The following is a 111,103-nucleotide window of genomic DNA, read 5'->3' on the forward strand; positions in this document are numbered from 1 at the left end:
CGCTGATGGCCGACTCCACCTCGCGGTGGGCAGAGGCCATGCGGGAAATCTCGAGTCGGCTCGAGGAGATGCCCGGTGAGGAGGGCTATCCAGCGTACCTGGCGGCCGCGCTCTCCGAGTTCTACGAGCGCGCCGGCAAGTTCCAGCTGATCAACGGCGGCGAGGGATCGATCTCGGTCGTCGGCGCCGTGTCGCCGCCCGGCGGCGACTTCTCGGAACCTGTCACCCAGAACACACTGCGTATCGTCAAGACGTTCTGGGCGCTGGATGCCGACCTCGCGGAGCGTCGGCACTTCCCGGCAATCAACTGGAACGAGTCCTACTCGCTGTACAAGGATCAGCTCGACCCGTGGTGGGAGGCCAACGTCGAGAGCGACTGGCCCGAGGTTCGCCAGTGGGCCGTCGACGTCTTAGACGAGGAGGACGAACTGCAGGAGATCGTCCAGCTCGTCGGCAAGGACGCGCTGCCGGAAGACCAGCAGCTCACGCTCGAGGTCGCACGGTACCTGCGTGAGGCCTGGCTCCAGCAGAACGCGCTCCACGACGTCGACACCTACTGCGAACCCGAGAAGACCTACCGGATGCTCCGAGCTATCCAGACGTTCAACCACGAAGCGTTCGAAGCGCTCGAGGCCGGGGTCCCGGTCGAGGAGATTCAAGACGTCGACGCCGCGCCGCGGCTCAACCGGATGGGCACAGCCGAGGAGTGGGACGAGTTCATCGACGAGATCGAACGCGACCTCGAAACACAACTGCGCGACCTGTACTAACAATGAAAGAGTACCAGACTATCACGGAAATCAGCGGTCCGCTGGTGTTCGCCGAGGTCGACGAACCTGTTGGCTACGACGAAATCGTCGAGATCGAGACGCCACAGGGCGACACCTTGCGCGGACAGGTACTGGAATCGAGCGAGGGAATCGTCTCGATCCAGGTGTTCGAAGGCACGGGCGGGATCGACCGCAACGCCTCCGTTCGCTTCCTGGGCGAGACGATGAAGATGCCCGTCACCGAGGATCTGCTCGGACGGGTGCTGGACGGCTCCGGGAACCCGATCGACGGCGGCCCGGAGATCGTTCCCGACGAACGCCGCGACATCGTCGGCGAAGCGATCAACCCCTTCTCGCGTGAATACCCCGAGGAGTTTATCCAGACCGGCGTCTCCGCCATCGACGGCATGAACACGCTGGTTCGGGGCCAGAAGCTGCCGATCTTCTCTGGATCGGGCCTGCCCCACAACGAACTCGCACTGCAGATTGCCCGTCAGGCGACGGTGCCGGAAGAGGAAGAAGGCGAGGGCGAAGGCTCCGAGTTCGCAGTCATCTTCGGTGCGATGGGGATCACCGCCGAAGAGGCGAACGAATTCATGGACGACTTCGAGCGCACCGGCGCGCTCGAGCGCTCGGTCGTCTTCATGAACCTCGCGGACGACCCCGCGGTCGAGCGGCAGGTCACGCCGCGACTCGCGCTGACGACCGCCGAGTACCTGGCCTTCGAGGAAGGCTACCACGTGCTGGTCATCCTGACGGATATGACCAACTACTGTGAGGCGCTGCGCGAGATCGGCGCCGCACGCGAAGAGGTCCCGGGCCGCCGTGGCTACCCCGGGTACATGTACACCGACCTGGCGCAACTCTACGAGCGCGCGGGTCGAATCGAGGGCAAAGAGGGATCGGTCACGCAGATTCCGATCCTGACGATGCCCGGTGACGACGACACCCACCCGATTCCGGACCTGACCGGTTACATCACCGAAGGGCAGATCATGATGGATCGGGACCTGAATAGTCAGGGGATCGAACCACCGATCAACGTTCTGCCCAGCCTCTCGCGGCTGATGGACGACGGAATCGGCGAAGGCCTGACCCGCGAAGACCACGGCGACGTCTCCGACCAGATGTACGCTGCCTACGCCGAGGGTGAGGACCTGCGCGACCTCGTGAACATCGTCGGCCGCGAGGCGCTGTCCGAGCGCGACAACAAGTTCCTCGACTTCGCCGACCGCTTCGAAGCTGAGTTCGTCCAACAGGGCTACGACACCAACCGCTCGATCGAACAGACGCTCGAGATTGGCTGGGACCTGCTGTCGACGCTGCCGAAGACGGAACTCAACCGGGTCGACGAGGACCTCATCGAAGAGCACTACCGCGAAGACGAGGCCGAAGTCGTCGAAGTCGAAGCCGAGTAATCACACGACCGGAGAGGCTCGAGATTTTTCTTGCGTCCGTTCGAAGCGCTCCGACGAGCTGGTCGCTCGAGTCTCACCACTGGCGATCGCCCGACGAACTGTCACTTCGTTCGACAAGTGGAAACAATCGTATGCACCGTCCTCGAATCATACTATGCATGCACAAACCACTACTCGTGCCGGAGTTCTTAGACCGGGCGCGGACCCACTACGGCGACGACGAGGCAGTTGTGGCAACGACAGGAGAACGGTTCACGTACGACGAACTCGGCGAGCGCGCTGACCGGTTCTCGGCGGCCCTCGAGGAGCGCGGCATCGAAAAAGGCGACCGAGTCGCTGTCCTCGACCCGAACACGCACTACCACCTCGAGGCGGCCTACGGGATCATGCAACTGGGCGCGATTCACACGCCGTTGAACTATCGCTTGACGCCGACCGATTTCGAGTACATTCTCTCGGACGCGGGCGTCGACGCGATTTACGCGGATCACGAGTACGCCGACCGGATCGAGGAAATCCGCGACGAGGTGCCGACGGAGACGTTTATTACGAACGACGCGACCGCCGTCGACGGTGAGTGGGAGAGTTTCGACGCGGTTCTCGAGGACGCGGGAACGGAATACGACCGGCCGGCGATGAGCGAGGACGAAATTATCACGATCAACTACACGTCGGGGACGACGGGCGATCCGAAGGGAGTCTGTCGCACCCACCGTTGCGAGACGATCCACGCCTACCTGCTGGTCGCCCACCAGGAGCTGACAGACGACGACGTCTACCTGTGGACGTTGCCGATGTTCCACGCGAACGGCTGGGGCCACATCTTCGCGGTGACCGGAATCGGCGCGAAACACGTCTGCACGCGCGGCGTGGATGCCGGGGACATCTTCGAAGCGGTGCGGTCGGAGGACGTCTCGTACATGTGCGGTGCCCCGACGGTGCTGAACATGTTAGTCGAGTATTACGAAACGAACGAACCCGAGGCGACCGGCGACGCGGACGTTCGACTGGCGACCGCCGGCAGCGCGCCGCCGGAAGCCACGATCAGAACCATCGAAGACGAGTTCGGCTGGTACCTGAAACACGTCTACGGCGCGACCGAGACGGGGCCGCTGATCACGACCTCCGACGCGCGGCGACGGTTCGACGACGACAGCGACGACCGGTTTCGGATCAAGAAACGACAGGGGCTGTCCTTCCTCGGCACCGAGATCCGAGTCGTCGACGAGGACGGAACCGACGTCCAGCGTGACGACGAGACCCTCGGCGAAGTCGTCGTCCGGGGCAACCAGATCATGGAGAAATACTGGGAGAAGCCCGACGCGACCGAAGAGGCCTTCACCGACCGCGTCGAGGGCTACTACCACACGGGCGACCTCGCGACGATCGACGAGAACGGCTTGATCGCCATTCAGGACCGCAAGAAGGACATCATCATCTCCGGCGGCGAGAACATCTCGAGCATCGAACTCGAGGACGCGCTGTTCGACCACCCCGACGTGGCGGACGTCGCGGTGATTCCGGCCCCGAGCGACGAGTGGGGCGAGACGCCGAAAGCGTTCGTCGTCCCCGGGTCCGGCGATTCCGACGATCCGGGAGTGACCGAGGGCGACCTCGAGGCGTTCACGCGCGAAAAGTTAGCTGGGTACAAGGTCGTCCACAGGGTCGAGTTCGTCGAGGAACTGCCGACGACCGCGACGGGGAAGGTCCAGAAGTACGAACTCCGAAAGGAGGAATGGGAAGACGAAGATCGAATGGTGGGCCAGGGATAACGCGCGCAAACGCCCTGCTGCACCCGCGTTCGAGTAGAGACGAGAGGCGAACGGGTCCGAAGATCCGACCGTCCCATCCGGATTCTCTTCGGGGGTATTGTAGCCGCTGACGGCGTTTACCCGGTCGTCGCAGCGTCGTATACGACGATACTCGCCGCAGGTGCGCTCATCTTCGCCGCCAGTTCGTATTTTGAAGTGAAGGCCCTCGAGGCCCGACTCAACGCTCGAGAGGCGTGGTTTTGCCCTAAATAACCGCTGGGAACGGCATCCGGTCTCCGTATAGTATCGATCGGACGGTAAGCAGAATATTGACGCTAAGGGAAATGGCTGCGACGGCAACCGCCTTTATCCACGGAAGGTCGCGAACGTGTTGGATCGCAAACAACCAAATTAATCCCCCCGCCACAACAATGTGATCAATCCGACGACCGCCGCGACCGAATCCCAGGGACACGCGACGTAGCCGATTCGGTTGCGACTCACCATCCACGATCAATCCGCCACCGGACTCAAGCAGACGAGCACCCACTGAGCTCGCTCGGAGTGGTGCCACACCGCCTTCACTCCCGGTCTCAGACCGCAGGCGAGCCTGGTCGACGAAAACTGTAAACAGTTATCCGACTGCGGCCGCTATCCCCCCACAAGATGGCCAACGACGTCAAGCCCACCCGCAAGAACTTGATGGCGATCGAGGATCGCATCGAGCTCTCCGAGCGGGGACACGGCACGCTTGAGAAGAAACGCGACGGGCTGATCATGGAGTTCATGGACATCCTGGACAAGGCCCAGGACGTCCGCGGCAACCTCGCGGAGGACTACGAGGCGGCCCAGCAGAAGATCAACATGGCTCGGGCGATGGAGGGCGACGTCGCCGTTCGTGGTGCCGCGGCGGCGCTGGAAGAACACCCCGAGATCACGACCGAGTCGAAGAACATCATGGGCGTCGTCGTCCCGCAGATCGAATCCTCGCGGGTCACCAAGAGCCTCGATCAGCGCGGCTACGGGATCATGGGCACCTCCGCTCGCATCGACGAGGCCGCGGAAGCCTACGAGGACTTACTCGAGAGCATCATCCTCGCAGCCGAGGTGGAGACGGCGATGAAGAAGATGCTCCGCGAGATCGAGACGACCAAACGGCGGGTCAACGCCCTCGAGTTCAAACTCCTCCCGGAGCTGTACGAGAACCAGGAGTACATCGAGCAGAAGCTCGAAGAACAGGAGCGCGAGGAAACGTTCCGCCTGAAGAAAATCAAGGAGAAGAAGGAAGCCGAAGAGAAGGAGGATCGAGAGGCCGAGTCGGAAGCCGAAGCCGAAGAAGCCGAGCAGAAACAGGAGGAACTCGAGGAGATTCAGCCGGACACCGCCGCACAGTCCCCAACGAGCACCCAATAAGGCGCGCCAGCTGCCTCGCTCCGTCGATCGACTGGACGTTCACCTGCGGATTCGATCCCGATGGCCTGTTCACAGTGCGGTTCATCCCAGATTCAGTTTTCCGTCCCCGACGAGCACCGCGGATACGCACCGTCGGAAGCCGCGTTCGTTTCTGTCTGTCCGCACTGTCTGACCCTCGAGCCGATGACAGACGAGGAGGGGACAGCGAATAGCGACCCCGATTTCTCACGAATCAGCGACGCGTTTCCGATTCGACCCGAACGCGCGATCCCGCTCGTGCTCGCGCTCGGCCTGTGCTCATCGCTCGCGACGAACCGGACCGCGATCGAAACCCTTCTCAGGGAGGTCGAGCGGGCCGGCACGGACCCGTTGCTCGTTCTCGACCGCCTCGGTGACGATCCCTCTGTCGAGCCGGCTATCGACCTCGAACGTCGCCGACACCAACTCGAGCAATTGCTGTACTGACCGGTCGTCGTCGTTACCGACGAAGAGTGATCGCAAGCAAGCGACACTGGTGGACGGTGAAACACGTGGACGCGTGGACCGGCGAACTGTCGGGTGCTGTATGGTGAATGCGGCGACCATTCGTCTCGATGCTTTTGCAGTCAGAACGAGTGGAACGTCTACAGTATTACAGCGAGAGTGCCTCGGGGCTTGACCCCGAGGGTGAATCGCGTAAGCTTTATTATCTTTCCTAACGTATTTAAAGACACAGTTGTGCGAATTAAAGACCGTAATTCGTCGCAACTGTGTACAGTTGCGGAGGAATGTGGCTCTCTCAAAACCCACGTCTTCGGCGTGGTGCGACGGACGCCATCGGGCCGTGGTGGAGCGGCCGACCCTCACGGACACACCGCGTGTTCGGGTGTGAATTCCAGATGACCCATCTCGGGAAGTCCGAGGGGAATTACATTCGCCTGCGGCCATATGGCCCGTTTCTGGGCTTGCCGCCAAAACGGTGAAGCCACGGGGCTTGCCCCCGTGGTACTTCACGAAGATGATTCCTCGAGTGATCGAGAATCCTCTGATCGCATATAGACTTCGAGGATTCCGTTCTTGAACCAGACTCCCTCCACTTCGGGCGAGTCCCACGGGAGGTCGACCCGACCGACGACGGTGTCGTTCTTCCGAACGACGAGTTCGTTCGTTCGCGGGTTAATACCGACCGAGATGTCGTTTATACTCGCACCGAGGAGGTCGGCGATAACGACGAACTCACCGTCGGTGAGGCGAGTGTCGATTAAACACTCGTCGGACTCCAGTTTCGATCTCCGTTTCGCGTCGTCCGCGCGCTGTTTCCAATTTTCCCGATTCCGGCCGGCAGAAGGGCGCGAACGGGGAGCCCCTCTCGTGGATACCGTTCCACTTGTATCCCCGACCACATTCCGAAGCCCTTCGGACAACGATTGCAGCCCCGTTCGAAGAGAGGATTCGAGAGCGGTCGGGAGAGAGTCCCCATTTTGTCGGTCGTCGGGCGCAGGTTCCGCCGAGTCGGTGCTTTCCCGCTCGGTGTCATCTTCGTTGCTCATGAACGTTCACTTCAGCGTTACGCATATCTCCCGAGTTATATGATACCGTGAAACACAATAAAGCCCTGGATTCACCGTTCGCTGTGATTAATCAACGGACGGTGCCAGTGGCACTGACACCTCACGTTCTGTAGATAACGAGTCACCGTCTTTATTTCGGAGATTTCCGGAAAGAACTCACGTCCCGTATCAGAGAAGCAGTGACCAGAGCGGCTATCTCACCTAGACGTAGCGCCATCCGTCAGTCCGAGCCTGACCGCCAGGTCAGGTGCATCGAAGCGGGTGTTCGTAGCCTCGACCGACTCCCAGGGATAGAATCGTCCAGCGACGCAGCAGTTACTTTCCGGTCGGCCGCACACTGTCGCTGACGGCCTGTTTCACCTGTAGCGCGGCGCTCGCGGCCAGTCCTCGGGCAACTTCGTCGCGTTCGTCGGCGGTGATGACCTCCTCCGTGGCCGCCTCCTCCAGGTCGGGCGTGAAGCCGGCACTGACCGGGTGCCCGACCGGCGGTCGGACCGCGACGGTGACCTGTGGGCCGGTCAGGCTCGTCGAGACGTCGGCATCGACGATATATTCGTTCGGGAGAAACTCGCGCGTGCGGGCGGCGATCCGCGAGACGTCACGGTGAAGCAGTCGTTTCTGCGCACTCGAGAGGTCCGGAACGTCCGCCGCGGCACGCTGTCCAGCTCCAGTCTCGCCCGGTAGACCTGCATACGGCGTATTTCCGTTCATGAGAAGTGTGTGCCAATAGCAACGGGCCGCCGGGTGAAAAGGGTTCGCCTTCGGACAATCTAGAGGATCGGTTCGCTGTCGCCGTACACTGCCAGGACGACTGCCGTCGTATATCGACCCGAATCGGCTTGCCGACTCTCGACGGCGACTCGCGGATCCGCGAAGGTCCACTCGCGAAGCTTCTGACCAGCAGATAGACCCTCGCGAACTCGCCGTTCGACGTCAGCGCGGTCCATCTCGCCGGCGGTCTCGTAGAACAAGCCCGGCCCATCGTCGTCGGACTGGGACCAGGCGAGCGCGGCGCTCACTCGGCCCGGTCCAGCGGTGGTCGCTCGAGCTTCGACGACCGTCAGGCGCTCACCGACGGGACCGAGGTCTGGTGCGGTCCCGACGGACTCGACGGAGACACCTGCCGGGATCATGGAGGAGACAGACACGAGGTTGTAGTTCTCGACGCCGGCCTCGGCGAGCGCGGCATCGTAGGATGCCATCGCGGTGGGACCCGACGCGGACCCCCAGACGACTCGGATCGTGCTCATACTCGCATTCGGGGGCGGGCGGCGTAAGGCGTTGCGATCTGGACTCGTGACAGAATCCAAGGCTGACGGCGGCTGAGCGGCCAGGAATGCTGCCCGAAGAAGTGAGAAGAGGCCGCCGAATGGGCCGTGAAGCGAACGGTCGGTCGTTACTGATAGAAGTAGCCCGCAGACGAAATCACGTCGCTCGAGTCGTCGTTTTCGATCTTCTCTAAGGCCTCGGCGAAATCGGTATGCGTGACCGTCTCGCGGTCGTTACGGATGGCGAACATGCCGGCTTCGGTGGCGAGGCTCTCGATATCCGCGCCGGAGTAGCCGTCGGTATCGTCCGCGAGGTCGGCGAAGTCGACGTCTCCGGAGACGCTCATTCCGCGGGTGTGGATCTCCAGAATCTGTTCGCGGCCGTCGCGGTCGGGTTCGGGGACTTCGATGAGGCGGTCGAACCGGCCAGGGCGGAGGATCGCGCGGTCGAGCATGTCGAAGCGGTTCGTTGCAGCGATGATGCGAACCTCGCCGCGAGCCTCGAAGCCGTCCATCTCGGAGAGCAGTTGCATCATCGTCCGCTGGACCTCAGCATCGCCGGAAGTCTTCGACTCGGTTCGGCGGGTGGCGATGGCGTCGATCTCGTCGATGAAGATGATGGCGGGTTCGCGTTCGCGGGCCATTTCGAAGAGGTCACGAACCAGCCGTGATCCTTCGCCGATGAATTTGCGAACGAGTTCGGATCCGGCCATCTTGATGAACGTCGCGTCCGTCTCGTTGGCGACGGCCTTCGCGAGCATCGTCTTGCCCGTTCCCGGCGGGCCGTAGAGCAGGACGCCGCTTGGCGGATCGATCCCGACTTCGTCGAACAGCTCGGGCTCGGCGAGCGGTTGCTCGACGGCCTCGCGGACTTCCCTGACCTGCTCGTCGATGCCGCCGATGTCTGCATACGTCACTTCTGGCTTCTCGGTGATCTCCATTGACTGTGCGCGCGCGTCGGTCTCCGCATTCAGTATCGTCTGGATCGCGAAGGAATCGTTGACGGCGACGCGGTCGCCGGGCTCGACGCGGTCGACCATGCGGGAGGAAACCTCGGTAAGGACCTCCTGGTTGTTGCCGTGTTGCTTGACGATGACCTCGTCATCGTCGAGGATGTCCTCGACGGTGGCGATGTACAGCGACGAACTCTTCAGCGTCTCGTTTTCGCGTTCGACGCGATCGACGTTCTCCCGGAGGCGCTTCCGGCGGTCCTCTGCGTCGTCGAGCTGAGCGGTCAGCTGTTCGTTGACGTCGACGAGGTCCTCGTAGTGTCCGCGAAGCGCCTCGATCCGCTCGTCGTCGGGAAGGTCTGAGTCGATATCGCGGTGAGGTCGGTCGGGAATAGACGGGCTTCGAGACATCCTGATACACGCCGATAAGATATCGATAGTAAATGTGCCTTTGGGTCCCGGCGCAAATTCCGCCATTTGGTATCAATCCTCACCCGGATGCTGCAAGTCGAGGGGCGAAGGCTATGGGGACTCGGTCCAACGTACCGCATCGAAACGGCGGTCGCATTTGTCTCGTCGGATCTCGAAGCTGGCAGACGAAAAACGTGGACCTGCGGCCACCCGATCAGTCGAGTAGCGACTCGAACTCGTCGAGACGATCGCCGTAGGTTTCGAGCGCGCGATCGATCGGCTCCGAGGAACTCATATCGACGCCGGCGATCCGAAGGAGTTCGAGCGGGTACTCCCTGGACCCGCGTTGGAGGAAGTCGAGGTAGTCGTCCGCGGCCGGTCGGCCGCGCTCGAGAACGTCGTCGACGATCGCTAGCGCTGCAGAAATGCCGGTCGCGTACTGATAGACGTAAAACGCCCGGTAAAAGTGAGGGATTCGCATCCATTCGCGGGCGATACGGTCGTCGACTGCTGCGGGTTCGTAGTACTCTGCCTTGAGGCCGCGGTACACGTCGTCCAATCGGTCGGCGGTCAGCGGTTCGCCGTCTTCTTCGAGTCGGTGGGTTTCGTGTTCGAATTCGGCGAAGAGCGTCTGACGGTACAGCGTCGAGCGGACGCGCTCTAAGAATTCGTTGAGGACGTGTTTCCGGAACTCGGGATCGTCGACGGTTTCGAGCAAGTGGTTCGTGAGTAAGGCCTCGTTTACCGTGCTCGCGACCTCGGCGACGAATATTTCGTAGCTCGAGTAGATGAACGGCTGTTCTTCCTTCGTGAGTTCGGAGTGCATCGAGTGGCCGAGTTCGTGGGCCAGCGTGTACATCGAGGCGATGTCGTGTTGATAGTTGAGCAGGATGAACGGCTGGGTGTCGTACGTCCCCCCCGAGTAGGCGCCGGACTGCTTCCCGACGTTCTCGAAGACGTCGACCCACTGAGAATCGAGTCCGTCGGCGACGCGGGACTGGTACTCTTCGCCCAGCGGTGCGAGCGCGTCGACGACGTATTCGGTCGCCTGTTCGTACTCGAGGTCGGGCCCCTCGTCGCCGGTCAGTGGCATGTAGAGGTCCCACATCCGGAGTTCGTCGACGTCTAACGCTCGTCGCTTGAGGGCTGCGTGATGGTGAAGCTTCTCGAGATTGTCGTGGACCGTGTCGACGAGCGTGTCGTAGACCTCGACCGGGACGTTCGGACCGTCGAGAGCGGCTTGACGTGCGGTATCGTAGTTTCGCGCTCGAGCGGTTTTCACGTCGGCTTTGACGCTGTTCTTGTATGCGGAGGCGACGGTGTTTCGGACCGATTCCCACTCGTCGAAGTAGGCCTCGTAGACGCGCTCGCGGAAGTCGCGGTCGGGCCGTTTGAGCAGGTTCGTGAAGTTGCTCTGGGTAATCTCGACGGCTTCGCCCTCGGAATCCTCGGCGGTCGGAAACTTCATGTCGGCGTTCGAGAGCATGTTGTACACCTCGCCCGTCGCACCCGTCACTTCGCTCAGGTCGGCGAGCAACGCCTCGACTTCCGCCGAGCGGGTGTGTGGTTTCATCCGGAGGACATCGTCTACGTAGTGGTCGTAGGTCTCGAGAGCCGGTCTCGCGTCGACCATCGACTCGAACTCCTCGCGGTCCAGTTCCTGTATTTCGGGGTCGATGAAGGAAGCCGAAGACTGGGCCTCAGCCGCCAGCGACTGGGCACGGGCGGTCAGACCCTGGTAGTGTTGGTCTGTCGTGTCCTCGTCACGACGCATCCGGGCGTAGGCGACGACCGTCGACACTTCGCGCATGATCTCGTCGCGCAACTCGAGGACGGCGAGGAGGGTCTCGGCGTCGTCTTTGACCTGTCCCTCGTAGGCCTCGAGTTCGTCGACGCGCTCAGCGACGGACTCATAGGCGGACTTCCAGTCGTCGTCCGTCGCGTAGATGCTCTCGAGGTTCCAGGTATATTCGTCGTCTACCTCGGAGCGGTCAGGAACGGAACTCATAGAGGCTGTTTAGAAATGCATGAGGTAAAGCTTGCCGAACCTGACCAGCGACTGATAACGAATGGGAGGTCCACTCGGGCCGCACGAAGCGGCTCTACGGGGCGTACGCGGCCGCGGATATGGGATGGTTCCGTCCATCGGACGTGAGTGTCAATCAGGACAAAAATGTAAATTTTCAAATATTCATCGGCCTAGTTTTATATGTCAATATAGTCACAAGTATGCGCCCGGATACGAGGGTCAACCTGGATACTCACGTAGAACGGGTCGTTCGAACGTGGTCACCGTCTCCGCGGTGCCATCGCGTCTCGCTGACGTTGTAATCCGTCTTCGTGGGACCACCGTCGCGTCGCCGACGTTGTCTTTCGGGCTTCGCGTTTCCGTCCTCGAGACGTCCATCCGTGTCGACCCCGGGTTGCGCCGACAGGTCCGAGTACGGACCGATTGTTCCCCGACCACTGAAGGGAGCGATCGCTGGGCTTCCCGTGGCTGACAAGGGTCGCTCGCATTGCCTGGATTCGGGACCATGGCCCGGTCGTGAACGACGCCGAGCGGGGGTGGTCGAGTGGATTTCGACAGGGTCACTGGAGAGCCACGGCGAAGGCGACGATGTCACTGCGAGCGATCCGTCTCCCGTTAGCCACCACCCCGTATGCCGCCGTCCCGGGTCACCGTCCCACCGCCTGCCGCCCCTCTCACCGCATGCCATCTGCGACCTGCCCGGCCACACGCGCGCCGGTTCGCCGGTCGATACGAAGGCGCTCGAACACGATGCGAGCACTGGCGGTTGCCACGTCGTCGGCTTCGAACTCAAGGTCCGGATAGACAACGTCGGTCAGCACGAGCGGCTCCGGCGGGGCGGGTTCGATTCCTTCGTGACCGGGGACTGGCTCGGATGCGAAAATGCGGTCGATCTTCTCGCGTGGCTCCTCGCCGGTGGCGATATCGCGAGCCAACGAGACCAGTCGACGGACGAGTTCTCGAGCGAAACCGCCCGCGCTAACCGTGACGACGAGGTAGTCGCCGTCTCGGCTCGCCACCATCGACGGCGAGCGCTCGGTGTTGTGATCGTCCGGCGTCAGATTGTGGAAGTCGTGGGTCCCGGACAGCGCCTCGCACGCGGTCCGGAATCGATCGTCGTCCAGCGTGGACGCGGCCGTTTTGGACCCCGACAGCGCGTCGGACGGCGCATCAACCGGCGCGTAGAGGTGATAGGTGTACTCCCGGCGAGTCGCGTGGTGGGTCGCGTGGAACCCCTCAGGTGCGTCGGCGACCGCCCAGGCGCGAACGTCGGCGGGAAGTTCGGCGTTCAGCGCCCGCGGTGTGAGCCAGTCGGGGGTCTCGAGCGCGATGGTCTGTGCGAGCGCGGAGACGCCCGCGTCGGTGCGACCCGCCGCCGCGTACCCATCGGGTTTGTCTGCGTTCAGGTCCAGGACCTCGAGCGCACGGAAGGCGTCGAAAATCGCGTCCTCGACGGTGGAGACGTCGGGCTGGCGCTGATAGCCGTAGTAACCCGTGCCATCGTAGGCGATCCGGAACGCGCGAAGGGGCATGGAGTCTCGAGTTGATCCAGCGGGGCCAGCGAGTTATACTGCCCGTTGTGTTCCCTGGCTGGGTCGACGATCGAACCTCGCGAACTCGGGTGTCCGACAGAAAAGCGGACGAGGTCGTTCGGTTCGCCCCCGACGGCGCCGCTCGCCGGAGCGCGCCATTGCACCGTTCAGCGACGTGCTCAGTCGTCGGCCGATTCCTCCTCGGGGACGAGTGTGACTTCGCTTACGTTGACCTGTCGTTCCTGAAATTTCCGGAACATTCGATCGTCCAAGTCGTGAATTCGACCCTCGACGCGGACTCGAACCTCGTTTTCTTCCGGTACCGTCTGCGTTTCCCAGGCGATGCTATCCCAGTTAGTGTTCATAGGACTGGCAACCCACCATCGGATGTACTCGCTCGAGGAGAATAAATATCATCTTTGATCAAGAAGAATATGTGTGGCGGGTCACTGATACGATTACTCCGGGAAGAGGCGTAGACGGATCGGAACTGAACGTGCTGCCCGCTCGAGCCCCGACGAAGGGAAACGTCTGGATTCGAGTGTCCCGAATCGTGACTCGAGTGAGCGGCGAGCGTGCAGCGCGAAGCGATGCGTTCCCGGTGTGACGGTGTGGGCGAAACGCAGTCCTGGATGCTGTCGCACTCTCGTGCCCCGTCGACCGGTAACCGTTCGGTTTCGATCATCGCGGTCGAAAGGGGTTCGCCGGACCGATTCGACGATCCGCGACGACTCATCAGGGCCGGTCGCCGGGGTCGAAGTCGTCGTGATGGGGGTCACGAACGTCGAACTCGTCGATCCCCGATTCGTCGATGTCGAACTCGTCGGTCTCGAGGGCCGACCCGTCGACGCCGACACGGCCCTCCTGGATCTCGATAGTGACGCCGTCGTCTTCGGACGACATGCCGAGAAGTTCGCCAGTCGCCGACTCGACTTCCTCGTTGACCGACCAGATGAACCGCAGGACGGACTCGAGTTCAGTGCCGGCCTCGCGGACGCCGCGTCTTGGTGAGAGGCCGCCCAGACTCCGTGCGCCTTCCGGGTGAAGGTACTGGATCGGGTGGTCGGTCGGCACCTCGCGGAGGTCCACGTCGAACGACCAGAGGTACGGGAGGAACTGGATGGCGTAGCCGTGGGGTTTCGGCGCTCGTCGACCGGCGGCAGTCAGCGCGACGGTCTTGGCCGTTGACTCGCCGTCCGTATCGAAATACACGCCCGGCATTCGCGGAATTGAGACTCGCATACTCGTGGACGGGCCCCGGAACGGGTGAGTCCGCACCCGGCAATGTCACCCCGCTTTTGTACCATGCGAGCACGAGACCGACAGGTCTGTGCCGACTGCTGCCGGACGGTTTCGGGTCGCCTGCACGGTGGCGCGCCGATCGTCAGCCGTGCTCATACGGACTACTGTACGTCATTGTCGGTGCACCCGCAGGACGGTCGCGGTTGCACCGGTACATCGGTACAGCAGACCGTATCAGACGGAAGACGGTGGCCCGTGCCCGATCGAATCCCGCTTCGTCCGTTCCGTCCCGAGCGACTGTGGTACCGTCCGGCGGAGAGGTGTCCTCGACGCGAGAAAACGGGCCCGACGACGAGCGAGTGGAGAGCGCGAGGGTGGGTCAGTATCCCTCGAGATCGTACAGATCGCCGTACTTCTCGGTGACGTACTCGAGGAAGTAGTCCGCGGTGAGTTCCTCGCCGGTGGCTCGCTCGATCAGGTCTTGCGTGACGTAGCGTTTACCGTGCTGGTGGACGTTCTCGCGGAGCCAGCCGTTGAGTTCGTCGAACTCGCCCTCGCGGATGTCGTCGTCGAACGAGCCGCAGTCCTCCGCCGCGGTGGCGTACAGTTGTGCGGCGAGCACCGAGCCAAGCGAGTACGTCGAGAAGTAGCCGAAATCGCCGTGTGACCAGTGGATGTCCTGTAAACACCCCTCCGCGTCGGTCTCCGGACGGACGCCGAGGTAGTCCTCGTACTTATCGTTCCAGACGCCGGGGACCTCGGAGACATCGAGGTCGCCGCTGATGAGGTCACGTTCGATCTCGAAGCGGATCACGATGTGAAGGTGGTAGGTGAGTTCGTCCGCCTCGACGCGAATGAGATTGTCGTCGTAGACCTGGTTCGCGGCCTCGTAGGCCTCCTCGGGGGAGACGTCCTCGAGTTCCGGGAACCGCTCGCGTGCGATCGGTAGGAAGTGTTCCCAGAAGGGGCGGGAGCGGCCGACGTGGTTCTCCCAGAGCCGGGACTGGGACTCGTGAACGGAGAGGTCGCGCCCCTCGCCGAGCGGTGTGCCGTACCCGTCGTCGGGGAGTCCGAGCGTGTAGTTCGCGTGGCCGAATTCGTGGATCGTCGAGGTGATCGACCCCAGCAGGTCCGTCTCGTCGAACCGGGTCGTCACGCGCGCGTCGAACTGCGTTCCCGACGAGAACGGGTGCGGTGCAGTATCGAGACGGCCACGACCCCAGTCGTAGCCCAGCGAATCGAGGACGTCCCGCGCGAGGGCCTCCTGATCGTCGTCGTCGAACTGGCCCGCGAACGCGTCGGTCGCGAGTTCCGCATCGCTGTCCTGGACTGCCTCGATCAGCGGGACGAGTTCCTCGCGCAGGCGCTCTAAGACCCGTTCCGCGGTTTCGAGATCGATGTAAGGCTCGTAGTCCGCAAAGAGCACGGCGTAGGGGTCGGCGTCGGGGTCGATGTGATTCGCGTACTCCCGCTTGAGTTCGACCAGTTTCTCGAGCGTCGGCGCGAAGTGTTCGAAATCGTCCTCCTCTCGGGCCCGTTTCCACTCGGGATGGGCGTTCGACGCGGTCGCGGAAATTTCCTCGACGAGGCGCTGCGGGACGCTCGTCTCGCGGTCGTACGTCCGGCGAACTTCGCGAACGACCGCGGCCTCGTCGTCCGTGACGTCGGCCTCCTCGAGTTCACCGAGTAACGCCCCGGTTTCGTCGGCGGTCAGGAGTTCGTGACTGATCGACGAGAGCGTCGAGAGCTGCTGTGCGCGAGCCGGCGTCCCTTCGTCGGGCATCACGACTTCCTGATCCCAGCGGAGGATTCCGGCGGCGTTGCCGACGTTCGAGATACGCGTCACTCGGTCTTCGAACTGGTCGTAGGTGTTGGCCTCGCTCGAGTCGCTCTGAGCCTGATCGGTTGCCATAGAAGACCCATGCACGGGATGTGGTATCAACGTCCTGGTTATCGGATCACGAACTGCTCGGGAGCGCGTCGCCGACGGCGCGACCGGCGAGTGGTGCACCGCCTCGAGGCGGGACTTACTTAGTGCGACGACTCGAACGGACCGAATCCCGTACAGCTTGGCCGAGGCGCGTCGGTGATCCGGTTCCCGTACAAAACGTGTTGGATGTGCAAGGAATACCTTATTCTGGTATTCTGAGCTAATTTAGATCGCTATGGTCGTTGCTTCACCCCTTGCATCAGTCATCGTTTTCGTCGTGAGCCTACTGATCGGCGCGCTCGGTATCTGGGCCGGTGCGCGAGTCATCGTCGGGAGAGCGGACTACGATCACGCGATCGTCACCGCCCTGATCGGGGCGATCGTCTGGGCGATCGTCGGCTTTTTCGTCGGCTGGATACCCCTCGTCGGGCCGCTAATCGCCCTGCTCGCCTATATCGCGGTGATCAACTGGCGATATCCCGGCGACTGGACGGCCGCGGCGATGATCGGGCTCGTCGCCTGGGTGACCGTCCTGATTGTCCTCTACGTCCTCGCCGCACTCGGGGTCACCGGCTTCGACGCGGTCGGAGTCCCGGGGGTCTGACGTCCCTCCGATCCACCGCGGAACGCGCTCTCGTCACCGCGACCGCGGCCACGCTTCCGCGATCCGCCGGTAGGTCTCACGGCACCGCTCGAGAACGGCGATCGAGACGCTCTCGTCGTCCGTGTGGGCTTCGCCGGGTTCCGAGGGTCCGAGAATGACGCACTCCGTGCCCGCCGCAGAGAGCCACCCCGCGTCGGTCGCATGCGGTTTCGTCACCAGTTCGGGACCGGGATCGGACCGCTGTGATGCGGTCGCAGCCTCGAGAACTGCGTCGGCGAACGCGTGGTCCGCACACTGCATCGGGGGCCAGTCCTGGTCGACCGTCCACTCGATCCCCTCGAACGACTCGAGTCGCTCGAGGTTGGCGCGTTCGCCTGGAACCGTCCGTTCGTCGACGGTGAACGCACACCGAGCGGGAACGACGTTCATCGCCGTCCCGCCATCGATTTCGGTCACGGTGAGGCTTCCCTCGAGCGTCTCGCCCGCCACGTCGACCGACGGACGCTCGAGCTCGCGAACGCAATCGATGGCGTCGGTCGCGCGGTAGATGGCGTTTTCACCCGCGTCGGCTTCGCTCGCGTGGGCTGCGGTCCCGCGGGCGACGATCGTACTTCCGCGACGACCCTTGTGTGCAATCGCGACGTCTGTCACGTCCGGTCCCGAGTAGTTCGTCGATCCCTCGCCGACGACAGCGTAGTCCGGTTCGAATCCGTGTTCGGTCGCGTGGCGCGCGCCGACGCCGCCGACTTCCTCGCCGACGAAACTGGCAAAGACGAGTTCCCCGGCCGGATCGGCGCCGCGGAAGGCGAGCATCGCGGCCGCGAGCGCACCCTTCATGTCAGCCGTCCCGCGGCCGTAGAGCCGGCCGTTACGCTGCTCCACCACGTACCCGTCGCCGTCGGTCTCACGCTGTGAGTCCGCTGGTTCGACGACGTCGTGGTGGCCCACGAGTGCCAGCGTCTCCTCACCCGTCCCCGTCCTCGCGATCACGTTACCGGCGTCGTCTCGCGTCACGTCCGCCTCGGTCTCGCGGTGTAGCCACTCCTCGATGAAATCGCCGGCTTCGGTTTCGTCCTCGTGGCTCGGAATCGAAACGAGCGTACGCGTCAGATCGACGAGAGTCATAACTGGCGTCTCGGCGGCGGTGGTGTTCAGTCCTCCGAAACCGATCATCGCACCGTCGACTGATACGGTCTGCTGTACCGATGTACCGGTGCACCCGCAGGACGGTCGCGGTTGCACCGGCAATGACGTACAGTAGTCCGTATGACGGTCGGTGCGGCGGTCGATGGTCGCGTCCTCGTCTGCGACCCGCTTTTTTCGTCGGTCGCTTCCTCGTCCACACCCACATCCGCCCGTCTCTGCGGCCTTCTCCGCCTCAGTCGATCCATTCGGACACCGGCGGTACCGTCTCGGTCTCGTCGTCGGTGAGCCGCGCGACAGAGTCGCGGTCAGTTCGGCCGCGGCCCGCGTCACGCCGGCTGCCTGCGACTCGGTATAGTCGCTGATCACTTCGGCCCATCATCGCCTCCCTGACGGTCGCTTGGAACGATTCCTCGAGTCCGTCGATGGCGAGGAAGCCAGTTAGCACCCCACGGCCGAACGTCCGAGCCGGTTGCATGCGAAAACGTGTTCGGGAAGTCGTGTACGCTTCCACGGGAGTTCCTACCCGACAGGAACGCAATCCGTCCGTTCGGTGGCAACCGATTCCGCGAACGACCGGCCATCCGAGGATCCGCGGCGGCAGCCGAGCTGACACTACGCGACGGAGACGGGGAGCGTCGGTGACGTGTGCAGCGGTGAGGACACCCTTAAAGACATCGGGGAACCTACGTTCGGTATGAACGTCGTGCCGGACACGAGCGTAGTGATCGACGGCCGCGTCTCGGCGACAATCGAAGACGGGGAGTTCGAAGGAGCGACGATCTGTGTCCCCGAAGCGGTCGTCGCGGAACTCGAGGCGCAGGCGAACGACGGCATCGACAGCGGCTGGGACGGCCTCGAGGAACTCCAGCGGCTGGCGAGGCTCGCCGACGAGGGGGTCGTCGACCTTGAGTACGTCGGCGAGCGGCCGAGCGCCATCGAACGGGGTCACGCCTCCGAGGGGGAAATCGACGCCCTGATTCGAGACCTCGCGGAGGAGCTCGAGGCCACCTTCATCACCAGCGACATCGTCCAGTCGGAGGTCGCACTGGCGAAGGGCCTCGACGTCGAATACGTCTCGCCCGAGGCCCGCAAAGTCAGTACGCTGACCATCGAGGAATTTTTCGACGACGAAACGATGAGCGTCCACCTCAAAGCGGACGCCGTACCGAAGGCCAAACGCGGCGAACTCGGGGCGATGCACTACGAGACGATCGCCGACGAACCGCTCGACGAGTCGACCATGGACGAATACGCCCGCGAGATTGTCGACGGCGCGAAGGAAGCGGCCGGCGGCTTCATCGAACTTTCGGAGCCCGGGATGAAGATCGTCCAGTTCCGCGATTACCGGATCGCGATCGGCCGCCCGCCGTTTTCCGACGGCATCGAGATCACCGCCGTCCGCCCGATCGCCCAGACCAACATCGAGGACTACGAACACGCGGACGAATTGAAAGACCGTCTACTCGAGCGCCAACGCGGCGTCCTCATTTCGGGCGCTCCGGGGGCGGGGAAGTCGACGTTCGCACAGGCCGTCGCCCGCTACATCACGGATCACGACTACTCCGTCAAGACCATGGAGAAGCCGCGGGACCTGCAGGTTGGCCCCGACATCACCCAGTACACTGAACTGGCAGGCGACATGGCCAAAACTGCGGACGCCCTGCTGATGGTCCGACCGGACTACACGATCTACGACGAGGTCCGCAAGACTGACGACTTCGAGGTGTTCGCCGACATGCGCCTCGCCGGCGTCGGCATGATCGGGGTCGTTCACGCGACCAGACCGATCGACGCGCTCCAGCGGCTCGTCGGCCGCGTCGAACTCGGAATGATTCCCCAGGTCGTCGACACCGTCGTCTACATCGAGGCCGGGAAAGTCGAAACCGTCTACGACGTCAAGACTGAGGTCAAAGTGCCCGCCGGCCTCACCGAAGAGGACCTGGCTCGGCCCGTTATCCAGGTATCCGACTTCCAGACGGGCGAACCGGAATACGAAATCTACACCTTCAACCGACAGGTCGTCACCGTCCCGCTCAAAGAAGAGGAGGGCGGCCCCGGCAGCGAATCCGGCGTCGACCGTATCGCCATCCAGGAGATCGAACGTGAGATTCGCTCCGTCGCTCGCGGCTACGTCGACGTTCAGCTCAAAGGGCAGGACAGAGCGGTCGTGTACGTCGAAGAGGACGACATCTCGAGCGTCATCGGCAAAGGCGGCGGCCGGATTTCAGACATCGAAAGCCGACTGGGGATCAGCATCGACGTCCGCACCCACGACGAGAATCCCAACTACGGCGCGGGCGCGGGCGGTGCCGGCGGTGCCAGCGGGAACGGTGGCGGTGGCGCCAGCCAGGCCGGCCAGATGGTCCAACCCGAGATCACCTCGAGACACATCGTCATCCCGGTCGACGGCAACCACGGCGAGACCGTCGAGGTCCAGGCCGCCGGCGACTACCTCTTTACGGCGACGGTGAGCCGTGGCGGCGAGATCCAGGTGTCACGAGGCAGTGCGATTGCCGAGGAACTCGAGCACGCGATCGATCGCAAGGCACCGATTACGGTCGTGCCGTCGTGACGGTCCCGTGACCGAAGCGAGAAGAGACCGCCACGGTGGAGACCGGGGTGTAACGAGCGACGGTGTGGCCGGTTTCGGAACGATCCGACTCGTGACTCGGCGACGGATATCCCGGTGCTGGCCGTCGCGCGGGTCGCAGGTCAGTCCGATGGTGACCAGACCCGCTGTTCCCGGTCGAGTAGCGTGACGACGACGACGTGAGGGAGCGTTAGAACGGCGATCGTGACCAGATAGAGCGCGACGACGTCGGGGACGGTCGCGGGCGTCTGCGGGAGGGTGCGTCCCATCGCGACGAGTACCATCAGTCCGCCGGCGGTCAGGGGCGTCGCATCGCGGGAAAACCGGCGAGAGGCACCGACGATCGCGCCGCGATCGAGTGCTGCGCTGGCGATCGGGTCGACGAGCATCGTTCGGAGGACGTGCCGGAGAGAGTGCCAGAAACAGAAGTACAGGCCGATCGCCAGGACTGGTGGAACTACCGCGAAGTACGCGACGAGTCCGAGCGTCTCCGTCAGATCGACGAGCCACGGACCCCGACCGTCTCTCCCTGCCCGGACGAAACCGAAGAGCAACGTGAGCGCGATACCCGTACCGAAGGCGACCGCCAAAGCCGTCCGAACCGTCGGGGAGACTACGAGTTCCAGTCTCGCAGTCGAGCCGGGATCGAACGTGCCGACGAGCGTCTCGGCGACGGACGCGTACCGCTCGGGGAACGCGATCAGCGGAACGAGCATCGGAATCCCGCCGCGAACGACGAGAGCGAGTAGACGATCCGCTCGCGTCTCGAGATGGTCAGCCCCGACGAAGGCGAGCAGCGCGTACACATCACCCTGTCCCCAGTGGACGAGCGTGACGAGGACGAACAGCGTGAACGCGGCGGCAGGGGCGAGCCACCAGAAGACTGCGTATGCCGTGCCGACGAACAGATAGAGGACGCAGACGAACCCGATCGAGCGCGCAGTGACGGGGTCGCCGCGAACCCGCGGTAACGCGAGGTGGTCGACAGCTCCGTGAGGCAACCCGAGGACGACGACGCTGAGCACGAGTGGAATATACTGGTAGATGAGCCGAGGCGAACCGGCAACGGTCGTGATCGAGATCGAGACACCGATCGTGAGCAGCCCGCATCCGAGACTCAGGCGAGCGGCCCGCCGTCGGGCGCCATCACGTCCGCGAGCGGCCGTATCGCGAGGGATCGAATCACTGGTCATCGAAACGCGCGTCGAGTCGGCTCAACACCTCCGACGCTGTCGGGAGTTCGTGGACGTGCTCGAGCACCCACACGTACATGACGATTCCTTGAACGACGAACACGTTCGTCACGAGGAAGAACATTGCTTCCTCGACGGGAAGCCCCACCAGCGTGTACCCGACGGTGTGCGCATCCGAGATGATCCAGATGCCGAGTGTGATCGCGATTCGGTCGACGACCCAGAGGTAAAGCGTCGGAACGCCGATAGCGATCAGCACCGACCGGCGAACGTCCCAGAGGTACGTGATGCCGAACCCCCACTGGACGGCGAGAACCGGTCCGGCCCAGGCCAACAGCCACCCGAGGTAGTACGTCGAAGTGCCGCCGATCAGCACCCAACCGGCGGCGGCGAGCGCCAGGCCGCCCGCACCCCCCCAGAATCGATGAGCGAGCGGGATAGACAACGACCGATCGACGGGTGGAGGGTCCTGAAACAACCAGAATGCGGTCAGCATCGGCTGAAGAACGAAGAAGAGGTACTCCTCGACCGGGGTGTGCCAGACGGTTGCGACGACCGCACCCTCGCCGTACCACCAGACCCCCGCCGGGATCAAACTGTTGGTCAACGGCGTCGTGTAGACGGTCGCGAGTGCGATCAGAAGACCGAGTCCGGAGAGCGGTCGAGGACCCCACCAGGCCCGATCACGTCGCCGGGCGAAGCGGCACAGAATCAGGATCGGCGGCACGATGAAGGCCAGAAGAACACTGACGTACGTGAATGAAACAGTCATGAGCGGTGCGACGTGCGCGGCGAGGTATCCGTTCGAAGCAGCGGGCCGTATCGGAAGACGGTCCGGCGGGGAGGGAGTCCCACGTCGACAGTCGGTGCAGTTCGACCGTGAATTCGCCATCGGGACGCCTGCCGACGGGGCCGTGGGGCTCGAGTGTCGAAACGGTCCTGGAGCATCCGGTTCAATCGTCAGACGACGCCAACCCCGGGATGCTTGCGCCGTAGTCCGTGCCGCCGGTGATCGTATCCGGTTCGTCGACGACGTAAGACATGGCAACGAACGTGACTATATATTTTGTGACGATATCGAGAATGCTGTAGCCCCACGAGGTGACCGCGACACCCACGATAGCGAATCCTTCGACGCCGAGCGCCCAGAGAATCGGATAGCCGAACCAGCCGACGACGGTGAGGAGCTTGAGTGTGCGAAACAGATCACCCGTTCCGCTTCGCTCCGCCTCAGCGGTCCAGTCGACGAGAATAACGTACACGATCACGAGGAAGAAGATCGAACCAAGCACGAACCACCACCAGCGAAGCAACAGCGAGGATGTGGTCAGTGCGGCCGCCAGGCCGGTGATACACATTGCGATCGTAAACGCACAGGTCGTGAGAATCTTCGTCCAATTCGACCCGGCGATCATCCCGAGCGCGATCAAGATGAACGGCGTGGAGAACGTCCACGTGAGATATCGGCCCCACATCGCGAGAATGCCGTCCTCGCCGGCTGTCGTCGTACCTGCTGCCGGATGGCCCGCAGGCATTTCGATGACGCTCAGGGTCAATCCCGACGTGAGTCCCGTGTAACTCGAGATCGAAACGACCGAGATCAACATCAAGGCGGTCGCGATCGCCTTTGATCGGGGATCGGCCATGTTTCGTCCAAGATAGGCGATCCCGAGGATCGTAATACCGGCGAGAGCGATATTGAGAACGAACGACAACGCGAGCAGGGTATTGTCACCGCCGAAGACGTACTCGAACAACTCCGCGTCGGTCGCCCCGTTTTGCAGAGCGACGTGGACTGGCCGAAATCCGACTGTGACTAGTGACTGCATCGATACTGATTACGTCAATCTCGTAATACATAAACGGGTTTCCAGCCCGATACGGAGACTCATGGCCGTTGAGCCATAAGCGTCGTAGAGAGTCTACTGGCGATGACGATCGATCGGCGGATGTACACCTAGCGTGACCGGTAGACAGCCAGTCGAGTTGTCGGTTCGGTCGGCAGACGGTCGACGGATTCAGCGATGTGCCGAGTGATCCGGAAGACGACAGTCAGGAGAGGATACTGGTGCGCTTCAGGTCGGTGTTGCGATCGGTGTGGTCGCCCGTTCCAGGACGGCGCGACTCCGGAGCAGAAGGACGCCGAAACCGACTTTCGCCGAGAGGTCGAGGACCATGAACGCGGCGGTCTCCCAGTACAGCGGAAGAATGCCGAAGGTGCCCTCGGTTCCGAGAAGCCAGACGACCGGGTAGAGCAGCCAGAGAGCGATGAGCAGGTTTCGCAGGGTGCCAAACAGCGAGGCTACTTCCGAGGAGCGAGTTCGAGCAGTCTCGGAAAGCGTTCCAACGAGGACGTACAGGAGGACGAGTAGGGCACCGGTGCTAATACCCCACCAGGCGATTCGGGTAGCCGGTGTCGTCGCGAATGCCGCGATCGTGCCGGTTCCGATCATGAATACGTCGAGACCGAGTAACGTTGCAACAGTATTGCGATCAGCGCCCGCCAACAGCGAGAGGTCGAGCAGCAACAGCGGCGTCGTGAAGATCCAGTCGGCATATCGCGCCCAGTAAATCGTGAGTCCCTCGTCGCCGACGGTGATCTCGGTGACGCCGAAGCCCGTCGCCATCGCGAAGTACATCGCGGCGGCGATGGTCGTCACGAATATCGTGATGATGTAGAACTCCTGCATCTTCGGGTCACGCACACCGCGTCCCTGGCCGATGAAGTAGAGCGTTCCGAGCGTCATCCCGATCGTTCCGATCCACAGCCACAGGGATTCTGGACCGACTGGAGTGGCCATACCCATTACCAATACCACTGCGATAAATATGGTAATCCATACCAGATCTGAATGTGCCTCGAGAACGTATCTCACGACGAATGATAGCTGAAGAAATCGGAGTGTATATCCCGACGCTTCGTCTTCGAACACCTGATCCCGAACGCCGATCACGACATCGAATCGATGAGCTCAACTGATCCGACCGATCCGATTGCAGATGCACTCCTCGGCGAATCGACGTACGAAAGACTTCGAGTACAACGGTATGCGCTGATCAAACGCCGGATTCCCCGGAAACTCGCCTGGCAAAGCGGTCTGTTGTGTGTTCTCGCGCTTATCGTTCCGATCACCGCCACGTATCCGTCCTCGGTCCGGGCAGTATTCCCGGGTGGCGACCCGCTGTGGTCGTCGCCGCTCGTTTTGTGGGTGGGCGTATGGGCTGGAGGCATCCAGTTGGGAACGGCGACGTGTCTCGTCGCCGTCTCGATCGCTCGCCATCGTCGGGAACCGGGATTATCGAAGTCACAAGCACACACGCTCTTGAACATCGAGGACGTCGCATCGATGTTCGGACTCGCGACCGGTGGGTTCGCCATTTTGCTCACCGTCGGATTCTTCCTGCTCGGACACGCCGGAATCGAGACAGTCGAGGCGGTTATCGAATCCGCGCCACAAGACCCGTACGAACAGACTGTGATCTCAGTCCCCGTCGTCGCCGTCGGCACAGCGGCCGCGGTAAGTTCCTGTGTGCTCTATCTACTCAGTCGATATCTCGCGCTCGAGTCTCCCTGACGCACGACGGGAACCTGCTGGTCCGTCGTCGCAGTGGCGGCCGAAGTAATCGTACGTGTCGACATAGCAGATATCTCATCTAGTTGTTTAAGGAAAAGCCATAAATGTAGTGCGAATGTTCCAAAATGCTGTGAAATGGTTGTGATGACACAGTATGAATGCTGATGTCGATGCCGATAGTGAAACCCGTGCTGACACAGGAAATACTGCGGATCCCAGGGCCTTCGTGACGAGCAGAAGAGAACTTGAAGCGGTTCGCGACTGGATCGTCGCCGACGTGCGGACGGCGGTCGCCGACGCTGGCGCCGACGGCGTGGTCGTCGCGATGAGCGGCGGGGTCGACTCGACGCTGACGACGGCGCTCGCGGTCGAAGCGGTGGGGAACGACCGCGTCCTCGGGTTGGGACTTCTCGCCCGCAAGACAGAGCAGGCCCACGTCAGTGACGCCCAAACGATTGCGGACGGGCTGGGAATCGAATACGAAGAAATCCAGTTACGGCCGCTCATCGAGGCGTTCGAGACGACGGTCGCACGCGGACTCGAATCTCCGACCGACCGCGAGGATCGGCCGAACGAACGCAATCACGAGATCGGAAACGTGACCGCCCGATTACGAATGGCAACCGCGTACTACGCGGCGAACTACCGGTCACGGCTCGTCCTCGGCACCGCTAACCGTTCCGAGTGGCTGCTCGGGTACTTCACGAAGTATGGGGACGGCGCTGCCGACACCTATCCGATCGGGGACCTCTACAAGACGGAGGTCCGAGCGCTCGCAAAACACGTCGGACTCCCCCGACGGGTCATCACGAAAGAGCCGACCGCGGGGTTCTGGGCGACGCAGACCGATGCCAAGGAACTCGGCGCACGGTACGACGTCATCGATCCACTACTGACCCGACTCGTCGACGACGGTCGCCCGCTCGAGGAGGCAATCACCGACCTCAAGATCGACCCCGAGACGGCCAGCGAAATCGCCTCGAGGTATGCTGCGACGGCCCACAAACGGACGATACCGCCGACACCGGGAATCAGTGGCTGTGCCGAGAGCCGAGCGTTCGACGGGGCGAACGGACTCGAGTAAGTCCAGCGATCCGCTGTGCAACTCGCAACGTGTCGATGGGTGTCGTCCGACGCTCGACCGCGACTCTGTTCCACGGCGGGCCCCAGAGAACGACCTCACCGGTCAGATTCGCCGGCGTACAGCTCCGGATTGCGCCACCAGAAGAGCCCCCAGGAGAGCAGAAACCCGCCAGCCATCGCGATGATGTCCAGGAGAAACGTGGGGAGGCCTAGCCCGGTGGTCACGACGAGCGTCATCGCAGCTCCCAGTGCGGCCCCCGTGACGACGAACAGGACGTCACCGAAGACTCGCGCTCGCGAATGGTTCCAATAGTGCTGTCGGTCCTCGTCGTACCAGATCCCCACGTAAATCACCACCGGAGACATCATCGTGATCACCGTGACTGCACGGTACGAATCGGGGAACACGGTCGGAACCAGGACGAAGACGTTGAGTAAATTGGCCACCAGCGTCGCGACGAACAATCCGGCCATGAGCCATCCCCATCGCGGTATCCGCTCTTTATCCATATCGGGGACGGTCACCGCGAGAAAATAATTCTGCCGCTCCGCGACGTTATTCTGCGCAGCAGGCGTCCTTTTTCGGAGCCTCCTCGACGCCGTTTCCGTCGGCCGCGACTGGGTCCTCGAGCCGATACAGGCTCTGGCGAGCATCAGCAAAGTAGATATCCTCGTCGACGATGCCGATTTCCTCGAGTCGCTCGAGTGCGTACCGGACCGTCCGGGCCGAGAGCATAGATTCCTCGACGATCTGTTTTTGTGTCAGCGGCCCATCGTACTCGAGAACCTTGAAAACGAGTTTCGCACTGGGTGGCAAGTCTACTATCTCTTCCCCGTCGGTCTCTTCCATGTTACGAATCGAAAGGCCCCAGGAGTATAAAAGTTGAGCCTTACCCCTCAGCTACTAGTGACAAATTACGTCGTTATTCGTTTTGTAAATTGTACTCTGAGCAGTTGCACGGTCGGATATGAATCTCGAGGATGAGGGGACGAAACAGGTCAGATCGAGCGATACTCTGGATCGAAGTGAGGATAGCCTCGAGTATACTGAGTACGAAGGAGACGCCCTCGAGGAATGCGAACGCCTTTTTAGCACCCGTCCCGCACGTTCTTCCATGTCGACCGAATCGATCAGTGACCGACGCGAACACATCCGTTCGGTCAGCGTGACCGCCATGTCCGCGCTCCTGGGCGTCGGCGCGGCGCTCGCCTCTGCGACCTGGGTCGGGACGACCACTGCGGCAGCCCAGAGCACGCAGGCGCTCGCGTTTGTCCTCGGTGCGATTCTCGTTCAATATCTCCTCATCAACGCCTCGGGGATCTACGGGGAAGACGAGTTCGGGACGAAACACTATCTGTTCGTCGCGTTCATGACCTTCGCGCTGTGGTTCGTCACCTGGGGCATCCTGCTCACCTCGGAGGCTACGGGCTAACATGGCCGACGACAGCATCGCCGTCGTAGACCTAGACCGATGTCAACCCGACCGGTGTAACTACGAGTGCAAAAACTACTGTCCGCCGAACCGAACCGGCAAGGAATGTATCACCCTCCGCGGCGAGGACGCCGACGAGGGTCAACCCGAACAGATCCACATCTCCGAAGAGATCTGTCTGGGAGAGACCTGTGGAATCTGCGTCGAGAAGTGCCCGTTCGACGCCATCGAGATCATCAACCTCCCGAAGGAACTCCAGGACGATCCCGCCCACCGCTACGGCGAGAACGCATTCTCGCTGTACGGCCTTCCTGCGCCGCAGGAAGGCCGGGTGACCGGCATCCTGGGCCCCAACGGAATCGGGAAGACGACCGCCGTTCGGATCCTCGCGGGCGAACTCGAGCCGAACCTCGGCCGCTACGAGGAGTCGCCGGGATGGGACGAGGTACTCGAGGCCTATCGCGGAACGGAACTCCAGGACTACATCGCGGACGTCCGCGAGGGCGACGTCACGGTGGCGCGAAAGCCACAGTACGTCGACCAGATACCGAACACCTTCGACGGTAACACGCGTCAGCTGCTCGAGCGGACGAACGAGCGCGGTGCGTTAGACGACCTGGTCGAGCGCCTCTCGATCGAACCGGTCATGGAACAATCGATCGACGACCTCTCCGGCGGCGAACTCCAGCGAGTCGCCATCGCGGCCACGCTGGCCCGCGATACGGACTTTTACTTCCTCGACGAAATCACGCCGTATCTCGACATCGGCCAGCGCGTGACCGCCGCGCGATTGATCCGAGAACTCGCCGAAGAGGAAGGGAAGTCGATGCTCGTCGTCGAACACGACCTGGCGATCCTCGACCTGCTCGCCGATACGCTGCACGTAGCCTACGGTGAACCGGGTGCGTACGGCGTCATCACATCCCCGAAATCCGTCCGTAACGGCATCAACGAGTATCTCTCCGGCTATCTCGACAACGAGAACATGCGGATCCGTCCGAACCCAATCCAATTCGAGGAACACGCGCCCCGAACCGAGACGCACGGGGACGCGCTCGTCGAGTACCCTGTTCTCACCAAGAGCTACGGCGACGGCGAATTCAGCCTCGAGGTCGAAGCCGGCCAGATTCGCGAAAACGAGGTACTCGGGATCGTCGGCCCGAACGGGATCGGGAAGTCGACGTTCGCGAAACTATTGACCGGCAATCTGACGCCAGACGAAGGGGACGCCGATCTCGATCTCGAAATTTCCTACAAGCCACAGTACGTCACGATCGACCAGCCCATGCGGGTCGACGCGTTCCTCTCGTCGATCACCGATCAGTTCGGCTCGTCGTACTGGAACACCGAAATCGCCCAGCCGCTCCAGTTGGAGCGGATCATGGAGCAGAACCTCTCGGATCTCTCCGGCGGCGAGCGCCAGCGGGTCGCGATCGCGGCCTGTCTCTCCGATTCTGCCGACCTCTACGTGCTCGACGAACCCTCGGCACACCTGGACGTCGAACAGCGGGTGCAGGCCACGAAGGCGATCCGTCGCTACGCGGAACAGCAAGACGCCACCGTGATGGTCATCGATCACGACATCTACATGATCGACCTGCTCGCGGATCGACTGATGGTCTTCGACGGCGAACCTGCCGTTCGTGGTCGCGCAGGCAAGCCACAACCGATGCGCGACGGTATGAACGAGTTCCTCGCGAACCTCGAGGTCACGTTCCGCCGGGACGAGCGCACCTCTCGCCCGCGTATCAACAAACCTGAGTCCCAACTGGATCGCCAGCAGAAAAGCGAGGGCGAGTACTATTACGCACCCTGAACCGGAAGCCGTGTCGATTATCTGACCAGCCGCTGACAACTCCCACAGAGGTTCTCTTCTTTGATATCGACTTCGCGAACCGTCGGCGAGAAGTTCATCACGCAGCGGTTGTTATCACAGTGCTCGAGTCCGTAAGTGTGGCCAATCTCGTGGACGATTTCCTTGCGGACGCGGTCTTCGAAGATGTCGGCGGCGCTCCGGTTCGAGAAGCCGCCGTCACTCGAGGTCTGGAGGCGGTACGTGGAGACGACGCTCCCGCTGCCGTCGAGATACGCGAGGCCGAAGACGTAGTTTCGTCGTCGATAAAAGAGGTCGTGCGGGGTAATGGCGATGTTTTTTTCGCCGCGCCCGACCCGCTCGGCCAACTGAATGAATGTTTCGGCGGAGTACTGGTTCCGGTCGGAATCGAAGGCGCCGTTGGGGACCGACTGCGAGTCGTTGACCGACACGTCGCAGTCGTAGACCGATCGCAACGCTGTGGAGGCCGCCCGCTTGACCGTAGCGGAAACGTTGCCGACCGGGACGATATCGACGAGCATAGCAAGGGCTATGCCGGCGGACGGCATAAACGTCCCGCCGTGGTACACTTTCGCCGGGATTTCGATTCGATGGTCGAATATCTCGCCGGCTACGAGCGAGTGATCGAGATTGGAATCGGCTACCGAACGGACCTGGCTCAGGCGCTGGCGGAACAGGGGGTTTCGGTGACGGCGACTGACGTTTACGATCGCGACGTTCCGTCGGTGGTGCAGTTCGTTCACGACGACGTCGTCGACCCCGATTCGTCGATCTACGCCGATGCTGACGCGGTGTACGCCCGAAATTTGCCACCGGAACTTCACCGGCCGGCACTCGCAGTGGCGCGGGACGCCGACGCCGACTTCCTGTTTACGACGCTCGGCGGCGATCAACCATCGATCCCAGTCGAGCGGAAGACGATTCGAACGGGTACGCTATACGTCACACGAGCACGCCGAAAGTAACACCCTTCGACGCTCGAGCACGTCGGAGGCGACAGGTGAACTCGATCCGAGAGCGATCGATCGGCTCGAATGTATTATCCGGTCGTGGAACGTTTCGGTACTCGTGAACGCGGACGTCGTCACCTATGCTGTCGTAGCCGTGATCGCCGTCGTCGGTCTGACGGCGATGACCGTCGGTATCGCCAGCCTCCTCTGGTTCGCAGTCCGACTCTTTTCGGTGCCGGGCGTCGTCGTCCACGAGTTCGCTCACAAGTGGGCCTGTGATCTCGTCGGCGTCACCGTCCTCGAGATCGCGTACTTCCGGTTCGGAGATCCGCCGGGATACGTCCGCCACGTCCAGCCTGACCGGTATCGGAAGGTGTTCGTCGTCAGCGTTGCCCCGTTTCTGATCAACACGGGGAGCGCTTTCTGTCTCTTCCTCGGTCTCGCAACGCTCCTCGAGACGACAGGCGGTATTCGGACGGCGACGAGCGGGCAGCTTGCCATCGCCGGCGTCCTCTGCTGGTTCGCGCTTTCGATCGGGATGTATGCGTTTCCGAGCACGGGAGACGCGAACAGCCTCTGGAACCGCTCGCGAGCCGAGTGGCGGCGGTCGCCGACGGTGTTGCTCGGCGTCCCCGTCGTCGTCGTGATCTACGTCGCGAATCTGCTTTCGCGGCTGTGGGCAGACACACTCTACGCGCTGGGAATCGGGCTTGTGGCGTTCTCTATCGTCGGTCCGACCGGGATGTGATACCCCAATCTCGGCCGGCTCGACCACGTCGTCGAAAGCCCCACCGCAAGCGGGTGGACGAAACGGAGGGGAGCGAACGCGGAGCGCGCAGCGCAAACGGTTGGTCTTTATCCTCCGCGACACATCCGACCGAGTATGAACGCAGACGCCGTCGTCCTGGATATCGACGGAGTGCTCGTCGACGTCGCAGACTCCTACCGGCGAGCGATCGTCGAATCCGTCGAAGCCGTCTACGACCGGACGATCCGTAAGACCGACATTCAGGAGTTCAAGGACGCAGGCGGATTCAACAACGACTGGGAGCTGACGTACGCGGTCGCGCTCTACGTGTTGGCGACCGAAGAAGGGTACGGTGACTCGATCGCGGCGTTCACCGACAAAATCGGTGCCGCGGGCGGCGGTCTCGAGGCGGCCGAAACTGTCGTTCGCGAGTCGATCGGCGCGCGAGCGGCCCAGCGAGTGACCGAGCAGTGGGATCGCTCGCGCCTGCGAGACGTCTTCCAGCAACTGTATCTGGGGGACGAACTCTACCGCGGACTCGAGGACGGGAAACCGGACCTCGAGCGCGAAACGCCGGGGTTCATCCACGACGAGCCCGTGTTGCTCGAACCAGAGGCGCGAGACCGATTGCTCGATCGCTACGACGTCGGGGTCCTGACGGGCCGGCCGGAAGCCGAAGCCGAGATCGCCCTCGATCGCGTGGGACTCGGTGACGCGATTCCGGCCGATCATCGCTTCACGATGGACGACTGGAAGGAAGGCAAACCGAATCCGCGGGCGCTGCGGATCCTCGCAGAACGGTTCGACGCCGACTCGGTCGTCTTCGTCGGCGATACGTTAGACGACGTCCGAACAGCCGTCAACGCGAGCGAAACCGGTTCCCGACGTGACTACCACGGCATCGGCGTCCTGACTGGCGGGCTGACCGGCAAGGAGGGACGACAGAAGTACGAACGGGAAGGCGCAGCGGCGGTGCTCGAGTCCGTCAACGCCGTGCCGAACCTGCTCGAGTCGTAGTCGCGGACGGTGACCGACGTGGTCGAATCGGATACCAGAAGTCGAAGGACGTGATTGGATTACGGTCACGAAAAGTGAGAGATGGCAGTTCGAGCGGATGTGATTCGGATTTCTGGGGATCGATCGGCGCATCCGTCGTTCACGCGGATCGGTTACGATTGATCGTTGGGGAGTCGGACGAAGGTGAGCCAGAAGTCTTCGAACGAGCGGCCGAGTTGAATGAATTCGTCGGCTTCGACCGGTTTCTGGACGTAGGCGTTCGCGTAGAGGTCGTACGACCGGGCGATGTCTTCTTCGGACGACGAACTAGTCATAACGATCACAGGAATTGAGCGGAGCGCCGGTTCGGACTTGAGTTCCGATAAGACGTCGGCGCCGCTGACGCCGGGCAGTTGAAAGTCGAGCAGGATCATATCCGGGCGGGGGCTGTCCGCGTGATCGCCACGCTGGTAGACGAAATCGAGGGCGGATTCGCCGTCGGTGACAGTATACATATCGCTGGCGATATTCGCATCTTTGAACGATTCGGCGAAGAGACGCGCATCGCCAGGATTGGGTTCGACGAGGAGGATAGTAACGGCGTTCTCGATGGAGGGAGACATACCCTTGTTTCGGGACGAGACAAGAAGAATCGTACGGGTTTTCGACCCACAGATGCTCGACTGTGTACCGATGCCGACCCACGCGATATTCCGGTAGAGAGGACAGAGCAACGGAACGGCAGTTATATCGGGACAGGAACACCATAGGCCAGACGGGTATGGCAGATTCCGAGATGACCGTCAACGTCGACGTCGAGGTGGAAGTGGACTCCGACGAACTCGAGCTCGAAGTCGGAGACAAGCGCGAGTTCGAGGGCGAACTCAAGGCCGACGGCCTGACTATCGAAGTCGAGGCGGAGGTCGAGGTCGAAGGCGAAGACGAAGAAAACGAAGAGGAAGAAGCGGAGGACGAAGAGGAAGAGTGACCTGACGCGGTGCATTCGTCCAGCAAGTGTGAGTCGAGTGGAACCCTTGAGCAGTTTATGATTTCTCGAGCGTGTCGAAAAACGCTATGTGTTGGTCCCGAAAGGCGGAGGCATGAGCTGGACGGTAATGCCATCATTCGAGGATTACGAGACGGCCCGTGAAGGATTTTCGTGGGACCTCCCCGATGAGTACAACCCAGCCGTCGACTTCCTCCGGAAACACGACGATACGAGTCGGACGGCGCTCCGATACGAGAGCCCCGACGGCGCCCTCGAAACCTATTCGTTCGACGATCTCGACGAGCGGTCCGATCGCCTCGCAGCGGCGCTGGCTGACCTCGGCGTGGAAGCGGGTGACCGAGTGGGTGTCGTCGTCCCACAGAAACCCCAGAACCCGCTGACGCACCTCGCAAATTGGAAGCTCGGTGCAGTGTCGGTGCCGCTTACGGTTCTCTTCGGTCGCGATGCACTCCAGTACCGGCTCAGAGACAGCGAAGCCATAGCGGTCGTCGTCGATTCGAGCGTCCGGGAGACGATCGACGAAATCCGCGACGAATGTCCGGCGCTCAAGGCCGTGATCGAACTCGGTGACGGTGATTCGGTAGCGGGTGGGGCACACGCCTTCGACGACCTCGTCGCGGACTCCGAACCCGGAATCGACGTCGCCGACGCGACGCCGGAGACACCGTCAGCGATCATGTATACGAGTGGATCGACCGGCCCGCCGAAGGGAGTGCGCCACAGTCACGCGCTCTGGCTCGGTCGGGCCGCCGCAGCGTTCAACTACTTCGATCAGGATCTGGTAGAGGGTCGGGCCACACTGTGGACACCGGCCGATTGGGCGTGGGGGGCGGCCCTCGGCGGGACCCTCTTCGCGGCGTGGCATCACGGCTGTACGATCGTCGGCTGGCCTCGCGATGGGTTCGATCCCGTGGACGCCTACGAGCTCGTGGAACGCCACGACGTTACGCACGCGTTCATGCCCCCGACCGCGCTCCGGATGCTGATGGACGTCGGCGATCCCGAGGACCGATACGATCTTTCGCTCGAGACGTTCGCCTCGGCCGGCGAGCCGCTCACCTCGGAGGTCGTCGAGTGGGTCGAGTCGACGTTCGAGGACGTCGCGATCAACGAGTTTTACGGCCAGACCGAACTCAATCTCGTCGTCGGAAACGTCGAAAACTGGTTCGACACGCGACCGGGCAGCATGGGGAAACCGCTCCCCGGCTACGAGGTCGCGGTACTCGATCCGGAAACGCACGAACGCAACGCGTGCGGCGAGGTCGGCGAACTCGCCGTGAAGCCGGGCGACCGCCGCGTCTTCTTCGGCGAGTACCACGGATTGCCCGAAAAGACGGCGACGAAGCAACTCGAGGACGGATGGTTCCTGACCGACGACCTCGTCGAACGCGACGAGGACGGCTACTGCTGGTTCGTCTCCCGGGCCGACGACGTCATCCTCACTAGCGGCTATCGCGTCGGTCCGATGGAAGTCGAAGACGCGATCCTCACCCACGACGCCGTCGAACAGGCGGGTGTGGTCGGCGTTCCAGACGACACCCGCGGCGAAGCGATCAAGGCGTTCGTCGAGCCTGCCTCCGAGAAATACGACCCCGACCGGCTTCGCGAGGAGATCCGCGAACTGGTCCGTGACCGGTTGGCCGAATACGAGTATCCACAACACATCGAGTTCGTCGAGACGCTGCCGACCACGACGACCGGCAAGATACGGCGTCGCACCCTGCGCGACAACGAAGTAAACGACGGCGAGTGACGCGCGTCAGGCCGTGATCCGGCGGCGAATCGCTTGCGGGACGGCGGGGGTCAGAATCAGTTTTATTGTGCCTCATCGCGAACGTCAGGGCATGTATCGTGTGTTACTGCCCGTCGACACCAACGAGGACCGCGCACGGGCACAGGCCAACTACGTCACGTCGCTACCGAACGCCGCCGAATCGGTCGAAGTCTACCTTCTATTCGTCTTCACCGAGGAGAGCGAGGACCTGCCCAAGGAGTTCGAGACGTTCAAGTCCGCCTCTCGGATCGGCTCCGTTCGACGCGCACAAGAAGCCATCGAAACCGCCGGCATCGACGTCACGATCCTCGAGGATAGCGGCGACACCGAAGCGGACATTCTCGAGGAAGCCGAGACCTACGACGTCGACTCGATCGTCCTCGGCGGCCGGAAGCGCTCGCCCGTTGGGAAAGCGATCTTCGGCAGTACGACACAGAGCGTCATTCTCAAGTCTGATCGACCGGTGGTCGTCACCGGCGGCGAAGAGTAGCTGCGCACGGCGGTCTTCGTGCGACCATCCAGACGACGGCGACTCATGCTATCGGGCACTCCGATCGAACTGCACGTCGGAGGACAGCGTGGTGATTCCCCGAAATCGGCCGGCGACACGTTCACCAGTTCCAGACGGCAATCGCGACTCGTCCTACCGCTTGTTTCCGCCGGCAGCCACTTTATCCGAATCGATGCCCTGTGTCCGATATGGAAATTCGGGAGCCGGACCCGGATGAATCAGAGCGGATTCGGGAGGTCGTCGACAGTTCGATGACAACCTCGTTCAGGCTGAGTCCGGGACAGATCGACGCGGTGACCGACGAGCAGTTCGCCGACGACGCCGTCGCCGAACGGCTCGAGGACGAGAAGGCCGTGCTTCGCGTCGCCGAAACGGCCGCGGAAATCGAGGGTAAAACGATCGCCGGGTTCGTCGAGGGACGCCTCGAGAACGAGTGGGGAGAGGTGAACTGGCTGTTCGTCGATCCGGAACACCGCGGTAGGGGAATCGGGACGGAACTCTACGAGACGGTGACCGAAACGCTGCGCGACCGCGGTGCCGACCGGATCTGCGTCACCGTCCTCGAAGCCAACACCGAGGGTCACGGGTTCGTCGAACGGTTCGGTCTCGAACACGAGGACGACCGTCGGGTCGACATCGCCGACGAGTCCCTGGTAAAGTACGTGTATACGGATCCCGACGTCGACGCCGATCTCCCCGGCGAGTCGGGCAGGGAGGACGCGGCCGAGGAATCGTTTCCCGAAACGGAGACGATCGACGGAACGCTGACGACGACCGACGACGACGAAACGATCTACATCGATCGCGACGAGAATGAATCCGGGACCGCGGCGTCGTTCTTCGCCACGTACGAGGACGAGGCCCTCACGGACCAGTACGGGTTCTACTGCGCGAACTGCGGCTCGCTAGACATTTCGATGGACAACATGAATCGGCTCGAGTGTGCGAACTGCGGGAACTCCCACGCGGAGCGGTCCGGCGAATCGTACGATGACTCGTATCTCTGACCGACGCCGCCGCGACGACCCCGAGCCGAAGCGCGGTCGCAGTTCGAAGATGGTCGCGTCCTCACTTGGCGAAGATACTGTCAGCGGTCGCCGCGCCGACGACGCTGAAAACAGCCCCGACGCTGATGGCCTTGAAGGTCGTCATCGCGATTGCCTCGGTGGAATCGTCCTCGAGGAAGGTCTCGGGAGCACCGAACAGGAGCGCGAGGACGGTGACCGAGCCGAAAGTGACCAGCATCAGGGAGATGAACCGGATTGGGATCCCGGCAACCTCCTGTTCCTCCTCGGCCTCGCGGGTCGTATCGGCCTTGTACAGCGCCGCGTACCCGATGGCGAATACGACGGCAACGGTGCCGACCGCCTGTGCGTTGTGCATGTTACCCGCGAGCGTCCAGACCTCTTCCGTGACGACGAACGGACCCGCGAGCAGGAACCCCCCGACGATCTGCTGTGCCGAGTCCGCCAACCGGAATTCGGGCGGGCGGCGCGGTCGTCGAAGTTTCATGGCGGAAGATACCAGCGGAGGGCTAAAATACTCCCGTTCGAACGACTCTGACCGTCTTCACGCGGCTGTGACTGGCAGAGAACGACCACTTAGACGAGTGACAGAAGCGCGGCGTAGCCCACTGCTCCGACAGCGAAGGCCCAGAATCGGCTCTCGCGATCCGACGGCAGTTCCTCTTTAATTACGTTGAGGACGACGCCACCGGACAGGAACGGAACGAACACCGCGACGAGGAGTTCGGTCCCCTCGAGTGCGTAGCCGCCCGCGAATCCGGCGATCACGGCCCCCGACAGTATCCATCGTCCCTGACGGTTGTAGACTCGTCCGTGGTGGTCGCGGAGGCCGTCGTCCGTCACGACGAAGTGAAGCGCCATCGCGAAGACGAAGAGGCCGATATTGCCGAGTTCGCGGTCCCACAGGAGGGAGCCGATGATCGCGTTATACGCGGCAAACGATCCGAGGTGGATCCAGAAGAGACCCGTTGGCGATGTCTCACCGGGCCGGTCGGCGACGGTATTCGTCTGTCTGGCGAGATGGTCGAGGCCGTAGAAGACGACGAACCCCGAAAGTGCGATCAGATAGCCGTATCGTTCAGCGAACGCCGACGAGTTCCCGTGGCGCTGGATCGTCGTCGCGGCGTCGTGGATTTCGGGCAGGAGATGGACGAACACGTACGCGACCGAAATACCGCCCGCAGCGGACAGCCACCTGCTCCGCGGAATTCGACCGCCCACGCCCAGTCGACCGGCGAAGAAATGCACCAGTGCGAGGACGGTCGCGTACACGAGAAGGATCCCGACGGACGGACCCGCTGGTTCCATCTGACCCATCGGCGGGGCCTACGCGACGAACGGATATGTCTGTTGGCCGACCGACTCAATCGTTCGTGCTTCGCGGCCGATCGCCGCCGATCGGCATCGCCTCGCCGACCGTCCCCGCGGTTCGGTGAAGGAGACGGCGGAACGACCCCCATCGACGGACGAACAGCACGACGCCCAGTACAATGTAGATGGCCGTGTAGATGAGCAACAACTCGGTACTCGAGACCGGCAGCGCCACGTACTCGCGGATGATGGCGAATTCGAGGAGGACCTGCGAGAGGAACAGGCCGAGCAGCGCGAGCGCTTCCCTGACGGAGATCTGAAACCGGAGCAGGAGTGCGATGGCGAAAAACGACTGCGCGGCGGTCAGCCAGATCTCCGCGGATTGCTTGAAGTCGAACGCGAGGACGCCGTACCGGCCGAGCGCGAGGGAGTGGACGACGACGAGCGTCCCGATGAGCAGCGTCCATTGATTGAGTTTCGAGGAGATGAGCGCATTGAAGCCCGCCGTCGAGCGCGCCTTGTTCACCAGGTAGACGACGACGATGAGTTCCGGCGATTCGGACGCGAGCGGCGCGATCCACTGGATCATGAAGAACGAGGGGATACCGACGCCCTGACCGAGTTCTTCGAGGCCGTGTGCGAAGGGTTCGACGGCCGTAAAGATCATCACGCCGGCGTAGGCGAAGAGGAAGAGAACGGTCGCGACTCGTCGTCCCCGTGGGAACTGCTGTAAGTACGCCGGCACGCCGACGTGTTGCGTCTCGGATTCGGCCTCGCCGCGGAGGATGACCGCGATGTAGAGGACGTAGAGACCGACGAGAATCAGCATATCGAGGATATCGATGCCGCCGCTGAGCGGGACCAGAAACGCCCAGACCGTTGCGGCGAGCAGGAACACGACCTCGAGGCTGATATCGCGATCGAGGACGACGACGTCGGCGAGGAATCCGGGCCGCGATTCCACGGCGGGATCGGACGACGAGCCTCGCCGAAAGATCGTAAAGAGGGCGATCCCGGCCCAGCCGATGCCGATGAGGATCCGATTCGCGCCGGTCATGTTGGCGACCGCGAGGTTCCCCGCTTCTGTTCCGCGTGGGGTTCCCGCGAACACGCCCGCGTTCCACGCGTAGAGGGCGTCGACGGCGTATTCGGGGGCGACCGCCAGGACGGCGAGGACGGCGATCGCGAACGCGCGGGGAACGTCCTTCTCGGCCGTTTCAGCGGCCCACGCGAGGAGGAATGAGGCACCGAGAACGGCGAGGCCCGTCACGATCACCGTCCCGAGCGTCGATAGCGATTGGAACACCGCCGGGACTCGGTACCCGAGTCCGGGGACGACGGCGGTCGCATACTGCGGGAGAAGAGACGTCGAGGCCCAGACGACGACCCAAGGGAGTGTCAATGCCAGTGCGATCGAAATGGGGGCAAGCGCTCGTCGTCTCATGGGGATCTCTAAAGATGCGTACCAGCCGAACGGCCATACATGATACGATACGACGCAAGTATCCTGCTACTGTCCTGTTATTGCTGTGGCGCGAGTTCCTCGTAGGGCTGGACGACCACGAAGCCCTCGGAGCCGGAGAAATCGAGCTGATACGTCTCGTCGGAGGACGAGCCGATCATGTTCGAAAGGGTTTTGTCGGCGTAGCTGCCCGGGGAGAGAGATCCGCTCCAAGCGACGGTCGCGCTGGGGTCCGTTCGGACCGGCGGCTGCAATACCAGCGGATCACCATGGGTGGTGATTGCGATCGTGCCCGGTCCGGAGAGGAAGACGTTGGTCATACCGCCGGCCGTGAACCCCGCGATGCTCTTCATCGTTCGGACTTCGTAGTTCACGCTCGCCTCGAACGCGAGGACATCGTTTCCGTTGACCGATATCTCTTCGCCTGCGTCGAGTTCGATGATCTGGACCTCCTTTCCCTGATCGGCAACGTAGAGGTGACCGGTACCGGTTGCTTCCATCACATCCGTCCCTTCACCCGTCGCCTTCTCCTTTAAAAACCCCGTAATCCCACCCTCTGCTGAGGACTTCCCGGTGAACGATATGTCACCGCTGTAGGCGACCATCGATCCGGTCTTCGTCGTTACGGACCCCTCGAGATCGATGTCGAGTAGCTTTCCGTTTTCGAGTTGAAACGATTCGCCGCCTTCTTTCGGTTCGTTTGCGTTGACAAATTCGTCGACGTTCATGATATACCGAGCCGGAGAACGGCTCTATCGCCCCGGTTGGGATGGAGGTATCAAATAAGTACGCATAGATAACATTTCACCTCCTGAAATTGACGGATATCGATCATACCTCGTTCCGGATGAAATCCGCCGCTTTCTCGGCGATCATCGTCGTCGGTGCATCCGTGTTTCCGCTCGTGATCGTCGGCATCACCGACGCGTCGACGACGCGCAGCCCGTCGAGCCCGCGGACGCGGAGTCGGTCGTCGACGACGGCCATGTCGTCGTCGCCCATCTTGCAGGTACCGACGGGGTGGTACAGCGTTTCGGCGGTCTCGCGAATGTGTTCGATAAGGGCCTCGTCGCTTTGAACGTCCGAACCCGGGAGCAGTTCCTCCCCGCGGTACTCGTCGAACGGGTCGGCCTGCATGATATCGCGGACCAGTTTGATTCCCGCGAGCAACACCTCGAGGTCGTTGCCTTCGGACAGGTACCGTGGCTCGATGGACGGCTCGTCGAAAGGGTCGGCCGAGCGGAGCGTAATCCGTCCGCGGCTCTCGGGTCGAAGTTGGAGCACGCTCAGGGAGAACCCATGGCCCTCGGGGTTCTCGAATCCGTGTTCGATGAAATGTGCGGGAGCGAAGTGAAACTGAACGTCCGGAGTGTCGGCGTTCTCTGAGACGGTCGCGAACCCACCGGCCTCCCCAACGTTCGACGTCAACGGTCCCCGCTGTCGCACCAGGAATTTGAGGAGGTTCCACAGCGAGTCCGCGTCATCGAGGGTGATCGATTTCTCGCATTCGTAGCCGACGCCCGCCTGCAGGTGATCCTGCAGATTTCGCCCGACACCGGAGAGGTCCTCGACGACGGTGATATCGTGTTCGGCGAGGTGGTCGGCTGGACCGACGCCGGAACACAAGAGGAGTTGCGGTGAGTTGATGGCCCCGGCCGACAGGATGACTTCCTCGGCCGCGTCGACCGTCGAGGAGGTGCCGTCGTCATCGTCACGCGCGTACGCAACGCCGACGGCCTCCTGACCGTCGAATCGAACCCGCGTCACTCGCGCGCCGGTCACCGCAGTCAGATTGGGTCGATCCAGCACCGGTTTCAGGTACGCGTCAGCAGCACTGTGGCGACGGCCGTCCTCCTGTGTTACCTGATAGAATCCGACCCCCTCCTGATCGCCAGCGTTGAAATCCCCGTTGCGTGGCAGTCCCACCGCCTGCCCGGCCTCGACGAACGCTTCACTGAGTTCGTTCCGCGACTGGAGGTCGGCGACGTTCCGCGGGCCGCTAATAGCGTGGTAGTCAGAGGGACCACGTTCGTTGTCCTCCGCCCGCATGAAGTACGGCAACACATCCTCGTACCCCCAGCCCTCGTTCCCTAACTCGGCCCAGTGATCGTAGTCCACGGGCTGACCCCGGATGTAGATCATCGCGTTGATTGAACTCGAGCCCCCGAGGGTCTTCCCGCGCGGCCAGTAGAGTTCCCGGTCGTGCAGTTCCGACTGAGGGTCGGTGTGATAGTTCCAGTCGACCCCCGACTGGAACAGTTCCGAGAACGCCGCCGGAATACCAATTTCGCGCTTCTCGTCAGGCTCTCCCGCCTCGAGCAACAGCACCTCGGTATCGGCGTCGGCCGACAGTCTGTTCGCGAGGACGCACCCCGCCGGTCCCGCACCCACGATGACGTAATCGTACGATCGTCTTCCCCCCGACATGATACTGCATGCCATTGTAGCGAACCGTTATAATAGTTAGTTTCACAGAAAGGCGACACGAGGAGTATCGGCCAAACGCTGGAATCGACCCCGAGTAACACCCGTGTCCGTCCTCGCCGAACGCCGATGTTCGTTCCGTCCCTCGAGACGAAACAAGTCGACAGCGGTGCGATTCTCGAGGGCGACGAACGAAAAAGGACTGACCACAGGCTCGGTCGTCGATGCTCGTGGTTCCGACGGAAACCGCACGAACGGCGATCCGTACTTCAAGAACCTGAACGTGTAACGCGACGATGGAACGTCGGTCGGATGGAACCTGCAGTAAATGGTTCGTCGCAGAACGTGGCTGGTAATGCTCGTCGTAGTCGCGCTGATCGGCGCAACCGCGGCTTACGGCGTTCTCGCAGTCGGTCGACCGCAGGTCGAATCGGTCGACAGCAAGTGGGGGACCGTCACGACCGAACGGACCGAAGTCGAAACCCGGATCACTGTCGACGATCCCCTGTTGCTCCGTCTCGGCGATTCCGCGGCGGACGTATCGTATGTGGTTTCGATGAACGATATCGAGGTCGCGACGGAGCGGGAGAACCGCGTGAAACTCGACGGCAACGATAGCACCGTCACCGTCTCGACGTGGCTAGACAACGACGACATTCCGGCCTGGTGGGCCTCACACGTCAACAGAAACGAAACCACGACGGTGCGAGTCGACCCCGACGTCGGGATCACCTACGTCGGGATCCAACTCTCGACAACGGAGTTGACCCGAACACGAACCGTTCGGACGAATCTACTCGAGCCCTTACGGACGAACGAGACTCAACAGGTTCAGGCCGGCGGCCAAACGGTGTTCGTCGTCAATGAGACGAACGCGCAGTGGGGCACCGCCACGAGCAACCGATCGCCGATCGACGCGTCGGCGACGGTCACGAACCCGGCACCGGTTCCGGTGCCGATCACGGAAATCGGGTACACGGTCCGACTGAACGGTATCGTCGTCGGTCAGGGCGTCGCCGCCCGACAAACTGTGATTCCACCGGGCAGTACACGAACACTCGATGTGAACGCAACGATCGACAACTCGAGGCTCGACGAGTGGTGGACCACACACGTTCGGAACAACGAAACGTCGACGTTGACGGTCGAGTTCGACGCGACCCTCGAGTACGGTGGCGTGACGCGGACTCTCCCGCTCGACGTTCTCTCGTACGAGCGAACGTTCGAGACGGACCTGTTCGGCAATGGGACCAACGAGACGAGCAGTACGTCTCGGAGCCAGGAGTCGACTCGGAACCGGTTCCGGGCCGTCCGAAACGAGCCTCCGTTCGGCCGGAGACCGCATGGGTAGCTGCGGTTTCGCATCACCGAAACGATTGGGGACTCACAGGGACAGTGCGAGGGAGGGAATCGACGAGTGTCAGGTTCGAAGCGAACGCGACCGTTCGAACCAAATGCAGCAATAGTACGATCTCAGAGAGGGAACAATCGAATAAATGGTCGATAGTCCAGAAGAGTCAAACGTGTGAACATACCACGCCCCCATCGAGAGAGGTGACCCGACACTCGAGCTATTTCCCCCTCGCCGGCGAACGACCTGTCATGACCGAATTCCGCGGCGCCTGGACCGAGGACGAAGTCGAGACCTTCCTCCGGGAGACGACGGTCCCGATCCGGATCGCTACCCGTCGGCCCGACGACTCGCTGTGGCTCGTCGCGCTGTGGTATCGCTACCGTGACGGTGTGCTCGAGTGTGCGACCGGGGCGAACGCGACCCTGGTCGGATTTCTCCGTCAGGACTCACGAATCGCATTCGAGGTTTCGACGAACGACGTCCCGTATCGCGGAATCAGGGGCAGCGGGACTGCCGTAGTGACGAACGATCGCGACAAGGCCGTTCTCCGTGATCTCATCGAGCGCTACCTCGACGGGACGGATACCCCGCTGGCCCGGTGGTTGCTCGGCGACGACCGCGACGAGGTTCGCATCGAAATCGAACCGCGAGAGATCTACAGCTGGGATTACACCAGTCGGATGGGCGAAAGCAAACCGAACGCGTAACGGTGCGACGGCACCAGACGCCTCGAGAGCGAGTCCCTGTCTCGCTCTCCGGACAGATCACATCGGACCGAAAATCGGAGAGGCCAGCGACCGTCGTTACGCTCTCGGGGACGGCTCAGCATGTTCTATCTGCTCGGCCCGGCGCTTGATGCCCCGGAGCATTCCCCGCTCCATGACGAAGTGGGCGGGTTCCCAGAAGAGGTAGTTCGCCACCCGCTGGAGCGGCGGAACCGACGCGAACGGACCGATCGTGGATCGCCGCGGGTTCGAGCGCATGCGGGCCAGTAGCCGCGTCGTCTCTTCGTCGACCGACTCGAGGACGAACGCCCACGTCCAGGCCGGCGACTCGCCCGGCGGTCTGAGGACGAGCGCGCGCTCGGACTCGAGCAGGGCGACCTCCGGCGCCGATTCGGGCGAGTTGACAGAATAGTCCTCGGGTGCTAACCGGACGACGTCGCCCTCCGACAGATCCTGATACTCGGGGACGATTCGGTCAGCGTTGTGGATGTCAGCACCGACCGCGTTCTCGAGCCAGTCGTAGCTGTAGAAGCCGCCTCGATTCTGTCCGAGCTGGGCGAGCCATGGCCAGACCGCCTCGGCGGATGCGTCGATCTCGATCGCGTGAGTTACCTGATTCGTCGCGTCCGGGAGGAGGTCGTCGCCCGGAAGCGGCGACTCCGCCTTCCCGTCGGTCGTCCCCCAGCGGCGATGCCAGGGTCGGATCACGAGGTGATACGTGCCGGCGAGGACCAGTGCGACTGCCGCGCCGAGACGTCGGCGGAACGCACTCGACCGGGAGCGGTCTCCGCCCCGGTCGCGTTCTCGCTTCGGCGGTCGGCGTGCGATCGCCTCGGCGTCGGCCGCGATTCGCTCGAGCGCACGGGACATCACGTACCCCGCGAATGGGCCGATGAGTCGCCAGTACCGCCGGAAGTTTCTGCGGGCGCGCTCGCTCGTCGTCGCCGTGCGCGCCTCGTACGTCAGAAGCGTCCGTCGCTCGCCGTACGGCCGAACGGAGAGGCCGATCGCGAGTTTCGCGTACCCCGGATCGTCGAACGCCGCGAACGCCTCGGGATCGACGCGACGCCACTCGATAGCGGGCCGCCAAAATGTCCCGACGGCGCCGAAGACGAACTCCTCCCCCGGATGTTCGGCGAGTCGCGTCCACTCGTCGGTCCCGGTCACGTCGGCGAATCGGAGCCGCTCGAGCGGCGGGGTCGACGGTTTCCCGTCGAGCAGGCGCGAGCGGATCGCCGGAACGTCCCGCAGTCGGGAAAGCGCACGCACGATCGGTCCGGTGTCGGTCAGGTCGGCCTCGAGCATCGCGTCGTACGTCGTCTCGGGATCGGCCTCGACGATTGCGTGTCGAACCACAGTAACATCGTAGTCGGGCAGGTACCGGTCGATGAGCATCGACGGATCACTCCCGACCGGAGACCCGGTTGTAAACGGATGTCGCATCAGGTCTCCCGACGTCAGCCGAGGCAAAAGAAAGAACACGCCGCATGTGCCGGTTCGACGGCTCGTTCACGGGAACCGATTCGGGTCTGCTGCTTACTCTCGTGAGTCGAGTTCCTGGTAGATGACGTGGCCGCACGCCTTGCAGTGGGACGCATCTGGATCGTGATACGACAGGCCGCAGTTCGGACAGGTGACGGCGACCTTTCCCCTGTGACTCCACTCGCGGACGATCTTGCTCCCTTGCCACGGGATGACGATGATGCCCGCAAGGATCGCAGCCACCGTGACCCACCGCCCGCCGGTCGTCACCGGGACGACGTCCCCGAATCCGACGGTCGATAGCGCCACCACGACGTAGTAGAACGCGTCGCCGAACGTGTCGACCGCAGGATTGGCTGCGTGTTCCGCGCTGTAAAACAGTCCTGCGGAGACGAAAAAGAGGGCAATGACCGTCAATAACAGTTTCAGTGCACGCAACGCATTGTCCGAAATCGTCCCGAAAAAGAACTCTGCGTCCTGCGTGAAGCGGTAGAACCGAAGGACTCGAACGACCCGGACGACGCGGAGGAATCCCACGCTGGCAACAGTCGCCACTCCCGGCCAGACGACCACGAGGAGCGTCGGCAGGATCGCGATCAGATCGACAAGGGAGTAGGCGTTGAGCGCCTCTGCGAGACGGTTTTCGGCGCCGTACAGCCGCAGAATGTACTCAAGCAGAAATATCATGGCGATGGCTACCTCGGCGTTCCACAGGACGGTTCTGACGGACGACGAGAGTGGATACGTCTCCGCGACGAAGATGGCGACGAAGACGAGATTCAGTCCCAACAACGCGACGTCGATCGCCTTTCCCAGCCACGTGCGGTGGTCCAACAGGTAGAAGCGAACGAGCGCTCGAGTATCGCGACTCCGAGTCGACGATTCGGCCGGCATTCGACAGCGACACTTCGGGATCGAAATACGTAGACCCTCGGATCACGCAGAGAGCGATCCGTTCGACGTCGAGCGAGAGCCTCACGTCCGGGTGTCCACCTCGTCGAGCAACGGACGGAGTCAGCTGGCGGAGGCAACACTCGTTCGGCAGTCGGTGACGTCCGTCGCGACGACGCGGCCGAACCCGGTGAGTTCGAACGCACTGTCGGTTTCCGTGAACATTCGCTGTTCGACGAGCGAATCGATCGCTCGGTGGATGGTCGACTGGGAGCACGACGTTTCCGCCTCGAGGTCGCCCGGCCGTCTTCGGTCCCTCCAGAAGGCGAAATCGGCATCACAGTTACCCCCTCGAGACACGACGGTCGTTCAGTTCGCGTGCCGACCACGAGAGGAAGAGCAGCGTCCAGAGAGCGATTTCGGAATCGGCCAGGTCAGATGGCGGCTACTGGCACCAGCGGGTTCAGCTGCTCAGATAGCCGAGCGACTCGAGACGGCTCTCGACTTCGTCTTGGTCGACGGCATCGTAGTTCACGCTCTCGTCATCCGAAACCGCGGCCAGTACTTCCTCGACGACGAACTCGATGTAGGCGCTCGCGTCCTCGAAATCGGTGTACGCGAGACGCTGTTCGACATCGTCGACGAGGCTGGACGGGAGTTCGACGGTGGCGATGTCTTCTGTCGTGACATCGGAGTATGACATAGGGGACTGAACCTCCTACTAGCGTAAAAAGGTCGTTATCGTTTACTCGATTCACGTACGCAGCAGCCGTGTTTACCATCTGAATAATAACGCCCGCTCTCGGACTCCGTATCGGCCGTATGCCTGACGGCAAGAGCGTGGTCCTCGTTACGATCGACAGTTTCCGTACTGACTACTGCGGCGTTGCTGCGGGTGAAGGCGACACGATGCCCACGCTCGCGTCCTACGCGGAAGACGGACTGGTGTTCGAAAACGCGATTGCACCGGGTGCCGCGACGTTCGATTCGGCGACGTCCTTTCTGACTGGAATGAACCCCGTCGAACGACCGGGCGCGGACGGCGGGAGTCGCGAGGAAATAAAAACGCACGTCCGGGAACACATGACCGCCCGACGGAGCATCGCCGAGGAATTCTCCGAGCGGGGATACGACACGGCTGCGTTCACCGCGAACCCCTGGACCTCGCGGTACTTCGGGTTCGACGCAGGGTTCGACCATTTCGAGGACTTCATGGAGGAAGACGCCTCGAGTGGCCTCCTCGAAGGGGGTGAACAGAAGAGTACTGTCGGGAAGCTAATGATGAACGCCGTCAACTGGTGGCAAGGCCAGGACATGTTCATGTCCTGGGAAGCACTCGCGGACGAAATTACCGAGTGGACGGCCGACGCCGACGAGCCGTACTTCCTGTGGGTCTTTCTCGTCGACAGTCACTTGCCCTACCTCCCACCGCCTAAGTACCGGACACAGTCACGGCTGAAAACCTATCCCGCGAATATGGGGCTGTTTCTGGGCCGGGACCTCCCGTTCGAATCCGCTCTCCACGACGTGTTGACGACGGCCTACGAGAACACCCTGAAGTACACGGACGAGTTCCTCAGCTCTCTCACCGACGAAGTCGGTGATGACCCGCTGTTCGTCGTCCACGGAGATCACGGCGAGGCCTTCGGCGAACACGGCATGTACGGCCACGGACGGCAACTGTACGACCCTATCGTAAACGTCCCGCTCGTCGTCTGCAACGGGCCGTCGGGACGCATCGAGGAACCATTCTCCCTCCGCCGACTGCCGGCTCTGTTGTCCGGCCTCGCACGCGGTGACGAGACGATCCCAGATCGGCTCACCGAGCCTTACGTGTTCTCCTCGACTCGCATGCCGAACGTCTCCGTCCGCGGGAAAGACTGGAAATACATCTGGTCGCCGGACAAGCGCGAACTGTACGACCTCACCGACGGTGAGGACACCGAACTCGACCACGAGGACCTCCGTGCGGCCGGACAGGACCTCGTCGAGTTCTGGCAGACGTCCCAGTCCGAGAAGGAACGGGTCATCGCCGCTGCGGCCGATCTCGCCGAGAGCGGTCGAGTGTAGCCGCTCGACCCATCAGCCTCGATCGGAGCCGTATCCGACGCGGACGCGAGCGGCTCCAAAGCGGACTCGAGCGATACGTGCTCGGGTACCGGTCTCTCGTGGGATCGAAGACGCGGGACCAATCACTCATGTCCGACCACCGCCGGTCGAAGAAAACCGATGAACCGGTCGAAATCTTTCTCGACCTGAATCTGCCAGGTCTTTCTCGACCTGAATCTGCCAGGCATCGACAGGTGCGAGGTGCTCGAAACGATCAGAGCCGATCCGAATATTCGCCGATTTCCGGTGATCATATTCACGGGTTCCGACGCCTGCGAGGACATCGAACGGTGTTACGCCGCGCGCGCCAACGCCTACCTGGCGAAGCCGGACGCCCCCGAGAGATTTCGGGGACTCGTCGAGACGGTCGAGCGATTCTGGCACGAGCAGGTGCAATTGCCGCCGCGCTCGTAAGTCCCCGCGGCCGCCGCGACTGTCACGAGACGCCCCGTCCTTCGTCAGCCCGGAATCGGTAGCGACATCGTATCGAGCGCGACGCGGTGCGCGGATGAGTGTCGCGTCCCCCGAGCGCACGGTACTTGCCACCCCAGGCCTCGTCGGTCGTCACTCGAGGTCGACACCCCCGGTCAGAGACTCCGTCCGCGTTACTCGTCGGCCGCGTCCGTCGTCTGCGGGGAGGGCAGCTGACAGCCACAGGGCCAGGCGAACCGGCCGAGGTCTCTCGAGTCGAAGCGGAACGCGATGGCGATGGCCCGGCCGCAGCCGGGGCAGGGACCGAGTAGTGACTCGTCGGTGGTCATCGGTACTGCTGGTAGCCGGAGCGTCGGTGTGCTGACGGTGGGACGCGACCGTGATGTGACGGTGGTTCGCGGCCGTGCAGTCGCTCAAGCGACGTGCCACAGGTAAAGCTAATCGGGTACGAACGCTGTGCGTGGCGTGCGAGACTTTTATGTCTCGGAAGGCAGTATGGAATCATGCTTGCAAAGCGTGGTCGCTTTGGAAGCGCACTCGGGTGTTACAGCACCCGGGTCTTTCGTGCGGACCCCGTGGAGCGTTGCTTCCACTTCGTGAGTCAACGATATCGTACTTATAATTATTGGAATTGCTTGTGAGATATATTGACTGGGTCAGCAGTTACGGCGACGGATCATCGGCAGAACAGGCTCATAGCACCGATGTGGACAGTATTGTCTGAGCAGGAGGCGACCCGATTGTCGTTGTTGGGGATGGTCGCACGTTAGACAGAGGTCTGGTACGATTTTATCGTAGATTGCCAGAATATTCACACCGTGAATATCTTCACTAGATAACTACACGTTCCATCGTGCCGTCCGTTACGGTACTGGGAGGAAGACTATGCAGACGACTCGCTCAACGCGCGGTATCCGACCCGCGGCTTCTCCGTTCCGGGCCTCGAGGCCCGAGTTCGGGAGACGAGTCGACCTCTCAGAAACGGGTGACTGAAATGAGACAAGACAAACGAGACGTGACGGTCAAGATCGACACGCCAGACGCCGTGGCCCGCCAGGAAATGGGCTTCGGGGATGCGAGTCCGTACGGAGAACTCAGCGGAGAATACTTCACGCTGACCGCCGGAACGGATATTTCGGCGCTCCTGCGGGGGCTCGAAGACGACCTCTGCCAGTGCCCTCACTGGGGGTACGTCCTGGACGGAACGCTCACCGCCAGTTACGCCGATGGAAGCGAGGAGGTGACGCGAACGGGCGAGCTGTTCTACTGGCCGCCGGGCCACACGGTTCGAGCGAACGACGATTCGGAGATCGTCATGTTCAGCCCGCAAGACGAACACGCGGCCGTGATCGATCATATGCTGCGGAAAATGGATGAGAGCGCATAATGGGGTCCGAGTCAGCGCGGCCAAATCAGACGCTGGTCACGGAGGTCGCCTGTCCGCGGTGCGACAGCCGGGTCGAGGTTTCGATGCCGGACCGCGATGCCGAGCCGACGGTGAGCCCGACCGTCGCGGCCTTCGGAGACCACACCGTCGTCCACTGTCCGGCCGAGCACAAGTTCTGGGTGTACTTCTGCTGAGGACAGACGGCCCTCGCACCTGTTTTCGTGATTCGTGCGAACAATATTGTACCCACAATGCGATCCATTAGCATGGACCCCGCAATCCAGGACATCGAGTTTCTGGCGCGGTCGGAACACCGCATCGCCGCACTCGAGGCGCTGTTCGAACAGCGACGGGATCGACGCGAGCTCCGCGCCGTCACGGAGGCGTCCGATCCCACAATCGGCCGCATCGTCCGCGATTTCGAGGACCGGTCCTGGATCGTCCGTGACGGCCCGTACTACGAGCTCACACCGCTTGGCGCGTTCGTGACCGAGCGGTTCCTGAAGTTGCGCGAGGGAATGCGAACGGGGAACACGCTTCGAGAGGTCTGGCACTGGCTGCCCCGAGAGATGGAGGGCTTCGCCGTCGAACATTTCGAGGACGCCGTCGTCGCATACCCCGGTCCGAACTATCCCTACGAACCCGTCGATCGGGTCACCTACTTGCTCGAGTCGACCGATACCATCCGGGGACTCGGGACTACGATCTACAAGTCCGGCAATCTCGAGGTGTTCTGCCGACGCGTCCTCGAGGGAATGGCGATGGAGTACATCTATTCGCTCCCGGTCCTCCGGGCGATCGTGAACTGGGACTCCGATCTCATCTCGCGGGCGTTCGAGTGCGACAACTGCACCGTCTTCCTGCACGATTCCCTGCCGGACGACAACCGGTGCGGTCTCAACATCATGGACGATCGTATCGGCATCTGCGGCCACGACCCCGACTCCGCACAGCTCGAGGCCGTGATCGACACGGCCTCCCCCGAGGCCCGTGACTGGGCAGAAGCCGTCTACGAACAGTGTCGGAGGGACGCGCGTCCGTTCGATCCCGAGGAGTTGGTCGCTGCTGGAGAGGAAACTGGGGAAGCGTTGCTCCACGTCGAGCCACGGTAACGACGGCCGATGCAGTCGCTCGCCAATGGTGTGTGAAGACGGACGTGAGCCACCATCGAGTTTGATGAAAATGGAGTGCTCGTGTGAGTGACGCGGCCTCTCGCGCGGCGAGGTCGTCCGTCAGAAGAACTACCTTGCGTTCTTTTGTGACCGCTAACGCGGCGCGTTCTCCTGCGTCCAACTACTTCGGACTCGATTCTATTCTCGTCCGCTTCGACGAGCTCGTACGAGAGGCCAGGAAAACCGTCCAAAACACCACCTCTCTCGATTTCGTCGTAGACGGCTTCCGAAATTAGGAGCGTATTAAACGCCGACAGTAGTTCGAGTGAATCGATTTTGCCGAGGTGAATGAGCGGGAGCGGCCCTGCGTCCGAAACAGTCACAAGCGTCACGCGTTCAGGCCCCAGTCGACGTCTACCTCGACAACCTCGCTCCCATTCTGCGCGCTCGACTGTCGTCCGACCAACCCGTTCGATTGCATCCTCGCGGTCGAGTTCGCTATCGAGATACTGTGCGAGTAGGAGGTCCAGTCGGTCGACCGACTCCACGTATTTCGAACGCGCGTTCGAACAGTCCTAATGTCATCGCCGTAGCGAGCGAACCGGTCTTCAAAGAGGTCACCTCTGGCGATCACGTCGGCCGGACGCAACGTTTTGGGGCGCCACGTCCTACGAGACAGCAGATGGACGCCGAACGCTGGTGGCAACCGTTCGTCGAGGCCGTTGCGCTCGTGTGGATCGTGCTGTTCGTCGTCGACGTCGCGGTCAGCTTCGACTTGCTCGTCGTCTCCGAGTCACTCACAGAGACGATTCGGGGCGTCCTCCAGTGGCTCCTCGTCGTCTTTCTCCTCGATGTCGCGCTCCTCTATCGGTGGTCAGACCACGGACCGAAGAGGTTCGTTCACTCGAACTGGTTCCTCATCCTCACCGTGGTCCCGTGGTTCCGGCCGTTCCGGCTACTTCGCATCGGCCGACCGATCCGCGCGCTCCGGCTCCTCTCCAGGTCACGCCGGGTCGGCTCATTCCTCAACAAGATCCGTCGGAAGTGCCACAGTCTGTGGCATCGACTCCGCGACTGAGGACTCCACCAAGCGCGCCAGCCACTCATCGACGTGCCACCACGCGCTCCGTCCGTCGGCGGCGTCGCCGACCGTAGCCGCGCGCTGGTAGTCGACGAACCGAACGTCGACGTGGACCGATCGGCTCGTCCGCGCGTCGATCTCGGTCTGCAGGTTCTCCGCCAGTCCCTCGTATTCGAGACCGCTCGAGCGCCCCACAGTCACTGTCACCGAGACCTCGTCGCTGAACACGCTCGCGTCGTTGTACTCGGTCTTGACGCTGGCGAGTTCCAGCGAACTGTACTCGGCGTCCTCGAGTACGTCGTGAACTTCGTTGTTCGCCTGCTGTTCGAAGACGAGGTGCTGGTACGTCCCGAGGACGGTCAGCGCGACGACGACCAGGAACAGGAGGACGACGATGGCATACGCGCCCGTACGGAGCGAGACGGCGGCGTTCTCGCGGACGTTGCGGATGACCGACGAGCGATAGCCGAGCGCGATGAGCGTGAGGTACGCGGTGAGGTTGATGAACACGATGTTCATCAGGAGCAGGACGAGTCCGCCCGCGACGACGAGCGGCTCGCCCCAGGCCGTCCCGATGCCGGCCGCGGCGGCGGCGGGAACGATGGCCGCCGCAACGGCGACGCCGGCGAGTGAGACGGGGAGGTCGGTCGCGAGCGCGAGCGCGCCGGCGAACCCGGCCGCGATGGCGATGACGAGCGTCAGGAGGTTCGGCGTGCCGAACGCGCTCACCTGCCCGACGCGACCGATGTCCAGCGTCGGCTGGACGAACCCGGTCTGTTGTAAGAACACGCTCATCACGACCGCACCGACGTACGCGATGACGAGGCCCGTTGCCTGCGACGTGGCGCTGTCGACGACCATCTCGCGGTCGCTGATGACGGCGCCGACGCTCGCAGAGAGCGTCGACCCCGCGAACGGCGCGATCACCATCGCGCCGACGATGACGATGGCAGAATCCAGCAGGAGGCCGCCGACCGCCACGATCGCGCTCGCGATCGCGAACGCGAGGTACGTGGCGGTATCGGGTGTCAGGTCCTCCGCGCGCTCGCGAATCTCGGTGTGCGAGGCGCCGCGCCCGCCTTTCGGTCCCTCGACGTAGCGGTCCGTTATCTCCTCGACGTTCGGGACGCTCGCCCGATCGACGTCCGTCACGACAGTATACGTCTCCTCGTCGAGTCCAGCGTCGTACAGGTGTTCGAGAACCGTGTCCACGGCGCCCGTCGGGACCGGGATTTCCGCCAAACTCCCGTCCCGGCGACCGTCGGCCTCGCTGAAGAGGAACTCAACCTCCATCTCCGAGAGCACCTTCCGTACCGCGTCTTGGTCCTCGTCGGGAACGAAGACCCGAATGAGTCTCATACCGAACGATCGGTGTGTACTCGTTTTATTAACAGCTTACTACCGGCCAGCAACAGTGAGAATATGAGGCGGCACGGGACGGTACGTCAGCTACCAACGGTGATACGTAAGTGAAACGGCCTCGGCACTCATAGGGCTCGTCACAACCGGGTGCCGAGTCCGGCTCGGAGCGGGTGCATCGTCATCGGCCACCTGAGCGTACGCCCATCGTTCCAAAGACGGTTTGGATTCCCGGCGAGTCCACCGCGTCACGTCATTTCAGACGGAGCGGTCACGGAGTTCGACGACCACAGGAATCCCTCGAGAGCACCCACAATCCCAGAAACGCACTCGAGAACAGCCCCTTACGCGGCTTCGTCCGACGTACCGGTCGCAAAGGCCGCGTTCCACTCGTCGATCAGGTTCTCGAGCCGGGATCGGTCCTGGTGGGAGAACGTCTGCGGGGCGCGTTCGGTGGCTGGCCGTAGGTCCTCGGTGACGGTGCTTGAGGGAGTCGTTTGCGTTCGGGTTCGATTCGGCGTCGGTTCGGGTCGGGAGAGGTGTTGTGTGCTCATGTCGGTCGGGTGGTGGTGATCGTCGAAAATCGGTACTCGTCGGCGACGGACTCAGGCTACTACGTGTACGTGTACGACCGACATCTCTACTCACCCCGTTTTCGACCCATAATAATAAAAGTTCGTGAGGTACATTCTCTCGCGAGGCAGGTGTGTGAAACGAGATACTATGGCAAAGAGTCGTGCAACAGACGACGGGCAACCGATCCGAACGTGGATGGGGCACTCGTTCTGCATCGCTCTCTGCCGATACTATTCTCTGCCGATAGTTTGAGAAGCCGCGGCCACATCCCCTCGAGTAACAGGATGGCGAGCGACGATCGAGACGGTGCGGCGGACGTCGACGTCAGCTTCGTGGTACCCGCACGAAACGAGGTCGATTACCTCGGAGCGACCCTCGCGAGCCTCGTCGCGCTAGACACCGACTACGCGTTCGAGGTGATCGTCGTCGATGGCGGCTCCTGCGACGAGACCGTTGCGATCGCCCGCGACTACGACGTGACGGTCCTCCAGGAAGGCGGTTCGAGCATCGCGGCGGCGAGGAACCTCGGCGCCGACCGCGCGAGCGGAGTGTGGCTCGCTTTCGTCGACGCGGACACGCGAGTCCGGCCAACCTATCTGACCGAACTGCTCGGCTTCGTCGAAGCCAACGGGCTGGCGGCGGCGAGTTCCTACTGTCGGATTTCCGGCCCGCTGCGTGCCAAACTGATGGAGGCAACGATCAACCACGTCTTCTCGCGGCTCGAATACCCCATCCTGCCGGGGTTCAACTGCTTCGTCCACCGGCGCGCCTTCGCGGAGAGCGGGGGCTTTCCAGTGGTGGCGAACGAAGATACGGCGTTCAGCCGGGGGCTCTCGAGGCGACTGCCGACGGCGTACTATCCGTCAGTGCTGGTCGAGAGTTCCGGTCGCCGGATCGCCGAGTACGGGCTCACCGGAACGCTGTGGCACTACGCGCGACTGGACGTCAAACGACTCCGGGCCGTCGAGTGAGCGAAGCGGCGGACTCCTGCGAGCCACCGATACCGACGTGCCAGCCCTTTTCGTCCTCGCCGTCGGTGATAGGACCGTGTCGACCCTTCCAACGGAGGCGGAACGACTGCTCGAGAGCGAACCGGTGATAGCTCACCTGGGGACCTGCGTCGAGGGACGCCCCCACGTTGCGCCGGTCTGGTACCGATACGCGGACGGGATCGTCGAAATCGTCACGACGGGTCGAAAGCTGGCGAACGTCAGGCGGAACCCGCGCGTGTCCCTGTCGATTCAGAAGGACGATGCGGGCCAAACGCGCTGGATGGTGTCCCTGCTGGGGACGGCGACGGTGATCGAAGACGAGGCCGAGACGACCGCAGCCCGCCGTCGGATCAACGAGAAATACGGCGCCGGTCCCGACGCCTACGCCGACAACACGCTGGTCCGGATCGACGTCGGATCGGCGACGTACCGGACGTACTGATCCCGATGTGGCGCATGGCGACGTCGGTTCGGATCAGCGTCGAAAGAGACCCTGTGGGAGATCGCCGAATCCGCCGCCGTCGTAGCGGGCTGCGGTCCACCCGGCGTTCGTCGCCCCGTCGACGTCGGTATCGCTGTCTCCGATCATTCCGTACCGATCAGCCGGCAGTCGATCCTCGAGCAACCGATACGGTGGCGTATCCGGCTTGTGGGCACCCACCTCGTAGGAGGTGACGACCGCGTCGAAGTAGGTATCGAGGTCGTGGGCACGAAGCTTCGCCAGTTGCCAGTCACGGAGTCCGTTCGTGAGCACGCCGAGGTCGTACGTCTCGGCCAACCGTTCGAGATCCTCGTGAGCGTTCTGCGGCGGCGACAGTGACTCGATCTCACGCTCGAGGAGGGCGTTCGCATACGGTTCGGGATCGGTACAGCCATCGATCCGGGCGAACGCCCGACGAATCGGGTCGGGCTCGAGTGCCGAAAAATGCTCGAAGAACGCCTCGTCGTACGCCTCGAGCCACTCCTCGGGTGCGTCTCCCCGGACGTCTGCGATTGCGCTGGCCAGGAGATCGCGGTAGTTTCGACTCGTGCAAAGCAACGTTCCGTCGAGATCGAAGACGATAGCCGTCATATCGAAGCGTTCTCGAGAGGATGAGTCAAACGTGTCGGAAGATGTTTGACTGATCGGGGTGAATCGTGACGAGACGGCTACGAGAATCTCCCCGTTTTCCCGGCCCATTTTCGAGCGTCGTTCAGTGTGTTCGAAATGTTCACAGACGCGTCACGAGAACGGCGACCTGTGACCCGAAGATACGACAAACTGGTCCGGGACGACATTCCGAAACGCATCGAACGAAACGGGGACGTCCCGATCGTCCGAACAGCGAGCGACGACGAGGAATACGAGGAGTACCTCCACGAGAAACTCAGAGAAGAGGTCGAGGAGTACGAAGAGAGTCAGAATCCTGAGGAACTCGCGGATATTCTGGAAGTGATCCGCTCGATCAGGGAATTCGAGGGGCTTTCTGAACGTGAGCTTCGCGGCCTCCGTGACCGGAAAGCCGAGAAGCGAGGGAGGTTCGCGGAGCGAGTTATCCTCGAGCGAGTCGAATCGTAGCGCTGGTTGACGACGGGCGTCGGACCTAGTTTCCGGTCGTCACTACCTGTTTCGCTCGAGACGCTCGCGCGCCGCGGCGACCACGAGTGGGAGCGTGATCGTCGCGTCGGCGTAGACGGAGGCGTTCTCGGCGTTCTTCTCGAGTTTGCCCCATGAGCGAGCTTCGTCGAGGGTCGCGCCAGAGAGGCCGCCGGTCTGTTTGGGGTCCATCGTCAGCTGGACGGCGTAGTCGTAGGCGCCGGGGGTGACGAGCATCGTCTGGAGGGTAAAATTCTTGGGGACGCCGCCGCCGACGACGAACGCGCCAGCTTCGTCGGCGTCGAACGCGATGTCAGTCAACGGTGTCATGTCGGCCAGCGCGTCCAGCGAGAACGCGGAGGTCTGGGAGTACATCCACGCCTGGAGCCCGAGGACCGAGTCCTGGACGGCCGGGCAATAGACCGGTACGTCGTTCTCGTACGCGGCAGCGGCGATGCCGGAAGTCTCGTCGATGTCCTCGCGCGCGTTGATTTCGGCGTTGGCCCGCCCGAGTTCCTCGGTGAGCCGCTGAATGGAGACCGCCCCCTCGTCTTCGCATTCCGCCTCGAGGACCGGAAACACCTCCCCGCGCAAGTGGGATTCGAATGTCGCGAAGAACTCCTGGGGGAGATAGACGTTGTAGATGCGGTCGACGCCCTCGTCCCGCAGCGTCTCGTCGTGTTCGCGTTCGGTCTTGCCTTCCGCGTGGACCTCGCCGTGGTGATGCTTGCCGCCGATGGCCTCGATGGCGTCGTGAGTGAGGTTTGCCCCGGTGGTGACGAGAACGTCGATGTAGCCGTCGCGGATCAGGTCCGCGACGATCGCCCGCATTCCCGTCGGTACCATCGCGCCCGCCAGACTGAAGAAGACAGTCACGTCGTCGTCGAACATCGCCTCCGTCACGTCGACCGCCTCGTGGAGGGACGCCGCACCGACCCCGGCGTTGCCGTACTCGTCCGCGAGGTCGCCGACCGTCATGCCCGCGCGGACCTCGGCGTGACCGATCGGGTCGTGCGAAAACGTGTGGCGCTCGGGTTCGTGGTGGCCGGCCGCCCCGTCGTCGTCTCCGTGGTCCGGCCCCTCGCTGCCGTGGTCGTGTTCCTCGCCGTTGGTACCGTGACCCTCGCGTCCGGTATCGCGTGTCTCGCTTCCGCTATCGGAGTCGTCGCTCATGTCCTCTGCTCCGCGAGCCACCGGTTTGAACGTCGCGGTCTCGCTTCTCCAGCCCGTCCCGACGTCGTGTCGGGCGCCGGTTCCTACCGTCCTCGACGCAACCACCAGACCGGAATCGGACAGGGGACGGTGCTCGCGCTCGAGACGCCGACGACGCCACCGCCCAGACGGCTCCGGCGGTGGAGAGCGCACGAAGGCAGGCCCATCGAGTCTGTGGATCGGTCGTCGTCATGGCTGGGCACCCGAAATCGAATTCGGGCGATGCCAGACAGTCAGCGAACGCTGACTATCGTTATCGGCTGACTGCCAGACTTCCACGTCGGTCGGTGACAGTTGGCGTGACTGAAACGATCGGTAGGATACGTGTAAACTACCCCCCTACTCGCTCACTTCGTCTCGCTCCTCGAGCACGGGGGTCCACCTCGAATTACAGAGGTTCGAGGAGAAAGCCCACGACTGCAGTCGTGGGAGGATGTCAGGCTGAACAACTCCATCGGCGGGCGCAGCGTCCGATTCAGCCCGTCGATCTGTCACCACTACAGCCCGGTCGGAACTTCGAGATACGTCGTCTCGAGGCCCCATTCCTCGACCGTGTCCCGAATCGAGCGCACGCCGAACGTCTCGGTGGCGTAGTGGCCCGCGAGGACGACGTTGATACCGGCCTCTCGCGCTTCGTGGTAGACCTGCTGTTTGCCCTCGCCGGTCACCAGGACGTCCGCACCTGCCGCAACGGCTTCGTCGAGCCAATCGGTCCCGCTGCCGGTGACAATTGCCACGTCTTCAATCTCGTCGGGACCGAACGCGAGCAGGCGAACGGACTGGCCGCCGGTTTCGAGGGACGCCGCGAGGCGCTCTCGCAACTCCTCGGGCGCGTACGGCTCGGATGCCGACCCGCGCTGGCCGACGTATTCGGGGCCGAGTTCGCCGAAGGGGGATCGGTCCTCGAGTTCGAGCAGGTCGGCGACGCCGGCAGCGTTGCCGAGATCCTGGTGGCCGTCCAGCGGGAGATGAGAGACGTACAGCGCCACGTCCTGCTCGACTAGCGGCGCGATCCGGTCGTACGTCCGGCCCGTCACGCGGTCGAAACCGCCCCAGGAGAGTCCGTGGTGGACGACAAGTAGATCTGCGTCGGCATCGAGCGCACGGTCGACCGTCTCGCGAACGCCGTCGACGGCGAACGCGACGCGCTCGACCTCGGCCTCGTCCGGGCCGACCTGCAAGCCATTCGCGCTGGCGTCGATGTCGGCGTAATCGGCGGTTCGGAGTTCCTCGTCGAGTCGGTCGACGACGCTCGAGAGTTCCATACCGAGCCGTTCGCGCGCGGTCTCCTTGTATCCGGCTGGTTTCGACCATCACCGCGTCCGACGGTCGCAGTCACTCGCGGGACCGCACTCCGGAGACGGAACGCAACGCGAAATCGAAAACCCACTGCCGAAACCGCTGCTCCCGCGCTACATCAGGTAGAACAGCGGGAAGAGGAACACCCAGACGATGTCGACGAAGTGCCAGTAGAGCCCGAAGTACTCGACCGGGCGCTCGTCCTCGAGGTAGGCGTCGACCGAGACGGTCCGGTAGATCATGAACCCGGCGATGAGGAGGCCGAGGATGACGTGCAACGCGTGCAAGCCGGTCGTCACGAAGTACATTGAGTACTGGAGGTCGGAGAACCAGTAGATGCCGTGGGAGAACTCGTAACTCCACTCGTAGCCCTTGACCCCGAGGAACGTGAGTCCGAGCAGCACCGTGGCACCCATCGATGCCAACAGCCCGCGTTTGTTCCCGCGTTCAGCCATCACCAGTCCGAGGACGACCGTGAAACTCGAGGTCAGCAGGACGTAGGTGTTGACCAGACCGATGAACGACGAGGGCGGCACGGTCTCGACTTCGCCCCAGCCGGTGTGGAGGCGCATGAAGATGTACGCGCCGATGACGGCGCCGAAGACGACGACGTCCGACGCCAGGAAGAACCAGACGCCGGTTTTCGTCGTTCCGACCCCTTCGAAGGGCCAGCGCTCGGCAATCGCCATCTCGGGCGCGTGAAACCGTTCGCGCCCGTACTCGAACAGCGTGTACCCGAGGACACCGACGCCGAGGACCGAGAGGACCGGATAGAGGATGTTCGGGCCACCCGGGGGCTGGGACCCGGCGAACTCGAGCCCGCGGTTGGTCGCGAAGGCGGCGACCCAGGACGTCATCCCCGACAGTCCGAGGAACGTGACGAACATCCCGAACCCGATGCCGAACGGCCAGATACTCGCGTGATCCTCGTGGTCCGCCTCGAGCGCTGCGGCGTGGTTGGCTCGCTCGTGCGTGGCCGCGCCACCGTCGGTCGCGGTCGTCGCATCGTCGACGAACTCGAGCGACCCACTGGCGTAGCTCGGCCGGTTCGGCCAGTTCTCGAGCGGTGGCGGCGACGTCGTCGCCCACTCAGCGGTTCGGGAGAACGTCCACGGATTGTCCGGGGCGTCGGGGCCGTCCACCAGGCTCTTCCCGAGCGTGATGAACACGAGGAGGAACCCGAGTGCGAGGACGTACGCCCCGACCGTCGCCAGCTGGTGGAACAGCTGGGTGCCCTCGGGGTAGTGGAAGACGCGCCGCGGGGTCTCCCAGGCGAGGAACATCGGGAAGTAAAGCAGGTTGAACCCGATGAAGTAGACGGCGAAACTGAGCTTGCCGAGTGCCTCGGAGTACATCTTGCCGGTGATCTTCGGCCACCAGTAGTAGAGGCCACCGATCAGCGCCGTGACGCCCGCGACCATCACGTAGTGGAAGTGCGCGACGACCCAGTAGGTGCCGCGGAACTCGTAGTCGAGGACGACGGCGCCCAGGAACACGCCCGTAATCCCGCCCAGGATGAACAGCAAGAGCGCGCCGAGGTTGAAGAGAAACGGCGTCGTGAACCGGACGCGTCCCTTGACCATCGTGTAGATCAGTGAGAAGACCATCAGGTCGAACGGTAGTGAGATCCCAATCGTCGTCGCCATAAACAGCGTCTTGATCTCGAGGTTGATCGTCGTTAGGAACATGTGGTGCATCCAGACGAGGAACGACTGCACCGCGACGAGAACCATCGCGATGATGACCCACTTCCGGCCGACGAGTCGGCGGCCACAGAAGGTCTGGAACGCCTCGAAGATGATCCCGAGCGCAGGGAAGAAGACGATGTACACCTCCGGATGGCCGAAGAACCAGAAGATGTGTCCCCACAGCAGGCTCGACCCCTCTGCCGTCGAGGAGAAGTACTGGGTGAGCAGGATGCGATCGGTGAGCATGAGGATCAGGGCAGCCAGCAACGCCGCGAAGGCGAACAGCATCATCCAGACCGTCAACAGGGTGCCCCACGTGAACAGCGGCATATTCCAGGTTCCCATTCCCTCGGCGCGGCACCGGTGAATCGTCGTCAGGAAATTCACCGAGCCGAGCGTGACCGACATGACGAACAGGGTCAACGCGAGAATCGTCGTATTTCCGCCCATCGTCAGCGTATAGCCGGGATTGTAGATCGGTACGTTCAGCGGGGCGTACATGTACCAGCCGTTCGCCCACGTCGTTCCCTGAAAGAACGAGAGCAAGACGAGGATTCCCGAAAACAGGTAGAACCAGTAACTCAGGGCGTTCAGGCGAGGGAACGCGAGATCCTTCGCCCCGATCTGTAACGGGACGATGTAGTTCGCGAGGCCGAATCCGAACGGCGAGATGAACCAGAACACCATCAGTAATCCGTGGATCGAAACCGCCTGATTGTATTCTGTGTTCGTCAGAAATCCGGTTCCGCCGGCTTCCCACAACTGGATGCGAAAGAGTAACGCGAGAACGCCGCCGGCGACGAGCAGGAAAAGCGAGGTCACCAGATAGAGGATTCCGACATCCTTGTGATTCGTCGTAACTAGCCACCGCTTAACGGTCCGCCGTGGCGGAAAATCACTCATCCGGGCCCACCCCGCTGTCGAAATTCAGACGAGAGTCGAAGACGGCCACCGGCAACACCGAATCGGCGAGGCCCTCATACCGACGGTCGAGTCGTCTCCGTAAGTGAACGACGGAAACCATACTCGACAGATCACCACGATTCGCCGTATTAAGGTATCCAATGCGTTTGCAGGCGTTACTTGTAGGGCGGGAGCCGGTCTAGTCCCGCGTTCTGCAGGATCGAACGTGAGCGCCCGATAGCGCCCGATAGCGCCTGATAGCGGTGTCGTCCCGCGTCCGGCGCTATCGCTCGCTCGAGTTTCCACTCAGTCCGGGATAGTCGGCGACGATGCCGTCGACGCCCGCCGCGGCGAGCTCGTCGAACTGGATCCAGTTCGTCGCCGTCCAGACGTTGACCGCACGCCCCTCCGCGTGTGCCGTCTCGAGGACATCTGGCTCGAGTTCCGAATCCAGGAAGTCGGCGGCGTCCGTGTCGGCTCGATCCGTTTCGCGGATCGTGTGTCGGGAGGGATGAACCGCCTCACAGTCGTAGCGGCGCGCGACCTCGAGGCCGGCCTCGGGGTCGTCCCAGATCAGCGGGGCGGCGGGATAGTCGGCGACCTCGCGGAGCGCCGCGATCGCGCCCTCGCAGAACGACGAAAAGAGAAGTTCTCCCCGAAAGGTCCTGCAGACGGCGACAACTCGCTCGACGAACGGTTGCCAGACGTCACGGCGCCGATCGCGTTCAGCGGGCAGAAGCGATTCACCGACCCGCAGATCCTGGCACCCCGGGTTCTTCAGTTCGACGTTCACGCCGACCGTCTCGGGGACGGCCGCGAGCAGAGACGCGAGAGTCGGAACTGTCGCCGCTGTGCCGAGGACGCGCGCTTCCTCGAGGTCCGCGAGCGGCGTCTCCCAGACGAGGCCGGTCGCATCGGTTACCGGTCGGCCGTCGCGGGTCCCCTCGAGACGCTCGTCGTGGACGACGACCGGCGTTCCACAGGCCGCCGGCTGAACGTCAATCTCGAGCATCGCGGTCTCATCGTGTTCGACCGCACGTTCGACGGCCTCGACGGTGTTCTCGGGGGCGATCCCTGCATACCCGCGGTGGGCGATGACGGCGGGGTGTGTCATACCGGATCGACGAGTGGCCGGGTAATGGAAGCTGTGGCGTGGCGTTCGAGTCGCCACCGTGGCACTTCCCGGCCCGTCTTTGATCCGTTCGCCCCGCGGACACCCGCTATGGCCGAGACCACGCTCGCGGACGCCGAACGCGCGCTCGCCCAGGCAAGCGACCTCGAGACCGAAGATGCTGTCACGGTGTTGCGAACGGCTCGACAGAATCTCCGGGAGAAACGAAACGATCCCGACGTCGACGAGGTGCGACGAGAAGAACTCGAGACTCGACTCGAGCAGCGCATTCGGGTGGTGAGGGCTCGAGACGCGTACGATGGCGGGCTCGGATCGGCGATGAACCCGACCGAGGAGGACGCGCCCTAGGAGTCGCAACCGAGGCACCGAAACGGTCGAAATCGAGTCACCGAAACGATCGGGACCGACGCACCAGAGTGGGGGGAGCGCAGTTTAAACGCTCAGGAGAGAGACGGCCCCATCTGAGGAGTGTCCGAGAATCCGGCGAGATCGACCGACGTTCGGCCCTTTTATCCGGTTGCCCTCCAGAGGGATTCGTATGCGAATTGCACTACTGGGCGGCACTGGCGATATCGGTGAAGGACTCGCACTGCGCTTTGCCCGAGATACGGACCACGAAATTCTCATCGGCTCGAGAGACCCCGAGAAAGCACGTGGTGCGGTCGCAGAGTACGAAGACGAGCTCGCAGATCGCGGTGCCGAAGCCGACGTCAAAGGCTTCGCCAACGAGATGGCGGCCGACCGGGCCGACATCGTCGTCCTCAGCGTCCCGCCGTACTACGTCGGTGACACCGTCGAAGGGGTCGCGGATAGTCTTGACTCTGACACGGTGCTCGTCACGCCTGCTGTCGGCATGCAAGGCGACGAAGACGGGCTGCACTACCACCCGCCGAGTGCCGGAAGCGTCACTGAACTCGTCGCCCAGCGGGCCCCCGACGAGGTTCCCGTCGTCGGTGCGTTCCACAACCTGGCCGCAGACGCGCTCGCGAACCTGGACAACGAACTCGACCTCGATACGCTGATCGTCGCCGACGACGAAGCCGCCGGCGACACCGTCCGCACGCTCGCAAACGAAATTTCTGGCCTGCGCGCGCTGGAGGCCGGTCCCCTCGCGAACGCCGCAGAAGTCGAGAGTGTCACGCCGCTGGTCATCAACATCGCGAAGTACAACCAGGACATGCACGACGTCGGTGTGAAGTGGATCTAGGCGACGGCTCGGGTTTCGAGGAGCGGTGACATCCTCCCCGCCGCAAACAGCGGTGATATCCCGTTCCGATGGGTCTTCCGTAAATCGTTTCGCACCGTCCCCTGAGCCGTTTCGCGACGAGCGGTACGCGAGCGCGAGCGCTCGTCGGACGGGAAACGGAGAGAACTGGCGGATCGTCGTCCCTACGCGCCGGCGGATTCGAGGGCGTCTTCGATGTCGTCGCGCTGGGTGACGCCAACGAAGCGTTCGACGATGCCGTCGTCGTTCTCGATGATGAGCGTCGGCAGTGAGCGAACCTGATACTCGTTGGCGATGTCTTGCTGTTCGTCGACGTTGACTTTCTCGACTTCAAATCGGCCCTCCCAGTCGTCCTCGATGTCCTCGAGGATTGGATCCTGAGTCTTGCACGGTCCACACCAGTCCGCGTAGAAGTCCTTGAGAGTAACGGTCATGCGGTCAGCGGTAGTTACGCCGCGGCGCGCATAAGGGTTTCCCACGGCCACCACGTTGCCGTTATCGGCGACGACATCCAGTCGAAAGGTTTAGTTCGGGGAAGACGTAGGAATGGGCATGGATAAAGGACAGAACACCGGCGGGCTAATGTCCAGTGCCGGCCTCGTCCGGTACTTCGATTCGGAGGACTCGAACGCGATTCGTATCGATCCCAAAACGGTTATCGCGTTCGGCGTCATGTTGGGCGTGCTCGTCCAGTTGCTGACGTTCGTCTCGTGATGCCGACGGTCGTCGCGTAACTCGAGTAACTCGACTTCCTTTTACTCGAACCACTTCCGGACGCGCCAGCGCACCTCGAGGAGCGCCGCCGCTCGGGATTGACGTGACTCCACTCGGACCGGTAGTGGCAGGCGCTCCGGATCGACAGTGATAGTCGAGCGAATTCGATCGATCGGCGGGATGGTCGGGTTCGTGACATCCCGAACCGATGTGTTATCGCTGCGAGTCACGGAGTATGAGCGGCTCTATCGCGAGCGTTCGTTTTGCGATCGTGACGATTCGGAGGACGTACGCCGTGAACAATAGAAACGGCACGAGCGTGATGGTAAACGCGAGGCCGATCGCCCACGTCATGTTCGTCACGCCGAACGTGCTTCCGGGGAACGTTCCCGCGTCGACGACCGTGAGCATGACCCCGGCGACGACCAGCGCCGGGACTGCCGCATAGAGGATCATCTGCGAGAGCGTCACGAGCGCCCATTCGAAGTACAGCGTCTTGACGTGTTCCCGTGCTGGCCCGAACAGGCTCAAGGCAGTCTTCAGATCGTCGAACAGCTCCATCTCGTCGGCAGAGAGGTCGTCTTCGTATTTGTTGACGATCCGTTCGACCTGAAAGATCTTCCAGCCGTAGTTGAAGTTGAGCGCGGCGAACAGCACGGAAAAGTCCCCGAACGACGCCCCCTCGAGCTGGTCGCGGACGTGTTCGGAGTTTCCGACGAGACTGTCGGTGAACTCGTCGATTTCCCCGCGGAGTTGCTCGTTTTCGTTCTCGGAGAAATCCTCACGGATCGTCTCGGCACGACGCTGAGCGACGAGAATGATTTCGCGAAGGAACGTCGACGGATCGGCCGGACTGGGCGATCCGATCAGCTCCTCGGTGAAATCACGGAAATCCATCGAGTTCTCCATTCGAGCGCGCTGCTCGCCGAGTGGCCCGTTCTCCTGAGAAAGGACCAGCTGACCGATCGTGACGACGAGCGTCGTGGCGGTGACGATGGCCGTTATCATCGTCGAAAACATCGTCTCGATCGTGTCACCAGTTCTGAGCTGCGGCATCAGCGGTTGCGGGAGGAGGGTGACGGCCGCGACGAAGCCGACGAACACGAAAAGCGCCAGGAACGCGGTCACCTGCAGACGGCTCGCGGCGAGGAGTAGCCAGATTTTGAAGCGGCTCTCGCCTGCGCGCTCGCGCATCGTGTCCGCCGTCCCGATGTCGGAAGACGCGTCGGTGCCGTTGCTCACGTCCATTCACTCCTCGTTGGTACCGTCGGCAGTCTCGGCCGGGCGTTTGAAGACGAGGTATTTGGTCCCACCACCCGTATAGTCGATCGTTTCGACGAGTTCCCAGCCGTCTTCGCCGTGATCGTTCAACTGGGCTTCCGGATCCTCGGCCTCTTTTTTGGTTTCACCGCGAGACGGTCTGACGGTCTTGTATTCCCATCGACGCACACTGACTCGGCTCACGGTCACGGTACGTCTTCGATCGCACTAAACGTAGGGGACCAGCACCAGCACCATCCGTCCGGAAACTGAACATACTCGAACCGTAGTCCGGTTCGGGCCACTGGAACGACCTCGAGGTGTCCCCGTAGGACCGCTGTCCACCGATCGGCAGTTCGACGATCGTTTCCAGCAGTTCCTGTGAGCGACACCCACCGCTGCCTGCGGCGATGGCGCGACGTTTTTGGCGATACCGTCCATACCCGTGAGCATGTCACTGACGGCAGGCGTCGTCGCGGTTCAGGGCGACGTGTCGGAACACGCGGCCGCCATCGAACGGGCGGCGACGGCCCACGGCCGCGAAGTCACCGTCCACGAGATCCGTGGGTCGGGAATCGTCCCCGAGTGCGATTTGCTTGCGATGCCCGGCGGAGAGTCGACGACCATCTCCCGGCTAATCCACAGCGACGGGATCGCGCCCGAGATCCAAGACCACGTCGCAGCGGGGAAACCGCTTCTCGCGACCTGTGCCGGACTGATAGTCGCCTCGAGCGACGCCGGAGACGACCGGGTCGACGAACTCGACGTGATCGACGTAAGCGTGGAGCGCAACGCGTTCGGCCGGCAGAAAGACAGTTTCGAAGCCCCGGTCACGGTCGCAGGGCTCGACGACCCGTACCCGGCGGTGTTCATCCGCGCGCCCGCGGTCGACGCAGTCGGCGAGGCCGACGTGCTGGCGACGTGGGACGAGCGGCCGGTCGCGGTCCAAGACGGTCCGGTCGTCGGCACCTCGTTCCACCCGGAGCTGATCCCGGACAGTCGGATTCACGGCCTCGCGTTCTTCGAAAACGAGGCGGCGGCGGTACCGGCCCTCGAGGACGTCCAGTAATGCCGCTCAGTGCGACCGAGGCCCCGTGGCTCGGGCACTGCATGCATTCGCGACCGGACCTGTTTTCTCCCTCCCCCACAACGGTCTGGGTATGCAGGCATCTATCGACGCGGTCCGCGTCGCAGGGACTCCGCAGGGACCAGTCCCGGTAGTCGTCCTCGCCGTCGACGGAGAAGACGACATCGTGCCGATTTTCATCGGATTCAACGAGGCGACGAGCATCGCCCGCGGACTCGAGGCCGAAGATATCGGACGACCACTGACACACGACCTCTTGCTCGACGTCATGGAAGAACTTGGGAGCCGAATCGATCACATCGTCGTCAACGAGATTAAAGAGCGAAGCGACGGCCAGGGAGGGACGTACATCGCCGACATCCACCTGGCGACGCCTCGCGGCGAGACAGTCGTCGATGCTCGTCCGAGCGATTCGCTCGCACTGGCCGCCCGGACGAACGCATCGATCGAGATCACTGATGACGTCTTCGAGGACGGCCGAGACGAACGCGAGAAGTTCGACGAACTCGAGGACATCAGAAACATGTCGGGTGAGCTGTGATGGACGAGGTACTCAAGGACCTGTTCACCGTTATCGAAGCTCGGAAGGAAACATTACCTGAAGATTCCTACACCGCCTCGCTGTTCACACACGAAAAAGGCGAGAACGCGGTACTGGAGAAACTCGGGGAGGAGACGACGGAACTCGTACTGGCCGCGAAAGACGACGATCGCGAGGAAATCGCCTACGAGAGCGCGGATATCGTCTACCACCTTCTCGTCCTGCTCGCAATGAAAGACATGGATGTCACGGATCTCGTGGCGGAACTCGAGGCCCGCCGCTGAGCGATCGTCTCGGTGTCGGACCAGGACGAACCGGGCGAACTGCATGCGGACCGTTATGAGGAGTGTGTCGAGGAGTGCAGGTGACATCCTCCCACGACTGAACAGTAGGTGCCGAAGTAGCTAAGTCGTCGTTTTCGTCGTCGGTGACGAATCAACAGTATGATCCATGCGACCGAGGCAAAACACCTATCTCGTGCAGCTACCTCTCTGTTGTTCACGCGGCTCGATTTTGCGACGAAATCGAACGGGCAGTATTCGAGCGAGGACTTTGAGAAAGTCCTCGCTCGAAGTGCCTTCGACGGCGAGTTTGTCCATACGACCGCGAAAGAACTGCAGCTCGCTCGAGGAGAAGACATTGACCTTCAGCAACGGAGTCCGCTCGCGAAATCGCTTCTCTACCATCTTCGTGGATTAAGCCCGGACGCCATCGACGCCCAGTTCGATGGCGTTCGGGCAGCCACGTTCGCTCACGCCCGCCAGCAGCGGGCGTTCGCTCGTCCTGTCGACGTCGCGCTCGATATTCACGAGTGGCTCTACTACGGCTCGGCCGAGACACCGCACGTCTGTGCGATCAATCCAGACCGTGGAACGAACCTTGCCTACGCATTTGTGACGCTCTGTGTCGTCGATCCAGCGGTTCGGCTGACACTGGCGTAGGAATCGATCGAGGCGGATGACTCCCGCACGTTGCGGGAGTCCATCCGCCGACTCATCGAGATCGCTCGCCAGTTCGTCCAGATCAACCGCGTCTACTGCGACCGGAGTTTCTACCGGGTTTCACTTGTTCAAACATTGGCTGATCTGGACGTCAGGTTCGTCGTACGCGCGCCGAAGACACCGGGCGTCAAGCGCGTGCTTGACGCCCATGACGAGGAGACATTCGTCACCAACTACGAGATGGTCCGGAAACAACCACCGACGGGACGAATATCGGTAACACTCGTCGTCGTCCCGCACCGAACGCGGGACGACGACTCGTTCTGTCTGGTAACGAACTGTGACGTCTCGGTGGAGTTCGCCGAACCGTTTGCGGAAGCGTACCGCCGTCGCTGGGGAATAGAGACGTCCTATCGGAAGATCGGAGAGTTTCTCCCGCGAACGTCGGCTAATGATCAAGATAACTTTTGCAAATATGGACTGAGGAATTGATCGATCCAGGACTTGGCAAATCCGAGTCGGTCGGTAAGGGTGTCGAAGAGACGGCGAGCGAGAGTTCGGAACGCGCTCTCGCTCGCCACCACGATTGGCGAGGCAGTGCGTTTGAGTACTTTCCAGACCTGTTCAATCGGGTTGAGATGCGGTGAGCCGACCGGAAGAAAGACGAGATCAATACCGAGTTGATGTGCGCGTTTGCGCGTGTGTTCACAGATGTGAGACGAGAAGTTATCCAAGACGAGCAGAATCCGCGTTCCCGGATTCTGCTCGCGGACTTGCTCCAAGAGCGCACAGATGTTCTCTTTCGATTGATCTTCAGGGAACGTCAGGACACTTTCGCCGGTGAGCGTATAGCATCCGACCGCTGGTTCGTCAAGCTTCACCAGCGGTCGTTCCAGTGTCGGATCATCAACGTACCACAGTCGATGCGAATTGTCGTATGGTTGTGGATGCGAAGCATCACAAAAACCGACGACAGTTCCCCCATCCGTGCAAATATCGTCGTCGAGGACCCATCCTTCGTCCTCATCATCAGGACGCTTGTTATGTGCCGTCTCTGTCTCCTCGTCGAACGCGTCTGCGACGCGTTCTTCGAGGATTTCATCTGCGTTTTCTGGCCGAGAGGGGCGCTTTGGACGTGGTTTAGCGTAGGACAGACCGAGATTCCGGAGGAATCGACCGAGATAATCCGGATGGTACTCTACACCGAACTCTTCGTCCAAGAGCTGATGAACTTCCTGTGCTTTCCAGGGTTGCCCCTCCCGGAGAAGTTCTAAAAGACGCTCTTGTTCCTCGTCACCGAGCTTCGGGGGCCTTCCGCCCCCGAAGTTCGGTGTCAACTGACCAAGTCCGCCATCGTTCCATCGACGCGCCCAGCGACTTCCAGTCGACGCAGATTTGCCAACGTCGTCGGCTGCTTCCTCGTACGTTGCTCCCTTGTAGAGACGTTTGACAAAGGTGAGTCGCTTGATGATCTTTGGATCGTCTGCTTCGTCCAGCAGACGATCCAACTCCTGCTCACTTAGATGACGAACAAGATCGCCTCGCCGGTCTCCTCCCATTACTCGCCCGTCTCAGTCTATGCCCATAACTTCCGTCACTCATTAGCCGACGTTCGCGGTGCGGCTGTTCGAGTTTCTGTTCGCTGTGGCGTTGTACAATCTTTGGATTCTGGTGTGTCTGGTTCTCGTTGAGCAGCGAGTATTGACCGACCGGCCGGCAGTCTCGACAGCCCTGTTTCGGCTATTTGTATTGTCTCTTCCAGACAGTTAGCAGAGAGTGCGGCGGCCGACCCGGGTCAGCACGCCGCTGCCGACTAGCAAGGCTACATTCATTCCCTTCTGCGGTCAATTGATTGTCTGATGAATGTGTTTGCTCAAGGAGTGAACACTAGTTGACTGGTTAATCTTGACCCTGCGGTCGGGAACTGGACGCATCTGTTTGGAGGTTCGGCACCTACTGTTCAGTCGTGGGTTTTGCGCCTGTTCAGCACTATAACACGGTCACAATCATTGCCGGGCCTGCGCGGACCTGCTGCCGAAGTGCGCGAAAAGCTGTCGGGAGATAACCGCGGCCTGATTTCGGCAGAACCGGGTCGCGGACCGAGCCGGGCCCGGGGTTAGTCGGACGCGCGAGAACACCCGAACACCGCGGTCGATCTCCTCGATTCGGATAAAAGTACGCGTCAACGGCACTCACAAAGCCGGTGCTGATGCCGGTGCCGGTGCCGTTGACGGTTCATCGTCCCTGGGCAAGTGGGGGCAGCGCTGCTAACAGGACGCTTCCTGTCCGCAGTAGGAATCCTGCTCGTCGTAGTCGATAGAGGCCTCTGCGACCGTCTCGCCGTTCAGGGTGAGCGTCACGGTGGCCGTACAGTCCGGTTCGAGTTCGGTCCTGAACTCGGTCGAACTGTTCGCGCCGACGGTCAGTCCATCGGTGGAGCCACCGTCGCTGCCGCCGTCCGAACCACCGTCGCTGCCGCCGTCCGAACCGCTCCTGGCGTCGGCGACGATCTGGTTGATTTTCTCGACCTTGTCCGCCGCGTTGTTCAGCGCGTCGACCGCTTCCTGCGCCGCCGCGCCGAGGCTATCTTTTAGACGTTTCGCCTCTTTGCGCGCCTCTTCGGGCGTGCTGACCGGGTTGGCGATGTCCGTACCGATCTTTTGCTGAGCCTGTGCGTTGATCTCGTTGACGACTTTCGTGAAGATTTCGTCTTGAAGGGTGCTCGCCGTGTCGGCGGTGATCGCGTCGATCGTGCCGATCTTCTCGACGTTCTTGAGCTTCTCGTTGATGCTCTCGATGATCCCATTGATCTCCTGAACGGCCGCCTCGTTACCGCCGCCGGAGCCGCCATCGTCTCCGGAACTGCCATCGTCTCCGGAACTGCCATCGTCTCCGGAGCCGCCATCATCTCCGGAACTACCGTCGTTTCCGGAGCCACCGTCGTCTCCGGAGCCACCGTCGTCTCCAGAGCCGCCCGAGTTGTACAGCGGCGTCCCTTCGTTTGCGAGCGTTACTGGTTGGTCGGCGTTGTTTTCGACGTGGAACGTTGCGTATTCGCGGGCGGCGTCGACACATTCGGCTACGAGCGTAATCGCGCTCGGATCGATGTCGGTTGATTGAGTGGGAGAAGCCATTGATTCGGACCCATCGTTATCGACCGTTGCAGAAACACCGAGGGCGCCACTTCCGAGTAACGCGCCACTTGTCGCGATCATCTTCAGGCTATTCCGTCGTGAGAGTGGGGTTCCGTCTACCATGTTTTACTTCCCTAGCTGGAACTTTGTCCGTGACCAGTTAGGGTAAGAAGTGGTCATGGTTTTTATTAATATTATTATTCGAGTATTAAACAGTTGTAGAGTTGTACGTTTTGTGAGTCGGATGCATTAATCAGATATTTCACGCCCTGTCAGTGCTAATTATTGGAAAAGAGGACAAAATTGAAAGCGTAGATGGCGAACACGTCCGAGCGAACCACGCCCCATCAGAATGGTACGGTCGAGAGACCTGACGAAACGGATGCCGTCGGATCCGGTACACCTCGTCGTAATGTTTCGGTTCACCACGAAAATTCACAGTGAGAGCCCGTTCGGACGGCGGACGATGGTGCGCTCTCTCGGCGGGTGAAACGGGAACCCCCGAGACGAGTGCCACCGACGTTCGTGGGGCTCGAACGTCGGTTCGCGACCGAAACCACACCGCATACCGGTACGAACGGGGACGAAAAGCTAATTTGGTAGCACTGATACTCCCTCCGACGAGCGGGATGGAGGACAGGGACACGCTGTTCGGCCGGTATTACGGATTGTCCACGGAAGAAAGGACTCGGTGGGCCATCGTTTCTGCCGATTGGCTCGTCGTCCGTAAGCCGTGCTTGCCAGAGCGCCTCCCGCACCGTTTACCGTGTTGCAACGATTGATCAAAATAAAATAACACGAGTGACGCCCGACGCAGTCGCACTCACTGTCGATAACCCCGACGACGACCGAAGTCGATCGAACCGTCTACGCGAACGGTATCCACGACGCAACGACGTCGGTTCTGATCCCTCGAGGATCGATCGGACTCGGCGTACGATCCCCCGGTCAGCGTCCGTAAGGCGCTCATCGACAGAGTGACCCACTATCGGAGTGACCGAGTGCCGACGGACCGGGCGGGCACGGGAGACACCGCACCGACAGCGTTACGTGCTATCCGGGCCGAATACCGGCTCCTCGTGAGAAACTCGAGCAGCATACATCCCGACGACGCCGCCGACCGCACCGAACACCATCGGATAGAACGTTCCGGCGAATCCGATCGCCAGAAGCAGGTCGGGCTGCATCGGTCCCTCGCCGAGATCGATAGCGAATACGGTCGTGCCGAGAAGGACGATCGGCAAGTAGCCGATCATGATGGAGGTTCCCGTGAGAGCGGCGTCGGCTGTCGAGACCAGGTCGTGTCGCACGTACACCGTGACCGACGCGCCAGCGACGAGCAAGATCAGTATCGGGATCACGTACAACAACAGAGTGCTGCCACCCTCGGCGGAGACGAAGTTGTGGTTCGGCTCGAGTGCTTGCAGGATGCTATACTGTGGCACATCGATGGGGACGTTGTGGGCATTGTAGAACAACATACCAATCATTTCGACGGAGAGAGACTCGCTGGCGGCAAGCTCCAGTGCCTCGAACTGCTTGCTCGACGTGACGTCGCCGATCGCGGCGACGTAGGCGAGAACATAGCCGGCAATCCACGCGAGAGAACCAGCTAACGCCCCGACGACTATCATGGCTTTCGATTCGGAATCGATCAACATGCAAATTAAGAGTGATCCATAGTACAAAATAATTTCGGATTTTCAGTAAATAATAATTATTAATTATTTGAAAAGATATACTGAAGTTCAGTTCATCGTCACGGGTTCGAGACGGATTCGATGTGCAACTGGTGCTGTCGTCCGATCTATTCAAAGTGGAGAGTACCGCACCGGTTCGTGATGGAGTGACCGCTGGATCACCCACGTCGGCCGCATTCAGTCGTCGACCACGACGAGGAGAATTGACCGACGCGACGAGTAGGTACTAGAGATGATCGAACTCGTCAGTTGTACTGATTCCACAGGAACCAGTTGTATCGTCGACTGCGTCGACGGCTGGAGTGCCGAAAACGGAGATCACAGCCAGACCACTGGATGCGAGGGTGGGACACCGCGGTTACGGCTGGAGCGACTCTCACCCTCGAGCCTCTGGGTCACAGCCGGATGACTGAGGTCGGGCGCCGGACCGAGTTGGAGCGAGTCGGCGTAACTCGACGTCGCACCCGAAATCAAGTACGAACCGCAGCACCGACGGTACCGGCGACCGCGCTCTCGAGGGCCATGAAAAGGGAAATCGCGACGGCAAGCGCGAAGATCCCGAGGCCGGCGGTGCCGGCGATCGCGCCGCCGAGCGGACCTAGTGCGATCCCGGCCAGGCCGACTGCGACGCCGATGAGCAGTCCGCCGATGATACCGCCGAGCGAGCCGGCGAGTAGCCCGTGCCAGAAACCGCTTCCCAGACCGCCGCCGGCCATGTAGCCGGCGACGAACCCACCGATCAGCCCGGCAGCGAGCTGGCCGATGCCGGGGACGACGAGCCCGATGATTCCGAAGACGGTTACGACGAGGAAGCCGATGAAGACGGCACGCCAGTCGGTCATACTGAATCAGACGACGGCGAGGGGGATAAGCTCGCGGCGGACAACGAACGGCCTTTTATGAGCGCGCGTTCTACCTCTGACCATGATTTTCGAAGACCTTCCGACCACGCCCACGTCGGAAGAGCTGATCGACAAGGCGTTTTCGCGGGCGGCACGGGCTGGCAAGGCAAAGGGCGGCCTTGAGGCCCAGCAGTCGATGCTCCAGACGGCAGCCAACATCATCTCGGACAACTTAGAAAACGTCGTGACGGCGTGGCCGGACTTCGAGTACGACGCACATCCGTTCTACTACGAGCTGGCGGACGCGATCGTCGACGTCGACCGACTCCGACAGAGCCTCTCCGAAGTGATGTGGGCCAGCCGGAAGGCTCGCGAGATCCACGAGGAGTACCAGCCCCGCTTGCGTAAGACCGACGTCGACACGGCGCGCAAACACCGGAAACAGGCCTTCGCCCGACTCGCGGACATCGTCGAACAGATCGACGACGAACTCCTGTACATCAACGAGTCGCGAAACGATCTTCGCGACTTGCCCGACATCAACCCCGACGCGCCGACGATCGTCGTCGCCGGCTATCCCAACGTCGGCAAGTCCTCACTCGTCAACGAAGTCACCAGCGCCCGCGGCGAAACCGCGTCGTATCCGTTCACGACGAAGGGAATCGGTCTCGGCCATTTCGAGCGCGACCACATCCGCTACCAGATCGTCGATACCCCCGGCCTGCTCGACCGGCCACCGGCGGAGCGCAACGCGATCGAATCGCAGGCGGTCAGCGCGATCGAACACCTCGCCGACTGCATGCTCGTCATGGTCGATCCTACCGGCGAGTGCGGCTATCCGATCGGCTCGCAGCTCGAGCTTCGGGACTCGATCGCGGCTCAGTTCGAGGACGTCCCCGTCTTTACGGTCGCGAACAAGGCGGATCGATTCGACCCGAACGAACTGGACGAGGCGATCGCGGCCGATTACAGGATGAGCGTCGAAACGGGCGAGAACGTTGAGACCGTTCTCGAGGCGGCCGTCGAGGCGATCGATTACGAACCCGAGTTGCCGTTCGAGGGGTGAGGGACCGTCGAACGACTCGCGTTCGAGTGCCAGTTCGGCGAACATCGATCGGTTAGCCGTTCACAAACTTCGATCGTTCATACGGACTACTGTAAGTCATTGCCGGTGCAACCGCGACCGTCCTGCGATTGCACCGGTACATCGGTACAGCAGACCGTATCAGTCGTCGTCCTCGGAGAACACTCGATTTGCGACGGGGTGGTCCGATTCGCCGACGACGGCTGACGTCTGCTCGCTGACTTTTGCGAACGCATCGACGCCGAAGACGAACGCGCCGAGGATGATCATCACGTCGCCGGGGACGCGCAGCCAGAAGAGCAACTGAATCAGATCGCTGTTGTAAAACGCCAGGCTCCGCGAGGCGGCGTAGCTCTCGGTGAACGCGACCTCGAGCTGGGCGAAGCCGACCGGCATCAACGAGAGCAGCGTCATCACGGCGAGGCCGACGTTCAGGAGCCAGAACGACCAGCGGAGCCGACGGCCCGACCAGCGATCCCCCGGCACGGTGATTCGAAACATGTAGGTTGCCATGCCGAGCGCGAGGAAGCCGAACGCGCCGAACATCGAGGCGTGGGCGTGTGCGACGGTGAGGTACGTGCCGTGTTCGTAGTAGTTGATCAGCGGCAGGTTGATGAAAAATCCGAGCACGCCGGCCCCGAGGAAGTTCCAGGCCCCGCTGGCGATGATAAACATGAACGGAAGCGTGTAGGGGAAGGTCTCGTCGCTCGTCGCGAAGATGCGGTACTGTCCCAGCGCCTCGAAGAGGATCAGGACGAGCGGGATCAACTCGAGCGTCGAGAAGACCGTCCCGAGCGGGAGCCAGACGTCGGGCTGGCCGACCCACCAGTAGTGATGTGAGACGCCGATGACCCCGGTTCCCATCACGAACAGCGCCTGAAACATGACGGCTTTCTCAGCCGATTGTCTTCGGAGCAGCCCCATACTGACCAGCGTGACGCCGACGATGGCGACGATGAAGAACTCGAAAGCCCCCTCGACCCACATGTGGACGACCCACCAGCGCCAGAATTCCGTCACAACGATACTCGTTTCCGGCGTGTAAAGCATCCCCGCGAGAAACAACAGCCCAATCGAACCGCCCGCATAGAGGATCATGTGTGCGAGCCCATAGCGCGGTTCCCGATCCAGCAGCGGTTTGAACCCACGCGCGACCAGCACGGCCCAGAAGCCGAAGCCGGCGAGCAGGCCGAACTGCCAGAGCCGGCCGACTTCGAGGTACTCGAGGCCCTCGTTGCCGATCAGCCACCAGTACCAGCTATCTGTGTCGATGTAGCCGTTCGTGCCGAGCCAGACGCCGACGAAGCCGCCAACCGTGACGACGACAATCGCACCGAGTAGGCCCGAGACGTACGTCCGCTGACGCGAGGGTTCGTGTCCCGTCAAGAGCGTCGCGAGAAACAGCCCCGCCGCGAGCCAGAGGGCGGCGATCCAGAGGATGCCCAGATCGAGGTGGTACGTCTTCGCGATCGAGAACGGGAGCCACTGGAGGATGTCCCTTCCGGCGATCGATTCGATCCCGTAGAAAGCGTCGCGCTCGACGTAATAGTGAGCGAGCACTGCACCGAGTAACGTCTGGGCGATAAACAACACGGCTGCGACCAGGACGAACCAGGTCGCCGCGATTTGGCTCGGGAAGACGTCGATTTCGTCGGGGTCCGGGATGGAGACGAGCGAGGTCTCCGGTTCGGGAAGGGTGACGGACTTGTACAGCCAGATGCCGATTCCGGCGGCACCGACGAGCAGAATCAGGCTGATCGAACTCCAGACTGCCGTCCCGCCGGTCGGCGTGTTACCCGCTCCGGGCTGGTACGGCCAGTTGTTCGTGTAACTGTTGTCGGTCCCCGGCCGATCCGCGTGGGAGATCCACGCCGTCCAGAGGGCGAAATCAGCGAACCGTCTGGCATCAGTTTCGGACTCGATCGCCTCCGCGGGGACGCCACGTTCTCGGCTCCCTTCGTGGTACCGGTCGACGAATTCCTGTCGAACTTGTTCGTGGGCGTATGCCTCAGCCTCGGAGTGTTCTGGCGCCTCGGGTTCGGTCTCCTCGAGGTCGAGTTCGGCCAGTCGCTCGGCCCCTGCTTGCTCCGCCGGTTCGAGACGCTCGTAGGCCGTACCGTACCGCTCCTGTGCGTAATAGTCGCGCATATACTGGACCTTCAACTCGAGCGCGCTCGCAGTGTAATCTACGCCGTAGTAGGCGCCGTTGCCCAGAATCGACCCGTGATTCATCAGCCCGTTGGACTGAAACGTCGCCTTCCCCGCCTGAACGTCGGATTCCGTGACGATCGGTTCGCCGTCGGGGCCGTCGATCGCATCCGGAATCGGCGGCGACTGCTGCATCGAATACCAGGCACCGACACCCATAATTGCGAGGTTGAAGACGAAAACGACCGCGAGGATGCGCGCGAGCGTTCGTCGTCGGACCTCGATGTCGTGAAACTCGAGTCTCATGGCGATCACCAGTAGGGAGGAATGTGTCACCATATTTCACACGAGTTCGTTTAGTCGTTGGGGCGGTACGACCGGCTGTAACCAGTTGACGGAGGAGTCTCGGGGCAGTGGCCATCGGTATCGGCGAGCCCATCCCCACCTCCAGGACGAGACGATGACGTGGCCCGGCTGTCGCTGTATTTCCACTCGAAGGGGTAGCGTGTCGCGTTGGCGGATATATTAGTATCGTGAGTGTATGACACTAGCTGATGATCGACAAGCCAGACCTGACAGGGCAGACGGCATTTATCACCGGAACGACACGGGGGATCGGAAAGCAACTTGCGCTCGCGCTCGCCGAACAGGGGTGTAATATCGTCTCGACGGGGAAGACGGTCGACGATTCGGATTCCGATCTGGACGGAACGATCCACAAAACGGCCGACGCGTGCGCCGAGAAGGGCGTCGATACGCACGCCGTTCAGTTGAACGTACGAAACGAAGACGAAATCGACGCGGCCATCGAAGAGGCGATCGACGAACTGGGCGACATCAACATCGTCATCAACAACGCCTCGGCCATCCAGCTCGAGTCCGTCGAAGAGATGCCGGCCGACCGGTACGACCTCATGAACGAGGTCAACGTGCGCGGCACCTACCTCGTCTCCCGAGGCTTCATCGATCACCTCAAGGGGGTCGAGAAGGACGCCTGGATCCTGACGAACGCACCGCCGGCGAAGATCGATCGTGCGCCGGGAAGTGCCGCCTACTCTTGGTCGAAAATGGGCATGTCCTTCATCACCCTGTCGGTGGCCCAGGAACTGGCCGACTACGACATCGGCTGTAACTCCTTCTGGCCCGTCACCGCTATTGATACGCGCGCGACGCGGTACTTCGGAATGGGAACCGAAGACGACTGGCGCACGCCGGACATCGTCTCGGACACGGTCCTCGAAATACTCGATCGAGACCCGGCTGAATTCACCGGAAACGTCGTCTACGACGAAGACATCCTTCGCGAGGCCGGTATCGAGGATTTCTCCCAATATAATCTCACCGACGGTGACCCGGCCCCGCTCTCGGCACAAATCTTCGACCCGGACTATTCGCGACCCGAAGGCGGCGACGAAACCTAGGGTCCACCCACGACGGGGTAAGAAACTCAAGACTGCTGCCGGAGCGTCTCTCGAGCGGTGGTGTGGTCAACGGAACGGCTGCGGAGACCCCGAGCCACCGGTCGTTCGAGTCGAGTCCAGTGTCAGGTCGAACCCAGGAACAACCAGCAACGGCAATCAGCCAGCGTCGAAGACCAGCCGATCACGAGCAGTGTGGATCTCGAGGCCAGCACGGTATTCGCCGGCCCGGCGTCGAACCTTCGCCGCCGCAATCACTGTCCACCGCCCACCCCCTGTCCGGCGAGACGTATTCGAACGACGACGCACAACCGAGCTACCGCTCGAGGACGATGACGTATCTAACCTCCACCGTAACAGGGGAGTCGGCGTGACTGCCGATCCGCTCGTCGAGGACGGTGGCCAGTTCGGGCGGCGACCCGTCCGGTGGGCCGCCGATCGTCACGATCACCCGCTCCGGATTTCGGAACGGGTAGTCGGCCCCCATCACGACCTCGAGCTCGAGTAACTGGAATTCCTCGTATTCATCCTGTGCGAGGACCGCCCGTACTTCCTCACGGGCGTCCTGTTCGAAGGTACTCGCTTCGTAGGAGGCGTAGGTGATCCCGCCGAGAAACACCGCGAAGACGAGTACGATGACGACGAGTCCGACGATCCGGTGACGGAGTCGTCGTTCCGCTTCGCCGAGCTGGAACAGGTTCTCCGGCCGATAGCCGGCGTACCACAGCGTCAACAGCCCGGCCAGGTTCACCGAGAGGAGGTTGACGAGAACGAGAACTGTCGCACCGATCGCGGCCGACGGCTGACCCCACGCGAGCGAGATTCCCGCGACGCCGGCAGGCGGGATCAGCGCTGCTGCGATCATGACGCCGACGAGCGCGACGGAGGTTCCAGTCGCGATGCTGACGACGCCCGCGACGCCCGCGCCGAGTGCGATTGCGAGCGAGAGCAGATCCGGTGCGAGCCGCTCCGAAATTTCACCGACGTTAGAGAGCACGAGCCCCGGTGGGACGATGTTTGTCATCCGAACGAGCAGCGCGAAGATTGCAGCGGCCCCGATGGCGAGGACCACGCCGATGATCTGGAACGAGACGCTCTCAGCAAACATCTCCTCGTCGTCGAGCACCGTCCCAACACTGGCACCCAGCGCCGGCCCGATCAGCGGCGCGATCACCATCGAACCCACGACGACCGCGGGCGAATCCAACAGGAGACCCGCGGTCGCGACGATGGCGCTGATGACCGTCATCACCGTGTAGACGGGAAACGTCGGCGTCAGATCCTCGGCCTCGGCCTGTAACTCGTGGCGCGAGATGCGATCCGACTCGACGTTTCCGTCCTCGTACTCCTCACGCAAGGCCTGGAATCGCCGCGATACGACCGTCTCCGCATCGATGACGACCGTGTAGGCGTCCTCGTCGATCCCTGCGTCCTGTAACTCGTCTAAGACCGGTTCGACGGCCGCATCTGGCAGCGGAAAGTAGACGACCGCCATGTACTCTCGACGGCTGCTTTCGTCGGTCAAGACGTAGTCGATCTTCCGCTCGTCGAGCGTCTCGAGGATCGTCTCCCGCTTGCCCATCGGCACCGTCAGCTGTACGAGCCGCACATCGAAGGCTGAGGCGCTCAGGGATCATAACTCCGGGGCATCCTCCACCACGATCGGTCGATGCCGATCCGAACCGCCCGCGTCGTTCCGTCGTTTTCTTGTATTAACCACCGAGAATAGGGATATGATCCGTCGTTTCGCCTCGGTGTTCGGCACGATCGTACTAGTATTCGCCGTCGGCCTTCTCGTGATTTTCGGGCGCTACGGGCTCGTTGATCCCATCACGGCCGCAGTCATCGGTGGTCTCGTCCTCGCAGCACTGCTGTCGATCATCGGCAGCGTCGCGGATTCGATCGCCATTGGCCGACGGGCCATCCCGTGGAACGTCCTCGTCGGAACAGCGAACATCGTCCTCTCGGTCGCCGTCGTTCTCCTGTGGATTCGGACCGCCGTCATCACCAACGACGTGAGCTCGTGGCTCGTCGCCGCGGCGATGCTCACGAGCGGCATCTCGGTCTCCTGGCAGGGGAGCCAGATCGCCCGGAACAGCCACCACGTCGACCTCAATCCGGCCCCCTCGAGCCGCCGATTCGTCACCATCACCTTGCTCCTCGCAGGGTCGGTCGGCATTGGCTTGTTCGCGGTGGCGAGTATGTAGCGGTTCCGTCGCGCGGAAACGATATCGATCAGGATACGGGAGTGGGACTGCCCAGCGCGCGGTAGCGACCGGCGAGCGGCCGCGGGATCGACCGGCGACGGGACCCCTTCAGTGCGTATAAGCCACCGAGACGACTACACGAACGCATGTTCGATACGCGCCCCGACCGCGAGGCCGAAGTCGTTCTCGTCGGCCGCTCGAACGTGGGGAAATCGACGCTCATGCGCGAACTGACCGGCCACAGCTTCGACACGGGTAGCAAACCCGGCGTCACACGCTCGCCGAACCACTACGACTGGGCGTCCGAAGACTTCGTCATCACCGATCTCCCCGGGTTCGGCTTCATGAGCGGCGTCGACGAGGATCATCGCGAACAGATCAAGACCGACATCGTTCGGTATCTCGAGGAGTACGCCGAGAACGTCCTCGTGGCGATCCTCGTCGTCGACGGAAAGAGCGTCATCGACATCATCGACCGTCACTCCGGTCCCGACGAAATTCCCTACGACGTCGAGATGTTTCACTTCCTTCGGGACCTCGGAATTCCAACGGTCGTCGCCGTCAACAAGATGGACAAAGTCGACGACAGGGACGACCGACTCGACGAACTCTGCGACCGGCTCGGACTGTTGCCACCCTGGAAGCAGTGGCAGGAGACCATCGCCCCCATCAGCGCGAAAAAGGGCCAGCTCGGTCCGCTGAACGAAGCCGTCCGGTCACACCTTCACGAGCAGAACAGAGACGATCTGTTCAAATTCTTCTGATCTGTCGGATTGTGCCGCCACGTCAGCTGTCACCGTTTGTAACATCGACCGGTCTACGGTTCCGGGCTAACTCCTGTAAGGTTCGAGGCGATCCAGTCGTTCAGTTCCGCTTCGTGGGCGTCCCACACATCGCGGATTCGCTCGTATTCGTCCTGGGCCGCAGCCTCGCCGCGATAGCGAGCGATCGATTTGAGCCGGGTTTGCATCGCCCTCAGGCAGGCGTCCGTTTCGTCGTGCCAATCATATCCACACTGGACGAACACGGCGTGCATCAGCGACCACATACCGATTCCGATGCGCTCGTCATCGCCCTGACCGGGCGCCGCTGGGAACACCGCGTCGAACGTCTACACCAGTCTGTGAACCGAAAGCACTGGTTTCTGATACAGCGGCCGTTCAGACGACTCGATTCATCAGATCCTCACCAGTCTCGAGTCGTGAGACGTTCTCGCGGACGATATCGCCGACGTCGCGGAAGTAATCCCGCGTGTAGGCCGCACAGTGGGGCGAAACGATCACCTCGTCCATCTCCCACAGCGGCGACTCCTCGGGGAGCGGCTCCGTTTCGAAGACGTCCAGTGCCGCTCCTGCGAGGTCGTCGGCCTCGAGCGCGTCGATCAACGCCGGTTCGTCGACGACCGAGCCGCGGGCGACGTTGACGAAGTACGCGTCGGCTCGCATCGCGGCGAACGCCTCGGCATCGAAAAGGTGATGGGTCTCGTCGGTCAGCGGCACGGTGAGGATTACGAAATCGGCGTCGCCGATCGCCTCGAGCAGATCGTTGGTCGCGAAGACGTCGTCGAATCCGGGAACCGGGTCGGCGGACCGGTGGACGCCGGTCACGCGAACGCCGAGCCCACCGAGCGTTTCCGCGACGCCCTCGCCGAGAGTCCCAGTGCCGACGACGCAGGCCGTCGTGCCCGGGAGCGTAAATGCCTCGTCCCACTCGGGACGGTCCCATCGCCGCGCCTGCTGGTTCGCGACGTGATCGTGCAACCGCCGGGCGAACATGAGCAGGTAGCCCGCGACCATCTCGCCGACGGTCCGGTCGTGAATCCCCGTACTGTTCGTGAGAACGACGTCGTGTTCCTCAAGCGTGTCGAACGAGAAGCGATCGACGCCCGCCTGCGTCGAGTGAATCCAGTGCAGATCGAGAAATGCCTCGCGGTCCTCGTGGGTGACGACCGCGTCGCACGCGGCGATTTCGTCGTCACCGATCACCGTGACTTCCATCGGTAAATCTGCGAGGTACTCGACGAGTTTCTCCGGCGGAAAGATGCTGCTGACGGTTTCGTGGACGCCGATTCGCTCGAGTTCGAACTGCATGACGGTCGCTACAGAGGGCCCCAAATTGAAGGTTTCTACCTCGGCAGATACCTCCCGAGTCCCCGTCGAAGTGGCGGCTCGGGGAAAATCCTCGTCACAAGGGGCTCAGAGGGGGTAACTCTTCGTCACAGCCGCCGTGTGTCCCTACTCCCTCGAGGGGTTTCGGTCTGTCGTTCCGGCGCCGTCGCTCCGCAGTCGACGCGCGCCGTCGGTCCCGTTACTTGCGCCACTTCTCTAGCCCGCGCAGTTCCTCAGCCACCGCATCGATATCGGTCGGATCGAGCGTGCCGTGCTCTGTCACTATCTCGGTGACGCAATCGGCGGACGTCACGTCGAAGGTCGGGTTGAGTACGTCGATGGGAGCGTCGCCGTCGTAGACCGCGGCCCGGTCGCCTGACTCGAGGTTCACGACCTCGCGGGTCGAAATCTTGTCCGTGGCGGCCACGACCGATACTGGTGTCCCCTCGCGGTCGGCGGCGATCGAAAGCGCCCGCGTCCCGGTCTTGTTCACGACGGACCCGTCGGGCAGGACGGTATCCGCACCGACGACGACGCGGTCGACCTCCTCGGTCGCGAGGACGTGGGCGGCTGCTGCATCGGTATGGACCGTCACGGTGCTGTCGGTCGTTTCGGCCAGTCGTTCCGCGACGTCGATGCCCTCGCGAGCAGGCCGCGATTCCGCCACGTACGCGCGCGACGGATCTCCCTTACGCATCGCGTCGAGGACCGTTCCCGACCGCGAGAGCGTCGCGACGCTCCCCTCGAGGCACTCGGCCGCGTTGGTCGCGGCGTCCTCGTCGGCCGCCAGCGCGCGGTCGATCCCCGAGAGAGAGGCCTCGAGGATCTCGGGCGCGCCCGCATCCGGCCCGTCAGCGGTCGCCATCACCCGATTGACGCGATTGCGGAGGACCGCCATCGACGGCCGTGCCTCGAGCAATCGTCGGGCCAGTTCGGCGAGTTCCTCCCACTCGCTCTCGGGATCACGGGGTCCCCGTTCGTCGCCCCGAGTCGACGTCGTCGTCTCGCCCCGGGCTCGTTCTGCGACGAGCAATCCAGCTCGATCGCGCAGCACCTCGAGCGCGCGCACGGAGAGAGACGCTGCGCCGTGTTCGTCGTCGGCCGTGATCGACCGAACGGTGGGCGCGACGCGCTCGTAGGCGGTCCAGAGCTTCGGCACCGTCTCCCGGTCCCCGACTGCATCCAGCAGTTCCGTCGGCGGGACCCACTCGAAGTCGTCGTGCTCCTCGCTCAGATCGATCTCGCGAGTCTTGCAGTCGACGAGGTACGGATGGACGACCCACTCTCGTGCGAGCGTCGGGTCCTCGAACTCGACCGGGCGTCCGGATCGAACGAGCGAGACGGCGTCGGGCTCGAGCCCCGTTTCCTCGCGGATTTCGACGAGGACTTGCTCGTCCGGCCGTCCTTCTGCGAATCCGGACACGCCGCCCCACTGGCCCGTGTAGGTCCCGACCGAATCGCTGCGACACAGCAGCAACACCGCGGCGCGATTTCGAAGGAATGCGGTGACGACGTGACTCGGTCCCGACTCGTCGCTCTCGTTCCCATCGCGACCCGCGCCTGGTGTGTCGCTCATATACGAGGAAACGGCCGCCTGAAGGGAATCGCTTTCGGGACCAGGTCCCATACTATCGCTATGCAACGAATTGCGATCCTCTCTGATACGCACGTTCCCTCACGCGAACGCGCCGTTCCCGACTGGGTCGTCGCGGAACTCGAACGGGCCGACCACGTGATCCACGCGGGCGATTTCGACTCGAAGGGAACCTGCGACCGGATCGAATTACTTGCGGAGGGGGAATTGACGGCAGTTCGCGGGAACACCGATCCGCCGACGATCGAGATTCCCTACATCGACACACTCGAGGTCGATGGGGTGACATTCGCCGTAACCCACGGGTCCGGTTCGCCGAACGGGTGGGGACGACGGGTCGCGGAGATCGCTCGATCCAGCACATCCGACGACGATCCGGTTGCCGTCGCTGGCCACACACACGAGGTCGTCGACAGGACCGTCGAAGGGGTTCGAGTGCTGAATCCCGGCAGCGCGACCGGCGCGGCACCGGCCGACCGCGCGACGATGTACGTCGCGACCGTCGAGGACGGGACCCTGTCGCTCGACCTACGAACCGACTGACAGTCGCCGATCGGATCCGATGCCGCCGGCAGTTAGGCCGTGTAGCAACTCAGCGGCCCGTTCTCGGCGACCGATACGACCCAGATACAGCGGCGCGAGGTACCAACCGGACGGCTCAGTCGGTCGGACTCGAGAGATCACGCATCCGGTCAGTGTAGTCCCAACTATACAGTTCGTTTGGCTGGATTCGAATTCGGATTTCGTCGCGCGCGTCGCGTAACAGCCACTCGGCGAGAGACGAATCTGTTCCCCCGAGATAGCGTTCGATGAGGGCTCGGAGCGTCTCCTTGTTCCTGTCCGGAGACATGGCGGCAGTGCCGTTACCTCTGACACCCCGATACGGCGGATGGTTCGTCGAAATTTCGAACGCGACCTCCGCGTCGCTTCGGAGGAAGCGGACGACGTCGGCGTTCGCCCATGTCGCACACTCGAACGAGCCGTTTCGATACCGATACCACAGCGCAACCATCCACATGGACCCGTCTCCCCGCTGCGTTGAGAGGCGGATCGGGATCCGTGACTCGTCGAGAAAGGCCTCGAGTTGGCGTTCGGTCCAGGCACCGGTGATCTTGGCCATACGGTTCGTACGCAGGCCGCGGAGGAAAAGTACCCACTGTGGATCCGTTTCCGCTGCGAGGGAGCGGTGAATTCGTTCCCGCGTTCTCCACGATTGCTCGAGCGGGCACCGACCGATTCAGTGGCGCCAACGGGCCGCACATGCCGCCGACGAGGCGTGAACTATACCTGTCTCGGCCACCCCCATGTGACCATGACGCAGGACGAGACCGTATCGCTCGGCGAAGAACCGACCCCGATTCTCGAGGTGCCGAGCGTCGATGACGGGTGACGAACCGAGCGCCGACGGGCGAACCGGAGACGACGACACACGAATCGGCGTCGACGTCGGCGGGACGTTTACCGACGTGGCGCTCTCGGTCGACGATCGACTCGTCACGGCGAAAGTGCCGACGACGGACGACCAGCACGTGGGCGTCCTCGAGGGGATCCACAAGGCCTGCGATCGCGCCGGCATTGCGCCGGAAGCGATCGACGGCTTCGCCCATGCGATGACCGTCTCGGTCAACGCCCTCCTCGAGCGTGACGGCGCGAGAACCGCACTCGTCACGACCGAGGGGTTCCGGGACGTCCTCGAAATCGGCCGCCAGAACCGTCCCGCGCTGTACGATCTCGAGGCCGAGAAACCCGAACCCCTGATTCCCCGCGACCGTCGGTTCGAAGTCGACGAACGGACGACGATCGACGGCGTCGAGCGGTCGGTCGACCCCGATGAGATCCGCGACCTCACGGCGACCCTTCGAGACCGTGACGTCGAAGCCGTCGCAGTCTGCCTACTGTTCGCGTACGCCGCCTCCGAAAACGAACGGGTCGTCGCGGAGACACTGCGCGAGGAACTCGAGATCCCGATCTCGGCGTCTCACGAGGTTCTCGCGGAGTTTCGCGAGTTCGAGCGGACGTCGACGACCGCCGTGGACGCCTACGTTCGGCCCACAATCGATCGCTACGTCGGCCGGCTAGTCGAGGAGGTCGACGACGCGGGACTCCCCACACCGTGGATCATGCAGGCCAACGGCGGCATCGCCGACTCGGAGACGGCTCGCGAACGTGCCGTGACGACCACGCTGTCGGGGCCCGCGGCGGGCGTCGTGGGTGCGGCGGCGACCGTCGACGACACTGACGTGTCCGGACTCATCACGTTCGACATGGGCGGAACCTCGAGCGACGTGAGCCTCGTTCGCGACGGGCGCGTCGAGCGGACGACCGACGCCGAGGTGGATGGGCTTCCGATTCGAACGCCGATGGTCGACGTCCACACCGTCGGCGCGGGGGGCGGTTCGATCGCCTGGGTCGACTCCGGCGGCGCACTCCGGGTCGGCCCTCGGTCGGCGGGTGCAGAGCCCGGCCCGGCCTGCTACGGCCAGGGCGGAACGGAGCCGACCGTCACCGACGCCGCCGTCGTGCTCGGCTACATCGGTCCGGAGACGGCGCTGGGCGGCGAACTAACGCTCGACGTCGACGCCGCCCGCGAGACGCTCGAGCGACTCGCCGACGAGGCCGGACTCGAGGGGGGGCTCGACGCGGCCCGGGGTGTCTACCGCGTGGCAAACGCGACCATGACGCGAACGATCCGCGGCGTCACCGTCGAACGAGGCCACGATCCGCGTGAGTTTTCCCTGGTCGCGTTCGGCGGTGCGGGGCCGATGCACGCCACCGAACTGGCTGATTCCCTCTCCGTGGATCGCGTCGTCGTCCCGCGGCCCAGTGGGGTCCTCTCCGCGTACGGACTGCTCGCAGCCGACGAGAGCTACGACGCGGCCCGGACCGTCGGGGTCGACCTGGCGGCCGCCGATCCGGACGGTCTCGAGGACAGCTACGACGACCTCGTGTCGGACGTCCTCGCCGACGCATCGGACGCGGACGCGGCACGCGTCGAACGAGCGGCGGACTGCCGATACGACGGACAGAGCTTCGAACTGACCGTCCCCGTCGACGACGAGTTCGACGCGGAAACGGTTGCAACGCGGTTCCGCGAGGCCCACGAACGAGCCTACGGGTACGCCATGAACGAAGCGATCGAGGTAGTCACTCTCCGCGCGACGGCGACGGTTCCCGGGTCCGAACCGGCCGTCCGCCACGATGGGCGGGGAGACGACATCGTGGGCACTCGAAACGCACACTTTCCCGGCGTCGGACCGCGCACGGCGACCGTCTTCGACCGGGATCGGGTCGCCCCAGGTGCGACGGTGTCCGGACCGGCGATCCTCGAGCAAGCCGAGAGTACGACCGTCGTTCCGCCCGCGTGGTCGGGCGACGTCCTCGAGGACGGCACGCTCGTACTGACCCAAGAACACGACCCTGGAGTGAGAACACCATGACTGTGAGCACTGACGAGACGGGCGACACCGACGACAGAAGTATCGATCCAGTCACGCTCGAGGTGCTGCGCAATCAGCTCGAGGGCGTCGCGGAGGAAATGGGCCAGACCCTGATCCGCGGGGCGTACTCGCCGAACATCAAGGAGCGTCGGGACTGTTCGACGGCGCTGTTCGACGCCGACGGCCGGATGATCGCCCAGGCCGAACACATCCCGGTCCACCTGGGTGCGATGCCGGCCGCGGTCGATGCCGTCCGCGAGTGCGATCCTGAGCCCGGCGACGTGTTCGTCCTCAACGACCCGTTCACCGGCGGGACTCACCTGCCCGACGTGACGATGGTCTCGCCGCTCGCACCCGGCCGTCAAGGGGACGGCAGGAGCGACGGGGACGCGAACGACGATGACGGCGACAGTGATCGAAGCGACCGCGAGATCGTCGGCTACGCGGTCTCCCGCGCCCACCACGCCGACGTCGGCGGGATGACCCCCGGCAGCATGCCGGCCGGTTCACGAGAGATTCATCAGGAAGGCCTTCGACTCCCGCCGACCCGACTCGTCGCTGGCGGGCGACTCAGGGACGACGTCCGCTCGCTTCTCCTCGCGAACGTCCGCAATCCCCGCGAGCGCCGAGCCGACCTCCGCGCCCAGCAAGCGGCGAACGAACGCGCCGAGTCACGGCTCGCCGACCTCTTCGCCGAACACGGCCGTGAGATCGTCCGAACCGGGTTCGACGCTGTGATCGAGTACTCGCGCGAGCGCGTCGAGCGCGAGATCGAAGCGTTGCCCGACGGCAGCTACGAAGCGACCGACGTCCTCGAGGGCGACGGCGTGACCGACGAGGACGTCGAGATCGCCGCGACGGTGACGATCGACGGGCCCCGGATCGACGTGGATTTCTCGGGGACTGCACCACAGGTCGCAGGGAACCTAAACGCCCCGCTCGCGGTCGCGAAGAGCGCGGTCTACTTCGTCGTGCGGTGTCTCACCGATCCCGAAATACCGCCGAACCACGGCTGTTACGAGCCGGTGACCGTCAGCGCGCCCGAGGGGTCACTGCTGGATCCTCGACCGCCCGCTGCGGTCGTCGGCGGCAACGTCGAGACCAGCCAGCGAGTCACCGACGTAGTGTTTACCGCGCTCGCGACGGCTGCACCGGAGCGCGTCCCAGCACAGGGTCAGGGAACCATGAACAACCTGACTATCGGCGCGCGTGACGGCTCGTTCACCTACTACGAAACCATCGGTGGCGGCTTCGGCGCGCGTCCCGACCGCGACGGGATGGACGGCGTGCAGGTCGGGATGACCAACACGCTCAACACGCCGATCGAATCGCTCGAGACCGAGTACCCGCTCCGGGTCGCGCGCTACGCGCTCCGCGAGGGCAGCGGCGGCCGCGGCCGGTTCCGCGGGGGTTTGGGGCTCGAGCGTTCCGTGACCGTCGAGACGGACGCGACCGTGTCGCTGCTGACCGAGCGCCGACGCCACACACCGAAAGGCGTCGCCGGCGGCGAGGACGGCGCGACCGGCGAAAATGTGATCGACGGTGAGTCGGTCCCCGCGAAAACGACAGTCGACGTTCCGGCCGGGACGACGATAACGGTCAGGACGCCCGGCGGTGGGGGCCACGGCGATCCCCACGAGCGGGGGGAGTAGACCCGAGTATGGGGACCGCGGATTCCGTCGAAAGGGGAATCGTCGCCGGGAACGATTCGCGGATCAGACGTCCCGTGAGCCGACTTCCGGTACTCGAGGCTGGTTCGGACCTGACACGCGCGTCCAGACGACGCGGGTGCCGATCGTCGTCAGCGAGGCGAGAATCAAGAACGAGCAGAAATACCACGGCTTGTACTGCACCACGGCCAGTCCTCTCTGGGGAGCGGGCACGACTCCGAGTGCGAGCAGGTAGAACGCGGTCAGGAGGGCGAGCGACGACTGGCGATGACCGTGCCAGTAGAGAATGCCGACGAGAACGCCGGAGAGCAGGCCGAGCTGGCCGGAGTGAAGTTCGGGAATTGTGCTGAAAATCGACGAGAGGACAGTCTCGACGGTAGCCATGAATACCTCACTCTCGCTCGTGACCAGCATATGACTCCGCCTGCAATGATGCAGCCAATATGCCACCTGCTCGCACGCTCATACCGCGGGCCCACTAGAGAGACGGCGTTTCCGTTTCCACAACCGCATTCGAACCGCTGTTCGGCGGGTTCGTTCGGACGTCCGTTCTCAAGGACGACTAGACTGGCTCGATTATCCGGTGACGGTGCGTTTTTGACGTCGCTTCCCCACCCTCCGGTATGGAACTCAACGGCGTGGCGGGTCTGCCCGAGATCCGCCCCGGCGACGACATCGCGTCCCTCGTCGCAGATCGTGCGGATCTGCAGCCTGGCGACGTACTCACCGTCGCGAGCACCATCGTGTCGAAAGCCGAAGGTCGCACGGCCGACCTCGAGGACTTTCCCGAAAGCGGCCGGGCACGAGAGATCGCCGATCGAATCGCCGCGGTGGCTGGAGAGGAGAAAGACCCCCGGTTCGCGCAGGCAGTCCTCGAGGAGAGTACGGAACTGCTGATCGACTTACCGTTCCTGCTGACCGAGACGCGATTCGGCCACATCTGCGTCAACGCGGGGATCGACCGCTCGAACGTACCGGATCACGATCTATTGCTCCTGCCGAAGCGGCCGGGTGAGAGCGCCGAGCGGATCCGGTCGGGGCTCGAGGAGCGTGGGATCGTGGACGTGGCGGTGATCGTCACGGACACCTGCGGGCGCCCGTTCAGACACGGCCAGCGCGGCGTCGCACTCGGCTGGGCCGGGATGCCCGCTAGTCGGGACTGGCGGGGCGAACTCGACCGCGATGGCCACGAACTCGGCGTTACAGTCCAGTCTGTCGTCGACGAACTTGCCGCCGCCGCGAATCTCGTCACCGGCGAGGGAGCCGGCGGCACGCCCGCAGTCGTCGTCCGCGACTGGGAGTTCGGCGATCACGAGGGCAGCGACGAACTGTTCCGTTCGGTCGAGGAGGACCTCGTACGCCAGGCGCTGCGGGAGTGGAGGTTCGACGGATGACCGGCGAGAATCGAACGACGGACGATTCTCGAGAAAGCGATCGGGGAGCAAAGCGGCCCGCGAGCCGCGAGAGACGGGAGGACCGAGATCCGACGTGGGCCATCGAACTCACCCCCGAACACCCGCCCGATCGAATGGGCGACCTGGCGGCACTCGCGGAAACGGAGGGGTTCGAGGTCGCGTTCGCGAGCAGCCACTACTTCAATCGAGATCCGTTCGTCGTCCTCTCGCGAATGGCCGAGGCGACTGACCAGATTCAGCTGGGACCGGGCGTCGTCAACCCGTACGAGACCCATCCGGTGAAACTCGCCGCCCAGACGGCGACGATCGACGAAATCAGCGATGGCCGGGCCATCTTCGGCGTCGGCGCCGGGGATCGCTCCTCGTTGTCGAACCTTGGGATCGAACGCGAGAAGCCGCTCCGTCGCGTGCTCGAGACGTTCGAGGTCGCTCGCGACCTCTGGGCCGGCGAGACGGTCACCCACGAGGGGACGTTCGCGGCACGAGACGCGTCACTGAACCTCGAGCCGTCGTCCGACGGACCCCCTGTATACGTCGGTGCACAGGGCCCGCACATGCTCCGGATGAGCGCCAAGTACGCGGACGGCGTGCTGGTCAACGCCGCCCACCCGCGGGACCTCGAGTGGGCAGCGGGCGAGATCGAACGGGGACTGGACGAACGCCCGGAGGAACGCGGTCCGTTCGAGTCGCTTGCGTTCGCGAGCGTCAGTGTCGCCGGCGACGACGCAGATGCGCGGGAGGCGGCCCGCCCTCCGGTCGCGTTCATCGCCGGTGGCGCCGCGGAACCGGTCCTCGAGCGCCACGACATCGACCGCGAGGCCGCGACGGCGGTGAGCGATGCATTAGAGCGCGGGGACCTTCCCGATGCGTTCGGCCGTGTTACCCCGTCGATGATCGATGCCTTCTGTATCGCCGGGACGACCGAAACGGTCGCCGACCGATTCGCGGCGGCACTCGAACACGTCGATGGAATCGTCGTCGGCTCTCCGCTCGGGCCGAACCTCGAGGACGCAATCGAACGCGCGAGCGAGGCGCTCAGTCGTGCGACGGAGCGGTGAGCGGTATCGTGGTGACTGAGGGTGTATGTATCTCGAGGTGAACGGTGAGCACGGAAGCGTCAGCGATGAACGGAGAGCGGTTAGCATGTGACCGTCGGCGGAAAGTGACGGTATCGAAGGACCGAACGGGCGTCAGTTCGCGGTGAAGAGGTTGCCGACGGCACCGAGGGTGAGGATGCCGAAGACACCCATCGAGACGGTGATGAGCAGTGTGCCAATCAGGATCAAAAGCGGTGCAAGTCCTTCGCCCATCGCCACGTCGCTGAAGAGGGCGGTCATTTCGATGAGATTGTCCACGATGATGTTCATCGGTGTAAACGTGTCCATGTTCTGGGGTTGTGACCGGTCCTACTTGGCCGTGCCGGTCCCCCGTCGGCGGAGCGATTAAGCCGCCACCGTTCGTACCTCGGTCCGTGACCGACGACGCGACGCTCTCAGATTTCGTCCCGAACACCGACGACGAGGAGGCCGACAGCACGTCCGACGGAGCGGACGAATACGACGAACCGGCCGTCGACTCGAGTGCTGGTGGCGATTCGCGGAACGGACCCGGTGACGTCGAGTTCTCGACGTTCGCGTCCGGCGACTACCAGTGTTTTCGTTGCGACGAGACGACGGGCCGTGTCTGGCGTGAGGAGGGCGAATTAGTCTGTCCGAACTGCAAGAAGTGGTGAATCGACTCGGGGTCACCCCAGGGACGTTTTCCTATACTGCTTGAAAAGGTACACCGTCTACCGGTGACGGTAATTACGGACTTCTCGCGGCGTCCCTGCAAGTGTACCCCCGAACATTTATATTTGCGTCGTGGGTTTGTTTACCTGCAATGGCGAAAGGTACGGTCGCGTTCTTTAACGACACTGGCGGCTACGGATTCATCGAGACTGACGACGCGGACGAGGACGTGTTCTTCCACATGGAGGACATCGGCGGCCCTGACCTGGAGGAGGGTCAGGAACTGGAGTTCGACATCGTTGAGGCCGAGAAGGGGCCGCGCGCGACGAACGTCGAGCGTCTCTAGGCAATTCCGACAGGGGTATCGTTTTCAGATCGCTATCCTGGAAGCGACAGCGCTGACGGCCGTCCCGAGAGCGCCGCGCTCCGTAACGGCAATTCAGTCCGCGCAGTGTACGACACTGATCGGGTGATTCCGGCGAACGACTCGTCGTACCGGTAGCTTATATGACACAAAACATATGTTCCGCAGACACGGATTGCGTAGTAGCGACTGGGTCACCCGGGTCCCGCCGACACATTCGAGACTATGACCAATGTCAATCCGACAGCAGATGCAGGTACTACGTCGACGGCCGACGGCACCGACCTCCAGATATCGACGGTCGAGAGACTCTGTGCCGATATCGAGGAGAACGTCGCGCGCGTGATCGTCGGCCACGAGGGCGTGATCGAACACGTCGTTACCGCTATTCTGGGGCGCGGACACGTCCTGCTGGACGACGTCCCCGGCGTCGGCAAGACCATGCTCGCGCGCTCTATCGCCAGATCGGTCGACTGTACGTTCAGTCGCGTCCAGTTCACGCCCGACCTCCTGCCGACCGACGTCACCGGCGTCAACGTCTTCAACCAGAAGACCCGCGAATTCGAGTTTCAATCTGGACCCATTTTCGGCAACATCGTCCTGGGTGACGAGATTAACCGCGCGCCGCCGAAAACACAGGCAGCGTTGCTCGAGGCCATGGAAGAACAGCAGGTGACCGTCGACGGGACGACGCGGGCGCTTCCGACGCCATTTACGGTCATCGCGACCCAGAACGCCGTCGAACCGAACCGCACCTACGACTTGCCCTTCGCAGAAATCGATCGCTTCATGAAGAAACTCCACCTGGGCTATCCCGACCCCGACGAGGAAGCGGAGTTGCTCGACCGAACGGTCGGTGATCATCCAATCGAGTCACTCGAAGCCGTGACAGACCGCGAGACGCTCGTCGCTGCCCGGGAAGTCGTCTCGACGGTCCAGGTCGCCGAACCGATCCGGAAGTACGCGACGCAGCTGGCGGCGTACACCCGTGAAAACGCACACATCGGCGTCAGCCCGCGCGGGACGATCTCGCTGCTTCGGGCAGCCCAGGCGCGTGCTGTCATCGACGGCCGGGAGTACGTGACTCCCGACGACGTCCAGATCGAAGCACCCGTCGTGATGAGCCACCGGATCAAGACCACCGGTCACGATCGGGACGGGACGGCGGTCGTCGAGGACGCACTCGAGCGTGTGCCCGTCGAATGAGACCGAGTCTGACGATCCGCGGCTGGACCGTCGTCGCCGTCGTCCTCGTCGCCGTCGCGATGAGCCAGTGGTTCGGCCCCCGGGCGCTCAACGCCGTCGTCGTCCCGCTCGGTGTCGTCCTGCTGGCCGGCCTGGCCGCTGTCGTCCGTGCCGACCGGCCGTACGTCGATCGCCACCCCGTTCCTGACGGGTTTATCGGCGAGCATCGACGGGTCGAGGTCGCCATCGAGAGCGGCGGACCCATCGCCGCAACCGTCCGCGATACGGTCGGTGAGGGACTCTCGGCAACCGAGGGTCCGATCGCGGAGACGACGCTCGAAGGCGACGAGACTGTCGCGTACGACGTGCAACTCGAGCGTCGGGGTGATAAGCGAGTCGGTCCGCTGTCGATCGTGGTCCGGGACATCCTCGGACTCGTAGAGCGGCCCTTCGAGTACGAGGAAACCACTCCCGCCCTCGTCTACCCGTACGTTCGCGACCTAGGCCGCGGGTCCGCCACCGATCTCCAGGCGCTCACCGGCCTCGCGGATCGGCACGATCAGCGGGAGTTCGACTACCTCCGGGAGTACCGCCACGGCGACTCCCTCCGCGACGTCCACTGGAAGAGCGCCGCCAAACGCCCCGGCGACGAACTGACCATCGTGGAGTACGCGGACGACGAGAAGGGGAGTACTGTTACGATCGCCGCCGAGTGTCTCCCACACGGATTCGATGGAGCCACCGACCGTGGCTCCACCGACCGCGTCGACGAGATGGCCGCTGCTGCTGCCAGCGTCGTGACCTACCTCCTCGAGCGGGGCACGACGGTTGGGATCGCTCTCCCGAACGAGTCCCGCCCGCCGGGAGCGGGTCGAACGCACCACCGCGAGTTGTTGCGGTTGCTCGCCCTCGCCAAGCCCGGCGAGCTTCCGGAGCGAACCCGCCGGGACGCGGACGTCCTGGTTCGAACCGAGGCGGACGAGACGACGATCGTCGTCGAGGGCCGCGAGATTCCGTTCGACCGGCTCCGTGGCAGCGACCGATCCGAAGAGGCGAGGCGAGCGCACCGAGAGTTGACCGGACGCGACGACGGCAACGATCGTGGCACCGGAAGTTCCCCGAGGACGACCACATGAGTGCGGAGTCGTCCAGCCACGCGGGCGATCGAACGGTTTCGGTCGAGACCGATGGGGCGCTCGGCACCGACGCGATGCACCGGCTCGCACTCGGCTGCGTGCTGGTCCTGACAGCCTCGTACGTGAGCGTGCTCTACGACGTAACGCACGTCGTCGGCGGGACGTGGTCGCTGCTCTCGCTCGTCGGGCTGATGCTCCTCGCGGCGACCGTCTGTGCCCGCACGATCCGCCCACAGACGGCCGCCGTGCTCGCACTGTCGGTGGCCGGGTTCGGATTCGCCTACTATCTCGCGTCGGCCGGCGTCGAACTCGGTGTCGTCTTCAGTTCGACCGACGCCATCGTCTCCGATACCGTTGCGCTCGCGACCGGCCTCCCGTTGCTCCGGATGGTTCAGGCGGGCGTCTGGACGCTCGGGTTCGCACCCGCGCCGGTCTTCCTCTCGTGGTACTTCGCCCTCCGGAGCCACTACGGCCTGAGCGTCGTTCTCGGTGGAGCAGCGCTCGGCTTTCTCGTCCTGACCGGCGATGCCGGGACGGTCGTCACGCTGATCGGTACCCTCGCCGCAATAGCCGCCGTGGCGTTCGGCGAACTCAAGGAGCGAGGGGGTTCGATCGCACAGGCGGACCTGCTGACCGTCCTCTTCGCACTGGCCATCTGCCTCTCGCTGACCGTTACGGCGGTCCCCGGCGAACCGGTCGGGCCGACCCACCTCGTCCAGGGCGAAGCGGGTACGCTCGAAGCGACGATCGATTCCGCCCCCCAGCGATCGGGAATCTCCGGTCAGGTCGATCTCTCGCCGGAAACCCGATTCACCGTCGAATCACCGACGCAATCGTACTGGCGGACGGGCGTTTACGACCGGTTCACTGGCGATGAGTGGGTCCGCACCGGCCAGAGCAGCCGGTACGATGGCGGCCAGATCAACGCCCCGCCCGGCGAGTACGAGACGGTCGAGCAAACGTTTACCGCCGAGACGAAACTGGGTATCATACCGGCCGCACCGCAGCCACTGTCCATATCCGGTGATACCGCCCAGCAGGCGACCATTTCCAGACACGGCCAGCCGCGGCCCGAAACCACACTTCAAAAGGGCGACACATACACCGTCGAGAGCGCGATCGTCGATGCCAATGCGAGCGAGCTCATGGCAGCGGGGACGGACTACCCGGACGTGGTCACCGACCTCTACCTCCAGATCCCCGAGGGAACCTCGAGCGAGTTCCGAGAGCACACTGCGGAGGTAACGGCGGGTGCCACCACCCCCTACGAGACGGCGGTCGCGGTCGAACGACACCTCGAGTCCTCGAAGGAGTACTCGCTCGAGGTTTCCCAACCCGCCGGGAACGTTGCGCAGGGATTCTTGCTCGGAATGGACGAAGGCTATTGCGTCTACTTCGCGACGACGATGACACAGATGCTCCGCGAAGAGGGGATCCCGGCCCGCTACGTCACTGGCTACACGAGCGGTCAACAGATCGACGACGACACGTATCTGGTCCGCGGGCTCGACGCTCACGCCTGGGTCGAGGTCTACTTCCCCGACCACGGCTGGATTCGGTTCGACCCGACACCCGGTGCCAGCCGCGACGACGTCCACACCGAGCGTCTCAGGGAGGCCAGGGAGAACGGAAACGAAGACGCGGATACCGAGGAGAGCGAGGACGTCCCGCTCCCGGAGCGGCCCGACGAGACTCCCGACGACACGAACGATTCCGACCCACAGCAGTCACCGCCTGACGAGCGCCCGAACGAATCACCGTCCGCTCCCACGACCCCCAACGAGACCGATCTGCAGGACCAAGTGTCCGGGTCGAACGACAACACATCCGATCCCGCCGACGGACCGGGCAGCGCTACCAGCACTGTCAGGGTCTGGCTCGACCGATTCGTCACGTTCGTGCGCGAGACCGGGGCGTTCGGATTCGTACTGATCGTCGGACTCGCCGCGGGAGTACGCCGAACTGGCGCGACGACACGTCTCCGTCGCGAAGTCGGCATTTACTGGCACGGGTTTCGGGCCGACCCCGACCGCGACGCCGAGCGCGCATTCCGACGGCTCGAGCGGCTGCTTTCGCACCAGTACCGGCCACGCCGTCGATCAGAGTCCGCGCGAGCGTATCTGCGCTCGATTTCGGAACCCGCCGACGCTGACGACCGCGCACAGATCGATCCGCGGACCGAACGGGTCCTCGATTGTTACGAACGAGCGCTCTACGGCGACGGTGTCAGCCGAGCGGACGCCGACGACGCGATTTCGATCGTCGACGACCTGGCTCGAGACCGACTGCCGGTGATTGGACGCATTCGATGAGCGAAATCCGTTTGCGGAGCAGTCGGGCCCCATACTTCTATGCACCGATTGTGCCCCCGTACACTCAAAAAGAACCAGGCGAGGGCATGCGGGTCCCGATAGTGTTTAATATGCCCGTTTCATACCTACGAACGTAATGTCGGAAGTCTGCTCGACGTGCGGGCTGCCCCAGGAACTCTGCGTCTGCGAGGACGTGGCCAAGGGCCAACAGCAACTCAACATCCGCATTGACGAGCGCAGATACGGAAAAGAGGTAACGATCGTCGAAGGATTCGATCCGAAGGACGTCGATCTGGACAGTCTCTCGTCGGATCTCAAGTCCAAGTTCGCCTGTGGCGGAACCGTCGAAGACGACCACATCGAACTGCAGGGCAATCACACTGGCCGCATCGAGGATTTCCTTCGGGATCGCGGCTTCAACGTCGCGTAATGCCCGCGATGCTCTGAGACGACTTCCGAACCCACGGACGGCGCCGGGATCACTACCGGTGGAATCACGTTTCGGCATTATCACGTAGACGATGGTCATCGCCGGTTGACCATCGACACCGGGGAGTTACGATCATCGAGTCCGTAGACCGATGTGACTCCAAATGGCGTCGTTTCTCGTCGTATTCGGAACCGGTACCGGCCAAACAGCCTCCGTCGCCGAGTCCATCGGGACCGTTATCGCTGATCGAGGTCACGACGTGACGACGAGACGGGTCGAAACCGTCTCGGAGACGGCGGTCGGCGATTTCGATGCCGTGCTCGTCGGCTCGCCGGTCATCGACCGGGCACACCTGCCGGCGGTCATCGCCTTCGTCGAACGGAACCGTGAGGTCCTGACGGCACGACCGACCGCGTTCTTCCAGCTGTCGTTCGCCGCCGCGATTCCGTTTCGCTGGGCCCGAGAGGGGGCGGCCGAGTGGGTGGACGCTCTCGTCGACCGGACGGGCTGGCAACCCGACCGAATCGGGTCCTTCGCCGGCGCAATCAAATACACGCAGTACGACCCGGCTACACGGCTGTTCTTCAAATTATTCGCGGCGCTAACGACAGGCGATACGGACACGTCCCGCGATTACGAGTACACGAACTGGGACGATGTCGAGGCATTTGCAGCCGACTTCGCCAGGTTCGTCGAGCGCAAGGACGTCGGAGGCGGGTCGCAGAGTACCGACACTGGGCTCACGCGCGTCGTCACCGGACTCGGACTCCTACTGGGCGTTTCGAGCCTCGTCTACTGGCTGGTCGTCCGTCGGCGCCAGACCGACGACGGTCGTCGCGGCTCCTCCGCTCGAGTGGGGCGAGCAGACGAGGAACCGAGTGAGAGAATCGACCGTCGATAGCACACCGGCTCTCAAAAGGGCGATTCGGGGTCGTCCGTCGGCGCCGTCGATTCCTCCTCGCGAACGAGACCGAACTTCATGCCGTACTTCTCGAGGCCGCCGTCCATGCTCTCGACGCGAGCGTCGGCAGTCCCCTCGTAGGAGCCGATGAGCTGTGCGGCCTGAACGCTGGCCTTGCCGTGGGGACAGACGGTAACAATGCGGTCAGCGTCCTCGAGTTCCTCGATGCGACTCGTGAGTTCGTGGAAGGGAATGTTCTCGCTGCCGGGAATGTGACTGTGATCGAAGGTCTGCTCGTCGCGGATATCGACGATGCGAACGTCGGCGTCGTCCTCGAGAAGCTCCTCGACCTCGTCGGGTGAGATTTCGCCGTCCATTACCAGCGCGTTGGGCTGCAGGCCGAATAAGGGTGCGGGTCCGAAGACGGTCCGATACTAGCGGGCCGGTGGAATCGATCCGCTGGCGTCAGGCCGTCCGACGCGGTCCGCCTCCGTTCATCTGAGTCTGCAATCTCTCGCTCGAGAGACGACGACGTGAGGCCGCTACAGGAAGCCGTCTTCGTCCGCCAGCAACAGTGCCGACAGAGTCGAATCGTTCGCCGGCGGCTCCCGGGCGCGGTCGAGCGCCTCGTCGACCGGTACCGTCGTCACCTCCAAGAACTCGTTGTTGTCGAGTTCGCGCTCCCCCAGTTCGAGCCCGTTGGCGTAGACGACGCCGCGGTCGTGTCGCAAGACGCCCGTCGCAACTGCGTACTCCTGGAGAAGTGCGGTACTCGTCGGGCGAAACCCGGTCTCCTCCTCGAGTTCGCGAGTCGCCGCTTCCGTGTAGGACTCGCCGTCCTCGACGATCCCCGCGGGCAACTCGAGGTGCGTCTCGCGGATCGTAGGCCGGTACTGTTCGACGAACAGGAGCCGGTCGCCGTCAACGCTCGCGTCACTCCCGCCGTTCGTATTCTCGAGGACGTCTCCGTCGATCCGCGCGACGACGACGACCGCCGGGGGTAAATCCGCCCAGTAGTATCGCTTCTCGTTCCCGTCCGGCTGCTCGAGGCAGTCGTAGCCGCCGTCGTACCAGCCCGTTTCGTACTCGGTTCGCTCCTCTATGAGCTCCCACTCGTCGGGTACCGTCATCGTGACAAGGTGGGTGCTCGAGCGGATAATAGCTGGTGATCGCACGGGCGCGATCGATTCCATTCCGAAGTCACCGGCCGTTCCTGACCGGATCCGTTACCTCGAGCCATTCGAGATCGTCAGCGACGCGTCGTAGCCCGGTATCGTGAGTCCACAGTTGGGAGACGTCATACCGATGCATCGCGGCGAGCACTGCCGCATCACGGCCACCGATTCCGGCATGTGGATGGGACTGTAGAATATCCGCCCCTGTTTCGACGTCTTCTATCGTCAGATCAGCCGTGAGAACATCTTCAAGGGTCAGGAAACGTTCGATTCGACCGTCCGAGTGCTCGAGTTGTGTATGGAAATAGTGGACGACCTCCATCTGCAGAACTGTCGTCGTAAACAGCGGCTCCTTCTCGATCAATGAGTCGAGCGAATCTGTGACTACGTCGTGTTCTTCGAGCGTCTGGTCCAGGTAATAAATCCAGATATTCGCATCGAAACAGTACATCGCTATTCGTCCGGAAGGTCCGATGTCCAATCGGCTTTCAGGTTTTCCGGCGGAACTGTCGGTGCGTCCGGGGCCTTCGTCTCTTCGGTAATACAGCCCCGCATCGACCGAATAAAGTCTTGCCGGGAGATTCGGGGTCGAATGACGACCGATCCGTTTTCGACATCGACACGGACGTGTTCCCCCGTTTCGAGATTTAACTGGTTTCTGATGTGTTTTGGTATCGTGATACGGCCTTTTTCGTCAAGGCGTCGATTCTCACCATCAGTACTCATGTTTCCCACTACAGTGGGAACAAAAATAGGAGTTTCGCCTAGACGAGGTCTCGGTACAACCGTCCGAACGCTTGCCGACGGAGCGTCGCAACCGCCGCGTCCTCCTCGTTCTGGAACGTCGCCGCGACCGCATCGCCGTCCGGGCCCGCGTGCCAGACGACGCGGTCGACGCTCTCGTGGCCGGCCGTCGTCACCTCGCCGTCGTAGGACTCGCGCCACTCCTCGAACTCCTCGCGGCTTCCGACGGTGACCTCAAGCATGCTCGCGAAAAGGGCGTCTCGAGCGGTCTCGACGACGTCGGTCGTGACTCGGTCGTCGTACTCTTCGCGGTCGAATGCCATCGCCTTCGCGACCTCGCGGACGACCGTCTGGGCCGTAGGACCGGCCGCTTCGTAGCGCTCGCGAGCCGCTTCAATCGACGCCGGTGAGAACGCCCCGACCGTGTGCATACGCACACAGTGGGCGGGCCGGCAGTTACGCGTTTTCGTTCTCGTCGGTGTCGCCACCCCCAGCTTCGGCGTTCGACTCCGATTCGTCGCTCACGTCGTCCTCGCTCGAGGGGTGCAGCTGTCGAGTCATCTCGGCAGCCTCCCGTAAGACGGTCTCGGTTTCAGCAGTCATCGAACCGCGGCCGGGGCGGCGGCTCTGACGAGCGAGTCCCTCCTCGAGCGATCCGGGTCGGCCGGGTGCGTCGTCGTCGTGGTCGTGACCGTGGTCACCCCCCTCGAACGCCGGCGTGTCGATTTCTGCCGCGTGCGGACTGACGATCTCGCCGAGTTCCTCCGGGCCGCAGTCGGCCCAGTGGGGTGCGTACTCCTCAAGCCACGCGCGGTGGTCCTCGCGACCGAGCGAGGCGGTGATCGCCAGGTGATTCGCGAGGTGAACCGCGTCGGCCTCTTCGGCGCCACAGACCGGACAGGCGTATCCCATAGCCCCGTTTACGAACGCGAACGGTAAAACGTCCCGCACCCGATATCGCAGTCATCTGTCTCGGTCGCGCGGATCAGCCGAGTTTCCGAATCATCACGATCGCATCCTCGCCGTCACCGTAGTAGCCCGGAACCTGTCGGAGCGGTTCGAAACCGAACTCCCGGTAGAGCCGTCTCGCATCGTCGTTCGAGCGCCGAACCTCGAGTTTTACGGACTCGGCACCGTGGGCCGCGAGGACGCCGAGTGACCGGGTGAGAAGTGCCGAACCGACGCCCATCCCGCGCCGGTCGGGATGAACGGCGATGTCCTTTACGTGTCCGAGGGAGCGACCGATCTGCGTGGTCACGTCGGCGACGACGTAGCCGGCGACCCGGCCGTTGGCTTCTGCGACGAGAAAACCCGGCTCGCCGAGGAATCGCTCGAAAGCGTCGTACGGCCAGGGCTGGGAAAACGACTCGTTCTCGATGTGAACAACAGCGAGCAGATCCGCACGCTCCGCGGATCTGATCGACAGTTCGTTGCGTTCCTCCGGAGCGGGCGTCGTCACACGTACGAATACCGCACCGAATAGTAAAAGGAGTATGCGTCTCGCTTTCTATCACGTGTGAAACGGAACCGGAATACTGAACTGCAGGATGGTGGCATCTACTCGTCGGCGTTGCTCTCTCCGTCCGCCTCGTCCTCGATGTCGGTCGTTGGCTGCCCATCTTCCGTCCCACTGTACTGGGTCTGTTCGTCCTCGTCCTGATCGGGGTCTTCCGGCATGCGAATCACTCCGCCGGTATCGCGTCGATTTCGAACTCTTCGGTCAACTCTTTCAGTTCGTCGAGAGCCGATTGCTCCTCCCGAAGGTTTTCCTCGAGGAGATCAGCCGCGTCGTCCATCCCGAGGTGGTCGGCAAGGGGAATCAGGTTCCCATATGCGGCAATCTCGTAGTGTTCCGTCTTCTCGGCAGCCGCCATGTTGTGGTAGTCCATCACGTCCTGTGACAGATCCATCGAGGTGAACTCCTCGTACTCCTCGAGTAGCCCCTCGATACCCTCGCATTCCTCTTTCTCGGGCGGCTCACCGAACTCGTCGAAGACTTTTTCAAGGCGGTCGATCTGCTCCTGCGTCTCCTCGCGGTGCTCGGCAAACGCTCGGGAAATTTCCTCGCGTTCGGTGTTGCTCTCGAGTTCGTCGAGTGCATCGAGCAACTGATGCTCCGCGTGGTAGATGTCCTCGAGGCCATGTTCGAACAGGTCGTGGATCGTGTCCAGACTCATGGAGTGACCAACCGATCGTTCACAAGCCGGGAGAAAAAGCCGCGCGCCTGCGACAGCAACGCCAGCGCGCGGGCACCATGACACCGGTCGTCGGCACAGTGTACGGCCGCATCGATTCGGCTTTCACGTCCTCGTTCATACTCGGTACCGTTTCGATCGACGTCGACCCACCATTCAAACAGGTCAATTCGATATTTCGATAGATGGTTGGTACCACAACACATTGTTCTGAAAGAAGCACCTTACTTACCGGCCACATTTACCCCTTCACCCTTCGCTCCACAGCGGGGTGCATTCGGGACAGACCCGAGACTGGCGCCTCACCGCCGGATATCGGGGTTCCGATACCGCTGACGACAACGGACGGCTCCTCCTTCCCTCCAGTACGCAGTGTTTTTGGCCCACCTCTCACCACGGACATACGTCTCCGAAGGGAACTCATCGTCCGTCTCGGCGCACAGAGACGCCGTCATTCGGCAAAACAGGAGACGATGGTCCACAACCACAAACAAATCTGACAATATCTCTGTACCGTCGTATCTCTCACACCAGTGAAGGACTGTGCTCGGTCGTCCGCTCGACGAGACCGATCACGTCGGCCGGTATCAGTCCGATCCCGACCGTCTACGTGACGTTCCTCCCGGCCCTGGTCGGATTGGACGGATCTGTCAGAGATACCGGCATAAAACGCCCATAAGACACAGCACGGGTATCGCTTGCAGGCGAAGCGATACTTATCCCATCAGGGTTCGAACGGGTGCCCATGTCTGATGCAGCTGATTGCAATCCAGAGCCGATTGAGCAAGAAGCGACCGAGCGTGACGACACACACCTCGACGATATCGAAGACGGGGCCGGCTGTACGGAAATTTGGGAGCACCTCGCGGAGCAGCGCGAGGAGTAACTCGAGACTGTGGTCTCAGTGCAGACCTTTTTAACGACGTGATCCCTACTGAAATTCATGACCGACAACCGGCCTGGTGATCGATCGCGCCGTCGCGCTGCCTCCGATCGATCGATTCCGACGGACCGGGAATCGCCCGTCGGAGCGCCAGTAATCCGGGGCGACGAATCAGTCACCGGAACTCGTGCCCGCGAAGCCGTCATTTTCGACCCCGACGACCCCGATAGCCTCGCGGACGCCGCCGAAACCGTTCGTCAGTTCGCCGCCGGTGTAACCGACGACGATCACCTCTACATGCTCCGCGGCGCGGCCGCCTGCGCCGCCCTCGTGCGCGGCGAAGGCTCCTACAAGGCCGCCGCCGAACGCACCGACGGCGAAGCGACCGTCTCCTTCATTCGGAAGTGGGCACGCGTTCACGACCTCCCGCGGTCGGTCCGCAAACAGGTTGCACTCGGACAGATCGCCCCCACCGCCGCCAAACACATCGCCCGCGTCGCCGGCGAAGCCCGATTGCTCCTCGCCTGGGCCACTCTCGACGGCGACCTCACCGTTCGCGACGTTCGCAGCGTCGCAAGCGCCGTCAACAACGATGTTCCCCTCGACCAGGCGCTCGCAGACCACGGCGTCACCCTCGGTACACTCGAACTCACCCTCTCACCGTCCACCTACCGCGATCTTCGACGGCGCGCCTCCATCGACGACGTTCATCCCGGCCAACTCGTCACCGACGCACTCGACCAGTACTTCGAACGCGAGTGACTCGATCGCACAGGCTCCGGAATCCCGGTGCATCGAAGAAAGAAACGTTTAACCGCTACTCACCGAAAGACGAAACAGAGGGCCGGTAGCTCAGTTTGGCAGAGCGTCTGGCTTTTAACCAGACGGTCGCGTGTTCAAATCGCGCCCGGCCCGCTTCTGCTCCGAGCACGTACGCGAGAAGCGAAGCGGCTACCGCGATTTGAATCGCAGGGAACACGCAGCGCGTGCGGATCGAGCGACCGCGTGACCGGGTGTCCAAATCGCGCCCGACCCGCTTTCCCGTCGTGAACGACTCCGTGAGCGACGGGTAGCGGAACCGCCGCGATCCGAATGCAGGAGGTCGCGCGCAACGGGGTGAAGCACGTTCGCGTGCCAGTACTCTACTGCTCCATGGACATTCCACGAACGTAGTTGCCGACCGAGCGAGAATTTTTCCAGGTGAGACGCCGAAGTTCGGACGTTTCAGCGGCAGAGTTCACGCCGAATTCGTACGACGTCAGAAACGGATCGAGAAAGCCGAGACCGAGTTAGCTGAAAGAGAGGGTGCTAAGCCCCCGTCCTCGAGGAGCGACCGACGGGAGCGAGTAGGGCGGGGATACAGCACCCGCACGATCGTCACACATCTCTACTCATAAACGTTTAATAAACTACACTCCATAGACGAAAGCAAGTCGCATGGAGTACAGTCCACGATACCGTCTCTTTCCCACCACCACCCAACGGGAGAGTCTCGACTGGACTCGTGACACCGTGCGACAACTCTACAACCACGCCCTCCACGAGATTCTCGAAGTGAGCGACGAGTCCGACGCCGGTCCGAAGTAGACGATCTCCTCTCGGGAGACTTATCTCCGGAATCATACATAGCATCTCGAAATAAGAGGAATTGCCAAGACGTAGTCGTCTTGGGCTTTAGGGTATAAGGTGCTAGAGCCAAGGGCCGGATTTGAACCGGCGATGGGCGGCTCTGCAGGCCGCTGCGTTCGGCCGGACTCTGCCACCTTGGCGCAACATATCGTTGTTCCTGCGTTCGTTTAAGCATAGCGGTACGAGGCAACCGAAAAGTGCGTCGTTCTGTGACCGTTGCGCTGGCTGCAATATGAAAACCCCAGCGGGCGAACCGCCAGTGCGGTCGCTCGCCGGGTGAAAGATGGAAGGAGTATGAGTGGTCGGCGGCGAAACGGGCTTCCCAGAGGCTCGCGCACTCCAGTACTGGCCGTAACGCAGGCGAGCTTATCTTCCGTGTTCGGGATGGGTACGGGAGGCACCTCGCCGCTGTGGCCGCCGTAATGCCGATCGACGGAATCGAACCGCCGTCAAACCATAATCGGTAGACGGTGTCTGCGTTGTGGGCGTCTATCTGTGACCGATGTGTATGTGTAGTCCAGTATGCGTCCGGACCCGCTCGCGTGTCACGGATCCAATGCGATGTAGTGTATGAGTGTGTGGCTCGATCAGTTAGTGCTCGCGGGCTCAACACCTCGTTGCCTTGGTGCGTACACCCCGAGTCTATCGACCTCGTCTTCTACGAGTGATCTCGGTGGTATCTCTTTTTCAGGTGGGTTTCGAGCTTAGATGCGTTCAGCTCTTACCCCGTGGTGCGTCGCTGCCCGGCACGTGCCCTCTCGGACAGCCGGTACACGAGTGGCACCCATTCGTAGTTCCTCTCGTACTATACGAACGTTCCCGTCAGATACCGTTACACCCCCAATAGATAGCAGCCGACCTGTCTCACGACGGTCTAAACCCAGCTCACGACCTCCTTTAATAGGCGAACAACCTCACCCTTGCCCGCTTCTGCACGGGCAGGATGGAGGGAACCGACATCGAGGTAGCAAGCCACCCGGTCGATATGTGCTCTTGCGGGTGACGACTCTGTTATCCCTAAGGTAGCTTTTCTGTCAGCAATCGCCCGCATCAAGCAGGCTGATTGGTTCGCTAGACCACGCTTTCGCGTCAGCGTCCATCGTTGTGCTGGACACTGTCAGACTTCCGTATGCTCTTGCGCTCTTTCCCGCGTCTCCGACACGGGTGAGGAAATCTTGGGGCGCGCCCGATATCTTTTCAGGCGCGTACCGCCCCAGTCAAACTGCCCGGCTACCAGTGTCCTCCGCCAGGAGTGAGAGTCGCAGTCACCATCGGGTAGTATTTCAGTGATGCCTCGGTGACCCGCTAGCGCGGGTACCTGTGTAGCGGCTCCTACCTATGCTGCACAATGGCGACCACGTCTCAGTGACAGCCTGCAGTAAAGCTCTATAGGGTCTTCGCTTCCCCTTGGGGGTCTCCAGACTCCGCACTGGAACGTACAGTTCACCGGGCCCAACGTTGGGACAGTGGCGCTCTCGTTGATCCATTCATGCAAGCCGCTACTGAAGCGGCAAGGTACTACGCTACCTTAAGAGGGTCATAGTTACCCCCGCCGTTAACAGGTCCTTCGTCCCCTTGTACGGGGTGTTCAGATACCTGCACTGGGCAGGATTCAGTGACCGTACGAGTCCTTGCGGATTTGCGGTCACCTATGTTGTTACTAGACAGTCGGAGCGCCCGAGTCACTGCGACCTGCCTCTTTCCGAGGCAGGCATCCCTTATTGCCAACGTACGGGACTAACTTGCCGAATTCCCTAACGTCGGTTGCTCCCGACAGACCTTGGCTTTCGCCGCCACGAGTACCTGTGTCGGATCTCGGTACGGACAGTGTGCTCGCCTTTTCACGGGCTCTAGGTTGACCTGACTTGCGCTATCCAGCCGTTCAACCGCTTCGTGCCATTACGGCTTCCACGATTTTTGACTGTTCGACTGGGCGAAGGCCCAGCTCAGGCGGCCCCAAAGCGTCGGCTTTGAGTGCACACTGGCATAGGAATATTAACCTATTTCCCTGTTGTCAGCTTCGACTTGCGGGCTGACTTAGGACCGGCTAACCCTCAGCTGATTAGCATTGCTGAGGAACCCTTACTCGTTCGGCCGTCGGGGTTCTAACCCGACTAACGCTGCTACTATGACCAGGATTTTCGTTACTGAACGGTCCACACGAACTCTCGTCCGTGCTTCCATCCGAACAGAACGCCAACCTACAAGATTGCGGTATGATCCGCACTGCTAGGTCTCGGTGGTGGATTTGAGCCCCGATCATTTTGGGCGCCTCAAACCTCGGCCGGTAAGCTGTTACGCTTTTCTTAGAGGGTAGCTGCTTCTAAGCTCACCTCCCGGCTGTCTAGGGCTTGAGACCACCTTCGATCGCACTTAATCCACACTTGGGGACCTTAACCCAGCTCTGGGTTGTCTCCCTCACGGTACACAGGCTTACCCCGCGCACCGGACTCCCTGCGTCAAACGACGTTCGTAGGTTCGGAGTTGGACAGGGGGGCGCACTCCTCTCGGAGTGCGGTCCCCCAATCCGTTGCTCTACCCCACGAACTATCTCGGCAGAGGTCATGCTTCGACATGTTTCGGTTGGAACCAGCTGTTTCCGGACTCGATGGGCCTTTCACCCCTAGACGTAGATCACGAGAGGGTATTGTAGGACACCAACTCTAACAGGCCTCCACGTACCTTTCGGTACGCTTCACCTTGTCCACGCCTAGATCGTCCGGTTTCGGGTCGTGCCCGTTTGACTCCCCGCGCTTGAACACGGCGGCCCTCACACATAGTGCTGCGGCCCTGTCGGTTTCCCTTCGCCTTCCTCGATGATCGAGTTAGACTCGTCAAACAGGCACACTCCCTGGTTCGTTTTTCAAAACGTACGACAGAACACCGGCTTCCCGTGATTCTTACTAGTAGCTCGCGCTACGGTCATTTCTCACGGGACCTTTCGTGCCCCGTCGCTCCATCGCCAACTGATTTCACGCCCTATTGCACCTCCCTTCTTGGGGTGCTTTTCAGCGTTCGCTCACGCTACTTGTTCGCTATCGGTCTTGAGGAGTGTTTAGTCTTCGCGGTCGATGCCCGCGAGATTCACGAGGGATATCCAACCCCCGATACTCTGGAGCTGACTCGTTCTCTACTCGTCAACAGTACGGGACTGTCACCCTGTCTCGTGCTCCGTTCCAGGAGACTTCGTGTCGCGTTTCAGGAAGTGATCGTCAGTCCGAACACCACATTGCCCGAAGGCTTCGGTTTGGACTGTATCGCGTTCATTCGCCATTACTTACGACATCGCGTTTGCTTTCTTTTCCTGTCGGTACTAAGATGTTTCAATTCCCGACGTTCCCCATTGCGCGAAGCAATTGCGGTGGGGATTCCCATTCGGAGATCCTATGTTCTTCGCCTCCGTGCGGCTCCCATAGGCTTATCGCAGCTTGGCACGTCCTTCTTCAGCTCTCAAGCCGAGCGATCCACCAGCTGGCACAGTAGCCACGTTCATCGGATCGGCGTTGCGACAGAGTCGCAACATCGTGACCCGGGAACGGGTCCAGTGGACGCCTGGACTACACGTACACACGGTCTCATCTGCACGCCAGTAGACAGCTGGCGTGCATTAACCCTTCCCACCCACGTTTGCACGGGGTGGTGCATCGGTTAGCTTCGGATTGATTCGTAGCGCCCTCTCCCACTTAAGGGGAGTGATTCGCTCCGAATCGCACCGAGTCATGGACCCACAGGGATTCGAACCCTGGGCATCCTCCTTGCAAAGGAGGCACTCTACCACTGAGCTATGGGCCCACGCCCGCCTCCGAGGAGGCGGGCGGGGAGTTGGGTGTTAGCCCTGGTAGTTCTGAGGTGCCCGATCGGCCAGTCGGGTGACTGTCGCGATCGAACGTGAATGCGGTTCGAAAACCGCTATCCGCAGTGAGCCAGGCGCGTCGGCCTGGTCTCGGTCTGTGGAGGTGATCCAGCCGCAGATTCCCCTACGGCTACCTTGTTACGACTTAAGCCCCCTTGCGGAGCCCAGATTCGACCGCTGTTACAGCGGCCTCATCCGGACCCCACTCGGGTGCTTTGACGGGCGGTGTGTGCAAGGAGCAGGGACGTATTCACCGCCGTCTTCTGAACGGCGATTACTACCGAATCCAGCTTCATGAGGGCGAGTTTCAGCCCTCAATCCGAACTACGACCGAGTTTCGGAGATTAGCGCCCCCTTTCGGGGTGGCATCCCACTGTCTCGGCCATTGTAGCCCGCGTGTCGCCCAGCACATTCGGGGCATACTGACCTACCGTTGCCCGTTCCTTCCTCCAGTTTGGCACTGGCAGTCCTCCTAATGTACCCAACCACCACAAGGGTGTTGCTGGCAATTAGGAGTGCGGGTCTCGCTCGTTGCCTGACTTAACAGGACGCCTCACGGTACGAGCTGACGGCGGCCATGCACCTCCTCTCAATGGCTCCAGTAAGCTCATCACACTGACCTTCACTGCACATTGTCGATGCTGGTGAGATGTCCGGCGTTGAGTCCAATTAAACCGCAGGCTCCTCCGGTTGTAGTGCTCCCCCGCCAATTCCTTTAAGTTTCATCCTTGCGGACGTACTTCCCAGGCGGTCTGCTTCACGGCTTCCCTACGGCACAACACAGGCTCGTAGCCTGTGT

The 111,103-nt window shown here is 62.5% G+C and carries 115 protein-coding genes, 3 tRNA genes and 3 rRNA genes (2 of these 121 cut by a window edge); 57 read left to right on the plus strand and 64 right to left on the minus strand.

Going from position 1 to position 111,103, the window contains the following annotated elements; all coding sequences use genetic code 11:
- From NJU76_RS05825 to NJU76_RS05845, 5 genes are all read left to right on the plus strand, one after another.
- Positions 1–770, plus strand: the final stretch of a protein-coding gene (locus tag NJU76_RS05825) for an ATP synthase subunit A (RefSeq protein WP_254531848.1). 994 nt of this gene lie to the left of the window's left edge; only the last 770 of its 1,764 coding nucleotides appear in the window; the start codon falls outside the window, past its left edge; the stop codon is at positions 768–770.
- A gap of 2 nt (positions 771–772) precedes the next feature.
- A complete protein-coding gene (locus NJU76_RS05830) occupies positions 773–2,188 on the plus strand; it encodes an ATP synthase subunit B (RefSeq protein WP_254531849.1) in 1,416 nt (471 codons plus the stop codon).
- Between the two features lie 158 nt (positions 2,189–2,346).
- Positions 2,347–3,960, plus strand: a complete 1,614-nt coding sequence (locus NJU76_RS05835; protein ID WP_254531850.1) for a long-chain-fatty-acid--CoA ligase — start codon at positions 2,347–2,349, stop codon at positions 3,958–3,960.
- A gap of 645 nt (positions 3,961–4,605) precedes the next feature.
- Complete coding sequence (locus NJU76_RS05840; protein WP_254531851.1) at positions 4,606–5,352, plus strand: V-type ATP synthase subunit D; 747 nt, start codon at positions 4,606–4,608, stop codon at positions 5,350–5,352.
- A gap of 60 nt (positions 5,353–5,412) precedes the next feature.
- Positions 5,413–5,817: a DUF6276 family protein gene (locus NJU76_RS05845; protein WP_254531852.1), complete on the plus strand. Its 405-nt coding sequence runs from the start codon at positions 5,413–5,415 to the stop codon at positions 5,815–5,817.
- A 524-nt stretch (positions 5,818–6,341) separates the two neighbouring features.
- On the opposite strand, the gene gvpH is transcribed toward NJU76_RS05845, so the two are convergent.
- The 9 genes from gvpH to NJU76_RS05890 form a co-directional block, all read right to left on the minus strand.
- On the minus strand, positions 6,342–6,881 hold the full coding sequence (gene gvpH, locus NJU76_RS05850; RefSeq protein ID WP_254531853.1) for a gas vesicle protein GvpH: 540 nt from the start codon (positions 6,879–6,881) through the stop codon (positions 6,342–6,344).
- A 336-nt stretch (positions 6,882–7,217) separates the two neighbouring features.
- Positions 7,218–7,613, minus strand: coding sequence for a DUF5811 family protein (locus NJU76_RS05855; protein WP_254531854.1), 396 nt, complete (start codon positions 7,611–7,613; stop codon positions 7,218–7,220).
- Positions 7,614–7,672: 59 nt separating this feature from the next.
- Complete coding sequence (locus NJU76_RS05860; protein ID WP_254531855.1) at positions 7,673–8,152, minus strand: pyruvoyl-dependent arginine decarboxylase; 480 nt, start codon at positions 8,150–8,152, stop codon at positions 7,673–7,675.
- Between the two features lie 146 nt (positions 8,153–8,298).
- Positions 8,299–9,531 carry a proteasome-activating nucleotidase Pan2 gene (pan2, locus tag NJU76_RS05865; protein ID WP_254531856.1) on the minus strand — a complete coding sequence of 411 codons (1,233 nt, stop codon included), beginning with the start codon at positions 9,529–9,531 and terminating at the stop codon, positions 8,299–8,301.
- Positions 9,532–9,745: 214 nt separating this feature from the next.
- On the minus strand, positions 9,746–11,539 hold the full coding sequence (gene pepF, locus NJU76_RS05870) for an oligoendopeptidase F (RefSeq protein ID WP_254531857.1): 1,794 nt from the start codon (positions 11,537–11,539) through the stop codon (positions 9,746–9,748).
- A 695-nt stretch (positions 11,540–12,234) separates the two neighbouring features.
- On the minus strand, positions 12,235–13,092 hold the full coding sequence (gene truA / locus NJU76_RS05875) for a tRNA pseudouridine(38-40) synthase TruA (RefSeq protein WP_254531858.1): 858 nt from the start codon (positions 13,090–13,092) through the stop codon (positions 12,235–12,237).
- Between the two features lie 179 nt (positions 13,093–13,271).
- Complete coding sequence (locus NJU76_RS05880; RefSeq protein WP_254531859.1) at positions 13,272–13,457, minus strand: hypothetical protein; 186 nt, start codon at positions 13,455–13,457, stop codon at positions 13,272–13,274.
- A 370-nt stretch (positions 13,458–13,827) separates the two neighbouring features.
- Positions 13,828–14,334, minus strand: a complete 507-nt coding sequence (locus NJU76_RS05885; RefSeq protein WP_254531860.1) for a hypothetical protein — start codon at positions 14,332–14,334, stop codon at positions 13,828–13,830.
- 379 nt (positions 14,335–14,713) lie between these two features.
- On the minus strand, positions 14,714–16,246 hold the full coding sequence (locus tag NJU76_RS05890; protein ID WP_254531861.1) for a carboxypeptidase M32: 1,533 nt from the start codon (positions 16,244–16,246) through the stop codon (positions 14,714–14,716).
- Between the two features lie 253 nt (positions 16,247–16,499).
- On the opposite strand from NJU76_RS05890, the gene NJU76_RS05895 reads away from it, so the two are divergent.
- Complete coding sequence (locus tag NJU76_RS05895; RefSeq protein WP_254531862.1) at positions 16,500–16,868, plus strand: hypothetical protein; 369 nt, start codon at positions 16,500–16,502, stop codon at positions 16,866–16,868.
- A gap of 33 nt (positions 16,869–16,901) precedes the next feature.
- Here NJU76_RS05895 and NJU76_RS05900 read toward each other — a convergent pair whose 3' ends face one another.
- Together NJU76_RS05900 and NJU76_RS05905 are read right to left on the minus strand one after the other, a co-directional pair.
- Complete coding sequence (locus NJU76_RS05900; protein WP_254531863.1) at positions 16,902–17,993, minus strand: M20 family metallopeptidase; 1,092 nt, start codon at positions 17,991–17,993, stop codon at positions 16,902–16,904.
- 253 nt (positions 17,994–18,246) lie between these two features.
- Complete coding sequence (locus tag NJU76_RS05905) at positions 18,247–18,489, minus strand: hypothetical protein (RefSeq protein WP_254531864.1); 243 nt, start codon at positions 18,487–18,489, stop codon at positions 18,247–18,249.
- A gap of 219 nt (positions 18,490–18,708) precedes the next feature.
- Between NJU76_RS05905 and NJU76_RS05910 the strand changes: the two genes are divergently transcribed.
- On the plus strand, positions 18,709–20,586 hold the full coding sequence (locus NJU76_RS05910) for a PINc/VapC family ATPase (RefSeq protein WP_254531865.1): 1,878 nt from the start codon (positions 18,709–18,711) through the stop codon (positions 20,584–20,586).
- A gap of 140 nt (positions 20,587–20,726) precedes the next feature.
- On the opposite strand, the gene NJU76_RS05915 is transcribed toward NJU76_RS05910, so the two are convergent.
- From NJU76_RS05915 to NJU76_RS05930, 4 genes are all read right to left on the minus strand, one after another.
- Positions 20,727–21,797, minus strand: coding sequence for a Brp/Blh family beta-carotene 15,15'-dioxygenase (locus tag NJU76_RS05915; protein ID WP_254531866.1), 1,071 nt, complete (start codon positions 21,795–21,797; stop codon positions 20,727–20,729).
- Positions 21,787–22,569 (minus strand): lycopene cyclase domain-containing protein, encoded by a 783-nt coding sequence (locus tag NJU76_RS05920; RefSeq protein ID WP_254531867.1) that lies wholly within the window; start codon positions 22,567–22,569, stop codon positions 21,787–21,789. The genes NJU76_RS05915 and NJU76_RS05920 overlap by 11 nt, the downstream gene beginning before the upstream one ends.
- 181 nt (positions 22,570–22,750) lie before the next feature.
- Positions 22,751–23,626: a bacteriorhodopsin gene (locus NJU76_RS05925; RefSeq protein WP_254531868.1), complete on the minus strand. Its 876-nt coding sequence runs from the start codon at positions 23,624–23,626 to the stop codon at positions 22,751–22,753.
- A gap of 246 nt (positions 23,627–23,872) precedes the next feature.
- Positions 23,873–24,598 (minus strand): bacteriorhodopsin, encoded by a 726-nt coding sequence (locus NJU76_RS05930; RefSeq protein ID WP_254531869.1) that lies wholly within the window; start codon positions 24,596–24,598, stop codon positions 23,873–23,875.
- Between the two features lie 165 nt (positions 24,599–24,763).
- Here NJU76_RS05930 and NJU76_RS05935 point away from each other — a divergent pair, with 165 nt between their 5' ends.
- Together NJU76_RS05935 and NJU76_RS05940 are read left to right on the plus strand one after the other, a co-directional pair.
- On the plus strand, positions 24,764–25,372 hold the full coding sequence (locus NJU76_RS05935; protein ID WP_254531870.1) for a hypothetical protein: 609 nt from the start codon (positions 24,764–24,766) through the stop codon (positions 25,370–25,372).
- Between the two features lie 154 nt (positions 25,373–25,526).
- Positions 25,527–26,456, plus strand: a complete 930-nt coding sequence (locus tag NJU76_RS05940; protein WP_254531871.1) for an NAD+ synthase — start codon at positions 25,527–25,529, stop codon at positions 26,454–26,456.
- 95 nt (positions 26,457–26,551) lie between these two features.
- Here NJU76_RS05940 and NJU76_RS05945 read toward each other — a convergent pair whose 3' ends face one another.
- Positions 26,552–26,965, minus strand: a complete 414-nt coding sequence (locus NJU76_RS05945) for a hypothetical protein (protein ID WP_254531872.1) — start codon at positions 26,963–26,965, stop codon at positions 26,552–26,554.
- A gap of 46 nt (positions 26,966–27,011) precedes the next feature.
- A complete protein-coding gene (locus NJU76_RS05950; protein WP_254531873.1) occupies positions 27,012–27,305 on the minus strand; it encodes a winged helix-turn-helix transcriptional regulator in 294 nt (97 codons plus the stop codon).
- Positions 27,306–27,570: 265 nt separating this feature from the next.
- On the opposite strand from NJU76_RS05950, the gene NJU76_RS05955 reads away from it, so the two are divergent.
- The gene (locus tag NJU76_RS05955; protein WP_254532586.1) at positions 27,571–27,888 is read left to right on the plus strand and encodes an EMC6-like membrane protein; all 318 of its coding nucleotides are present in this window, start codon (positions 27,571–27,573) and stop codon (positions 27,886–27,888) included.
- A 1-nt stretch (position 27,889) separates the two neighbouring features.
- Positions 27,890–29,704, plus strand: a complete 1,815-nt coding sequence (locus NJU76_RS05960) for a ribosome biogenesis/translation initiation ATPase RLI (protein ID WP_254531874.1) — start codon at positions 27,890–27,892, stop codon at positions 29,702–29,704.
- Positions 29,705–29,721: 17 nt separating this feature from the next.
- Here NJU76_RS05960 and NJU76_RS05965 read toward each other — a convergent pair whose 3' ends face one another.
- Positions 29,722–30,243 carry an archaemetzincin family Zn-dependent metalloprotease gene (locus tag NJU76_RS05965; RefSeq protein WP_254531875.1) on the minus strand — a complete coding sequence of 174 codons (522 nt, stop codon included), beginning with the start codon at positions 30,241–30,243 and terminating at the stop codon, positions 29,722–29,724.
- A 39-nt stretch (positions 30,244–30,282) separates the two neighbouring features.
- Here NJU76_RS05965 and NJU76_RS05970 point away from each other — a divergent pair, with 39 nt between their 5' ends.
- The 3 genes from NJU76_RS05970 (at position 30,283) to NJU76_RS05980 (ending at position 32,437) form a co-directional block, all read left to right on the plus strand.
- Positions 30,283–30,687, plus strand: coding sequence for a UPF0146 family protein (locus tag NJU76_RS05970; RefSeq protein WP_254531876.1), 405 nt, complete (start codon positions 30,283–30,285; stop codon positions 30,685–30,687).
- 103 nt (positions 30,688–30,790) lie between these two features.
- Entirely contained in the window at positions 30,791–31,420 is a 630-nt protein-coding gene (locus tag NJU76_RS05975; RefSeq protein ID WP_254531877.1) for a DUF3267 domain-containing protein, read from the plus strand.
- Between the two features lie 135 nt (positions 31,421–31,555).
- Entirely contained in the window at positions 31,556–32,437 is an 882-nt protein-coding gene (locus tag NJU76_RS05980; protein ID WP_254531878.1) for a TIGR01548 family HAD-type hydrolase, read from the plus strand.
- 152 nt (positions 32,438–32,589) lie between these two features.
- Here NJU76_RS05980 and NJU76_RS05985 read toward each other — a convergent pair whose 3' ends face one another.
- The gene (locus NJU76_RS05985; RefSeq protein WP_254531879.1) at positions 32,590–33,039 is read right to left on the minus strand and encodes a response regulator; all 450 of its coding nucleotides are present in this window, start codon (positions 33,037–33,039) and stop codon (positions 32,590–32,592) included.
- A gap of 158 nt (positions 33,040–33,197) precedes the next feature.
- Between NJU76_RS05985 and NJU76_RS05990 the strand changes: the two genes are divergently transcribed.
- The 4 genes from NJU76_RS05990 (at position 33,198) to NJU76_RS06005 (ending at position 36,717) form a co-directional block, all read left to right on the plus strand.
- Positions 33,198–33,404: a hypothetical protein gene (locus NJU76_RS05990; protein WP_254531880.1), complete on the plus strand. Its 207-nt coding sequence runs from the start codon at positions 33,198–33,200 to the stop codon at positions 33,402–33,404.
- Between the two features lie 112 nt (positions 33,405–33,516).
- Complete coding sequence (locus NJU76_RS05995) at positions 33,517–35,178, plus strand: acetate--CoA ligase (RefSeq protein WP_254531881.1); 1,662 nt, start codon at positions 33,517–33,519, stop codon at positions 35,176–35,178.
- Positions 35,179–35,269: 91 nt separating this feature from the next.
- Complete coding sequence (locus NJU76_RS06000; protein ID WP_254531882.1) at positions 35,270–35,689, plus strand: universal stress protein; 420 nt, start codon at positions 35,270–35,272, stop codon at positions 35,687–35,689.
- Between the two features lie 209 nt (positions 35,690–35,898).
- Positions 35,899–36,717 carry a GNAT family N-acetyltransferase gene (locus tag NJU76_RS06005; protein ID WP_254531883.1) on the plus strand — a complete coding sequence of 273 codons (819 nt, stop codon included), beginning with the start codon at positions 35,899–35,901 and terminating at the stop codon, positions 36,715–36,717.
- 61 nt (positions 36,718–36,778) lie between these two features.
- On the opposite strand, the gene NJU76_RS06010 is transcribed toward NJU76_RS06005, so the two are convergent.
- The 5 genes from NJU76_RS06010 to NJU76_RS06030 all read right to left on the minus strand — a co-directional run bounded on the left by NJU76_RS06010 (position 36,779) and on the right by NJU76_RS06030 (position 41,935).
- Complete coding sequence (locus tag NJU76_RS06010; RefSeq protein ID WP_254531884.1) at positions 36,779–37,222, minus strand: DUF2391 family protein; 444 nt, start codon at positions 37,220–37,222, stop codon at positions 36,779–36,781.
- An 89-nt stretch (positions 37,223–37,311) separates the two neighbouring features.
- Positions 37,312–38,052 carry a hypothetical protein gene (locus tag NJU76_RS06015; RefSeq protein WP_254531885.1) on the minus strand — a complete coding sequence of 247 codons (741 nt, stop codon included), beginning with the start codon at positions 38,050–38,052 and terminating at the stop codon, positions 37,312–37,314.
- A gap of 46 nt (positions 38,053–38,098) precedes the next feature.
- On the minus strand, positions 38,099–39,490 hold the full coding sequence (locus NJU76_RS06020) for a sodium:calcium antiporter (protein ID WP_254531886.1): 1,392 nt from the start codon (positions 39,488–39,490) through the stop codon (positions 38,099–38,101).
- A 77-nt stretch (positions 39,491–39,567) separates the two neighbouring features.
- The gene (locus NJU76_RS06025) at positions 39,568–40,236 is read right to left on the minus strand and encodes an AIM24 family protein (RefSeq protein WP_254531887.1); all 669 of its coding nucleotides are present in this window, start codon (positions 40,234–40,236) and stop codon (positions 39,568–39,570) included.
- A gap of 103 nt (positions 40,237–40,339) precedes the next feature.
- A complete protein-coding gene (locus tag NJU76_RS06030) occupies positions 40,340–41,935 on the minus strand; it encodes a GMC family oxidoreductase (RefSeq protein WP_254531888.1) in 1,596 nt (531 codons plus the stop codon).
- Positions 41,936–42,287: 352 nt separating this feature from the next.
- Here NJU76_RS06030 and NJU76_RS06035 point away from each other — a divergent pair, with 352 nt between their 5' ends.
- Both NJU76_RS06035 and NJU76_RS06040 read left to right on the plus strand, forming a co-directional pair.
- A complete protein-coding gene (locus tag NJU76_RS06035) occupies positions 42,288–43,283 on the plus strand; it encodes an LEA/WHy family protein (protein WP_254531889.1) in 996 nt (331 codons plus the stop codon).
- Positions 43,284–43,534: 251 nt separating this feature from the next.
- Positions 43,535–43,993 (plus strand): pyridoxamine 5'-phosphate oxidase family protein, encoded by a 459-nt coding sequence (locus NJU76_RS06040; RefSeq protein WP_254531890.1) that lies wholly within the window; start codon positions 43,535–43,537, stop codon positions 43,991–43,993.
- Positions 43,994–44,089: 96 nt separating this feature from the next.
- On the opposite strand, the gene NJU76_RS06045 is transcribed toward NJU76_RS06040, so the two are convergent.
- The 4 genes from NJU76_RS06045 to NJU76_RS06055 all read right to left on the minus strand — a co-directional run bounded on the left by NJU76_RS06045 (position 44,090) and on the right by NJU76_RS06055 (position 47,087).
- A complete protein-coding gene (locus tag NJU76_RS06045; RefSeq protein WP_254531891.1) occupies positions 44,090–45,406 on the minus strand; it encodes a hypothetical protein in 1,317 nt (438 codons plus the stop codon).
- Between the two features lie 141 nt (positions 45,407–45,547).
- Entirely contained in the window at positions 45,548–46,387 is an 840-nt protein-coding gene (locus NJU76_RS06050; protein WP_254531892.1) for an ion transporter, read from the minus strand.
- A gap of 120 nt (positions 46,388–46,507) precedes the next feature.
- Entirely contained in the window at positions 46,508–46,744 is a 237-nt protein-coding gene (locus NJU76_RS27330) for a hypothetical protein (RefSeq protein ID WP_486642017.1), read from the minus strand.
- 103 nt (positions 46,745–46,847) lie between these two features.
- Positions 46,848–47,087 (minus strand): hypothetical protein, encoded by a 240-nt coding sequence (locus NJU76_RS06055; RefSeq protein WP_254531893.1) that lies wholly within the window; start codon positions 47,085–47,087, stop codon positions 46,848–46,850.
- Between the two features lie 119 nt (positions 47,088–47,206).
- Between NJU76_RS06055 and NJU76_RS06060 the strand changes: the two genes are divergently transcribed.
- Together NJU76_RS06060 and NJU76_RS06065 are read left to right on the plus strand one after the other, a co-directional pair.
- Positions 47,207–48,454, plus strand: coding sequence for a sulfatase family protein (locus NJU76_RS06060; protein ID WP_254531894.1), 1,248 nt, complete (start codon positions 47,207–47,209; stop codon positions 48,452–48,454).
- 210 nt (positions 48,455–48,664) lie between these two features.
- The gene (locus NJU76_RS06065; RefSeq protein WP_256566677.1) at positions 48,665–48,907 is read left to right on the plus strand and encodes a response regulator; all 243 of its coding nucleotides are present in this window, start codon (positions 48,665–48,667) and stop codon (positions 48,905–48,907) included.
- Positions 48,908–49,098: 191 nt separating this feature from the next.
- Here NJU76_RS06065 and NJU76_RS06070 read toward each other — a convergent pair whose 3' ends face one another.
- Entirely contained in the window at positions 49,099–49,254 is a 156-nt protein-coding gene (locus tag NJU76_RS06070) for a hypothetical protein (RefSeq protein WP_254531896.1), read from the minus strand.
- A gap of 665 nt (positions 49,255–49,919) precedes the next feature.
- Here NJU76_RS06070 and NJU76_RS06075 point away from each other — a divergent pair.
- The 4 genes from NJU76_RS06075 to NJU76_RS06090 all read left to right on the plus strand — a co-directional run bounded on the left by NJU76_RS06075 (position 49,920) and on the right by NJU76_RS06090 (position 52,502).
- The gene (locus NJU76_RS06075; protein ID WP_254531897.1) at positions 49,920–50,312 is read left to right on the plus strand and encodes a cupin domain-containing protein; all 393 of its coding nucleotides are present in this window, start codon (positions 49,920–49,922) and stop codon (positions 50,310–50,312) included.
- Positions 50,312–50,506, plus strand: a complete 195-nt coding sequence (locus tag NJU76_RS06080; RefSeq protein WP_254531898.1) for a hypothetical protein — start codon at positions 50,312–50,314, stop codon at positions 50,504–50,506. The genes NJU76_RS06075 and NJU76_RS06080 overlap by 1 nt, the downstream gene beginning before the upstream one ends.
- A gap of 72 nt (positions 50,507–50,578) precedes the next feature.
- Positions 50,579–51,424, plus strand: a complete 846-nt coding sequence (locus tag NJU76_RS06085) for a helix-turn-helix transcriptional regulator (RefSeq protein ID WP_254531899.1) — start codon at positions 50,579–50,581, stop codon at positions 51,422–51,424.
- 682 nt (positions 51,425–52,106) lie between these two features.
- Complete coding sequence (locus NJU76_RS06090) at positions 52,107–52,502, plus strand: hypothetical protein (RefSeq protein ID WP_254531900.1); 396 nt, start codon at positions 52,107–52,109, stop codon at positions 52,500–52,502.
- Here the strand turns inward: NJU76_RS06090 and NJU76_RS06095 are convergent.
- Together NJU76_RS06095 and NJU76_RS06100 are read right to left on the minus strand one after the other, a co-directional pair.
- Complete coding sequence (locus NJU76_RS06095) at positions 52,443–53,864, minus strand: DUF389 domain-containing protein (protein WP_254531901.1); 1,422 nt, start codon at positions 53,862–53,864, stop codon at positions 52,443–52,445. The genes NJU76_RS06090 and NJU76_RS06095 overlap by 60 nt on opposite strands.
- A 344-nt stretch (positions 53,865–54,208) precedes the next feature.
- Positions 54,209–54,418 carry a hypothetical protein gene (locus tag NJU76_RS06100; RefSeq protein ID WP_254531902.1) on the minus strand — a complete coding sequence of 70 codons (210 nt, stop codon included), beginning with the start codon at positions 54,416–54,418 and terminating at the stop codon, positions 54,209–54,211.
- A gap of 306 nt (positions 54,419–54,724) precedes the next feature.
- Here NJU76_RS06100 and NJU76_RS06105 point away from each other — a divergent pair, with 306 nt between their 5' ends.
- A complete protein-coding gene (locus NJU76_RS06105; protein ID WP_254531903.1) occupies positions 54,725–55,411 on the plus strand; it encodes a glycosyltransferase in 687 nt (228 codons plus the stop codon).
- Positions 55,412–55,487: 76 nt separating this feature from the next.
- Positions 55,488–55,874, plus strand: coding sequence for a pyridoxamine 5'-phosphate oxidase family protein (locus NJU76_RS06110; protein WP_254531904.1), 387 nt, complete (start codon positions 55,488–55,490; stop codon positions 55,872–55,874).
- Between the two features lie 33 nt (positions 55,875–55,907).
- On the opposite strand, the gene NJU76_RS06115 is transcribed toward NJU76_RS06110, so the two are convergent.
- The gene (locus tag NJU76_RS06115) at positions 55,908–56,504 is read right to left on the minus strand and encodes an HAD family hydrolase (protein ID WP_254531905.1); all 597 of its coding nucleotides are present in this window, start codon (positions 56,502–56,504) and stop codon (positions 55,908–55,910) included.
- Positions 56,505–56,672: 168 nt separating this feature from the next.
- Between NJU76_RS06115 and NJU76_RS06120 the strand changes: the two genes are divergently transcribed.
- Positions 56,673–56,990 carry a nucleoside triphosphate pyrophosphohydrolase gene (locus NJU76_RS06120; protein ID WP_254531906.1) on the plus strand — a complete coding sequence of 106 codons (318 nt, stop codon included), beginning with the start codon at positions 56,673–56,675 and terminating at the stop codon, positions 56,988–56,990.
- 42 nt (positions 56,991–57,032) lie between these two features.
- Here NJU76_RS06120 and NJU76_RS06125 read toward each other — a convergent pair whose 3' ends face one another.
- From NJU76_RS06125 to NJU76_RS06140, 4 genes are all read right to left on the minus strand, one after another.
- Positions 57,033–58,181, minus strand: a complete 1,149-nt coding sequence (locus tag NJU76_RS06125) for a deoxyhypusine synthase (RefSeq protein ID WP_254531907.1) — start codon at positions 58,179–58,181, stop codon at positions 57,033–57,035.
- 536 nt (positions 58,182–58,717) lie between these two features.
- Positions 58,718–59,485, minus strand: coding sequence for a Nif3-like dinuclear metal center hexameric protein (locus tag NJU76_RS06130; RefSeq protein ID WP_254531908.1), 768 nt, complete (start codon positions 59,483–59,485; stop codon positions 58,718–58,720).
- A gap of 147 nt (positions 59,486–59,632) precedes the next feature.
- Positions 59,633–62,110, minus strand: coding sequence for a cbb3-type cytochrome c oxidase subunit I (locus NJU76_RS06135; protein ID WP_254531909.1), 2,478 nt, complete (start codon positions 62,108–62,110; stop codon positions 59,633–59,635).
- Positions 62,111–62,393: 283 nt separating this feature from the next.
- Positions 62,394–63,224, minus strand: coding sequence for a glycerophosphodiester phosphodiesterase (locus NJU76_RS06140; RefSeq protein ID WP_254531910.1), 831 nt, complete (start codon positions 63,222–63,224; stop codon positions 62,394–62,396).
- A 108-nt stretch (positions 63,225–63,332) separates the two neighbouring features.
- Here NJU76_RS06140 and NJU76_RS06145 point away from each other — a divergent pair, with 108 nt between their 5' ends.
- Together NJU76_RS06145 and npdG are read left to right on the plus strand one after the other, a co-directional pair.
- On the plus strand, positions 63,333–63,590 hold the full coding sequence (locus NJU76_RS06145; RefSeq protein WP_254531911.1) for a hypothetical protein: 258 nt from the start codon (positions 63,333–63,335) through the stop codon (positions 63,588–63,590).
- A 190-nt stretch (positions 63,591–63,780) separates the two neighbouring features.
- Positions 63,781–64,449 (plus strand): NADPH-dependent F420 reductase, encoded by a 669-nt coding sequence (npdG, locus tag NJU76_RS06150; protein WP_254531912.1) that lies wholly within the window; start codon positions 63,781–63,783, stop codon positions 64,447–64,449.
- A 182-nt stretch (positions 64,450–64,631) separates the two neighbouring features.
- Here the strand turns inward: npdG and NJU76_RS06155 are convergent, their stop codons facing one another.
- Positions 64,632–64,901, minus strand: coding sequence for a thioredoxin family protein (locus NJU76_RS06155; RefSeq protein ID WP_254521455.1), 270 nt, complete (start codon positions 64,899–64,901; stop codon positions 64,632–64,634).
- 118 nt (positions 64,902–65,019) lie between these two features.
- Here NJU76_RS06155 and NJU76_RS06160 point away from each other — a divergent pair, with 118 nt between their 5' ends.
- Positions 65,020–65,181: a preprotein translocase subunit Sec61beta gene (locus tag NJU76_RS06160; RefSeq protein WP_097379553.1), complete on the plus strand. Its 162-nt coding sequence runs from the start codon at positions 65,020–65,022 to the stop codon at positions 65,179–65,181.
- Between the two features lie 213 nt (positions 65,182–65,394).
- Here the strand turns inward: NJU76_RS06160 and NJU76_RS06165 are convergent, their stop codons facing one another.
- Positions 65,395–66,429, minus strand: coding sequence for a DUF7972 family membrane protein (locus NJU76_RS06165; RefSeq protein ID WP_254531913.1), 1,035 nt, complete (start codon positions 66,427–66,429; stop codon positions 65,395–65,397).
- The gene (gene sp36 / locus NJU76_RS06170; protein WP_254531914.1) at positions 66,430–66,645 is read right to left on the minus strand and encodes a Sp36 family protein; all 216 of its coding nucleotides are present in this window, start codon (positions 66,643–66,645) and stop codon (positions 66,430–66,432) included. It lies immediately after the preceding gene.
- A 247-nt stretch (positions 66,646–66,892) separates the two neighbouring features.
- On the opposite strand from sp36, the gene pdxT reads away from it, so the two are divergent.
- From pdxT to NJU76_RS06195, 5 genes are all read left to right on the plus strand, one after another.
- Positions 66,893–67,510, plus strand: a complete 618-nt coding sequence (pdxT, locus tag NJU76_RS06175) for a pyridoxal 5'-phosphate synthase glutaminase subunit PdxT (protein ID WP_254531915.1) — start codon at positions 66,893–66,895, stop codon at positions 67,508–67,510.
- Between the two features lie 91 nt (positions 67,511–67,601).
- Complete coding sequence (locus NJU76_RS06180; protein ID WP_254531916.1) at positions 67,602–68,069, plus strand: bifunctional nuclease family protein; 468 nt, start codon at positions 67,602–67,604, stop codon at positions 68,067–68,069.
- On the plus strand, positions 68,069–68,353 hold the full coding sequence (gene hisE / locus NJU76_RS06185) for a phosphoribosyl-ATP diphosphatase (RefSeq protein WP_254531917.1): 285 nt from the start codon (positions 68,069–68,071) through the stop codon (positions 68,351–68,353). Before NJU76_RS06180 ends, hisE begins: the two co-directional genes overlap by 1 nt.
- Before the next feature lie 159 nt (positions 68,354–68,512).
- Positions 68,513–69,010, plus strand: a complete 498-nt coding sequence (locus NJU76_RS06190) for a hypothetical protein (protein ID WP_254531918.1) — start codon at positions 68,513–68,515, stop codon at positions 69,008–69,010.
- Positions 69,011–69,040: 30 nt separating this feature from the next.
- On the plus strand, positions 69,041–69,502 hold the full coding sequence (locus tag NJU76_RS06195) for a transposase (protein ID WP_254531919.1): 462 nt from the start codon (positions 69,041–69,043) through the stop codon (positions 69,500–69,502).
- Here NJU76_RS06195 and NJU76_RS06200 read toward each other — a convergent pair.
- The 4 genes from NJU76_RS06200 to NJU76_RS06215 all read right to left on the minus strand — a co-directional run bounded on the left by NJU76_RS06200 (position 69,466) and on the right by NJU76_RS06215 (position 74,686).
- A complete protein-coding gene (locus NJU76_RS06200) occupies positions 69,466–70,569 on the minus strand; it encodes an IS630 family transposase (protein WP_254531920.1) in 1,104 nt (367 codons plus the stop codon). The two genes, NJU76_RS06195 and NJU76_RS06200, sit on opposite strands and share 37 nt — an antisense overlap.
- Before the next feature lie 708 nt (positions 70,570–71,277).
- Entirely contained in the window at positions 71,278–72,267 is a 990-nt protein-coding gene (locus NJU76_RS06205) for a hypothetical protein (RefSeq protein WP_254531921.1), read from the minus strand.
- A 923-nt stretch (positions 72,268–73,190) separates the two neighbouring features.
- Complete coding sequence (locus NJU76_RS06210; protein WP_254531922.1) at positions 73,191–73,805, minus strand: DUF7978 family protein; 615 nt, start codon at positions 73,803–73,805, stop codon at positions 73,191–73,193.
- Positions 73,806–74,314: 509 nt separating this feature from the next.
- Complete coding sequence (locus NJU76_RS06215) at positions 74,315–74,686, minus strand: DUF5518 domain-containing protein (protein ID WP_254531923.1); 372 nt, start codon at positions 74,684–74,686, stop codon at positions 74,315–74,317.
- Between the two features lie 82 nt (positions 74,687–74,768).
- Between NJU76_RS06215 and NJU76_RS06220 the strand changes: the two genes are divergently transcribed.
- Positions 74,769–75,752, plus strand: coding sequence for an NOG1 family protein (locus NJU76_RS06220; protein ID WP_254531924.1), 984 nt, complete (start codon positions 74,769–74,771; stop codon positions 75,750–75,752).
- Between the two features lie 159 nt (positions 75,753–75,911).
- On the opposite strand, the gene NJU76_RS06225 is transcribed toward NJU76_RS06220, so the two are convergent.
- The gene (locus NJU76_RS06225) at positions 75,912–78,203 is read right to left on the minus strand and encodes a nitric-oxide reductase large subunit (protein WP_254532588.1); all 2,292 of its coding nucleotides are present in this window, start codon (positions 78,201–78,203) and stop codon (positions 75,912–75,914) included.
- 269 nt (positions 78,204–78,472) lie between these two features.
- Here NJU76_RS06225 and NJU76_RS06230 point away from each other — a divergent pair, with 269 nt between their 5' ends.
- A complete protein-coding gene (locus tag NJU76_RS06230; RefSeq protein WP_254531925.1) occupies positions 78,473–79,339 on the plus strand; it encodes an SDR family oxidoreductase in 867 nt (288 codons plus the stop codon).
- Between the two features lie 313 nt (positions 79,340–79,652).
- Here NJU76_RS06230 and NJU76_RS06235 read toward each other — a convergent pair whose 3' ends face one another.
- Entirely contained in the window at positions 79,653–80,945 is a 1,293-nt protein-coding gene (locus NJU76_RS06235; protein WP_254531926.1) for a TIGR00341 family protein, read from the minus strand.
- A 124-nt stretch (positions 80,946–81,069) separates the two neighbouring features.
- Here NJU76_RS06235 and NJU76_RS06240 point away from each other — a divergent pair, with 124 nt between their 5' ends.
- Positions 81,070–81,543, plus strand: a complete 474-nt coding sequence (locus NJU76_RS06240) for a DUF7994 family protein (protein WP_254531927.1) — start codon at positions 81,070–81,072, stop codon at positions 81,541–81,543.
- Positions 81,544–81,689: 146 nt separating this feature from the next.
- On the plus strand, positions 81,690–82,307 hold the full coding sequence (gene engB, locus NJU76_RS06245) for a GTP-binding protein EngB (protein WP_254531928.1): 618 nt from the start codon (positions 81,690–81,692) through the stop codon (positions 82,305–82,307).
- Positions 82,308–82,360: 53 nt separating this feature from the next.
- On the opposite strand, the gene NJU76_RS06250 is transcribed toward engB, so the two are convergent.
- The 3 genes from NJU76_RS06250 to NJU76_RS06260 all read right to left on the minus strand — a co-directional run bounded on the left by NJU76_RS06250 (position 82,361) and on the right by NJU76_RS06260 (position 85,227).
- Positions 82,361–82,642 carry a hypothetical protein gene (locus tag NJU76_RS06250; RefSeq protein ID WP_254531929.1) on the minus strand — a complete coding sequence of 94 codons (282 nt, stop codon included), beginning with the start codon at positions 82,640–82,642 and terminating at the stop codon, positions 82,361–82,363.
- 61 nt (positions 82,643–82,703) lie between these two features.
- Complete coding sequence (gene ddh, locus NJU76_RS06255; protein ID WP_254531930.1) at positions 82,704–83,633, minus strand: D-2-hydroxyacid dehydrogenase; 930 nt, start codon at positions 83,631–83,633, stop codon at positions 82,704–82,706.
- A gap of 217 nt (positions 83,634–83,850) precedes the next feature.
- Positions 83,851–85,227: an eIF2B alpha/beta/delta subunit family protein gene (locus tag NJU76_RS06260; protein ID WP_254531931.1), complete on the minus strand. Its 1,377-nt coding sequence runs from the start codon at positions 85,225–85,227 to the stop codon at positions 83,851–83,853.
- A gap of 60 nt (positions 85,228–85,287) precedes the next feature.
- Here NJU76_RS06260 and NJU76_RS06265 point away from each other — a divergent pair, with 60 nt between their 5' ends.
- Positions 85,288–85,788 (plus strand): metallophosphoesterase family protein, encoded by a 501-nt coding sequence (locus tag NJU76_RS06265; protein ID WP_254531932.1) that lies wholly within the window; start codon positions 85,288–85,290, stop codon positions 85,786–85,788.
- A 115-nt stretch (positions 85,789–85,903) separates the two neighbouring features.
- Here NJU76_RS06265 and NJU76_RS06270 read toward each other — a convergent pair whose 3' ends face one another.
- A complete protein-coding gene (locus NJU76_RS06270) occupies positions 85,904–86,365 on the minus strand; it encodes a pyridoxamine 5'-phosphate oxidase family protein (protein WP_254531933.1) in 462 nt (153 codons plus the stop codon).
- Positions 86,366–86,624: 259 nt separating this feature from the next.
- Here NJU76_RS06270 and NJU76_RS06275 point away from each other — a divergent pair, with 259 nt between their 5' ends.
- Complete coding sequence (locus tag NJU76_RS06275; protein WP_254531934.1) at positions 86,625–88,682, plus strand: hydantoinase/oxoprolinase family protein; 2,058 nt, start codon at positions 86,625–86,627, stop codon at positions 88,680–88,682.
- Positions 88,679–90,334: a hydantoinase B/oxoprolinase family protein gene (locus NJU76_RS06280; RefSeq protein WP_254531935.1), complete on the plus strand. Its 1,656-nt coding sequence runs from the start codon at positions 88,679–88,681 to the stop codon at positions 90,332–90,334. The genes NJU76_RS06275 and NJU76_RS06280 overlap by 4 nt, the downstream gene beginning before the upstream one ends.
- 63 nt (positions 90,335–90,397) lie before the next feature.
- Here the strand turns inward: NJU76_RS06280 and NJU76_RS06285 are convergent, their stop codons facing one another.
- A complete protein-coding gene (locus tag NJU76_RS06285; protein WP_254531936.1) occupies positions 90,398–90,736 on the minus strand; it encodes a hypothetical protein in 339 nt (112 codons plus the stop codon).
- Between the two features lie 239 nt (positions 90,737–90,975).
- Between NJU76_RS06285 and NJU76_RS06290 the strand changes: the two genes are divergently transcribed.
- Positions 90,976–91,746, plus strand: coding sequence for a coenzyme F420-0:L-glutamate ligase (locus NJU76_RS06290; protein WP_254531937.1), 771 nt, complete (start codon positions 90,976–90,978; stop codon positions 91,744–91,746).
- Positions 91,743–92,825, plus strand: coding sequence for a 5,10-methylenetetrahydromethanopterin reductase (locus tag NJU76_RS06295; protein ID WP_256566380.1), 1,083 nt, complete (start codon positions 91,743–91,745; stop codon positions 92,823–92,825). The genes NJU76_RS06290 and NJU76_RS06295 overlap by 4 nt, the downstream gene beginning before the upstream one ends.
- Positions 92,826–92,957: 132 nt before the next feature.
- Here NJU76_RS06295 and NJU76_RS06300 read toward each other — a convergent pair whose 3' ends face one another.
- Positions 92,958–93,152, minus strand: a complete 195-nt coding sequence (locus NJU76_RS06300; RefSeq protein WP_254531938.1) for a DUF8024 family protein — start codon at positions 93,150–93,152, stop codon at positions 92,958–92,960.
- A gap of 86 nt (positions 93,153–93,238) precedes the next feature.
- On the opposite strand from NJU76_RS06300, the gene NJU76_RS06305 reads away from it, so the two are divergent.
- The 7 genes from NJU76_RS06305 (at position 93,239) to NJU76_RS06335 (ending at position 99,825) form a co-directional block, all read left to right on the plus strand.
- On the plus strand, positions 93,239–93,499 hold the full coding sequence (locus NJU76_RS06305) for a DUF7573 domain-containing protein (protein WP_254531939.1): 261 nt from the start codon (positions 93,239–93,241) through the stop codon (positions 93,497–93,499).
- Between the two features lie 149 nt (positions 93,500–93,648).
- Positions 93,649–93,843 (plus strand): cold-shock protein, encoded by a 195-nt coding sequence (locus NJU76_RS06310; protein ID WP_254531940.1) that lies wholly within the window; start codon positions 93,649–93,651, stop codon positions 93,841–93,843.
- Positions 93,844–94,086: 243 nt separating this feature from the next.
- Positions 94,087–95,067 (plus strand): AAA family ATPase, encoded by a 981-nt coding sequence (locus NJU76_RS06315; protein ID WP_254531941.1) that lies wholly within the window; start codon positions 94,087–94,089, stop codon positions 95,065–95,067.
- Entirely contained in the window at positions 95,064–96,182 is a 1,119-nt protein-coding gene (locus NJU76_RS06320; RefSeq protein ID WP_254531942.1) for a DUF58 domain-containing protein, read from the plus strand. Before NJU76_RS06315 ends, NJU76_RS06320 begins: the two co-directional genes overlap by 4 nt.
- Positions 96,179–98,494 carry a transglutaminase TgpA family protein gene (locus tag NJU76_RS06325; RefSeq protein ID WP_254531943.1) on the plus strand — a complete coding sequence of 772 codons (2,316 nt, stop codon included), beginning with the start codon at positions 96,179–96,181 and terminating at the stop codon, positions 98,492–98,494. The genes NJU76_RS06320 and NJU76_RS06325 overlap by 4 nt, the downstream gene beginning before the upstream one ends.
- Before the next feature lie 136 nt (positions 98,495–98,630).
- Positions 98,631–98,924, plus strand: a complete 294-nt coding sequence (yciH, locus tag NJU76_RS06330; RefSeq protein WP_254521485.1) for a stress response translation initiation inhibitor YciH — start codon at positions 98,631–98,633, stop codon at positions 98,922–98,924.
- Positions 98,925–99,087: 163 nt separating this feature from the next.
- The gene (locus tag NJU76_RS06335; RefSeq protein ID WP_254531944.1) at positions 99,088–99,825 is read left to right on the plus strand and encodes a flavodoxin domain-containing protein; all 738 of its coding nucleotides are present in this window, start codon (positions 99,088–99,090) and stop codon (positions 99,823–99,825) included.
- An 11-nt stretch (positions 99,826–99,836) separates the two neighbouring features.
- Here NJU76_RS06335 and NJU76_RS06340 read toward each other — a convergent pair whose 3' ends face one another.
- From NJU76_RS06340 to NJU76_RS06375, 8 genes are all read right to left on the minus strand, one after another.
- Entirely contained in the window at positions 99,837–100,202 is a 366-nt protein-coding gene (locus NJU76_RS06340) for a rhodanese-like domain-containing protein (RefSeq protein WP_254531945.1), read from the minus strand.
- Positions 100,203–100,367: 165 nt separating this feature from the next.
- Positions 100,368–100,955, minus strand: a complete 588-nt coding sequence (locus NJU76_RS06345; RefSeq protein ID WP_254531946.1) for an NUDIX hydrolase — start codon at positions 100,953–100,955, stop codon at positions 100,368–100,370.
- 70 nt (positions 100,956–101,025) lie between these two features.
- The gene (locus NJU76_RS06350) at positions 101,026–101,451 is read right to left on the minus strand and encodes a type II toxin-antitoxin system VapC family toxin (protein WP_254531947.1); all 426 of its coding nucleotides are present in this window, start codon (positions 101,449–101,451) and stop codon (positions 101,026–101,028) included.
- A gap of 2 nt (positions 101,452–101,453) precedes the next feature.
- Positions 101,454–101,726, minus strand: coding sequence for an AbrB/MazE/SpoVT family DNA-binding domain-containing protein (locus NJU76_RS06355; protein WP_254531948.1), 273 nt, complete (start codon positions 101,724–101,726; stop codon positions 101,454–101,456).
- A 38-nt stretch (positions 101,727–101,764) separates the two neighbouring features.
- Positions 101,765–102,175, minus strand: coding sequence for a DUF5809 family protein (locus NJU76_RS06360; protein ID WP_254531949.1), 411 nt, complete (start codon positions 102,173–102,175; stop codon positions 101,765–101,767).
- Between the two features lie 25 nt (positions 102,176–102,200).
- A complete protein-coding gene (locus tag NJU76_RS06365) occupies positions 102,201–102,656 on the minus strand; it encodes a DUF5810 domain-containing protein (protein WP_254531950.1) in 456 nt (151 codons plus the stop codon).
- 73 nt (positions 102,657–102,729) lie between these two features.
- A complete protein-coding gene (gene rimI / locus NJU76_RS06370) occupies positions 102,730–103,203 on the minus strand; it encodes a ribosomal protein S18-alanine N-acetyltransferase (protein ID WP_254531951.1) in 474 nt (157 codons plus the stop codon).
- Positions 103,204–103,426: 223 nt separating this feature from the next.
- Positions 103,427–103,921 carry a ferritin-like domain-containing protein gene (locus tag NJU76_RS06375; RefSeq protein WP_254531952.1) on the minus strand — a complete coding sequence of 165 codons (495 nt, stop codon included), beginning with the start codon at positions 103,919–103,921 and terminating at the stop codon, positions 103,427–103,429.
- Between the two features lie 763 nt (positions 103,922–104,684).
- On the opposite strand from NJU76_RS06375, the gene NJU76_RS06380 reads away from it, so the two are divergent.
- From NJU76_RS06380 to NJU76_RS06395, 4 genes are all read left to right on the plus strand, one after another.
- Positions 104,685–104,825 carry a hypothetical protein gene (locus NJU76_RS06380; protein WP_254531953.1) on the plus strand — a complete coding sequence of 47 codons (141 nt, stop codon included), beginning with the start codon at positions 104,685–104,687 and terminating at the stop codon, positions 104,823–104,825.
- A 57-nt stretch (positions 104,826–104,882) separates the two neighbouring features.
- Complete coding sequence (locus tag NJU76_RS06385) at positions 104,883–105,584, plus strand: DUF7119 family protein (protein WP_254531954.1); 702 nt, start codon at positions 104,883–104,885, stop codon at positions 105,582–105,584.
- Positions 105,585–105,663: 79 nt separating this feature from the next.
- Positions 105,664–105,737: transfer RNA gene (locus tag NJU76_RS06390), tRNA-Lys, on the plus strand.
- A 522-nt stretch (positions 105,738–106,259) separates the two neighbouring features.
- A complete protein-coding gene (locus NJU76_RS06395) occupies positions 106,260–106,409 on the plus strand; it encodes a helix-turn-helix domain-containing protein (RefSeq protein ID WP_254531955.1) in 150 nt (49 codons plus the stop codon).
- 106 nt (positions 106,410–106,515) lie between these two features.
- Here NJU76_RS06395 and NJU76_RS06400 read toward each other — a convergent pair.
- The 5 genes from NJU76_RS06400 to NJU76_RS06420 form a co-directional block, all read right to left on the minus strand.
- A tRNA-Cys gene (locus tag NJU76_RS06400) sits at positions 106,516–106,591 on the minus strand.
- Positions 106,592–106,751: 160 nt separating this feature from the next.
- Positions 106,752–106,873 (minus strand): 5S ribosomal RNA (gene rrf, locus NJU76_RS06405).
- Between the two features lie 151 nt (positions 106,874–107,024).
- Positions 107,025–109,943 (minus strand): 23S ribosomal RNA (locus NJU76_RS06410).
- Positions 109,944–110,171: 228 nt separating this feature from the next.
- A tRNA-Ala gene (locus NJU76_RS06415) sits at positions 110,172–110,243 on the minus strand.
- A 159-nt stretch (positions 110,244–110,402) separates the two neighbouring features.
- Positions 110,403–111,103: ribosomal RNA gene (locus NJU76_RS06420) — 16S ribosomal RNA — on the minus strand (it continues 774 nt past the right edge of the window).
- The 16S, 23S and 5S rRNA genes sit together here with 2 tRNA genes alongside, the layout of an rRNA operon.

The sequence above is a fragment of the Natrinema gelatinilyticum genome (assembly GCF_024266705.1).
Taxonomy (GTDB): domain Archaea; phylum Halobacteriota; class Halobacteria; order Halobacteriales; family Natrialbaceae; genus Natrinema; species Natrinema gelatinilyticum.

What these genes read in the sequence shown, in the direction of transcription:
- NJU76_RS06315 (WP_254531941.1), top strand. Translation starts at nt 94,087, where the DNA reads ATGACCAATGTCAATCCGACAGCAGATGCAGGTACTACGTCGACGGCC.
- NJU76_RS06125 (WP_254531907.1), bottom strand. Translation starts at nt 58,181, where the DNA reads ATGAGCGACGACTCCGATAGCGGAAGCGAGACACGCGATACCGGACGC.
- NJU76_RS05880 (WP_254531859.1), bottom strand. Translation starts at nt 13,457, where the DNA reads ATGAACACTAACTGGGATAGCATCGCCTGGGAAACGCAGACGGTACCG.
- NJU76_RS06325 (WP_254531943.1), top strand. Translation starts at nt 96,179, where the DNA reads ATGAGTGCGGAGTCGTCCAGCCACGCGGGCGATCGAACGGTTTCGGTC.
- NJU76_RS06000 (WP_254531882.1), top strand. Translation starts at nt 35,270, where the DNA reads ATGTATCGTGTGTTACTGCCCGTCGACACCAACGAGGACCGCGCACGG.
- NJU76_RS06270 (WP_254531933.1), bottom strand. Translation starts at nt 86,365, where the DNA reads ATGGCCAAGATCACCGGTGCCTGGACCGAACGCCAACTCGAGGCCTTT.
- NJU76_RS06130 (WP_254531908.1), bottom strand. Translation starts at nt 59,485, where the DNA reads ATGGAACTCTCGAGCGTCGTCGACCGACTCGACGAGGAACTCCGAACC.
- NJU76_RS06360 (WP_254531949.1), bottom strand. Translation starts at nt 102,175, where the DNA reads ATGCACACGGTCGGGGCGTTCTCACCGGCGTCGATTGAAGCGGCTCGC.
- NJU76_RS06005 (WP_254531883.1), top strand. Translation starts at nt 35,899, where the DNA reads ATGGAAATTCGGGAGCCGGACCCGGATGAATCAGAGCGGATTCGGGAG.
- NJU76_RS06190 (WP_254531918.1), top strand. Translation starts at nt 68,513, where the DNA reads ATGATCCATGCGACCGAGGCAAAACACCTATCTCGTGCAGCTACCTCT.
- NJU76_RS05920 (WP_254531867.1), bottom strand. Translation starts at nt 22,569, where the DNA reads ATGACTGTTTCATTCACGTACGTCAGTGTTCTTCTGGCCTTCATCGTG.
- NJU76_RS05895 (WP_254531862.1), top strand. Translation starts at nt 16,500, where the DNA reads ATGGTCGTTGCTTCACCCCTTGCATCAGTCATCGTTTTCGTCGTGAGC.
- NJU76_RS06380 (WP_254531953.1), top strand. Translation starts at nt 104,685, where the DNA reads ATGTCTGATGCAGCTGATTGCAATCCAGAGCCGATTGAGCAAGAAGCG.
- NJU76_RS06395 (WP_254531955.1), top strand. Translation starts at nt 106,260, where the DNA reads ATGGAGTACAGTCCACGATACCGTCTCTTTCCCACCACCACCCAACGG.
- NJU76_RS06095 (WP_254531901.1), bottom strand. Translation starts at nt 53,864, where the DNA reads ATGAGACTCATTCGGGTCTTCGTTCCCGACGAGGACCAAGACGCGGTA.
- NJU76_RS06135 (WP_254531909.1), bottom strand. Translation starts at nt 62,110, where the DNA reads ATGAGTGATTTTCCGCCACGGCGGACCGTTAAGCGGTGGCTAGTTACG.
- NJU76_RS06145 (WP_254531911.1), top strand. Translation starts at nt 63,333, where the DNA reads ATGGCCGAGACCACGCTCGCGGACGCCGAACGCGCGCTCGCCCAGGCA.
- NJU76_RS06300 (WP_254531938.1), bottom strand. Translation starts at nt 93,152, where the DNA reads ATGGACACGTTTACACCGATGAACATCATCGTGGACAATCTCATCGAA.
- NJU76_RS05955 (WP_254532586.1), top strand. Translation starts at nt 27,571, where the DNA reads ATGTCGACCGAATCGATCAGTGACCGACGCGAACACATCCGTTCGGTC.
- pan2 (WP_254531856.1), bottom strand. Translation starts at nt 9,531, where the DNA reads ATGTCTCGAAGCCCGTCTATTCCCGACCGACCTCACCGCGATATCGAC.
- NJU76_RS06035 (WP_254531889.1), top strand. Translation starts at nt 42,288, where the DNA reads ATGCTCGTCGTAGTCGCGCTGATCGGCGCAACCGCGGCTTACGGCGTT.
- truA (WP_254531858.1), bottom strand. Translation starts at nt 13,092, where the DNA reads ATGCCCCTTCGCGCGTTCCGGATCGCCTACGATGGCACGGGTTACTAC.
- NJU76_RS06010 (WP_254531884.1), bottom strand. Translation starts at nt 37,222, where the DNA reads ATGAAACTTCGACGACCGCGCCGCCCGCCCGAATTCCGGTTGGCGGAC.
- NJU76_RS05925 (WP_254531868.1), bottom strand. Translation starts at nt 23,626, where the DNA reads ATGCAGTCACTAGTCACAGTCGGATTTCGGCCAGTCCACGTCGCTCTG.
- NJU76_RS05905 (WP_254531864.1), bottom strand. Translation starts at nt 18,489, where the DNA reads ATGCAACCGGCTCGGACGTTCGGCCGTGGGGTGCTAACTGGCTTCCTC.
- engB (WP_254531928.1), top strand. Translation starts at nt 81,690, where the DNA reads ATGTTCGATACGCGCCCCGACCGCGAGGCCGAAGTCGTTCTCGTCGGC.
- NJU76_RS06070 (WP_254531896.1), bottom strand. Translation starts at nt 49,254, where the DNA reads ATGACCACCGACGAGTCACTACTCGGTCCCTGCCCCGGCTGCGGCCGG.
- NJU76_RS06020 (WP_254531886.1), bottom strand. Translation starts at nt 39,490, where the DNA reads ATGAGACGACGAGCGCTTGCCCCCATTTCGATCGCACTGGCATTGACA.
- gvpH (WP_254531853.1), bottom strand. Translation starts at nt 6,881, where the DNA reads ATGAGCAACGAAGATGACACCGAGCGGGAAAGCACCGACTCGGCGGAA.
- NJU76_RS06365 (WP_254531950.1), bottom strand. Translation starts at nt 102,656, where the DNA reads ATGGGATACGCCTGTCCGGTCTGTGGCGCCGAAGAGGCCGACGCGGTT.
- NJU76_RS05845 (WP_254531852.1), top strand. Translation starts at nt 5,413, where the DNA reads ATGGCCTGTTCACAGTGCGGTTCATCCCAGATTCAGTTTTCCGTCCCC.
- NJU76_RS06290 (WP_254531937.1), top strand. Translation starts at nt 90,976, where the DNA reads ATGGAACTCAACGGCGTGGCGGGTCTGCCCGAGATCCGCCCCGGCGAC.
- NJU76_RS05915 (WP_254531866.1), bottom strand. Translation starts at nt 21,797, where the DNA reads ATGACCAGTGATTCGATCCCTCGCGATACGGCCGCTCGCGGACGTGAT.
- NJU76_RS06115 (WP_254531905.1), bottom strand. Translation starts at nt 56,504, where the DNA reads ATGACGGCTATCGTCTTCGATCTCGACGGAACGTTGCTTTGCACGAGT.
- NJU76_RS06210 (WP_254531922.1), bottom strand. Translation starts at nt 73,805, where the DNA reads ATGTTGATCGATTCCGAATCGAAAGCCATGATAGTCGTCGGGGCGTTA.
- NJU76_RS06350 (WP_254531947.1), bottom strand. Translation starts at nt 101,451, where the DNA reads ATGTACTGTTTCGATGCGAATATCTGGATTTATTACCTGGACCAGACG.
- NJU76_RS05960 (WP_254531874.1), top strand. Translation starts at nt 27,890, where the DNA reads ATGGCCGACGACAGCATCGCCGTCGTAGACCTAGACCGATGTCAACCC.
- NJU76_RS06025 (WP_254531887.1), bottom strand. Translation starts at nt 40,236, where the DNA reads ATGAACGTCGACGAATTTGTCAACGCAAACGAACCGAAAGAAGGCGGC.
- NJU76_RS05855 (WP_254531854.1), bottom strand. Translation starts at nt 7,613, where the DNA reads ATGAACGGAAATACGCCGTATGCAGGTCTACCGGGCGAGACTGGAGCT.
- ddh (WP_254531930.1), bottom strand. Translation starts at nt 83,633, where the DNA reads ATGCAGTTCGAACTCGAGCGAATCGGCGTCCACGAAACCGTCAGCAGC.
- NJU76_RS06375 (WP_254531952.1), bottom strand. Translation starts at nt 103,921, where the DNA reads ATGAGTCTGGACACGATCCACGACCTGTTCGAACATGGCCTCGAGGAC.
- NJU76_RS06265 (WP_254531932.1), top strand. Translation starts at nt 85,288, where the DNA reads ATGCAACGAATTGCGATCCTCTCTGATACGCACGTTCCCTCACGCGAA.
- NJU76_RS06165 (WP_254531913.1), bottom strand. Translation starts at nt 66,429, where the DNA reads ATGGACGTGAGCAACGGCACCGACGCGTCTTCCGACATCGGGACGGCG.
- NJU76_RS05900 (WP_254531863.1), bottom strand. Translation starts at nt 17,993, where the DNA reads ATGACTCTCGTCGATCTGACGCGTACGCTCGTTTCGATTCCGAGCCAC.
- NJU76_RS05930 (WP_254531869.1), bottom strand. Translation starts at nt 24,598, where the DNA reads ATGGCCACTCCAGTCGGTCCAGAATCCCTGTGGCTGTGGATCGGAACG.
- NJU76_RS06345 (WP_254531946.1), bottom strand. Translation starts at nt 100,955, where the DNA reads ATGACGGTACCCGACGAGTGGGAGCTCATAGAGGAGCGAACCGAGTAC.
- NJU76_RS06080 (WP_254531898.1), top strand. Translation starts at nt 50,312, where the DNA reads ATGGGGTCCGAGTCAGCGCGGCCAAATCAGACGCTGGTCACGGAGGTC.
- NJU76_RS06090 (WP_254531900.1), top strand. Translation starts at nt 52,107, where the DNA reads ATGGACGCCGAACGCTGGTGGCAACCGTTCGTCGAGGCCGTTGCGCTC.
- NJU76_RS06040 (WP_254531890.1), top strand. Translation starts at nt 43,535, where the DNA reads ATGACCGAATTCCGCGGCGCCTGGACCGAGGACGAAGTCGAGACCTTC.
- NJU76_RS06355 (WP_254531948.1), bottom strand. Translation starts at nt 101,726, where the DNA reads ATGAGTACTGATGGTGAGAATCGACGCCTTGACGAAAAAGGCCGTATC.
- NJU76_RS05910 (WP_254531865.1), top strand. Translation starts at nt 18,709, where the DNA reads ATGAACGTCGTGCCGGACACGAGCGTAGTGATCGACGGCCGCGTCTCG.
- NJU76_RS06230 (WP_254531925.1), top strand. Translation starts at nt 78,473, where the DNA reads ATGATCGACAAGCCAGACCTGACAGGGCAGACGGCATTTATCACCGGA.
- NJU76_RS06140 (WP_254531910.1), bottom strand. Translation starts at nt 63,224, where the DNA reads ATGACACACCCCGCCGTCATCGCCCACCGCGGGTATGCAGGGATCGCC.
- NJU76_RS06205 (WP_254531921.1), bottom strand. Translation starts at nt 72,267, where the DNA reads ATGGTAGACGGAACCCCACTCTCACGACGGAATAGCCTGAAGATGATC.
- yciH (WP_254521485.1), top strand. Translation starts at nt 98,631, where the DNA reads ATGTCGGAAGTCTGCTCGACGTGCGGGCTGCCCCAGGAACTCTGCGTC.
- NJU76_RS06340 (WP_254531945.1), bottom strand. Translation starts at nt 100,202, where the DNA reads ATGGACGGCGAAATCTCACCCGACGAGGTCGAGGAGCTTCTCGAGGAC.
- NJU76_RS06240 (WP_254531927.1), top strand. Translation starts at nt 81,070, where the DNA reads ATGATCCGTCGTTTCGCCTCGGTGTTCGGCACGATCGTACTAGTATTC.
- NJU76_RS06050 (WP_254531892.1), bottom strand. Translation starts at nt 46,387, where the DNA reads ATGCCGGCCGAATCGTCGACTCGGAGTCGCGATACTCGAGCGCTCGTT.
- NJU76_RS06045 (WP_254531891.1), bottom strand. Translation starts at nt 45,406, where the DNA reads ATGCTCATCGACCGGTACCTGCCCGACTACGATGTTACTGTGGTTCGA.
- NJU76_RS06385 (WP_254531954.1), top strand. Translation starts at nt 104,883, where the DNA reads ATGACCGACAACCGGCCTGGTGATCGATCGCGCCGTCGCGCTGCCTCC.
- NJU76_RS06320 (WP_254531942.1), top strand. Translation starts at nt 95,064, where the DNA reads ATGAGACCGAGTCTGACGATCCGCGGCTGGACCGTCGTCGCCGTCGTC.
- NJU76_RS06200 (WP_254531920.1), bottom strand. Translation starts at nt 70,569, where the DNA reads ATGGGAGGAGACCGGCGAGGCGATCTTGTTCGTCATCTAAGTGAGCAG.
- NJU76_RS05990 (WP_254531880.1), top strand. Translation starts at nt 33,198, where the DNA reads ATGGCAGATTCCGAGATGACCGTCAACGTCGACGTCGAGGTGGAAGTG.
- NJU76_RS05860 (WP_254531855.1), bottom strand. Translation starts at nt 8,152, where the DNA reads ATGAGCACGATCCGAGTCGTCTGGGGGTCCGCGTCGGGTCCCACCGCG.
- NJU76_RS05945 (WP_254531872.1), bottom strand. Translation starts at nt 26,965, where the DNA reads ATGGATAAAGAGCGGATACCGCGATGGGGATGGCTCATGGCCGGATTG.
- npdG (WP_254531912.1), top strand. Translation starts at nt 63,781, where the DNA reads ATGCGAATTGCACTACTGGGCGGCACTGGCGATATCGGTGAAGGACTC.
- NJU76_RS06085 (WP_254531899.1), top strand. Translation starts at nt 50,579, where the DNA reads ATGGACCCCGCAATCCAGGACATCGAGTTTCTGGCGCGGTCGGAACAC.
- NJU76_RS06015 (WP_254531885.1), bottom strand. Translation starts at nt 38,052, where the DNA reads ATGGGTCAGATGGAACCAGCGGGTCCGTCCGTCGGGATCCTTCTCGTG.
- NJU76_RS06155 (WP_254521455.1), bottom strand. Translation starts at nt 64,901, where the DNA reads ATGACCGTTACTCTCAAGGACTTCTACGCGGACTGGTGTGGACCGTGC.
- NJU76_RS06295 (WP_256566380.1), top strand. Translation starts at nt 91,743, where the DNA reads ATGACCGGCGAGAATCGAACGACGGACGATTCTCGAGAAAGCGATCGG.
- NJU76_RS06030 (WP_254531888.1), bottom strand. Translation starts at nt 41,935, where the DNA reads ATGTCGGGGGGAAGACGATCGTACGATTACGTCATCGTGGGTGCGGGA.
- NJU76_RS06100 (WP_254531902.1), bottom strand. Translation starts at nt 54,418, where the DNA reads ATGAGCACACAACACCTCTCCCGACCCGAACCGACGCCGAATCGAACC.
- NJU76_RS06060 (WP_254531894.1), top strand. Translation starts at nt 47,207, where the DNA reads ATGCCTGACGGCAAGAGCGTGGTCCTCGTTACGATCGACAGTTTCCGT.
- NJU76_RS05890 (WP_254531861.1), bottom strand. Translation starts at nt 16,246, where the DNA reads ATGGCAACCGATCAGGCTCAGAGCGACTCGAGCGAGGCCAACACCTAC.
- NJU76_RS05840 (WP_254531851.1), top strand. Translation starts at nt 4,606, where the DNA reads ATGGCCAACGACGTCAAGCCCACCCGCAAGAACTTGATGGCGATCGAG.
- NJU76_RS06220 (WP_254531924.1), top strand. Translation starts at nt 74,769, where the DNA reads ATGATTTTCGAAGACCTTCCGACCACGCCCACGTCGGAAGAGCTGATC.
- NJU76_RS06215 (WP_254531923.1), bottom strand. Translation starts at nt 74,686, where the DNA reads ATGACCGACTGGCGTGCCGTCTTCATCGGCTTCCTCGTCGTAACCGTC.
- NJU76_RS06260 (WP_254531931.1), bottom strand. Translation starts at nt 85,227, where the DNA reads ATGAGCGACACACCAGGCGCGGGTCGCGATGGGAACGAGAGCGACGAG.
- NJU76_RS05940 (WP_254531871.1), top strand. Translation starts at nt 25,527, where the DNA reads ATGAATGCTGATGTCGATGCCGATAGTGAAACCCGTGCTGACACAGGA.
- NJU76_RS06055 (WP_254531893.1), bottom strand. Translation starts at nt 47,087, where the DNA reads ATGTCATACTCCGATGTCACGACAGAAGACATCGCCACCGTCGAACTC.
- NJU76_RS05965 (WP_254531875.1), bottom strand. Translation starts at nt 30,243, where the DNA reads ATGCTCGTCGATATCGTCCCGGTCGGCAACGTTTCCGCTACGGTCAAG.
- NJU76_RS06160 (WP_097379553.1), top strand. Translation starts at nt 65,020, where the DNA reads ATGGATAAAGGACAGAACACCGGCGGGCTAATGTCCAGTGCCGGCCTC.
- pepF (WP_254531857.1), bottom strand. Translation starts at nt 11,539, where the DNA reads ATGAGTTCCGTTCCTGACCGCTCCGAGGTAGACGACGAATATACCTGG.
- NJU76_RS06275 (WP_254531934.1), top strand. Translation starts at nt 86,625, where the DNA reads ATGACGGGTGACGAACCGAGCGCCGACGGGCGAACCGGAGACGACGAC.
- pdxT (WP_254531915.1), top strand. Translation starts at nt 66,893, where the DNA reads ATGTCACTGACGGCAGGCGTCGTCGCGGTTCAGGGCGACGTGTCGGAA.
- NJU76_RS06280 (WP_254531935.1), top strand. Translation starts at nt 88,679, where the DNA reads ATGACTGTGAGCACTGACGAGACGGGCGACACCGACGACAGAAGTATC.
- NJU76_RS06310 (WP_254531940.1), top strand. Translation starts at nt 93,649, where the DNA reads ATGGCGAAAGGTACGGTCGCGTTCTTTAACGACACTGGCGGCTACGGA.
- NJU76_RS05985 (WP_254531879.1), bottom strand. Translation starts at nt 33,039, where the DNA reads ATGTCTCCCTCCATCGAGAACGCCGTTACTATCCTCCTCGTCGAACCC.
- NJU76_RS05885 (WP_254531860.1), bottom strand. Translation starts at nt 14,334, where the DNA reads ATGCGAGTCTCAATTCCGCGAATGCCGGGCGTGTATTTCGATACGGAC.
- NJU76_RS05835 (WP_254531850.1), top strand. Translation starts at nt 2,347, where the DNA reads ATGCACAAACCACTACTCGTGCCGGAGTTCTTAGACCGGGCGCGGACC.
- NJU76_RS06075 (WP_254531897.1), top strand. Translation starts at nt 49,920, where the DNA reads ATGAGACAAGACAAACGAGACGTGACGGTCAAGATCGACACGCCAGAC.
- NJU76_RS05935 (WP_254531870.1), top strand. Translation starts at nt 24,764, where the DNA reads ATGAGCTCAACTGATCCGACCGATCCGATTGCAGATGCACTCCTCGGC.
- NJU76_RS05830 (WP_254531849.1), top strand. Translation starts at nt 773, where the DNA reads ATGAAAGAGTACCAGACTATCACGGAAATCAGCGGTCCGCTGGTGTTC.
- NJU76_RS06335 (WP_254531944.1), top strand. Translation starts at nt 99,088, where the DNA reads ATGGCGTCGTTTCTCGTCGTATTCGGAACCGGTACCGGCCAAACAGCC.
- NJU76_RS05950 (WP_254531873.1), bottom strand. Translation starts at nt 27,305, where the DNA reads ATGGAAGAGACCGACGGGGAAGAGATAGTAGACTTGCCACCCAGTGCG.
- NJU76_RS06180 (WP_254531916.1), top strand. Translation starts at nt 67,602, where the DNA reads ATGCAGGCATCTATCGACGCGGTCCGCGTCGCAGGGACTCCGCAGGGA.
- NJU76_RS06105 (WP_254531903.1), top strand. Translation starts at nt 54,725, where the DNA reads ATGGCGAGCGACGATCGAGACGGTGCGGCGGACGTCGACGTCAGCTTC.
- hisE (WP_254531917.1), top strand. Translation starts at nt 68,069, where the DNA reads ATGGACGAGGTACTCAAGGACCTGTTCACCGTTATCGAAGCTCGGAAG.
- NJU76_RS06285 (WP_254531936.1), bottom strand. Translation starts at nt 90,736, where the DNA reads ATGGCTACCGTCGAGACTGTCCTCTCGTCGATTTTCAGCACAATTCCC.
- NJU76_RS05980 (WP_254531878.1), top strand. Translation starts at nt 31,556, where the DNA reads ATGAACGCAGACGCCGTCGTCCTGGATATCGACGGAGTGCTCGTCGAC.
- NJU76_RS05995 (WP_254531881.1), top strand. Translation starts at nt 33,517, where the DNA reads ATGAGCTGGACGGTAATGCCATCATTCGAGGATTACGAGACGGCCCGT.